A 115,343-nucleotide genomic window follows, 5' to 3' on the forward strand; every position below is an offset into this window, starting at 1 on the left:
TGCGGTTCCAACTATGATTTTGTTCGCATCCACACTCCGATCATGCTTTGTTGAAATTCTTTTCCGCGTAAAAGCTGCAGTTGGCAGCAGTATTAATTAATTAATTTAATAAATTGAAAAGACAGGGGGCGCTCGTATGGCCGAGCTACGATATAATCCTTTATTAAAAGACTGGACAATGGTGGCTGCGAGCCGGCAGAACAGGCCGCACATGCCAAAGGACTTTTGCCCGTTTTGCCCTGGTTCAGGAAAGGTGCCTGATGAATACGAAGTTCATCTTTATCACAATGATTTTCCCGTCCTATCATCCAATCCGCCCAAGCCGGATGATGTAGGAGGAGGGTTGTATCAAACGAGAGAAGCCTACGGAAAATGCGAGGTGGTACTGTATTCTCCGGGTCATTATGACACGATTCCTGACTTATCACCCAACCATATGAAGAAATTGATGGATCTATGGACCGAAACGTTCGCCAAATTGGATCAAGATCCAAACCATGAGTATGTCATGATTTTTGAAAACCGCGGAGAAGAAGTCGGTGTTACGATGCCTCATCCGCATGGGCAGGTGTACGCCTATCCTTTTATTCCTTTAAAAGTAAAAACAGAGCTAGAAGCCTGCAAAGAGTATTTTGTGGAAAAACAAAGGAACCTATTTGATGACATGATTGCGGAAGAAAAGAGGTTTGGGGAGCGTGTCCTTTTGGAGAGTGAGCATTTTATTGCGTTCATTCCTTTCTTTACGGACTATCCGTACGGAGCTTACATTGTCAGCAAACAAGGAAAAACGGCCATGACTGAATTTGGTGAGGAAGAAAAACAAGAGCTGGGAAACATGCTTCAAGAGATGGTTGGCGGCATGGATCAAATCTATGACAAGCTCTTTCCTTACATGATGGTCATGCATCAGCGCCCGTCGAACTCTGATGATTCATATGAGGATTTTTATCGTTTTCACATTGAGTTCTATCCTCCACTCCGTGCTCATGACAAATTAAAGTTTAATTCTTCCTCTGAAACAGGCGGGTGGGCAGCAGCCAATCCGACAAAGGTGGAAGAAAATGCAGAAATTTTGCGTCAATGTATCAAACGCTACAGCAATAAATAAGGAGGAATAAGCGTGGAGAACCGATGTGTGGAACAGTTTAAAAGATATTTTCCGGGAAATAACGACAACGTACGACTTTTCTTTGCTCCTGGACGCATAAATTTGATCGGGGAACATACCGATTATAATGGCGGCTTCGTATTTCCTGCTGCATTAACCATTGGAACGTACATGGCCATTCGGCAGAGAAACGATTGCGTATATCGTTTGAAGAGTGAAACCTTCCCATTGGAGGTCTCTGTCGATACAAAACAGCCCATTGTCTATGACGAGGCGGATGACTGGGCAAATTACCCGAAAGGTATACTTCACCAATTGCAGAAGCTGGGTATCCCGCTATCAGGAGCTGACGTTTTATACGCCGGCAATATTCCAAATGGAGCAGGCCTTTCTTCTTCGGCATCGATTGGCATGGTCAGCGCGCTAGGTTTCTCAGTATTGGAAAAAGAGGAGCTGCCCATACTTGAGCTCGCCAAGCTGTGCCAGCGTATGGAAAATCAATTTATCGGCGTAAACAGCGGTATTATGGATCAGTTTGCGGTCGGGTTCGGAAAGAAGGACCATGCGGTTTTTCTCGACTGCAAGAACCATGAATTCGAATTGATTCCTCTTGAGATCGAAGGGCACAAGCTGGTCATTACAAACACAAACAAAAGAAGAGGGCTTGCAGACTCGAAGTACAATGAACGAAGAACACAGTGTGAACAAGGTCTCGATATTATCCAGAAGCATGCAGACGGCGTAACCTCTCTCGGTGAACTGACGCCGCTTCAGTTTAAAAAGGTGGAAGCACACCTCGCTGACGAAACGATACGAAAGCGTGTGCGCCATGTGGTTACAGAGGATGACCGTGTTCAAAAAGCTGTAGCAGCACTGGAGAATAAAGATTTGCATGCGTTTGGCTTGTATATGAAGGAGTCGCATTTGTCGCTTCGTGAGAATTATGAGGTGACGGGACCGGAGCTTGACGCACTGTTTGACATTCAGGAAAAGCAGCCAGGCTGCATAGGAACAAGAATGACAGGCGCTGGTTTTGGAGGATGCACCATTTCAATCGTGGAAGCCGGACAGGTTCAGGATTTTCAAAAGAATGTTGCCATCCAATACAAAGAACTGACAGGCTTAACACCAGACTTTTATGTGTGTGAAATTGGAGATGGAGTAAAAGAACTAGACGAGGTGAAAAGATAATGGCCATATTGGTAACTGGCGGGGCAGGTTATATCGGCAGCCATACCGTACTGTATCTGCTTGAAAAAGGTGAGGAAGTCATCGTGTTCGATAATCTGCAGAAAGGGCATCGGAAGGCTGTGATGAAGGATGTTCCGTTCTATGAAGGCGATCTGCATGACAGCTCCTTGCTGGACACTGTATTTTCAAAACATAACATTGAAGCGGCCATCCATTTTGCGGCCAACTCGCTTGTCGGCGAGAGTGTCAAAGACCCGATCTCCTATTATCGGAACAATGTGTCAGGTTCATTGAATCTAGTCGACCGCATGGTGAAAAATGGAGTGAAGAAGATTGTTTTCTCTTCTACTGCTGCGGTCTACGGCGAACCTGAAAACGTTCCTATCCAGGAAAGCGACCGTACGCAGCCCACCAATCCCTATGGAGAAACGAAACTGGCTATTGAAAGGCTGCTTCATTGGGCAGATCAGGCCTATGGGCTCAAATCCGTTGCTCTTCGGTATTTTAACGCGGCTGGCGCGGATCCAAAAGGAAGGATAGGAGAAGACCACACACCCGAGTCCCACCTTATCCCGATCATTCTTGAAGCTGCGCTTGGAAAACGGCCGCATGTTTCTGTTTTTGGAGAGGACTATGCTACAGAAGACGGCACCTGTGTTCGGGATTATATCCATGTGATGGACTTGGCTGATGCTCACTATCGTGCACTGGAAAAGTTAAAGAGTACCAATGAAAGCTCGGTTTACAACCTCGGAAACGGCAAAGGATTCTCGGTAAAGCAAGTGATTGGCACATGCCGCAGCGTTACCGGACGGACAATCGAAGCTGTGGCTTCGCCGCGAAGGGCGGGCGATCCTGCGATTCTGATCGCGTCTTCTCAAAAAGCCAGAGACGAACTGGGCTGGATTCCGAAATACCCTAATCTGAATCAGATAGTGGAGCACGCTTGGAACTGGCACCTGAATCATCCAGACGGCTATGCCGATGGAGGTTCTGACGATGGCCTTAAATAAGATCAGAAAGATCATGAATGAAAATGGACTGGACGGGATGCTGCTCAGAAAACGAAATCACTTTTCATGGGTAACTGGAGGGCGCCAGAATCAAATCGTACTTAGCATCACAGAAGGTGTGGCTGATCTTGTTATCTTTGAAAACGAGATCTATGTGGTGACGACCAAGATGGAAGAAAGGCGCATAAAGGAAGAAGAGCTCGCGCATTTCCCGCATGAAGTGAAGGTCGTCGCTGATGAATGGTATAAGGGATCAGATCATCTCATTGCTGAACTTGGAAAAGGGAAAGTGATGGGGACGGATACGCCGTTTGAAGACTATGTTGACATGGCAGAGGCGCTAAGATCTGTACGTTCGATCCTGGATGAAACGGAAGCAGAACGTTACCGAAAGCTTTGTCAGGATGCAGCATGGTCCCTGGAATCTGTCTGCCGAAGGATCGAGCCTGGACAGACAGAATATGAAATCGCCGGAATGGTGGCAGAACAGGCCATATCGAAAGGAATCAGGCCTCAGGTCTTGCTTGTTGCGACGGACGAACGTATTTATTCCTACCGGCACCCTGTTCCAACCTCCAAAAAAATGAACAAGCATGCACTGCTCGTGATCTGTGGTGAACGCGGGGGGCTGGTCGCCAACCTTACGAGGGTGGTCCATTTCGGGCCGCTGCGGCAGGAGCTTGTTGACCATAAAGAAAAGCTCTCCCGCATTGATGCGGCATTTATCACATCCACAGTACCCGGTGCAACAGTGGGAGAAGTTTTCAAGAAGGGGATTCATCAGTATGAGAATGAGGGTTATCCCGAAGATTGGAAACTTCTCCATCAAGGAGGGCCCACCGGTTATGACTCCAGAGAGTTCATCGCAACAATGGATTCAGAGACCAAGGTACAGGAACACATGGCGTTCACATGGAATCCGTCGCTTCCCGGTGTAAAGTCAGAAGACACGATCCTTATACATAAGAAGGGCGCTGAGATCTTAACGGAAACGGGAGAATGGCCCTGCATTGAAGTAACCTTCGGAGGCCAGAAACTGCGCCGGCCGGATATCCTTGTTCGTTAGAGAAGCATTCCGCACGTTTGATGAGCGCTTTACAGGGCGCTTTTTTTTCTGCTCGTAAAACGTTTATCTCTGGTATTTTGGGCGGTTCGGTGAAAGAATAGACAGATAAAGGAGTGATCGGGCATGTATTTGGGAGTGGATTATTATCCGGAGCAGTGGCCAAAATCAAGATGGCCGGAAGATGTAAGGCTGATGAAAGAGCTTGGGGTTAACGTGGTGCGCATCGCTGAGTTCGGCTGGCAGCTCATGGAGCCGGAAGAGGGCGTTTATGATTTTACACTTTTTGACGAAGCGATCGATCTTCTGACAGAAAACGGGATCAAAATCATCCTCGGCACACCGACCGCGACCCCGCCCGCATGGATGGCACACCGGTATCCCGAAATTCTTCCAGTTGATGAGAACGGCGTAAAGATATCTTTCGGCGCACGCCGCCATTACACGGTAAACAGCAAGGTGTATCAGCAATTTACAAAGAAAATCGTTGAGCGGCTGGCGGTGAAGTACGGCCAGCATCCTGATGTGATCGGCTGGCAGACAGACAATGAGTACGGCCATGAAAAATCTGACCGCAGCTATGGTGATGAAGACCGGTTGGCGTTTCAAGAATGGCTCCGCCATAAGTATGGCAGCCTGGATGCATTGAATGAAGCATGGGGCACGATCTTCTGGAGTCAGACTTATACGGCATGGGAACAGGTTCCGCTACCCAGAAAAGTGTTCCAGGAACATAATCCGGGGCTGCTGCTGGATTTTGATCGTTTTTGCGCAGACAGCTACACCGCATACAACAAGCTCCAGGTTGAGACCTTAAGAGCACACATTTCAGATCAGCAGTTCATCACCCATAATTTCGTGTTCACCGAGCTTGCGCAAAAACAGCGGGATATCGCGAAGGATCTCGACTTCATCTCCTTTGATAACTATCCGGTTTGGGGAGGGCTTGCTGAACCGATCCCGCCAGCGCAGATCGCACAGCAGCATGATCTCTGCCGCTCGACAAAAGACGGAAAAGGCTATTGGGTGCTTGAGGAGCTTTCTGGCGCGCAGGGATGGAGCCATATCGGCTATCTTCCCCGTCCTGGCCATATCAAGCTCTGGACGTACCAGGCGATAGCCCGGGGGGCAGAAGCGATCGTCTATTTCAGATGGCGCGCCGCTCGTTTTGGAACGGAGGAATTCTGCCATGGTATCTTGGATCATGATGGGAAGCCGAGGCGAAAGTTTCAAGAGGTGAAAGAGACCTTTGAGGCACTGAAAAGAATTGGAGATGAATGGGTGGCTTCCACATATAAGGCCGAAGTCGGCGTGTATTATGACGTTGAAAACGCATGGGCATGGCGCATCCAGCCGCAAAGTGATGCGTTGACCCATAAACAGGAACTGCTTCGTTTCTATTCCGGAGCCTATCGTTTGAACGCGGCTACGGATATCGTATCCCCAAAGAGCAGCCTGGACGGGCTGAAGGCAGTCATCGTTCCTGTTTATTTTTTAACGAATCCGGAATTCTCCGAAAAACTGAAAAAGTTTGCGGCAGATGGCGGAACGGTTGTGCTTTCTTATCGTGCGGGCGTCAAAGAACCGAACAATGCGGTCACGGAGCATACACTGCCGGGTGAGCTTGGGGAACTGGCGGGCATTGAAATCCATGAGTACGAATCTCTTCAGACTGGCCAGCAGAACCGGGTCACTGGAAAAGCGGGAAACATCAGGGACATCATGTCACCGGCCACGGTGTGGTGTGACTTGATCGAGCCGAAATCGGCGGAGGTTCTCGCTGTCTACCGGGACGCTTTTTATGAAGGAACACCTGCGATCACGAAGAATAAATACGGGAAAGGCCAAGTGTATTACATCGGAACAGCGGTCGAAGATTTTTACCTTGTCCGGCTGTACCGTGACATTTTTGCTGAGGCTGGCGTAAGCACGATAGAGCTTCCGGATGATGTGGAAATGGTCATACGGACGGGAGAGGCCGGCAAAAAATTCCTATGTTTATTGAATCACTCCACGACAGTAAGCCACCGCGTCTCCCTGCCGCATGGCACCTGGATGGACGCCATGACAGGTGAAACATTCAAAGGAGAGGTCAGACTGCAATCTTTAGGATCCTTTCTGTTGATTCAATAGAAGGATATGGTGCCAGGCACCGCCGTTACACACTTGTGTAATCGGCGTGCCTGGCACCTTTTTTATAAATTATGAAACTTTAAAAAGAATTGACCCGTAATAGGGAAGTGGTATATGTTAGTATTTGGAAATGGGGTAAAAACAAATGAACAAACAGATGCAGGGAGGAAATATGGAAACTGGATATACGCTGGAATTAAAACAGGTAACAAAACAGATAAAAGGCAAAAGTATAGTAGACAAACTGTCGTTTGGTGTCAAAAAAGGCGAAATTTTTGGCTTGCTCGGGCCGAATGGGGCGGGGAAAACGACAACAATCCGTATGATTGTAGGTTTAATCTCTATAACAGAAGGAGAAATTCTGGTGAATGGCCTGGACATTCGCAAACACTATGAAAAAGCGATGGAACAGATCGGGGCTATTGTTGAGAATCCGCAAATGTATGACTATTTGACCGGCTACAACAACCTTATGCAATATGCGCGGATCATGCCAGGCGTCACGAAAGAACGGATCAATGAGGTCGTGAAGCTGGTGGAAATGGAATATGCCATTCATAAAAAAGTAAAAACCTACTCGCTCGGGATGAGGCAGCGGCTCGGTGTAGCCCAGGCTCTTTTGCATAATCCATCTCTTTTAATTTTGGATGAACCGACAAACGGGCTGGATCCTCAAGGGATGCATGATCTTCGCCATTATTTGCGGGTACTTGCCGATCAGGGGACCTCAGTCATCGTTTCCAGCCATATTTTAGCGGAAATGGAGCTCATGTGTGACCGTGTCGCCGTAATCCAGAACGGTAAACTTGTTCGGATTGATGATGTGACCAATGTGACCGATCAGGCAGACGCCACCGTGCATTTTCAAGTCGAGGGCGATGTTTTGAAAGCGAAAGATATCCTTGTTGAACAGCTCCCGGATCTACCGGTTGCGGTCGAGGCTAAGGAACTTGTCATAATGATTCAGCAGCCTGAAGCGATTGGCGATATCAATAAAAGACTGGTCATGGCAGGTTTTACGGTGTATGGCATTCAATTAAAGAAAAAGACATTGGAAGAACGATTCCTTGAAATGACAGGGAAAGGGGGAGGGTTCGAATGAAGTTTCAGTCGCTGGTCACTAATGAATGGATCAAAATTTTCAGCAGGGTCAGAACGTGGGTGTTTATAGCCCTTCCTGTCCTCATCGTTCTTGGCGTGGCCATCTACGGCAAGGTTACAGAAGACCAATCGGCAAAAACGAACTGGAAGCAGGAGCTTACCGAACAGAATAAAGGATTGAAAAAGGAAATCGCTCAGGCTAAAAAGGATAAAGCACCTAAAATGTACAGGGATTCACTAGAGAGCGAGTATAAACAGAACGAGTACGCAATAAAGCATGAGATCTCACCATATGAAACGACAAGCTGGAAGTTCATGAAGGATTTCGCGCCGATGTCTTCCCTATTGGGACTGTTTGTCATCGTAGTGGCGAGTGATATTGTAGCTGCCGAGTTTGCCAAGGGTACGGTTAAGATGCTTCTGATCCGTCCATACAGCCGCTGGAAAATACTGCTCTCCAAGCTGCTTGCAACCCTTGGATTTGCCTTCTTATTGTGGATTGTTCTCATCGTTTCCACCTGGCTGATCGGCAGTGTATTCTATGGATTCGGAGGAATGGATCAGCCGTATCTGACCGATGTGAATGGGGTTGTCCATGAAAAATTGATCTCTCATTATGTATTGGCCAACATGGGGCTGGAGTTCATCGAATTTGCAGTGCTTGTGGCATTGGCGTTCATGATTTCTACGTTGTTTTACAGCAGCTCTGTGGCGATCGGTGTTTCAATGTTCGTCACGTTTGCCGGGAATATCCTTACGACAATATTCAGCAATAAACCATGGGCAAAATATACACTGTTCCCGAACATGGAACTCACCCAGTATCTTGATGAAGGAATGCAGCTCATAAAAGACATGTCACTATCTTTTTCATTAGGCATTCTCGCAATCTATACGGCAGTTTTCCTAGTGATCACCTTCGCCGTCTTCCAGAAGCGTGATGTGAGGGCCTAGGGATCCGTGCCCGTTAAATGGGTGTTTTTTGAATGGTGCCAGGCACCGCCGTTACACAAGTGTGTAATTGGCGTGCCAGGCACCATTTTTTTAATGGCTTTCTTCTTCGCAGTTAACTTCTGTCTCACCAGGATGGGCAAGATGATGGACGATTCCGCTGATCACGGCTTGATCCGATAATTCCAGTTCCTCATAGACTACATCCTGGGAAAATTCCTCATTCGTGCTGAAATTCTGTTCGTGCGTGCTGTTTTGTTCTTCGTAGTTTTCTTTCTTCCTATCCATTATCCTCAGCCTCCTTTTTCTTATGATTTGGGTGCCAGGCACCGGCCGTCACATACTTGTGTAATAGAGGTGCCAGGCACCTTCTAAGTGGCACCTCTCTACCATTTCTTAGTACTTCCCTACCAGGAGAACGGGTATAAATATCAGAAAAATCGGTATATTCGCTCGTCTTGCTGTTTGTCATGTTTGTCGGGTTCGCCGCGATCTTAAAGGTTCCTGGTCTGAAAGGGCCCGACGGCGATCTATCACTGTTCAAACTCGCCGTGCAAACGTTCGATCCCTGGATCATCGGATTGATCGGAGCGGCAGGGCTGCTTACCGCATTGGTACCGGGCTCGCTACTTCTTATGGCGGCTTCAATCCTCTTTGCGAATAATGTTTATAAAGCGGTTTACCCTTCCGCGAGTGAAAAGCAGGTGGCTAAGCTGGCTAAATACCTCGTGCCGGTCATGGCCCTCATCTCGGTCTTCTTCACGTTTAAAGGAGGAGACACGATTGTAACGCTGCTATTAATGGGATACAGCCTCGTCACTCAGCTGTTTCCAGCCCTGGTTTTAAGCCTGTCGAAAAGCCCTTTGTGACGAAACAGGGAGCGTTTGCAGGAATCGCCTGTGGTGTTGCCGTTGTAGCCTATGTATCGATCAAAGGAACAACGCTGGCCATCCTGCTTCCTATGCTGCCGCAAGCCGTCAAAACTTGAATATTGGCATCGTTGCTTTGCTGGTCAACACCATTGCCCTCTTTGTGGCCAGTGCTTTAACACGACCGGTTGCCGTCAGCAACAAAGCAGAAAGCGAACAGATGGTTTAATTTAAAAGGTGCCAGGCACCGCCCTTACACAAGTGTGTAATCGCGGTACCTGGCACCTGCTTTTTTATTTCACTTTGAATATTTTTGTTTCGTCTCTTCCTGCATAGACATTGCCAATGGAATCTGCGACAGGCAGTGGTGATGTGGTATTTACTGTTTTTTCTTTACTATAAAAAAAAATAAACCGATCATTCGATGCCCGGCACCAATTTTTTTCTTTTTGCTCCCGATTTTGATAATTTAAAAGTAGAAAAAGTTTCGGGAGGGGTTTGTGTGGCACTCGCGTTTGACCATCTTGTATATTTTACCGATAAAGCATTGAACAATCATATTGATAGCCTGAAAAAACAAGGCATTCATGCAGTCCGGGGCGGCAGCCATAAAGATTGGGGAACTTATAATACACTCTCGTATTTTGGCTTGACCTATGTGGAATTTTTAGCTGTCGAAAAAGAAGAAATCGCACGGAAGGCGACACAAAATCCCTTGATCGGCCAGCTGATGCAAAGTTTTCCCGAAAAACAGGGCCCTGGCCAGTTTGCCATCCGCACTGATCGAATTGATCATCTAAAAATCCTGCTGGAGCAGAAAGGTTTGGAGACAAGACTTTTCCCTGGAAGACGTAAACGTGAAGATGGAAGCACCCTCAATTGGAAACTGTTATTTATAACGAGCAATGACAAGGGAAACAAGCTGTCTCCGCCGTTTTTCATAGATTGGCTCGAGCCGGATATGGAACGCGATACAGACCTTCGGGAAAAAGGGTTTATCGGCAAACATCCGGCTGGGGATCTGAGAATGGATCACTTGAAGATTATCGTAGAGGATGCAGAGAAAACATCACTGACCTGGCAGGGATGGCTGGGGTTATCCAAAGGGCGGAGCTACATTGATAATGGCCTTCAGGCTGAATGTACGGTACTGGAACTGGACGGCTGCAGACTTCATTTTTGCTCTCCTCTTGGCGAGGGGCCAGCTCAAGATCTCCTCAGAGAAAGAGGAGAACGTCCTTATGAGCTGGTTTTGAGCAACGGGTTAAAATTGAAGTAAAAGGGGAGGAATCGTTAGTGGAAAAACAGCGGGACGGCTCTATTCTATTATTTGATGGTGTCTGCAACTTCTGCAACGGGATTGTTAATTTCTTGATCAGACAGGATAAGAAGGGGCGGATTTCCTTCGGTTCTCTGCAATCGGATGCCGGTCAGAAGCTGCTCCGTGAATTCCGTCTTCCTCAACAAGATTTTGAAAGTCTAGTTTATATAAAAGACTGCCGTATCTACCAAAAATCCACGGCAGCACTCGAGATTGCCAGGGATCTCGGAGGCCTGTGGAGTGCTGCCTATATCCTTGTTGTTATCCCTAAGCCGCTGCGCGATGGACTGTATTTCTGGATCGCCAAAAACCGTTACAGATGGTTCGGCAGAAAGGACCACTGCATGATCCCCACACCCGAGATCCGAGAACGGTTCATAGATTAGCCTTTGTTACTAATTGGTGCCAGGCACCAAGCACTAAAAAAGCTGTCCCCAAAAAGGGTGACAGCTTTATGCACATTGGTTCAGTTCGTTTAGTTTTTGGTCGAGCAACTGGCTTAACTGTACAAGAAGTGGGTCTGCAAGGTTGTTTACGCGGGTGCTCATTACGTACATTGTTAAGCGGATGGCGTCGATCTCAAGTTTCAATGTTAGTATATTTTGTTGAGTCATATCCATTCCCCCAATACAGAAAAATGTTTTATAACTTCACGTTCAGAGAAACATCTCTATATATTCCCATTTTATACTAGATATAGGACAGTGTCTATTTAATTTTCTCAATATATAGTATATTTTTTGAAAATTTTGATAGTTTTTATGGATTTTTTACGAGGAAAGAGAGGAATCACGCTTCTTTGTTTGTTTTTGTAAAAAAATGTCCCGGGAAATGCACGAACAAAGGCGAGGGAATTTTACAAAACAAAATGCAAATTATTTTTTAAACCCTAGATAAATAAACAAGCTTAATTGCCGCTCCTGAATATACTGTCAATAGCTATCGGAAAGGAGTGGCTGGATTGTTGTTGAAACATTTTTTATGCAGATTAAAAGGCGAACATGAAGTTCCTCCTGTTGGTACCCGGGCAACTGGAAACACTGAATTTGTCCTAAGCTCCAATGGAACCAAGCTCCACTACCGGCTTCAGGTTAACAATATAAGGAAGTTAACTCAAGCACGCGTTCATTTGGGACAAGCAGGTAAAAGTGGCCCTGTCGTCGCTTATCTGCTGGCCCATATTAAACCTAGCATCAGCTTGAATACAGGAATCATAACAGGTTGCATCACCAATAAAGAATTAATTGGCCCACTTCAGGGACAGCCCCTGTCTAAGCTTGTGGAAGAGATTAACGAAGGTAATGTTTATGTGAATGTTTTTTCGGAGTTTAGTCCGGGCGGGGAACTGCGCGGTCAAATCGAGCCGATCAAGTAAAGAATACGACGGCGTAGCTTAAAGGAGCTAGGCTGTTTTATTTTGAGATGCCGGTTTATGGTGCCAGGCACCGCCTTTACACAAATGTCAAAACGTGGTGCCAGGCACCACGTACACGACATCACCGAGAAAATGACAGGATATTATGGCATAATAGATACAATGATCTACAAAAACTGACGGATTCTGAAAGGAGCTGTTAAGATGGATCCGCGATTTAAAATATCCAATCGGGAAGCCTTGATGGGCATCGGGCTTGCCGTTCTGAACTTCATCTGGTGGTACGCTTTTTCCTACGGGCTTGGCGGGAAACCTGTGAAGGAATATCACTACATATGGGGTTTGCCAGCATGGTTCTTCTATAGCTGCGTCGCCGGCTTTATCGTATTTTCCATCCTCGTATATATCATGGTTAAATTTTTCTTCACAGAGGTTCCCTTCGAAGATGTACCTGATTTGGAGAACCTGAAGGAGGAAAAGAGATGAACTGGGAAGTTATTGTTCCTTTACTTGCCTTTTTGATCGGTATGTTTCTCGTTGGAATCTACACCTCACGCAAGGTTGAAAGTGGTTCAGGGTTTTTACAGGACTATTTCCTGGGCGGCAGACATCTGGGCGGCTTCGTTCTCGCGATGACCATGGTAGCTACATATGGAAGTGCGAGCAGCTTCATCGGCGGTCCGGGAATCGCCTATAAGCTCGGCCTTGGCTGGGTGCTGCTAGCGATGGCACAGCTTGTTACGGGTTACTTCACCCTCGCTGTCCTTGGGAAAAAGTTTGCCATTGTTGCAAGAAAGATCGACGCGGTCACGCTGATTGATTTTCTGAAGGCACGATATGAAAACAAGTGGGTCGTTATTTTGTCCGCAGCAAGCATCAGCATCTTTTTGTTCTCGTCAACCGCTGCGCAGTGGATAGGCGGCGGCCGGCTCATCGAGTCGTTCACTGGTGTTTCTTACCCTGTGGCCCTGCTGATCTTTTCGTTTTCCGTCCTTGTTTATGTCATAGCAGGCGGCTTTCGTGCAGTTGTCATTACAGATACATTAATGGGAATTGTCATGTTTGTCGGAACACTCATTATATTGGCAGGAACGATCATTGCAGGTGGAGGGGTTCCCCATATCATCTCGACCCTTGCTGCTGAGAATCCGAATTTGATCACACCCTTCGGCGCGGACAAGTCTTTGACGCCGCTTTACGTTTCCTCGTTCTGGCTGCTTGTGGGCATTGGGGTAGTAGGCCTCCCGCAGATCTCGGTCCGGGCCATGTCCTATAAAAATTCAAAAGCGATGCACCAGGCGATGATCATCGGGACGTTTGTCATCGGGTTCATCATGCTGGGGATGCATTTGACTGGAGTTTTTGGAAGAGTCGTCATACCAGGAGTGGAAATCGGAGATAAGGTGATGCCGATGCTCGCACTGAAGGTATTGCCAGGATGGCTTGCGGGTATAGTGCTCGCAGCACCGCTTGCTGCGGTCATGTCAACGGTGAACGCCATCCTGTTGATCGTAAGCTCCTCCATTGTTAAAGATATCTATATCAATTACATTAAACCGGAAGCCAGTCAGCAATCGGTTAAACGCTTGAGTTTTTCAGTGACTGCCATTATCGGAATCCTGGTATTCATCGTGTCTCTTTATCCTCCGGACCTGCTGATTTGGCTGAATTTGTTTTCCTTTGGCGGTCTGGAAGCAGCATTTATATGGCCGGTCGTCCTTGGTCTTTATTGGAAGAGAGGAAACGCAGCCGGTGCTGTGGGTTCCATCGTGACAGGTGTACTTTCCTACGTCCTTCTCGACACATTCGCTCCGAACCTGTGGGGAATGCATACCGTTGTAGTGCCAGTCGCACTTTCTCTAGCGGCTTACGTTATTCTAAGTTTAATTTCAAAAAACAGCGCTCAGTCATCCCTGGGGAAACAAGGAATTATTTAATTTGGTGTCAGGCACCTCCATTACACATGTGTGTAATGTGCGGTGCCTGGCACCCTTTTTTTACACCTTTTCCCATCAGTAATTTGACGGAATTTACTGCACCCTAAAATAAGACATGCCTAAACAAGTGCACATCCCATCAAATGAAAAAGGAGGATACAAGGAGTGAAAAGAATTAAGCAGTTGCTTTTCTTTATCCTTCCAATCTGCACGGCAGCTGTTTTGCTTGAGACACCATTTAAGAAAGCCGATGCATCTCCCGTTTTCCGGATTCCATTTCCGGCAGGACAAGTTTGGATCGGGCAGACGAGGATGAATCATAATCCACAAAATGCAGTCGACCTCAACCGTCTGTATGATGAGGGAGATACGGTGACCGCTTCTGCTGCCGGGAGAGTCATTAAAGTGAAAAATCTGGGTGGCCGCAGTTATGGAAGATACATTGTCATTGACCATGGGGGCGGCTGGCAGACCTTGTACGGCCATTTAAGCGGTGTGAATGTATCGGTCGGAAAGAAGGTCTCGCAGGGCCAAAAGATTGGAGCAGTAGGAAGCACGGGTGGTTCCACTGGTGCACATCTTCATTACGAGCAAAGATACAATGGCAAGGCAGAACGAATCCGATGGAACGGCCATAGCATCTTTTATTGGGGAAGCAAAACATATAAGAGCTAAGAAATGCGGTGCCAGGCACCGGTAACGACGGTGCCTGACACCGAGTGATATGACACCGAGTGATAGCAGCGAGAAAATAGCACCGGCGAAAGAAAGAAGGAAACCCGAAACCACGAAACAGCGCCTGCACATGGTCCGCAGGCACCGCTCAATTCATGCATTCTTTCAATACTAAGAAAAAGTGTGTTTATTTTCCATCGATAATCCCCGCGCTCTACGTTTCACTATCCCTCCTCAATAAGGTAAAATAGAAGCTGTATCTATTGTATTGGATGAAACTATGAGGGGATGTTGGTATGTACGCGGAACCGATTTTTTTGCAGCCGGTGTTTAAAGACCGGATATGGGGAGGAACGAAGCTGAGAGAAACGTTCGGCTATCAGATTCCGTCTGAAACAACGGGAGAATGCTGGGGGATTTCAGCCCATCCGAACGGTCCGAGCACAATATTGAATGGCCCGCTAAAAGGTATGACCCTGAACGAAGCGTGGCAAAAGCACAGGGGTCTGTTTGCCGGCCAGGAAGGCGACGACTTTCCTTTGCTCGTTAAAATTTTGGATGCTAAAACAGATCTTTCTGTTCAAGTGCATCCGGATGATGAATATGCGCAGCGAGTGGAACATGAGGCGTTCGGAAAGACCGAATGCTGGTATATTATAGATTGTGAGGAAGGATCCGAGCTCGTTTACGGCCATCATGCAAAATCCAAGGACGAGTTCCAATCGATGGTCGACAACGGGCATTGGGACAAGCTTCTTCGTAAAAAGAAAATAGAACCGGGTGACTTCGTATATGTTCCGAACGGCACGATCCATGCGATCGGGGCAGGGACGATGATTCTTGAAACCCAGCAGAGCTCTGACGTTACCTACAGAGTGTATGATTACGACCGAAAAGACGATCAAGGCAACACGAGAGATCTTCATATTAAACAATCGATTGAAGTAGCGATGATTCCGCATGTGGACGCCCACTTTCAGCCTGTTGAAGATAAACAGGGTGATTTGATGGTGAAAAAATTGATTAAAGAATCTTATTTTACCGTTTACCATTGGGAACTGGACGGCACCTCTTCGAATCTAGAAAACCCAATGTACATGCTAGTCAGTGTTCTCGATGGGGAAGGAGAGATCGAGACGCAAAACGGCACGTCTTCCTTTAAGAAGGGTGACCATTTCATCGTGCCTTCTACTGTGAAGAAATTCTCTCTTAAAGGAAACGCAACGTTTATTGCATCTCACAGCAGTTAAAAAACAGGTGCCAGGCACCAATAAAATGGCACCAATAAAAGCTCGGGGAGGAAAAGATATGAAACTTGGAGCAATAGAAGCGGGAGGCACGAAGTTTATTTGCGGGATCGGCGATGAAAACGGAGAGGTGTTTGAACGGATCAGCATACCGACGACCACTCCGGAGGAAACGATCAGCCAGGTTATTGAATTTTTCCGCGATCAAGAGATCGGTGCGATGGGGATCGGCTCTTTTGGGCCTGTCGACCTTGATAAGAACAGCGGTACATATGGCTACATTACAAGCACGCCAAAGCCTCATTGGGCACAGTACAACCTGGTCGGGGAAATTCAGAAACATATCCATGTTCCTGTTGCGTTTGATACTGATGTAAACGCTGCCGCGCTTGGCGAATTGGAGTGGGGGGCAGCAAAGGGATTGGACTCATGCATCTACATGACTGTTGGGACAGGCATTGGGGTAGGTGCAATCACGGAGAGCGGGCTGCTTCACGGTCTTACGCACCCTGAGATGGGGCACATCCTAGTGAGGCGCCATCCCGAAGATCATTTTGAAGGAAGCTGCCCATACCATAAAGATTGTTTGGAAGGTATGGCAGCAGGCCCGGCTGTTGAGAAACGATGGGGCCAGAAGGGGATCGAACTTGCAGGGAACGAAAAGGTTTGGGAGTTTCAGGCCCATTACCTTGCCCAGGCTCTTGTAAACTATATTCTCATTCTTTCCCCGAAAAAAATGGTTCTCGGCGGAGGTGTGATGAAGCAGCAGCAGCTTTTCCCGCTCGTCCGCAAAAAGGTGCTTGAGACGCTCAACAGCTATGTACAGCATCCGCTGCTTACCGAGGAAACCATTCAAGACTATATCGTCCCTCCAGGTCTTGGCGATAATGCCGGGCTATGCGGCGCGATTGCCCTTGCAAAAACTCTGCAGCATTAAATACGGCAAGCCCGCTTCTCTTAAGAATTTGGCAGATGAGGATTATGGAAAAAGGGTAGAGGAAGGGCTCAAGAAAGCCAATGCGGAAAACACCTCCAGCAGGGAGCCGATGGGTGCAGAAGGAGCAGAGGATGCACCGCGTAAAGCAGAAGAAAAAGGCCACAGCCAAGATGCTTATTGGTATGAAAAATAATCAATGATTAAAAGCCTGTCTCTCAGCCAAGATGAGAATGACAGGCTTTTTTTGCTATCTTTGCACCCGTTCGGCCAGGGACATGATGGATTGGCTCAGTGTATCAAGCTTGCCTTCGATCCTGTGCAGAAGATACAGCGTCACCATCACTGGAAAGCCCACATCGCTTACAAAAGAGAGCCATGTTTCCATGTTTTTACCTCCTTTCAGCAAGATACCCCAACCGGCATGACGGCCGATTGGGGTTTATTCCATCCTTCAACTGTTGCGTTATGGAAGCACGATATCACTTGAGGTGCGTTCTGTGATGCGGGCGCCTTTCTTTTTGACAAAATCACCGCCGTTTGAAATGAAGATGTTCTGTGCGATCACCGTATCCATAGCAGCTTTAACAGCGGCGGAATCCACAGGTTCTTTCGGGCTATCCAGAGAGATCGTCACCGTCTTATCCTGTTCATTGATAAACTGCAATTCTAGTGTTTTAGCCATTTCTTTTTCCTCCTTTCCCATAAGGGTCATACTTGCTTTTTGGAATTTTTTACGCGTAAAGGCCATGCGAGTCATTGCGTTCGACAGAGATCAGAGGCAGCTGCTGAAGTGGAGCTAGAGCGTTAGCGACAGCATAAAGCTGATCCCCTGTGGCGGAAGTTTTTACGTTGGAGAAACTTTTGTTTTTGTACAGCTGCTTGTCACCCTCCATCCCGGCGTCAAATACCATGCGAAGCTGTGTGTCCTGGATTGCTGTGGTTGCCATGTTATCACCTCCTTTCACTTATAAGTAGAAAGCTGCGTGAAAAAAGAGGCATCTCAAAAAAATGAACGAAAATAGCTAAACCCCTCATAAAGGCCTTTCGAAAACCCCCGTTACCTTCATTCAAAACGTCATTTTCACCATATTTCCTGTTCCGTTTTGCACTTTTGATCAAATGACAGCCTGAAAACGGAGCATTATCTTTAGATTACCGGCGGAATAAAACGTAAGGCACGTGTCTTTCTTAAGGATGAAACAGGTGGAATTCAATTTTGACCGTTTGGCCGTTCAATTCGAACCATTAATCAAATCACAGATTCAGTCGCTGGGTATTACCCGGCATTATGATGAGTATTACCAAGTAGGACTCATTGGGCTTTGGGAGGCTTGCAAGAGGTTTGACAGCAGGAAGGGAGAGTTCGGGCCATTCGCCTATCGAACGGTGAGAGGAAAAATGCTGGATCAATTAAAAAAGGAAGCTCAATATAAAGCCGTTCATGCAGAATTTTGTCTCGGGCTGACAGAAACGTTCCCCTTTGAAGGCGGTGTTCTTCCTCTTGAAAATGAAATGTTGGAGCTCTATCTTTCTGGGCTAACGCTGAACCAGCGAAAATGGGTCGTGAAAAAAATTTTCCGCCAAATGAAAGAGACAGAGATCGCAGAGGAAGAGGGAGTCAGCATTCACGCGGTAAAATCCTGGAGAAAGCAGGCTCTGGCAAAGCTTAGAAGACACACAGAAAAGACTTCCTAACTTCCCTTTTTTCTAAACTTTCAGATAAAATCATGGACAAACTTTTGTTCGAGAGATAAACTAAAGTTGACATTTAGAAGATAATGGATAAAAAGGAAGGTGTTTCAATGACGAAAGAATCTCAAATCATCAGCATTATTCAGAGAAATCCATTTATCAGCCAGCAGGAGATCGCTGATGAACTCAGCCTGTCCCGCTCAGCTGTAGCGGGTTATATATCCAGCTTGTTGAAGAGCGGAAGAATTAAGGGCCGGGCTTATATTTTGCCAGAGCTTAGAGGGATAACCTGTATTGGCGGGGCTCATCTAGACCGAAAAGCTTTATGCAAGGAGTCCATTCAGTACGAAACATCAAATCCCGTTTCCATCACGGAGACGTGCGGAGGCGTCGTCCGCAATATCAGTGAGAATCTCGGAAGGCTTGGGTGCAATGTCAGTCTCATAAGCTATGTCGGCCACGACAAGGAAGGTGACTGGGTTCTTAAAAACACAGGGAAACATGGGGTGGATATCAGCCAGGTGCAACGGGACAGCGGGCAATCAACCGGGACCTATACGGCACTCCTGGGAAAAAACGGGGATCTGGCCGTTGCGCTTGCAGACATGAACATTTATGAACAGATGACCGTACCGTTTATCATGGAAAAGTGGTCCCATATCGCGCTTTCCAGCATGGTCGTTCTGGATACGAACCTGCCGGAAAAAACACTGTTCTATATCACAGAGCGCTGCAAACTGGAAGGGATACCTGTCATGGTTGATCCAGTATCGAACCTTAAGGCCAAAAAGCTGATGAAATCGCTGGATGGCATTCACAGTATCCTGCCAAATAAGGAAGAAGCCGAAATGATTGCCGGCATGAAAATCGAAAGCATGGATGACTGCAAAAAAGCGAGTAAGTCCATTCAGGAGCGTGGTGTGAAAAATGTCATCATCACCCTTGGAAGCGAGGGAGTGTATGCTGCTTCAGAAAATGAATCTCTTCATCTTCCGGCCTTCCCCGTGAATACAGTGGATGTGACGGGGGCAGGAGACGCATTTGCAGCTGGGTATCTGTTCGGCCTTTTTCAGAACGAAGGTTTTGTCAAAGCGTGCCGCTACGGTCTGGCACTGGCTTCATTAACCTTGCAGACCGGCATGTCGGTATACCCGCATCTGACAGAAGAAACCATTACACAACTCGTGGAGGAAACCGAATGCATCAGTATCTGACCTATACAGAAGAAGTGAAAAAAGCATTGGAGATGGGCAAGCCTGTTGTTGCTCTTGAAACGACGATCATCTCACATGGCATGCCATATCCGCAAAACATACAGATGGCGAAAGAAGTAGAGCAGATCATCAGAAACAATGGGGCTGTGCCTGCTACGATCGGCATAATGAATGGAAAAATAAAAATTGGGCTGAACGACGAAGAGCTTGAAGAGTTTGCAACGAACGAGCAAGTGGAAAAAGTAAGCCGAAGAGATTTTCCGTATATCCTGTCCTCCGGAAAGATGGGGGCAACGACAGTCGCAGCTACGATGATCGCGGCAGATTTAGCAGGCATCCGCATTTTTGCGACGGGTGGAATCGGTGGCGTGCACCGCGGAGCAGAAACGACCATGGATATCTCTGCGGATTTGACAGAGCTTGCACATACGAACGTCGGCGTGATCTGTGCCGGGGTAAAATCGATCCTGGACATCGGAAGAACATTGGAATACCTTGAAACAAAAGGGGTGCCGGTTGTCGGCTTTAAAACGGAGGAATTTCCTTCCTTTTATTCAAGAGAGAGCGGCTTTGGCGTCGATTTCCGCTTGGATGAGCCTGAGGAAGTCGGAAAAGTGCTGAAGACGAAGTGGGACCTGAAGCTGAACGGCGGAATTGTCATCTCCAATCCAGTGCCGGCTGCCCACGCAATGTATCATGATCAAATTGAATCTGTTATTTTGGAAGCGCTTCAAAAAGCAGATGAACTGAAAATCACAGGTAAAAATGTAACCCCGTTTCTGTTGGACAGCATAAAACAGCTGACCGAAGGAAAAAGCCTCGAGACCAACATCGCACTCGTTAAACATAATGCAGAAGTAGCGGCCAAGATTGCCGTGGCGTATGCAGGACAGAAAAGCGAGCAGCTGGTTTAATTCTTTGTCTTTGAACGTAAAAAAAGAGGAGTGCAGCTGAGCACTCCTCTTTTTCTTATTGATTTGAAGTTCTTCGTTCGAGCGTACCGCTCCAAGCAGTCAGGAGCACGGCTCCAACGACCATCAGTCCGCCAACCCATGGCGTATGAATCAAGCCGATGGAATCCACAACAAGCCCGCCGACATAGGCACCGATGGCGATACCTACGTTAAACGCTGCAATGTTGATGGCAGAAGCTACATCGACAGCGGATGGAACATATTTTTCAGCGAGCTGAACGACATAGACCTGCAAGCCAGGAACATTCATAAAGGCAAACAGACCCATAATGACGATCGTTACTGTTCCCATTACTTTTAGAGGAGCAGTAAAGTAAAGGACGAACAAAACGATGGCTTGAATAATAAACATCCATAACAAGGCACGGATGGGGTTCTTGTTGGCTGCTCTTCCGCCAATCGCATTTCCCATCGCGATCGCCAAACCATAGACGAGCAGAATGATGCCTACGGTTTTAGGATGGTAGCCTGTAATTTTTTCTAAAATAGGCGCCAAAAACGTAAAGGCTACGAATGTTCCGCCATAACCAAGCGCTGTAATGGCAAACGCGAGCAGAAGCCTTCCGTTGGTGATCAGTTTAAACTGGTCGCTGAATGAAGCTTTTGATGCGCTTTTTAAATAATTAGGAATCAAAAACAGACTAGCGATAAAGGCGATGACCCCAAGCAAGGCAACGGCAGCGAAAGTTGCTCTCCAGCCGAATGTCTGGCCGATAAACGTCCCGAGCGGAACACCGGTTACGGTCGCTACGGTCAGACCGGTAAACATGATCGCGATCGCACTCGCGCGTTTATCCTGAGGGACAAGATCGGCGGCGATGGTGGATCCGATGGAAAAGAACACGCCGTGTGAAAAAGCGGTAATGACACGGGCGACCAGCAATAATGCAAAGCTGAGGCTTAACGATGCCGCCGTGTTTCCAACGATAAATACGAGCATAAGAAGAAGCAAGAGTGTCTTCCTATTTAAACGGCTTGTAGCTGCCGTAAGAATCGGAGCACCGAATGCAACACCGAGTGCGTAACCGGAAATAAGCATACCGGCTAGTGTAATGGATACATTTAAGTCATCAGCCAAAGATGAAAGCAGTCCAACTGGGACAAACTCTGTTGTTCCAATTCCGAACGCGCTGATCGCGAGTGCGAGAAGCGCGAATGTTCCTTTTTTCTCTGATGGCTGTGTTTTATGTGAAACAGTATTTGAAACCATAATAAATCCCCCTTCAACCTGATAGAAATGAGTGCTGTCAGCAAATCCGGCGCACAGGCGCGCCAAAGATGCTGTGCGGCTGACTAGGGTTATTATGGAGCCTAGCGGAAGCATTGAGAAGTACGCACTTTCAAGTACCGCAGCCACCTCTTGGTGCGGTAGGAACCCGAGGGTGCCATAGGTACTTAAAGGTGCCTATACACGAAGTATTGAAACAGAAGTGAACCTGTGGTATGATACGGGAAGTCTTATACGGTTGATTACTACTTATAGGGTTTGTTTTGAACCATAGTATAAAAAAGTAACTATTAAAGGAGGAAAGACGAGAATGAAGAAATATAACATTCCGGTTGAGGCGGCGTTGGAAGTCATCGGCGGCAAATGGAAGGTCGTTATTCTTTGCCACCTTACAAAAGGCACAAAAAGGACGAGTGAACTGAAACGTTCCATGCCTGGAATCACACAAAAGATGCTGACGCAGCAGCTTCGCGAGCTTGAAGCCGACGGCGTCATCGAACGAAAGATCTACCAGCAGATCCCTCCAAAAGTGGAATACTTCCTTACTGATTACGGCTGGTCCCTGAAGGAGATTCTCGATTCCCTTTGTGAATGGGGCGAGAAACACATCGAACGTAATTACGAGGACAAATCTCTAGTATTAGTTGAAGGATAGTTAACAATAATGGTGCCAGGCACCCGAATTACGGTGCCTGGCACCAAAATACTGCGGGTGTAATCGGATATGAAAATAAAAGCCTTGTTTGTGGCTCCGTATGCCACGATGAAGAATTTAATTGAGGAATGCAAGCAAGAGCAGGACGTGTTAGATGTACATATTCAAATCGGCAATCTTCAGGAAGGGGCCGCGGTCGCGAAAGAGGCTGAAAGGCAAGGGTTCGATGTGATCATCAGCCGGGGAGGCACTGCAAAAATAATTGAAGAAGAAGTTAATATCCCGGTTGTTGATGTTCATGTTTCCGGCTACGACATGCTGAGAGTTCTCACGCTCGCCAATGATTTTAACGGCAAAAAAGCGATTGTCGGCTTCTCTAATATTACGATGGGAGCCCAGGCGATTACCGATTTATTGGATATTTCAATGGAAGTATTTACGATTGAGGAAGAACAGGAAACCGTTCCACTCGTTCAGCAGCTCAAAAAAGAGGGATATGAGCTCATCATGGGGGATGTGGTGACGGTTAATGCGGCTTCAAATAACGGTTTGAACGGCATACTGATTCAGTCAGGAAAAGAAGCCATATTGGATTCATTCCAACGTGCGGTTTCTGTATATAAACTAGTGGAAAAGAAATCACTTGAATCCACTCTTCAGCGGGAAATTTTGAAACTTGCGCAGCCCGACATGCTCGTCTTTACGGAAAACGGTTCAGTCGTTTACGAAAACTGGGCTGTTTTTTCAAAAAGGCCGTTGTCAGATCAACAGCTGGAAGATCTGCGTCTGCAGCAATACACTCAAAACAAAACGTATCATCGGGTCATGCAAAACGGCGAAGAGCAGATTAAAATAACGATAAATATGAGAAACATCATGGAGATAAACTACTTGGTGTGCTTTTTGGAGAGTGTTACCTTAAACGAGCGATCGAGCCTTGAAATCGAAGCCATTACACAGCGGCCTTTCCTTATTAATCAAAGTCAAGCGATGGCAGAGTGTATATCTTTACTGCTTTCAGCCCCTTCAGGAAGTCCAATCCTTTTGATAGGGGAAGAAGGGACGGGGAAGAGATTGCTGGCCAAGTACTTTCATTATGAAAATGGAGAAAATCGTTCGCTGTTGGCTTCCATATCAGCCGCTGATCTGATTGAACTCCGGATCGAAGATATCAATGAAAGCATCTCCACCGTTTATGTCCATTCGCTTCACTTGCTGGAAGGACAGCATGGAGATATCTTTATACAGGCACTTTTTCAGCTGAAGGAACAGGGGCTGACGGTGATCGCTTCATGCTCTCCATCTGAACAAGAAACCTTGAGAAGACTCAGTTATCATGAAAACGTAACGAGGATCAGAATGCCCGCACTCCGAGACCGCAAGGAAGATCTTCAGGAGCTCACCACTTATTTTATGGCGCTTTATCATCAACAGCTTGGAACATCCGCTGTTCGTATTAAAGAGGATGCCATTGAGGAATTGCAGCACTATCCTTGGCCGGGAAACGTGGCGGAACTAAAAGCCCTGATAAAAGATGCCGTACTGTTGGAGAAGGGATATATTCTTGAGAAAAAAAGAATTCAACAGCTCTTGAATTCAACGAATCAGATCAAACAAGGTATGAATCAAGTATTGAAAGGGACATTAAACGAGATTGAGGAAAAAATAATACGTGTCGTGCTCGAGGAAGAAGATTTTAATCAGACAAGAGCGGCAAAAAGGCTAGGAATTACCCGTGCCACCCTATGGAGGAAGCTGAAAAGTTAAGTTCAGCTTCTTTTTTTGTTTAAGGCTTTGTTAAGTAGTATTGTTGTTTTTCAGGTATAAAATATGGGAACGTCCGATTTGGACGTTCCCGTTCTTTTTCCATTAAAGACCCCTATAATGGAATAACTGTAAAGCTGATGAAGCTTTTTTAAAAGCTCCGTCTTCCCGCCCAAGCTCCTTGCATTTTACTAAGGAGTACAATTTGCCCAATATGATATGCGTCGTGCATTGCTAAACTCTTCAGTTCAAGCACTAATGAATGATCTTCTCCCGGGATCTGTCTATACAAATCTTCATGTTCTGATTTTGCCAGTATTTTTCCAAGTTCACGATGAACATAAAAGTATTCTTGTTTTGTTTCCTTCCAATTTTCTAACGTCTCAGTTGGTAATCGAAATGTAGATTCATTATTTTCTGCCTGTGGTTCATTCGCTGTTTCACCAAGAAATCGCATCAGAAATCTCTTTTCATAGAAAAGTAAATGACAAACTAATTCCCAAATGGAATTCATTGCCCCATCAGCCGGTTTCCAAATTGCCTGTTCAAAAGTGATATCCTCTAGCACTTTTTCAAGTGGTGGAAACCAGTCTTCTTCATCTAAGCAGCTTGCCCATTGCTGTAGCAAAAGTGTCTTTACATCCATTTACTATTCCCTCCAATTTAATCCCTTTTATAGATAATCCTTTTGGTCAAAATTCATTTGCGGCGTGTTGTAGATAGCTCACTAATTAAGGTGTCATGCCAATTCCTTGTTCAATTAAACTGGCCCTTTAACGGAACAACGAACGTTCTTTTATTCGGAAAATTCTGATAACCCTAGTTTATCATAAGTTGTGTTAACTGACTGTCTAAAACCATTTTGGTTATCGTAAAGTTATCTTTTATATGTTTGATTGTCTAAGAATTGGAACCAGGTCAAATAATGGTCTAGATATTTAGCCGCTACACCATTTATAGGTTTTTTTGTGTTTCTGTACTGATAACATCAGTGAATACAGACTCTGTTTCTCCCGAACTCCCTAATGAGTTTGTGAAGAACTCCTTCCATCGCTGCTGGTCTCTTTGGCTAAGTTTCTGATTTGGTTAATTATGTCCGCTAACGCCATTAAAACTCACTCGCTCTCGGTAAAATGTTCGGGCAAATCAAATAACAACATTATTCTTTAACAAATCATTGTTTAAAAATTAAACGTTCTCGCACGAATGAAAACATTTCCATTGCAAATTTAAAACAATAAGGTGTACTATCATAATTGAAAACGTTTTCTGTAAGGGTTTATGTTTAAAAATTAAACACATTGCAAAAGGCGGGGTTATAAAATGAAAATTAAAAAAACGATAGAGCGTGTTCCCGGCGGAATGATGTTAGTTCCTTTGTTGATCGGGGCGCTGATTAAAACTTTTTTTCCAGATTTGTTTGAACTGCCAGAGTTTAAAAGCTCTTTTACCGGCGGGCTTTTAACAGGTACGTCCGCTTTATTGGCGGCATTCTATGTTTGTCTCGGATCAACCATCAGATTTGAAGCAACCGGGTATATCTTAAAAAAAGGCGTTTCCTTATGGGTTGGTAAAATTGGGACAGCACTTATTGTTGCCCTTCTCATAAAAGCCATCGCTCCAGATCAAAACCATCTATTCCTAGGATTATCCGCACTGGCCATTGTAGCCGCTTTTTCCGATACAAACGGCGGATTATATATGGCGCTGATGGGGCAGTTAGGCAAACGGAATGAAGACGTTGCCGCTTATTCCATTATGTCGTTGGAATCAGGTCCGTTTTTCACCATGCTCATTCTTGGTGTAGCAGGTCTTGCAAGTTTTCCTTTATTGGCCTTTGTATTTGCGATTCTGCCTTTGATCCTGGGTATGATTCTCGGTAACCTTGATGAAGACATGAGAGCATTCTTGAGTAAGGCTTCTGACGTAATCATCCCATTGTTTGCACTAGCTCTTGGAGCGGGAATTGATTTGACCAAAGTGGTGCAGGCAGGAGCTTCAGGAATCATTCTTGGTCTTGGTGTTGTCGTGATTACTGGAATTGTACTATTCCTGGCCGACCGGTTTACAGGGGGAGATGGTGTGGCTGGTGTAGCAGCTGCGTCTACAGCAGGTAACGCTTCTGCGGTTCCTTTGGCGGTTGCTGCGGTGTATACAGGGTACAAGGAAATAGCTGCGGTCGCGACCCTTCAAGTGACAGCAGCGGTTGTCGTAACTGCAATTTTGACACCGATCTTAACCGCATGGCTGGCAAAACGAACAAAGAAAACGGCAACAGATGTGAATCTTACACACTAAACGGTTTTAATTTAAAGGAGTTTTTCTTCAATGCAATTATTTATACTGGCAGATGACCTGACAGGAGCCAATGACTCAGGCGTACAACTATCGAAGCAGGGATTCCGATCGACCGTATGGCTGGAAAACAACAAAAAGCCGGATGGTGAGACGGATGTAGCCATTTATGATACTGACAGCAGGGCTTTAACCGAAGAAGAAGCGTATCATCGTGTTTATGAGGCTTCATTGCATGTGAAGAACCTGCATGACGTCCATGTGTATAAGAAAATGGACTCCACCCTCCGTGGAAATATAGGTGCCGAACTGGCCGCTGTGTGTGACGCGGTTCAACCAGAAATTGTTGTCATTTCGGCAGCCTACCCCAAATTGGAGAGGCAAACGATCAATGGATGCCAATATGTTCGCGGCAGACTTGTTGAGCAGACGGAGTTTGGACAAGATCCAAAAACGCCCGTTACAGAAAGCAGCATCCCGGCGCTATTGAGGAAGTACGCCGGACATAAAATCGGCACAATCGACAGCGGATTGCTGTCCCGTTCAATGAAAGAAGTTTTAGCATACGTGCTTGATGAGATGGATGAAGGGAAAACGTGGTTTGTTTGTGATGCAGAGAAGGAAGAGCATCTGGAAAAAGCAGCTCAAATTTTTGCCTCTCTCCATAAAAAACTTTTATGGGCGGGATCAGCAGGTCTCATCGAGTACTTGCCGGCTGCCCTGAAGCTTGAAGTGCCAAAGCGAGAGAAAAAGGCAAAGGCAGAGATAAGCCGAACCCTTACTGTGTCAGCCAGCTTATCCATGACGACGAAAGTTCAGCTGGAAAAGGTGAGTACAATGCCGGATTCCTTCATGATTGAAATGCAGCCAGCAGATTTAATGAAAAAGACCTATGATCTGCAAAATCTGATTCAAAGCATAAAACAGGTCCCGGGTATGCGCCATTTCGTCCTCTATGTGGATGGTTCACATGAAAACCGGGAAGCTGCCCGGATGCTTGGCGGTGAATTAGGCCTGCTTAAGAATCAGATCGGTGAAAGGATATCAAGGGAACTTGGAATCATAGCCCGGTCTGTGCTTGACCGGTTTCCTGATATCTCAGGGTTGGTGCTTACTGGTGGAGACACCGCAAAGGCAGTATGTTTAGAAGCCGGAATGACACAAATGGAACTGTGGTCTGAGCTGGAGCCGGGTCTTCCCCTGGGGATCCTAAGCGATAAAAAACGCATGTTTATGGCGGTAACTAAGGCCGGGGGATTCGGCAATGAAGATTCTTTAGTCCATGCGTTGAACCATATGACAGGAGAGGTGTTACAACATGAATCAAAATAAAAGTATCATCGGTATCACAATGGGAGATGCAGCAGGTGTAGGTCCTGAAATCATCTTAAAAAGTCTCGCGAACCGGGAAATATATGATCTATGCCGCCCTTTCGTAATCGGCGACAGCAAAATTTTGGAGCGGGCTAAAGGCTTCGTGGACAGCGGCCTTGCGATTCAAAATATTACAGAAGAGGAGATTGATCGTCTTAACTTCGAGTATGGTACGGTTTACACTCTGAATTTGGATCTGCTGCCTGCGGATCTCCCGGTCGGACAGGTCTCTTCCCTTGCAGGACATGCCGCTTTTGAATATTTAAGCAAGGCGATCGACCTTGCGAATAAAGGTAAGATCGATGCGATATGCACAGCCCCATTGAACAAGGAGGCACTGCACAAAGGAGGCCATAAGTATCCGGGACACACTGAAATATTGGCCGAGTTGACAGGCACCAAAGAGTTTTCGATGATGCTTTCCGCTCCGAATTTAAAAGTAATCCATGTCACGACCCATGTCGGCATCATAGACGCTGTAAAAATGATTAACCCTGAACGGGTCTACCGAGTGATTAAATTAGCGCATGAAACGCTGAAAAAATCAGGGATTGAATCTCCGAAGATTGCGGTCTGCGGTATTAATCCTCATGCCGGAGAAAACGGACTGTTCGGATATGGCGAAGAAGAAGAGAAAGTCATTCCTGGAGTGAAAAAAGCACTGGAAGAAGGCGTTAATGCAGTAGGGCCGCTTCCTGCCGATACCCTGTTTTTCCGCACGGTCCGCGGGGATTTTGACATTGTCGTTGCCATGTACCATGATCAGGGCCACGGACCCGTCAAAGTCCTTGGACTGGATGCAGGAGTAAACATCACCGTCGGGCTGCCGATCATACGGACGAGCGTAGATCACGGAACGGCATTCGATATTGCCGGCAAAGGGCTGGCCGATGAAAAAAGTATGACCGAAGCGCTCCGTCAGGCGGTGGAGCTGGCGCCAAAACGATAAAGAGAGAAGGGCTTATTCCCTTTTCTCTTTTTTTAGTGCAAAAAACCCAATTCCTTTCTCATTGATTCGAAAGAATCCTCCGGTCCTCCCGCTACTTTTTCCTCATTTTGGGAAATCGAGTAACTATATATTGAATTTTCAGACTTTAATTTTTAAAATGAATAAGAAAGTTAGGAACCTTTACTAACCAACCCTGCAATGATCCTCGAGCCACTCACCCAGATCCTTTCCATTTCATATCTCAACATTATTTTTAATCTGAAAAGCAGAAGTCACCTGTCATGGTCAAACTTTAATGAAGGAGACAAATGATGAAATTTATACACAAGGGCGGTACCGCGTTTATTAAAGAAAAGAACAAACGGAACATCCTCCATTGTATAAAAGGAGATGGACCGCTCTCGCGTACTGAAATTGCTGAGAGGCTGCAGCTCTCCAAGCCTACTGTATCGGCAATCGTGGAAGAATTGCTTAATGAAAAATGGATTAAAGAGAGCGGTATAGGTGTTTCAAAGAGCTTAGGCGGTAGAAAACCCATTCAGCTTGTATTTAACTGCCGGGCTGCTTACGTGATCGGTGTGGATATTGGTGGGACAAAAGTAAGGATAGGGATCAGTGATCTTGATGGAAACTTGCTAGACGTTGATGAGTTTTCAACACAAAACCATATTCACTCGAGTTTTTTACACGCGATTAAAGAGCGGGTGGAAATGCTTTTAGAAAAACAAGGTATGATGAACGGAGAAATCCTTGGAATGGGGATCGGTGCTCCAGGAATGACTGATGTGGATCGAGGAATTGTTATTGACGCGCCAAGTCTCGGCTGGTCGAATTATCCTTTGAAAAAAGAAGCGGAAGCGCTGTTTCCATGGCCCGTGCTGGTTGATAACGATGTGAACGTCGCGGCGATCGGTGAACAATGGCTCGGGGCAGCAAAAGGGTTGAGCAATGTCGTCCTGATCGCCATCGGAACAGGAGTGGGCTGCGGCATCATCATCAACGGGCAGCTTTACCGGGGCGCAACATGGGCGGCAGGTGAGATCGGCTATATGGTCACCGATGCAGCAAAAGCGAAGGGAGCAAATCTGTCTACTCCGCATGAGGGCTATGGCTTTTTAGAGCGGTTTACAGGAGGCCCAGGTATTGTCCAGAGCATGCAGCATGAACTGAAAGGGAGACCGGCTGATCATTCATTTCCACGAGATTTTACAGCCAGGGATGTTTTTCAGAAAGCCAGGCAAGGCGACCCTGATGCATTGCAAGTGATAAACGAGGTAATTGATCATATTGGCTTTGCAGTAGCTAACGTGATTTCAATTATAAATCCTGAAATTGTCCTTTTAGGAGGTGGCATTTCAAAGAGTGCGGATTGGTTTATGCCAAGGATTCAGAACATCATCCAAGATTTTGCATCGGTATCGGCCCCTGTTAAAACAACGGCGTTTGGAGAAGATCTGGGGGTTGTCGGTGCCGTATCTCTTGTGCTCCGGGAAACGGAAAGTGTTTTAAAAGAGATGTGAAAAGGAGATGGGTTCATGAAACGTATCATTGCCATTGTCATGTCTGTCCTGATGACGTCCGTATTGATGGTTCCCGCCAATGCCCGGGGAGAATCAGCCGAGGAAAAACCAAAAGACCTCTGGAGTGCGGTAAAGCCGCTCGATACGATCGTCAGTTTTTTGAATACAGGTGCTCACCCGGATGATGAGCGAAGTGATCTGCTCGCTTACCTGTCACGTGGAAAAGGAGTCCGGACCGCGAGCCTGATTGCCAATCGGGGAGAAGGAGGGCAGAACGAAATCGGAAACGAGCTCGGGGATGCTCTCGGCATTATCCGTACAAGGGAGCTGATCGAGGCTTCAAAGGTGACTGGTGTAAAGGTCTATCACCTCAGCCGTAAGCCGAGCGATGAGATTTATGATTTCGGATTTTCAAAATCCAAAGAAGAAACGCTCTCCAAATGGGGAGAGCAGACAGCTTATGAGCGGGTCATCCGATTGATTCGTACATACCGCCCGGACATCATCATGCCTTCGTTCCTTGACGTTGATACAGAGCATGGGCATCACCGCACGATGAACTACTTGACACTCAAAGCTTATAAGGATGCGGCGGATCCAAAAGTGTTCCCCGGTCAGATCAAGGAAGGACTGAAACCTTGGGGGATCAAAAAGCTTTACCTGCCTTCTGATGAAAAAGGTGCGACGACTTCTTTCCAAATCGGAATGATGGATGATGTTTACGGTAAAACGTATCCGCAAATCGGCGAAGAATCACGCTTTCTCCATAAGAGCCAGGGGATGGGCCGTGACATTCCTGCGCAGCCAAGAATGATTCATCTCAAGCTGGAAAACTCCAGACTGGGAGCCCCGGGTACGGAACAGTCCCTTTTTGATCATCTGCCTTACGATTTAAAGGAGTATGCCGGTACAGTAAAAGACAAAGGGGTTAAAAAGAAGCTGAAGGATCTCCAATCCGACTACGACGATCTGGTGGAGCTGTACCCCGACCGAAAAGCAATTGCAGAGGATGTTTATCCTGCGATCAAGCATACCCGACAGCTCGAAGAACGTGTGAAGCGCAGTTCGCTCTCAAGGGAAGCGAAAGATGATCTCCTCTTCCGCCTGGATATTAAGGAAAGCCAGCTGATGAATTTGGCGGCTGAAGCTTCTCAGGTGACCGTCAAAACCGTGATTGACCATCCTGTTCTTGTACAGGGAGGCTCTGCAAAAGTAAAAGTAACGGTAAAAAATAACGGAAAACAGATCCTTCGATCGGTAAAAGCCGCCCTTCATCTTCCAAAAACATGGAAGGTTTCGGAGCATCTGCATCGAGCGGAGTTAAAACCAGGTGAGGCAAAAACATTTGCTTTCAGTATAAAAGCAGCTAAGAATGCCTCTTACTATCAGCCTTATGAACCGTCTGTGATCACTTCAAGTGTCACCTACAAGGTGCATGGTACAAAAGCGGAAAAAAGTGTGGAACTCGAACAAACAGCAGCTGTTTTGCCTGACGTTTCGGTGAAAAGTGATCCTGAAAGCCTGGTTGTTAACACTGCCGATTTAAAAAAATCCATTCAAGTAAAAGTGGAAGCGAAAAACCACACAGCCGGAAAGGAACAGGCAGTCCTGCATTTAAAGGTTCCTGATGGCTGGAAAGTGGCCAATGACGGCCAAAAGGTTTCTTTCAATAAGCATGGCGAGGTCAAGACGGCCGTGTTTACCGTCCAATTGCCGGCTCAGGTGAAGGAAGGAAGCTATCGCCTTAAGCCAGATGCGACGGTCAATGGCAAAACACTGGGCACGTCCGTCCAAAATATTTCTTATCCGCATATCGGCAACTTCTATTACTTGTATGATGCAGGAACAAAAGCTGCTGCTTTTCCTCTTCAGTTCGACAAGTCAAAAAGGATTGGATATGTAGAGAGCGGGTTTGATAATGTGTCATCCCAGCTCAGAGCTGTGGGCATGAATGTTGTCTCATTGGATAAGGGGCAATTAGAAGCTATGGATCTCTCCCAGTTCGATACGATTGTGATCGGCATCCGTGCCTACCTTTCCCGGGAGGACCTGCTGAAGAATAACAGCAGGCTGCTGGATTTCGTGAAAAATGGGGGTCATCTCGTTGTCCAATACCATAAGCCTGAAGACAAATGGGATGCAGAAAAAACCGCTCCATATAAACTCGTGATCGGCAGCCCGTCCATAAGGTGGAGGGTGACGGATGAAAATGCAAAGGTAACGATGCTGAAGCCTGCACATCCACTGTTCAACACGCCAAACAAGATCACGGATAAAGATTGGCAGGGCTGGATTCAAGAACGGGGCCTCTATTATCCAAGCGAGTGGTCTGATCAGTTCGAGACATTTGTAAGCATGGCGGATCCGAATGAGGCACCGTTTAATGGAGGCATTTTAATGGCGAACTATGGAAAAGGCAGCTATTTATATACCAATCTTGTATGGTACCGTCAAATTCAAAACAATGTCCCAGGCGGTTACCGGTTGTTCACCAACCTGATCGATTATTCAAGAGAGCAGTAAATCAACTGTGGATAGGAGGGATTCATTCTCTCCTGTTCACTCTAATTTTACGATGGGGAGTGATTTTCATGGGCGGGAAAAAAGTGATGGCCTGTGCAGCGGGTGCTGCCGTTAGCCTTTCCCTTCTTTTAAGCGGCTGTATGGCAGCGGACCAAACGGAAAAAGCAAGCGGAGGGAAAGTGAGCAAGAATCTGGAAGAAAAGGTGGTCATCTATTCACCTCATGGCAAGGATATCCTCCAGGAATTTGAACAAAAATTTGAGAAAGAAAACCCGAATGTTGATGTGGAATGGCTTGATATCGGTTCACAGGAAGTATTGGACCGAGTGCGTTCAGAGAAGAAAAATCCTCAGGCCGACGTCTGGTGGGGTGCTCCTTCCGTAATGTTTAACCAGGCAAAAGGAGAAGCGCTTCTCGAGCCATACAAACCAACGTATGCGAAGGCGCTAAAAGACGAATTCCATGATAAGGACTGGGCATGGAGCGGAACGAGCCAAACTCCAGAAGTTATTATGTATAACAATAAAAAGCTCAGCAAGAAGGAAGCTCCAAAGGACTGGGATGAGCTTCTTGATCCGAAATGGAAAGACAAGGTGGTCATCCGCTACCCTTTGGCATCCGGTACGATGAGAACGATCTTCTCTGCCATGATCTACCGCGACTATAAGGATTCAAAGGATACAAAACCAGGATATGAATGGCTGGAGAAGCTGGATGCCAACACGAAGGAGTATTCGGCGAATCCGGAAATCATGTACAGCAAGATAGCAAAGGGTGAAGGCACCGTTTCGGTATGGGCCATGCCTGATGTTGTCATGCTTAAAGAAGAAAAAAACTACCCGTTTGACTTTGTGATCCCAGAGAGCGGCACGCCTGTCCTGACCGAAGGGATCGCGCTCGTCAAAAATGCGAAGCATCCTAAAGCGGCGAAAGCTTTTTATGAGTTTGTGAACTCCAAGGAAGCGAACAAAACTCTGGCAGAAAAGCATTACCGCATTCCAACACGAACAGATATCGACGAACTGCCGAAATGGATTGAGGAGACCAAAATTAAGCCGATGGACATTGACTGGAAGGTTTTTGAGCAAAAATCCAATGAGTGGATGGAATACTGGGACAACAACATTAAGAGCAAGGAAAAAGAGCAAAAAGAATAAGGCAGGCAGAAGAGAGGGAGCAGTAAATGTCATCTGTATTGCTCGAGAATATAACCAAATCGTTTAAAGATTATCAAGCCGTTAAGGAGCTGAATCTAGAAGTCAAAAAGGGGGAGTTCTTTACGTTTCTCGGTCCGAGCGGCTGCGGAAAAACAACTACCCTCCGAATGATAGCAGGATTCTATTACCCTACGACCGGGAGAGTGCTGTTCGGAGACCGTGATATGACAAGAGTAGTGCCCGAAAAACGCAATACAGGCATGGTGTTTCAAAACTATGCTCTGTTTCCTCACATGACGGTATTTGAGAACGTTGCATTTGGCCTTAAGGTGCGCAGGCTCGGATCAGCCGAGATCAAGAAAAAGGTAGAGCAGTCACTTAAAAAGGTCAGGCTTGAAGCATTTATAGGCCGGCAGGTGAGCCAGCTCAGCGGGGGGCAGCAGCAGCGGGTGGCGCTTGCCCGCTCCCTTGTGATCGAACCGGAAATCCTGCTGCTGGATGAACCGCTGAGTAATCTTGATGCACGCCTTAGGGATGAGATGAGGACAGAAATCCTTCGTTTACAGCGGGATTATGGAATCACCACCATCTATGTGACCCATGACCAGGTTGAGGCGTTATCCATGAGTGACCGGATCGCTGTTTTTAACTTTGGGGAGTGTCAGCAAGTAGGAACACCTAAGGAGATTTATAATGAACCAGCCAATGATTTTGTGGCTGCCTTTATTGGAGAAACCAACCTGATTCCGGTCATTTGGGATGGAAAGGGGGGGGAAACCCTTCAGTTTTCCTGGGAGGAAAACAAGAATAAAAAGGTGGTGGCCGAGACTCTTTTCTCTTCTTATGAGCGAGATCATCATCTGTCTGTTTCCATTCGTCCGGAAGCGGTTGAAGTGTTTGATGAAGAGCCTCTTAACCTGCAAAATGTATATGAAGGAAACGTGGAGCTGGCTCAATTTACCGGGGCATCTGTTAATCTTTTTATCTCGTTAGGTGAAAAAACCGTTCAGGCCCTTATTCTGAATAACCAGACACGACGTGAGCCTCAGCCGGGGGATAAAGTGTGGGTGCGTTTTCCGGAATCCCATGTGAGAGTGATTCCGCGCGTCATGAATCAACCGGCAAGGAGTATGAGCACATGAAAAACCGTGACCGGCGTTTTACACTCCTCCTGCTGATTCCGGTTATCCTCGTCCTGGTGGCCTATGTCCTTTATCCATCTCTTCGCACACTGATCGAGAGTTTCCATCACAAAGGGGGATGGAACCTTAAAAACTATGAAACCTTCTTTGGTACAGAAAGCCGGTCCAACCTGCGGGCACTGTGGAACTCCGTCTATATTTCACTTTTAAGTGTACTGTTCTCGGCACTGATCGGCGTGCCGCTGGCCTTCATCTTCAATAAGTATGAATTTCCGGGGAGAAGCTTCTTTTCCAGTGCCGCGATTCTGCCGATTGTCCTTCCGTCCCTTGTCGGAGTGATGGCGTTTATGTTCCTTTATGGTGAGTCCGGCCTGGTGCCAAATGCAATAAAAGACCTGCTCGGGCTGAAACATGTTCCGTTTAAGATCGGCGGGGTTTCGGGCATCCTCATTGTTCATGCCTACACGATGTATGTGTACTTCTATATGACAGTCTCCAGCACCATCCGCAGCATTGATCCATCCCTTGAGGAAGCGGCCTATAACCTTGGAGCGGGAAGGTTTACCGTATTTAGAAAAGTAACGCTTCCCCTTTTAACGCCTGCCATTGTCGGTGCATCTCTTTTGGTATTCATGACCTCCATGGCTTCCTTTAGCGCACCTTTCCTGCTGGCGGGTGGGTTCAGGGTGCTGAGTCTGCAAATCTACTTTTCTAAAGTAAACGGCAACCTGCAGATGGCGGCTGCACAATCTGTTATTTTATCCGTCGTTTCGATATCCTTTCTCCTGTTTATGAGGTGGTATCAGAACCGGCGAGATTACAGAATGGCTACGAAAGGAATCGGAGCCCATCGAAGTGAGATTAAGAATCCTTTTTTGAAAGGGTCGATGGTGATCCTGGGGGTTTTAGGCGTAATCATCCTCCTGCTTCCCCATGCAACAATCCTTATTCTGTCCCTTGTTCCTGATGGGACATGGACGTATCAGACGTATCCATCCGTTTTTAATATTGAGAATTATTTATTTCTGTTTACCGAGCCAAAAATCTGGGATCCTGTACGGAATAGTTTAATTCTGGCGTTCCTTGCGACGCTTGGAAATCTCGTGTTCGGTGTGCTGACCTCGTATGTTCTCGTGAAACGAAAATTTTATGGCAAGAATATGCTGGATATCATGGTGATGCTCCCTTGGGCGCTTCCCGCCACTGTAGTGGGGATGAATCTGATTTTGGCATTTAACGAACCATCTCCCTTTACGTTTGGCAACATCCTGGTCGGTACGTTTTGGATTTTGCCGCTGGCATATTTTATCCGCCATATTCCACTTGTCGTGCGTTCAACGAATGCTTCGCTTGAGCAGCTGGATGACTCGCTTGAGGAAGCGGCGAGAAACCTTGGTGCAGGGTGGTTCTACTTATTTCGAAGGGTCGTGCTTCCACTGGTCATGCCTGGAATAATGGCCGGTACACTGCTTGCTTTTGTGGAGGCGGTTGGGGAATTTCCAACCTCGGTCCTGTTGTACACCTTAAGCAACCGTCCGATCTCCATTGAAATCATGAACCAGCTCCGAATGTTTAATATGGGGCAGGCAGCCGCGTATGGAATGATTCAGATCAGCTTAATCGGTCTTGTGCTGTTCATATCCAATAAGTTTTTTGGCATTAAAGCAGAGCGCTCTCTCTAAAAACAAGGAGGCGAAGACGTGAAAACAAAAGATGAATTTATCCGCGATGAAGGAGTGTCGTTCCCCGGCAAAACATATGAAGAACATCTTCTGAGGCATGTGTTCAACGATCAGCGGGACTATCTGTTTAAAGAGATGTTCGCGATTCACCGGGCACATGTGGTGATGCTTGCAGAACAGGATATCCTTGGGAAAGAAGAAGCGGGGGCCATTCTTGCCGGCGTTGAGAAGGTGAGGAAGATCGATTACCGGCAGCTGAATTATGACCCGCTCTTTGAAGATTTGTTTTTTATGATGGAAAGCCGGCTCGCAGACGAAATAGGGGCAGATCTAGCCGGTAAGGTCCATATTGCGCGGAGCCGAAACGACATGGGGGTAGCGATGTACCGGCTGGTCTTGCGAAGGCATATACTTACACTCATCCAACATGCGCTCCTGCTCGGCGGGTCGCTTCTGGAGCAGGCGAAGGACCATGCTGAGACGGTCATGACCGCTTATACCCACACTCAGCCCGCCCAGCCAACAACGCTTGGCCATTATCTGCTTGCGATCTATGATGTCGTCAATAGAGACGTTCGCCGGCTCTGGTCTGCCTATGAAGGTGTCAACCGGTCACCGCTTGGAGCAGCCGCGCTTGCCACGACAAGCTTTCCGATCAGCAGAGACCGCGTACGAGACCTTTTAGGGTTTGGAGGTATTGTAGAAAACTCCTATGATGCCATCGCTGGCGGGGACTATCTCCTGGAAACAGCGAGCGCTGTCATGACGCTCATGATCAATTCTGGCCGCTGGATTCAGGATCTGCTCCTTCAAGCCACACGGGAATTTGGAGTGATCCGCGTGGCCGATCCATACGTGCAGATCTCAAGCATCATGCCGCAAAAACGGAATCCGGTGTCGATCGAGCATTCGCGCTCACTCGCCAGTTCAGCAGCCGGTGAAGCACTGGCGGCCATTCAGATGATCCATAACACCCCGTTCGGTGACATCGTGGATACCGAAGATGACCTGCAGCCTCATCTGTACCGCAGCTATGAGAAAGCTTCACGTGTTCTGCAGCTCATGCATGCCGTCATCCGAACGATGGAAGTGGATGCGCAAAAGACATCAAAGCGTGCGAACCAATCCTGCATCACGATTACAGAGCTTTCGGATGTGCTCGCCCGGGATAAAGGCGTGCCTTTCAGAAAAGCGCATCAGATTGCGAGCGCCGTTTCAAAAAAATGTACATCCGCAGGGAAAGAATTGAACGAAATACCAGTCACAGAAGCGAACGAATGGATCAGCACGGTCTATCCTGCATCTTTAACGGAAGAAGAGTGGAGGGGCATCGTCTGTCCCCGCGAATTTGTCCATCGCCGAAAAATTCAGGGCGGCCCAAATCCGGAAGAAGTAAAGCGAATGATTTCGGAGCGTGAGGAAGAGCTTTTCATGATGGATCAAACACATCAAAACGAGAAAGAGCGCTTGCGGCAGGCGGACCAGTCACTGGATCGCGCAGTTCATCATTTCATCGCAGGCAAGTAAGCCCTCCCTCGCCGGAGGGCTTATGGCTGCAATAAATGATGCATGATCCTGTCTCGGTCATCAAAAAATTGCTTCATGATCTGATAGTGGTTTGTTTCTTCCAGCGATGTCTCCTGCAAGCCCTCTTCGGTCAGCTCGACAATTTTAGCCGATGGATACGACATGATGATCGGTGAGTGAGTCGCGATGATGAACTGGGAGTTGTCATGGACAAGCTCATGAATGCGTGAGACCATGGACAGCTGCCGGAGCGGAGAGAGAGCGGCCTCAGGCTCGTCCAGGATATAGATGCCCTTTCCTCGAAACCGGTTCAAGAACGTGGCGAAGAACGCCTCCCCGTGCGACTGCTCGTGAAGGGACTTTCCGCCGAATGAATCAATAACTTTTGGACCGAAAGCAAACTCATTGTCCATCTCTTCAATATTGGAAGCCACATTATAGAAGCTTTCGGCACGCAGGAAGAATCCGTCTTTCGGCCGCTCGGTTCCTCTGACAACGGTAAGGTAATCATCGAGATGGGAATGGGAATCGTACGTTGTAAAATTAAAGTTTAGGGAGCCGCCTTCCGCATTGAAGCCCATGGCGACCGCTATTGCTTCGAGCAGCGTCGATTTCCCCATCCCGTTCTCTCCGACGACAAAGGTCACGTTCGGATGGAGCGTCAATTCCTCCAGCGCCTTAACGGCTGACAGGTTGAACGGAAACTCCCCAAAAGACGGAACCTTATCCCTTTTCAGCTTAATGCTTCGGTAAAAAGGAGATTGTAATTCTCTCATAGCCACCTCTTACAAAATAGGATTGAATTTATTATATCGTTTAATTAGGGGAGATAAGAACTAAAGCAGCCTTAAGAAATAGATTTTTTTGCCAGTTGAATGAAAGCATCAGCTGCCGGTGACCGCCTGTCAAGAGAGTGAACGGCTAAGCCGATGGTTCGGTAACAGCTTTCTTTGATGGCGACGGATGCAGCGGTTGTTCTGGCACCACCCTGCAGAACCAGTTCAGGGACGATGCTGACCCCCAGCTCGTTTTCCACCATAGCGATAATCGTTTGGTTGTCTGCAATTTCGCAAAAGATAGGGGGCTGGATTTTGTTCTCTTTAAATAGCTCCTTGATCAATTCATCACAGCCGGCTTTTGGCATGATAAAAGGCTCATTGCTCATCTCATGGATGCTGATTCTTTTTCTCCTTTTCAGCTTGTGGCCGGCAGGGAGGAGGATCTTGAGGTGATCCTCCATAATCGGAATAAAATCAAGGTGATCTGAGGCAGAAGACGTGAGGAAACCGATATCAATCTTTCCTGAAGTGATCATTTGCCTGATCTCCTCGTATCCCCCTTCGTAGATCTTTGTTTGAATACCCGGAAAGTCCTGATGAAAATTTTTTAAGATCGAAGGCAGCAGGCTAGCCGATACGCTTGGAAATGTACCGATGCGGATCGTTCCGACTTTTAAACCGTTAAGCAGCCCTGCTTCTTGTTTCATCCGTTCGGTGAGATCCAAAATCTCCTGGATGTATTCCATCATCCACTTTCCTTCACTCGTTAACGTTATGCCGGTGCGCCCTCTGTTTACTAACGTTATTTCCAATTCTGCTTCCAATCCCCGGATCGCATGGCTGACCGCCGATTGAGTAAGACCGAGTTTTTCCCCTGCTCTGGTAAAACTTTCTGTCTCTACGACGGTCTTAAAAACCTCATACTGAAGCAATGTCATAAACCAATCCCCACCTAACATTAATATTTTTCATGCTGTTTATTATAAACATTCATTTGATTAATGATAATGGTGAACATATGATGAGAGCAAGAAACCACTAGGGGGAGTAAGATGAAACCTTTAACGTATACGCTTGTAGATGTATTTACAGACCAGCCTTTCAGCGGAAATCAGCTGGCGGTTTTTCAGGATGACGGCGGATTAACGACAGAAATGATGCAAAAAATCGCAAGAGAGCTGAATCTATCGGAAACTGTATTTGTCCTGTCGCCCAGCAATCCTTCAAACGATAAAAAGCTTCGTATTTTCACACCAGAGATGGAGCTGCCGATGGCTGGACACCCGACCCTGGGGACGGGCTATGTGCTGGCTGACCAGGGAATGCTTCCCGCATCTGAAGGTAAGAATGAGTGGGTATTTGAAGAAGTTGTCGGTGATATTCCCGTTACCGTCCATATCGACAAAGGACGTGTCTTAACCGTTGAAATGAACCAGCCGATGCCACAGTTCGGAGAATATTTTGAAGACAGAGAACGGGCAGCACAATTGCTTTCTCTTTCCCCTGACGATTTAAATGGTGGATGGCCGATCCAAACGGTATCAACCGCAGTCCCCTTCTTATTTATCCCTGTTCGATCGCTCGATGCCATGAAACGCATCAACTTCCGGACAGATATTTGGGAGAAATATTTCAGTCAAAGCCCTTCAACGAAGCACATCTTCACATTTACAGCGGAAACCGAAATGAAGGATTCCACTGTTCACAGCCGGATGTTTGCTCCGGCGATGGGGATACCTGAAGATCCTGCGACAGGGGCAGCAAGCGGACCGTTAGGCGCCTATATTGTTGAGCATACGGATATTGTCCAAAGTGAACAAGGAATGTATCGTATTCGAAGTGAACAGGGCTTTGAAATGGGGAGACCAAGCATCATTGATATTACGGTTCGCAAAGAAAGGGAATACGAGGAAGTTAGAATTGGAGGCCGCAGCGTGATCATGGGTTCGGGAGAGCTGCTGATCCGTCAGGAGTAAATCACTTTTCGAGCGATGAGCCATTCCCCTGTCGCCACATATACTGGCAAGAAGACTGAATTTCTTAAACATAAAGGGGAGCTAGCGCAATGATAACCTTACCAGTCCCATCGAGATGGGGAGTCAGTGCGGAGGTCGGCGGCAGGCCGCTCATTTGGGGAACAGTCGTGTTCAACTCCATTGAAGGCAATAAAATCAATGGCACCATCAATTTCCGGGGAGCCCCTATACCGATTCAGGGCTATTGGACAGAAAATTCAAGGCAGATCTCATTTGATTCACCCTATGCCACGTTTGCAGGAAATCTGTTCATCTATGATGATCCACCGATTTCAACCCGCCATTATTTGATCAACGGGCGTCTTTCCATGAAACCAACTTCGATGCTTGCGGGAGAATATGGAACATGGGTAGCTTCAACCAATGCCTATATAAGCGGAGGAGGGCAATCGGCCAGTCAGGAACAAATGCCTCCAGTGGGCGCCTTTACGACTTCTGATTACGCAGAGGGTGCGCCGCACAGGTGAAATGAACACAAAAAAGCTGAATGAGAACGCTCATTCAGCTTTTTTTTACAAATTAAGTTTAAGATACTTTTCTGGTTTCTTTATGAGAGTGAAGAACCTTGCCACTCGATCTTAGAAGACTAACAACATAGCCTATAAGAGCCCCCGCGATCGCGGGAAGAATCCATCCAAGCCCTGTGTCGTAGAGAGGGAGGACGCTTGTGAAAAAGTCATTTACACCATCGATCGGCAGGTGGGCTGCATTTAATCCATCAAATAAACTAACGATAAAGGTAAGCAGCAAGCTTCCTTGATATACTTCAGCACGCCCTTTAAAAAGATGGTGGGCAAAGCTTAAGAAAATGAGCATGATCGCCAGCGGATAGATCGCGGTGAGAACCGGTACTGAGATTGCGATCAATTCGTTCAAACCAAGATTTGCGGTTAATGCACTGAACGCTGAAAGTACGATGGCCAGTGTCTTGTACGAAATTTTCGGGAAAACGCTGTGGAAATAAGCCGAACATGCGGTAACCAGTCCAACACTCGTCGTCAGACAGGCGACCGTGATCATCAGTCCCAAAAATAGATTTCCGAGTGAGCCGAAATAATAATTGGCTACAGCGGATAAAACCTCTCCGCCATTGCTTAAATTTCCAAGCTTCGAAACGCTGGAAGCTCCCATATAAGATAAAGAAGTATATACGATCGCCAATACTGCAGCTGCGATAATGGCTGCTTTCGCGCACGTTCTTGCGATGACTTTTTTATCGCTTCCCCTTTTTTCCTTGATGGCATTGATGATGATGATGCCAAAAACGAAAGCCGCCAATGTGTCCATCGTCAGGTAGCCTTCCTGAAACCCTTTAAAGAAAGAGTTTTGGACAAAATCCTTCGTTGGCGCAGAAATCGGTCCGATCGGATGAATAAAAGCAGCTGCCACTAATACTCCGATAAAGGTAAGCTTGATCGGTGTTAAAACCTTGCCTACAATATCCACAATTTTAGATGGATTGAGCGATAGTACGCACGTGATACTGAAAAAGATGACCGTGAAAACCAATAACGGCAAATGGCCGCTGTTTTCCGGCAAAAAAGGCTTAACGCCGATTTCAAACGAAACACTTCCGGCTCTTGGCAATGCAAAGAGCGGGCCGATCGCCAGATAAAGAACAAAACTGTAGACGGCACTGAACCACGGGTGTACACGATTTCCCATCGCCCGGAGGTCGTCGCTTCCGGATATACCAAAAGCGAAAACGCCGAGCAGCGGTACACCGACTCCAGTGATCAAGAAACCAGCGGTAGCAATCCAAACATTGCTTCCTGCGGTTTGTCCGAGCATCGCCGGAAAGATTAAGTTGCCCGCTCCAAAGAAAAGAGCAAATAACATAAGGCCGATAACCAATGTATGTGAAGACTGAACTTTGTTAGACACGAAAAAAACCTCCGAATTAGAATATTGTGAATATTTACTCCATGTCGTTTAATGTCGAATTCGGTGTCGAATACATTATTCGATGATAACATGCCTATATAAAATTTCAAGGGTTAATTCAAAAGATTTTAGTAAATTTCAATTTTTCTTTTTTTATGGGGTTTCATTGGCAGTGTACCTGCTCAAAGGATGCCGTTGAATAAATATCGTCACAAAAATGGATATATTTTACCATTGAATAATGGACGGAGCAACGTAAGCGATCCTATCGGATCTGCAGGCCAAATACTCGATGTGCTTTACACATGCCGATTCCGTACTCTTCGCTATGACATCCTCGTGGAGAAGGGGTCTTTAGCCATTGAATGGCGAGACCGGAAAAATATTACTTGGAAGCAAACCTTTACATCAAGCCAGCAAGGAACATTTCAAGCCACTGCAGCCCACAGTATTCATTCACTAAGGATAGAGGGGAACCAAACAAAAGAAGGCCGGCTGTTTTAATAAAGTTTGCGCTAACTAGTGGGACTGGCCCTTTATCGTATGACGGTCCAGCAGCTGCTGCATTAACGAAAAAGCCCCGAAGGAACAGCCATTTTGGCTTTTCTTCGGGGCTTTCCACTTCTCCAATATCGTTCCGAATGTAACGATTCCGATTTAAAAAGGCTATCTTTTTAAAACGAAGCACTGAAACAACGATTAGGCTACGAGATCTTATTCATTTTTGAAGAGCCTGGCGAAACCTTCTGGCTGGTCTGAATGGACCTTCCAAGGATCAGGGTGATAATCGCTGCCAGTACGAGTGAAGCAGCCAGGAAATAGAATCCCGCGTGGAAGCTGCCTGTTAAATCTTTAAACAGCCCGACAAACTTTGGACCGTTATAGCCGCCGAGGTTGCCGATTGCGTTTTGCAAGCCGAGAGCTGCTCCGACAATGCCAGCAGGAATGATAGCTGTAGGAATCGCCCAAAGCGGCCCGTATGGTGCATAGACACCAATCGCTGTAATCGATAGCAAGATCATCTGAAGGACAGGGGATTCCACAAATTGTCCGGCAACCATTGCACCAGCACCGATCAGCAAAGGAATGACCACGTGCTGGACGCGATTCATGCGCCGGTCAGACCAATAAGAGTTAAGAACCATCCCGATGAGTGCGCATGTAAAAGGGACCGCTGTCAGCCAGCCCATAATGGCGGAGTCCTTCGTAAACGTGCCGACGACGCTAGGCACCCATAAGGTATAGCCGTAGAAGCCGGTCATCCAGAAGAAATACATCACGACGAGTCCCCATACGGTCGTGTTCTTGAATGCTGCGCCATAGCCGGCTGACTTGACAGCGCCTTTTTGCTCGTTTTCGAGCTCAGCCATCAGCTCTTTTCGTTCCTGGTCACTCATCCATTTGGCTTCAGCCGGCTTATCTTTGACAAGAGCATACCAGACAAATGCCCAGATCAACGGGGGAGCACCCTCCAAAATCAGAACCGTCTGCCAGTCAAAATGTTTAAGCAGTACGCCTGACAGGGGAGCCATCAATACCGCAGAAACGGGAAGGCAGGCCATCCAGAACGCATTCGCTCTTGCGCGTTCTTTCAGCGTAAACCAATTGGCGAGGAGGACAAGCACAGCCGGCCAGACTCCGCCTTCTGCAACACCTAAAAGAAAACGCACCAATTTCAGCTGGCCCTCCGTCTGAACGAAGCCAGTCGCCATCGCGGCGAGTCCCCACAGGATCATCAGGATGAAAATAAATTTTTTCGCCGACCACTTCGTGGCCAAGATGCCTCCCGGAATCTGCAGGATTAAATAACCGACAAAGAAAATTCCTGCAATATCTCCGGCAGCTGACGCAGAAATGTCCAGATCTTTTTGAATGTACGGCATGAGAACGCCGATATTGATTCTGTCCATGTAAGCGAGCATGTACATGACAAACGCGACGGGTATGATCTTACCCCATTTTGCTGAAGCCATTTTTTAACCCCTCCTGATTTTAAAATGGTATAAGAAACCGTTTACATTTAAATTTTTGAAAAGAAGAGAGAGGCGTTGATCCTCTCTCGTTTTTCAAATTCAAACTTTCTGTGTACGAAAGTGAACAGAATATTGAGCAGCAAGCTTGATCGCTTCTTCCATGCTGACAGAGCCCGCGATGCCTTGGCCAGCAATATCAAACGCCGTACCATGGTCCACTGATGTACGAAGGAACGGCAAGCCGTTCGTGATCGATATCGTTCGTTCGAAGTCCGTCATCTTAGCAGCGATATGCCCCTGATCATGATAGAGCGAGAGAACCGCATCATATTTGCCGTGGAGCGCCTGATGGAAAACGGAATCCGCAGGGACGGGGCCGAATGCTTTGATGCCCTCCTGCTTTGCACGCTCGATTCCCGGTTCGATCTCATCCAGCTCCTCGGAGCCGAACAGACCATGCTCACCGCTGTGAGGGTTGAGGCCAGCTACGGCAATTTTTCGTTCCTCGATGCCGAGACGCTGAAGGGCTTCGTCACAGCGGACTAAATAGTCATGCACCCGGTCAGCGGTAATCTGGCCGATCGCATCCTTCAATGACAAGTGCCTGGTCAGGAAGAAAATACGCAGTGAGCGCACTTCAAACATCGTTAACGGATCGTCCACCTGTGTGAGGCCGGCAAGCATCTCGGTATGGCCGATATACGGAACATTCGCGGCTTTCAAGGATTCTTTATTGATCGGCGTGGTGGCAATGGCGTCGACCTGCCCATTGTTCGCGAAGGCAATGCTCTTTTCAATATAGTCAAAAGCAGCTTGGCCGCACATCGCTTGGACCTTTCCGATCTCCAGCTGGCTGATGTCTACATTCTCAAGGTTGACGATATCAATGGTTCCGAATTCATACTTTCCTTCCGCAGGATCCTTGATGGGATTCAGCTGAAGAGATACACCGGTAAAGGTCATCGCCTGTTCAACAACAGAGGCCGTTCCGATCAGAACAGGGCGGCAAAGGTCATAGATTTCCCTCTTCGAAAGTGCTTTTACACTGATTTCGGGTCCGATACCGGCTGGATCCCCCATAGGAATGGCAATGATTGGTTTAGCATTGGATTGTGTCATGATAATATCTCCTTTTCGTGTGGTTTTGTTGTAAGCTGCCGCTGTAAAAATAAAACAGAATCTGTAATGGCAGATTCACTGCCTACCATGCCGCCTTTTGTTACGACAGGCAGTCCGTCGAGGTAGCCGCCGATAAACCTTCCGTAGGCGGCCAGCGGAAAGACCTCGTCTAGCAGCTGAATGCCGTGCGTTTTTCCTGCGGCACACAAGGAAGCGGTCACATCTCCCCCGCTTGAAAAACATCCCGAGATGCTCGTTCTGCTTTTTTGGATGATCCTCTGGCTGACGATCGCAAGGCCGTCTGTAATTCTCTTGGCAAGCGATGCTTCGGTTGTGTGCTTCTCTTTGGCAAGTGCCTGAAGATCGAGCAGCGGGGCATCCTTCTGGAAGGTTGTCACCAGCACGACAGACTGATCCTCCAGCAATCTTAGCCCTTCCTCCACTCCTTCTGCGATCTCTTCGTCTCTTTCTCCATCCTGATCCCTAGCCAGCTTTAACGGATCGATCGTGACAGTATGCAGCGGAAGGTTTTCAGCAAGATGATGGATCTGCCTTCCGGTTACCTTCGTACAGCTGCCGATCGTAAGCAGGATTTTCGGTGTGAAGGGAGCATCGTTGTATTTTTCCTTTACGTATGCAGCAGTGAGCGGTCCAGGATCGACTGGAACGAACGTTTGATCAAGGGATGCCATCGCTTTGGCAACAGCTGCTATCTGTTCTTCGTTCACGGCATCGGCTACGATAATCCGGCTGCCTTCATTTATTTTTTGCTGGAGAAGGGAAGATAGTTTAAACGCCCCTTGCAGCACTTCACTCATCTCCAGAGTGGCGACTGGCTTTGAGCTTTGTCTGCTGATAATGGAAGGAACATGCGACTCGTTCAGCGGCGCTTGCGGATCCTTAGCCACATCCGTTTCCTGGACAGGGGTGCCGTATACAAGCAGGTAGCCCCCTACGGTCGTACGGCCTGACACAGGGTAGGACGGCAAAACAACGGCAACGGAATCTTCTCCCAAGGCATCAAGGCAAGCGTCAATTTCTCCGCCAATGTTTCCCCGGGCGGTACTGTCAATGCGCTTGCAAAACAGCTCTACGCCCTGTCCGGACAGACTGCCGATAAGCTCTGAAACTCGTTGGTACGCTACGTGCTTCGGTGTGTAGCGGCTGTCTGTGTCAATGCAGATCGCGTCATAGTTATAGGCGGTTTGAGGGGAGAAGCCGTGCAGGATGGTGGCTGTTGATATGCCTTGTTTTTTTAAAAGTACTCCTGTCGCGTTGGCGCCTGTCAGATCATCCGAGATCACTGCAATTCTCATCCATGATTCACCTCGCTGTCTTTTACGGTATAAATGGAGGTCACTTCTCCATACCGCACAGTATCTTCATGTGTTAACTCTGCATCGGTGATGATGCCTTCTACCTTTTCCAGTGAACATATCTGAGCAAAAGAGCTTTTGTTGAATTTTTGGGAGTCGGCCACGACCCATGTAGTTGTGGCGGCGGCAGTCATCAATCTCTTAATCAGCGCCTTCTCCATCGTAGGGGCAGTCAGGCCCTTTTCCAGATTGATAGCGTGTGTACCCATGAACAGAAGGTCGACTCGGATCTGATGGAGAAGGTCCTGTGCATGGGGGCCAACGAACGAGCCGATTCCCCGCTGCAGCGTGCCCCCTGTACAAATGACCTCCGACGGGCTTTCAATGAGCTCAGCGGCAATCTTCAAATCGTTGGTCACAATCGTTAAGTCTTCTCTTGATTTGATCACTTTGGCAATCTCCAGAGTTGTTGTTCCGGAGTCTAAAAGAATCTGTGCCCCTTCCGGAATCAGACCTGCTGCATACTTGGCGATCAGATGTTTTTGATTCATCCTTGTCATCGACTTGTTTTGGTAGGGAGTTTCCGGGATGAGCGGATTCACTGCAACAGCCCCGCCGTGGGTCCGGATAAGCTTGCCCTCTTTTTCCAGCTGGGCCAGATCCCTTCTGATCGTCATACCGGAAACGTTGAGTTCTTCTACCAGCTGTTCAATTTGAACTTTTCCTTGTTTATCGGTTCGTTTTAAGATTTCTAGTTTTCGTTCTAACGGCAGCATGTTGTTCATCCTTATCATTATCTTTTGTTCAATTATGTTACTTTATGTTCATTTATGCAAGTGTTTTTTTCGGAATCGTTACTCAACATAAAAAAACTCTCTTATCCAGGGGATAAAGAGAGTGGGTAAACCTTACATTTGTTCGGGTGCTTAATGCCGAGGAGGCGCAAACCTTCTTTTAAAACGATGGCTGCGGCCTTGACGAGTGAGACACTACTCTGACGTGGCTGTAAAACGCGTTAAATTCCTGTGCTGCGTCAATCAAGTACTTGGCGATCTGGGAAGGTTCATAGAGTCTGAGGCTTTTTTGAATGACCTCTGGAAATGCCATAAGTGTTTTTACCAGCTCCCAGCTGTAATCGTCATACAGGCCAGTTTCACCTAGGGTGCCAGGCACCGCATTTTGACATCTATCAAAAGATGGTGCCAGGCACCCTTTCTGTTATAATTTAGGGAACAACTGTTGAGGGGGAACGGAAATGGCCATGACATATCTTGAAACCTTGCATGAAGAAATACGGAGCAGGCAGAACGCGGCGGATGCTGTGAAGATGCAGGCATACATGAAGAACAAATTTGCCTTCTACGGCTTAAAGTCACCGATCATGAAAGAGGTGATCAGGAATCATGTGAAAATGTACGGGTTGCCGGATATTTGCATCCCGGAGCTGACGAAAAAATGCTGGAACTACAGGGAAAGAGAAATGCAGTATGCGGGCTTGTTTTTTGTGGACAAGCTGAGAAAGGACATACAGGAACATGATCTTCAAGCACTGGAGGCAACGATCACTGAAAAGTCATGGTGGGATACGGTGGATCACATCGCCAAGCACCATATGGGCCATTACATACAATCGTTCAAGCATCGTGAACAGGAACTGGTGGAGAAGTGGATCCATTCACCGAACATGTGGCTGAACCGCACCGCTATTCTCTATCAGCTCGGGTATAAAAAAGAGACCGATGAAGACATTTTGAAATATGTCATTGAACAGCAAAAGGAGAATAAAGAATTCTTTATCCGCAAAGCCATCGGCTGGGCGCTGAGGGAATACGCCAAGACGAACCCCGGTTTCGTCGTCGAGTTTGTGAACGCTACGGAACTGCAGCCGCTGAGCAGAAAGGAAGCCCTCAAAAATATACAGCATATCGAATAGACGTTCAGAAATTCGATGCCGAGTAGGAAAGAAAGGATCCTCATACTTGGCACCTTTATTTGTGTTTTTTCGTGAACAGCTGGAATACCTTCCAGTTCCTCTGTCCGATCCTGCTGCTAGGGCCCGCCTATTAAAAGAGCAAAAAAGAAAGCATAATGGTGGTGCCTGGCACCATATATCGTATTTTTAAAGAAAAAGGGGAGGAGAGGAAGAAATTGGAGAGCCGGCTCATGGAAATGGACCGGTAATAATTGGCCGCCCCGTTTTCAGGGTCGGGATATAGGGAATTAAGGAGTACGGTAACATTCATACTTATTCATACATAAAAGGGAGCTGGAAAAGATGATCAATGTGGCACTATTAAGCAAATGGCATGTTCATGCGGCGGATTACGCGAAGGAAGCAAGTGAAAACAAAGGCATCAACATTACTCTCGTTTGGGATGAAGACAGAGAGCGGGGAGAAGAGTGGGCGGAAGAACTTGGCGTACCGTTTGAGGCCGACCTGGGGAAGGTGCTGTCCAACTCATCGGTCGATGGAGTAATTGTGGCAGCTCCAACCACCGCTCACACTGAGATCATTATCGCTGCGGCAAACCACGGCAAGCATATTTTTACGGAGAAAGTGCTTGCTCCGACCGTAAAGGAATGCGATGAAATCTTTTCTGCGGCGGAGGAGGCGGGCGTTCAATTGATGGTTTCCTTGCCAAGGCTTACCGAACGCTTCTACCTTTACGCACAAAAAATATTGGATGAGGGATGCCTCGGGAAACTGACATCGATCCGCTGCCGAGTGGCCCATCATGGTGCAGTTCCTACAGAGGAAAGCAGGAATGGCTGGCTTCCTGGGCAATTCTTTAATAAAGAAGAAGCAGGCGGCGGGGCACTGATCGACCTTGGGGCGCATCCTATCTATCTTTCAAACCGCTTAGGTGGAAAAGTAAAAGCAGTGACCGCACGTCTGCAGCAGACCAACGGCTATGACGTGGATGACAATGCAGTCGTCATCCTTGAGTTTGAATCAGGCGCGCTCGGAACCATTGAGACAGGATTTCTTTCCTACGGATGTCCGGATCAGCTGGAATTATACGGCACCGAAGGAACCTTGCTGACGGAAAACCGAGAGCCGAGAGAGCTGATCAGTGACCGGGTAAAAAAAGAAGGTGTCATCATGTCCGATCAGCTTCCAGAAGCGTTGCCTTCAGCGATGGAGCAATGGGTCGCCGCGATAACGAGCCATACGGCTCCTGCCATCACGAAAGAAGACATCCGGGGCCTGACGCTGGTGAACGAAGCCGCTGCACTCTCTCATAAAGAAGGCAGGCGAGTGGAGCTTTCCGAGATTGAAAAATGCGTTTCCGAAGTAACAGGGTGATGGCCGCCATGACAGCTAGAGTGGACTTGATACACGATGCAAAAGCCTCGCTTGGGGAAGGACCGATCTGGAATGAACGGGAAGGCAAGCTGTACTGGCTGGATATAAACGGAAAATGCATTCATGTATTTGAGCCAAAGTCCGGAAAAAGGACAGAATACCGGCTCGATCAATATCCTGGGGCACTGGCCTTTAAGGAATCCGGTGGTTTTCTGCTGGCAGCTCATCATGGGTTTTATGATCTGGAACTTGGTGGGAATGAATCCTTGCGTATGAGTAAAATCGCGGATCCCGAGGCTCGTCTTCCCGAGAACCGCTTTAACGACGGAAAGTGTGACCCGGCGGGACGTTTTTTAGCCGGAACGATTGCATTCGATGAGGAACAAGGGGCGGCCTCGCTGTACGTACTCAATCAAGATAAAAAGGTGGAAAAGATATTCACCGATTTGACCATCTCCAACGGCATGGCGTGGAGCCCGGACGAAACCCTTTTCTATTTCATCGATACCCCGACCATGAAGGTGAAGGCCTATAGTTATAACAAAGAAACAGGTGAGTTAGGCGAGGGGCAAACCGTTATTGATTTTACGGATAAACAAGGTGCGCCTGATGGCATGACGATCGATGAAGCAGGAATGCTGTGGATCGCCCTTTATGGCGGCTGGGGTGTGGTCAGGGTGGATCCCTCCAACGGGGAAGTTTTGGATACAATCGAGGTTCCAGCTTCCAACGTCACCTGCTGCATCTTTGGCGGTGAAAAGCTGGATGAACTGTACATCACCACGGCAAGAAAAGAATTGAGTGAGCAAGATCTTAAGAAGCAGCCGCTCGCCGGCGGACTGTTTCGCTGTAAACCAGGCGTGGCAGGCAAGCCCTCGTACCGGTTTAAAGGATAGCAAGCGGTGTAAGCACGTAGAAGAGGAACACCTGCTAAAGTGCCCAATTCACAAAAGCCCGGTCCACTGTTCACAGTGAGCCGGGCTTTTTTTAGCCATGCTGAACAGCAATAATCTCCAAACAGCACGATCGTTGGCAGTTGAATACGAGCCATCCAAAGACCGAACTCTACCATCTTCCATAACATCCCACGTTTAATAGTATGGCTAGGCATGCTCCTTGAAGGCATCGACCATCTCACTGCAAGTTATACAATGCGGTAAAGAATGCAGGGTTTTCGGATGGATAAAAGCGCTCCGAGAACCTGAAATTAACCGGGGGATCTATATCCTCCTTCAGATTCTGCGCGGGCATGGGCCGAAGGATCCTGCGAAAAAATAAGATTATCTAGCTGTCTATTAGAGGGCACTTCTATCATTTTCGACAAATCTAGTAAAAGCTTGGACGAACACCGTTTCCCTTTTCAGTACTTTTCATAGAATAGTACAACTTCTAAACAAAGGGGGAAAAAACGGTGTTTGGTTTTTCTATGGTAAAAATGGTTCGCCAGCATGCCAATAAGCTGGACCGGTCGATGCGTTTACAGCTCGTAAATCTATATCGGCCGTTTAAAAAAGTTCCTTGTTTTCTTCACAGCACGCTCGAAAACCGATTAAAAAAGAGAAATAAACTGCCGGTGATCATTGAATTTTATGAAGAAGGCGACGCTTGCACCCTAGGGCTGGAACAGGTTCATCAGATCCTTTCAGGACATCGCAAGTGTGCGGTCCATCATCAGTTCACAAGCATTCCCTTTTGTGCTGCGACAATAACTGCCAATGGGATAGAGGACCTTTTAAATAACTGCACTCATATTAAAAAAATACATCATGACCGCGAAGTAAAAGCACTGCTGGACAAAGCTTCACCTTCCATTCGGGCTGATGTCCTGAATTCATCCGGAGTCACCGGAAAAGATGTGACAATTGCGATTGTCGATACTGGGATCTATCCCCATGACGATCTCAAAGGCCGCATCACAGCGTTCAAGGATTTAGTGAACGAAGAAACAGATGCCTATGATGATAACGGGCATGGCACACACTGTGCGGGGGATGCGGCTGGAAACGGCTTCTTGTCAGATGGAAAATACAAAGGTCCTGCACCGGAAGCCAATATTGTTGGTGTAAAGGTGCTGGACAAGATGGGCTCTGGTTCACTGTCTGCTGTTATTGCCGGTGTGCAATGGTGCATCGATAATAAAGACAAGTATGGCATTAGAATCATCTCCATGTCTCTTGGAAGCGAGGCGACACAGCCCGCTGCAGAGGATCCAGTCGTAAAAATAGTCGAAAAAGCATGGCAGCAGGGGCTGGTTGTCTGTGTTGCTGCCGGTAACGAAGGCCCGGATGATAATACCATCTCCAGTCCTGGAATCAGCCCAAAAGTCATTACGGTAGGTGCGATGGACGATCTCAATACGGTAGATCGGAGCGATGATATTCCTGCCGATTTTTCGAGCAGAGGACCAACGATTGATGGCTTAACACAGCCCGACCTTTTGACGCCGGGCGTTAACATTGTCTCACTCCGTGCGCCTGGTTCTTACTTGGACAAGCTCTCAAAGAGCAGCCGTGTAGATGAGGATTATTGCTCACTTTCCGGCACATCCATGGCAACGCCGATCTGCGCGGGTGCGGCGGCACTCGTTCTTCAGCAGAATCCGGATCTGTCACCGGATGAGGTAAAAGAAAAGCTGCTGGATAGCGCCGAAGACTGGGGATTTCCGGGCAATACTCAAGGCAAAGGCTATCTCGATGTCAGCAAGTTAATATAGAGGTTTTAGGGAGGTTCCCAGGGGGCCTCTCTTTTTGTGCCGTGGGATGGCTGCTGCTGCGATGTCAAATGATTGTGTCAAGATTAGTCGAATGTTGTCGTGTATCCACAGATTGAACATAAATCGATAGATTGGCGTGTTTTTGTGTGAGATTGACGCGTATTCCTCAAAAAACTAACGAAGGTTTTCTAAGTTCCCCCAAATTTTCTGCGCTCTCAAACAAAAAAAGAGTGATTGACTGAAGCAAACGCTTCAGAATCGCTCTTTTCCCCTTTTCCTGCAAAATCCCGCAAAAACAGCTACTCGAACAATATGAGCAGGGCAGCGACGACCGGCGTCGCGACCATCGCCGTTTTCAGCACTGGTTTTGGTGCGAACTTCGTCAGTTTAGCCCCAAGATAGGCCCCTGTCATCGTGCCGGCCAGCACCTGGAACAGCAGCATGAGATCAAGATAGCCTTCCATGATGTAACCGAACCCGCCGCCAGCCGCGATCGGCAGAATCACGAGCATTGTCGTTCCGATCGATTGGCGGATGGACAGGCCGAACAGCAGCATAAGTCCGATCTGGATGAACGGAGCCGACCCGATGCCGAACGCTCCGGATAAAAGGCCTGTGGTCATACCGAGAACAAGCGCCTTTATCAGAAGGGTAGGATAGCCGAGTGTTTCATCGATCACTTCATCCACTCTGCGCGTCATCATGAAGAAACGCATGATAAACAGGACGGCTGACAGCAGCAGCATGCCAGCCGTCAAATAATGCAGATGTTCACCCGGGATGAGGGAGGACAGCTTGGAACCGAAGTAAGCGGCGATGGCACCGAATCCGCCCGTCCAAACACCAGCTTTAAGCGAAATATTTCCTTCCCTCAAGTGGCTGTACGCTCCTGAAAGAGTTGTAAACGCCATGGCGGCAAGCGATGTGCCGAGCGCGGTATGGATGGGGATGTGAAAAAGCACGAGTATAGCAATGATAAAACCTGCTCCGCCGACACCGACAAAACCGCAGATCAGTCCGATCAGGAGCATGGTTAGTGTAATGAACAAGGTGATCGTTTCCTTTCTTTGGCGGATCCTCCGTCATTCTTGTTATGATTCTTTATTTAACTAAAGCAAACTTTTCCATAAAAATCAATAGAAGGGACTGGCATCCGTGCTATCCAGTAGAATGTAAATTTTTATAAAAAACATGGTTTGCTAGTTTTGGTCATGGAGTAAGAATAAATTGCCATTTTTAGGAAAATGGAACCGTTTGTGTAGGTAGATAGAATGTTTTTCTGTAAATTTTAGAAGATTTTACCTATTAATCTTCCGGATGTGTTTAAATAGCGTTATGGGCAAAAAAGGGCCCATTTATTTTTTAACATAAACAAAGGAGGCATTGGAATGAGAATGAGAAAGACATCGCGTTTGACAGCCTTATTGCTCGTATTCGCGCTGATTGCCGGCATGTTTTCTCCAGCAGCAGCACGCGTAGCGAATGCTGAGGGCGGATCGTCCCTTGAAAAAGCGGCGCCGCTCGAAAAAGACCAAACGGTGGATGGAACGTTCGACCAGCCTGAACAGACACAGTGGTACAAGATCACACCGAATCAACAGGATATCCAAAAAGATTCTCATATGCAAATTTCATTGACTAGTGATGCGAATTTAAACATTTCTGTCTATCCAAGCATAGAAAGAGCGGGAAATGACGAAACCTTCAGTATGTACCGAAGCTTTACGACACCAGAAACACCCGATAAACCTGCGAAACTGAACGTGCCGTACGCATGGCAGGGACCGTATTACATAAAGGTCGAATACCTCGGTGAAGATACACCTGATGATCCGCCGGCAGCCGCTGAAGCGAAACAGGTAAATTACAAGATTGGCTATAAAGGCCTTAAACTTCCTTCATCCGTTGAATCGGCCGGGGAAGAAGAGTGTCCGGTAGAAATGAGCGCCGGCCAGCAGGAATCAGGAAAAGCCCTTTTAACACAGCTTCGCCAGCTGCGTGACGGCTTGCTTTCAAAGACGGAGGAAGGTAAATCCCTGTCTTCCCTTTATTATAAAACCGCACCGTTCCTCGTTGGAAAAATGGTGTTCAGCCAGGATCTTCGCGAGGATGTATACAGCAACCTTGTGGCATTGAAACCTTTATTTGATGAATTGGCAGCGAACGGGGCACAAAGCACGTATGTCCTCACGAAGAAAGACGGAAGCTCCATCAAGGGGCTGTACGACATCGTGATGAACGCAGCGCCGGACAGCTATAAAGGTGATATTGAAAGAATCGGCGAACAGGTCGGTGTTTCTTCGCTTGCAGGTGAGAAACTGTCCGATGTTATAGGAAAAGCAGGACTTGTTCCTCAAGGACAGAACGAAAAAGACATGTCCAGCAAGCTCATTGTTAAAATGAAAGACGGCTATACGAGCAAGTCACTCAACAGCAAGCTTCAAACGTACGGCATTCAATCCGCTGCCAAATCGGCATTCCAATCTGAAGATAAGGTGCTGGGCAACATGTATGTGGTGAACGCCGCAGGAGGGAATGCTTCTGGCAAATACAGCACGACTTCAAAAAGTACGGCAGCTTCAGTAAAAGCTGCGGCTGCCAAGCTTGCAAAACTGCCGGGTGTTGAATTTGTGGAACCCGTTCAGCATTATCACTCCATGTCCAATGACGTGCAATACAACGATCAGTGGTCATTGAAGAATACAGGGGCAAATGAAGGCGTCAAAGGGGCAGACATCAGCTATGAGCCGATGAAAAAGCTGGCGGGCCAATCGAACCTGAACAGCACACTGATCGCGGTCGTTGATACCGGAGTAGATTATACTCTCGCAGACCTGAAGGACAAAGTGCGTGAAGACCTTGGGAAAAACTTTGTAACTTCTGGTGCGGCTCCATTGGATGACATGGGCCACGGGACTCACGTGTCCGGAATTATCTCTGCAGCAGCAGACAATGGCTATTCGATGGCAGGAATCAATCAGAAGGCACAAATTCTTCCGGTTAAAGTCCTTGACGCTTCTGGATCAGGAGATACCGAACAGATCGCAAAGGGCATTAAATACGCGGCGGACAAAGGTGCAAAGGTGATCAACCTCAGCCTTGGCGGCGGATACAGCCGAGTGCTTGAATATGCGTTGAAATATGCGGCAGATAAAGGGGCGACCATTGTCGCGGCAACTGGAAACGATGGAGATTCCATGGTCAGCTATCCGGGTTCATCGAAGTACGCGATCGGTGTCGGCGCCACCAATGATATGGATGTTGTCAGCGACTATTCCAACTATGGTGAAGGCCTTGATCTTGTAGCCCCAGGCTCCAACATTCCAAGCCTAGTGCCGAACGGAAACGTGACGTACATGTCTGGAACATCGATGGCTACACCGCACGTTGCAGCGGTCGCTGGTCTTTTGCTGTCTGAAAACCCTCGTTTAAAAGCAAAAGAAGTGGAACGAATCCTCACACAAAGTGCGGATGAAATCGGCTTTGGTGAAGTCGATAAACCGAGCGGTGGTTATTATGACGAACCGGATGCCGGGCCAAAACCGGTTCCAGGCTATGATGAAGCATCTGGCTGGGGAAGACTGGATGCGTTTAGTGCACTTAGCGCGGTTAAACTAAACGCAAAAGTGAACTCAGTGCTTGATAACATGGATAAAGTATCGGGAATTGCTGCAAAAGGCTCTAAAGTGACCGTGATGAACGGCAAAAAAGTGCTCGGAAAAACAACGGTACCGGCGTTAGGAACGTTCGCCGTTAAAATTCCGGTTCAAAAAGCAGGACAAGTGCTTCACGTGGCCATCTCCAATGCTTCTGGCTCTGAAAAGGCAGCCCTGAAAGCAGTGGTGGGAAAAGCGCCGGCTCCGGATATGCCAAAAGTGGATAAAGTAACGACAAAATCCACAGCGGTAACCGGAAAATCTGTAGCGAACGGAACGATCAAAGTGAAAGACAAGTCCAAAAAGGTCATTTCTTCTGCAAAAGTAAGCGCAAAAGGAACCTTTAAAGCAAGCATCAAGAAGCAAAAGAAGGGTGCTGTCCTTTACGTAACCGTAACGGACGCTGCTAAACGCGAAAGCAAGGCAGTGAAAGTGACAGTGAAGTAACAGATGGAAGTAATGAAGAAAACCCCTTGTTTCTGCCCTAGCGGCGAAACAGGGGTTTTTGTTATTTAGGAAAGAGTTTCAGAAGCCGAGTCTCTATTGGCCGGGCGGAGCGAAATCAGGTCCGGACAGAGCGCGGTGGAGAAAGGAATCCATGGTACTGATGCTTAATTTTTGCGGAATGTTTTTTATTTTTTTCATTAAGCCCTCCAGTATCACGCGCTGTTCTTGCGCCTCGGCAGTAAGACGCTGATGTTCCATTAAAACCATGCCTGCGGCAGCTTCCCCAGCCGCTCCGTACAAGGCCAGCTTTTCCAGATAGGGTGCAGTCTCCTGCAGGAAATTTTGATTCTCCAGTGTGCTTTTTAACCGGGAAGGTGCTTCTTTCATTGCATAAAACTGCTGTGAAAGAGATTCTCCCTTTATTTTCATAGACTCGGCTTCATCGGCCTTCCAGAATTCATCCATCAGAGGCTGCAGACGAACAGACAGCGGCTCCTCATGGTTGTTCAGGATTGTAGCCTAACAGCTTTCAACGAAAAGCTTCAGTGCAACTGACGCCTTGCCGGCAAATTCCTTGACGCTTCTCTCCAGAGCTTCATACATTGAATGGTTTTGAGGAGGGTGTTCCGGTTATCCTGACGGGTGACTTAAACACTCATCCTGGCAGCCAGGTCTATGAGAGATTCACGGGCAGTGGAGTTCTATCCGACAGCTGGCGGACTGCAGATGTAAGGAAGGGCATTGGCCTCGGAACGTTTAATGATTTTACGGACGATCAAGGAGGCGGAGAAGAACGGAGGATCGACTGGGTTCTTGTGAGCGAATCATGGAACGTAGACCGGGCAGAAATCGTCGATATCAGAGTAGACGGCCGATTCCCAAGCGACCACTTTCCCTTGTATGCGACGATCAGTTTGAAGAAAAGCGGGAGCGGCTGAGGCTGCTCGGCTTTTTTTGTGTGATTGGTGGTGCCAGGCACCGCGATTTGACATATGTCAAAAGCCGGTGCCTGGCACCAAGTCGGCTCATTAGCTATGGGTAAACGTTTAAGGTAAGATGTAGAAAACGATACTTCAAAAGGGAATGAGGATCAAAAAAAGAATGGAAACTTCAAGTTACAAACAGTCAACCATCGTTGCGCTCCTGCTTGCAGGATCATTTATCGCCATCCTGAACCAAACCCTCATGATCACTGCGATTCCGCCCGTCATGGAGGAAATGAGCATCACCGCCAACAGCGCCCAATGGCTGACTACCGTCTTCATGCTCGTGAACGGAATTATGATTCCTGTCAGCGCCTTTTTACTGGAACGGTTTTCCACGAGACAGCTTTTTATCACCGCGATGAGCGTGTTTGCGTTCGGTACACTAGTCGCCGCAATGGCCCCGAATTTTGGGACGCTGCTGCTGGGAAGGGTCATCCAGTCAAGCGGTGCAGGGGTAATGCTGCCCCTCATGCAGACCGTGTTTTTGATGATTTTCCCTGTGCATAAGCGCGGCGCAGCCATGGGCTTAATCGGGCTCGTGATATCCTTCGCACCAGCTATCGGCCCTGCATTGTCAGGCTGGGTAACATCACATTACTCCTGGAGGGTTCTGTTTTTTATCATCTTACCGATCGCACTGATTGATATTTTAGTCGCCTATTTTGCCTTGAAAAACGTGACAGAAGTGACGAAGACGAAAGTGGACGCCGTCTCCATCGTTCTGTCATCTGTCGGTTTCGGCGGCCTGCTGTATGGGTTCACAAGTGCGGGCAATTACGGATGGACAGCGAAGGGTACGATGATCTCCCTATTGGTTGGTGCAGCAGCGCTTGTGCTGTTTATTACACGGCAGCTGCGCTTGGAGCATCCTATGCTGGAGTTCCGTGTTTTTACAAAAGGCATATTTCCGATCACGGTCTCCATTGGTATGATCACCTTCATGGGACTGATCGGAGCGGAGACCATCATTCCGCTGTTCATGCAGAACATGAGGGGTTTTACGGCGTTTGAGGCGGGTCTGGCTCTGCTGCCCGGCGCCTTGATCACCGGTATGATGTCACCGATCACCGGCAGGATCTTTGACCGGATCGGAGCCAAATGGCTGGCTTTAACAGGATTGATCATCATCACACTGTCATCACTCGCTTTTTCCTTTTTAGGGCCGGCGACATCGTTCACGTATATCACAGTACTGTATGGGATCCGTATGTTCGGGCTGTCCATGGTCATGATGCCGGCTGCCACCGCAGGTCTGAATCAGCTGCCTAAACGGCTCATTCCCCATGGGGCAGCCATGGATAATACGATGAGGATGATCGCGGCATCCGTCGGCACGGCGATCCTTGTGACCGTGATGACTACGACTGAGGAGACGGCCAAGCATAGCCCTGGCATTGCCCACCCTGATATCTACGGAGCCAATATCGCGTTTATGGTCGTTTCTGTCCTGTCTCTGATCGGGATCGTGCTCACCTTTTTTATTCCATCGAAAAAGGAAGCAGCAGAAGGAACGGAAGAAGGAGCATGATCAGTTGCAGCAAGAGCGGCAGCCATCTTCTCGGTTGAGAGGGTGGCTGTTCGTATTTAGGTATTTTAACAGCGGCGCCCTTTCATGCTATGATAATTCTTGGATAAAAAAGAGGAGTCAGTCAGGAGGGTTACCCATTAGTCTATTAATCAACGAAAACCGAATGTACAGCAGCCAGCTGAACCGTGAGCTGGAAGTGAAGTGGCTGTTTTCCGATCAGCTTCAGGAGGGAGATGTACAGCTCCTCCTCGTGCAGGACGGTTATTATTACATGAAGCTTGGAGGCCTCCGAGAAACCTTTGAAAAACTGCTGGAAGAAACGCCTGAACTCGCCAGGAACCTCGTCATGGTAACGGTCAGTCCGGGTTCTCCCTCACAGCGCAGAGAGGTGTATCATCCAAACGGCGAGCATTTTGAGGCGTTCACGAACTTCTTTTATGACGACGTGCTGCCGGATGTACAGCAGAAGCTCAAAGCCATCAATATGAACGTAGTGAAAATGGGGGCGATCGGCGACTCGCTTGCCGGAGTCATCTCCCTCTATCTCGCCATGAAAAAGCCGGAGATCTGGTCTCACCTCATGCTGCAGTCTGCTGCGTTTGATGAAGAGATGGCAGAGGATGCACGCCGTCAGATCCAGCAGCCGGACTGGAAGATCTACCAGGTCGTCGGGCAGTATGAGAATAACTTTAAGTCACCCGTTACAGGGGAAATCGCCCATATCTATGATGGCAACAAAAGTATGGCCAGCGTGTTTGAAGAGAAGGAGCTGTCCCTTGACTTCCATGTGGAAGATGAAGAGCACCGCTGGATCTTCTGGAAGGATGATCTGCCGCGGGCATTGTGCTTCTTCCTGAAAAACTAATGAATCGTAGAATGGTGCCAGGCACCGTCTTTTGACATATGTCAAAACGCGGTGCCTGGCACCATTTTTTTAAAGGGATTTATAGACAGATTTACAGACAGATTTACGTCGTTTTTTTGAAGTGTGAACGGGTTTATCATTGAGGTATAGAGTGGTTTAGTCAAGCGGAGGACTCAGGTTGGGAGGGATCGTTTTGAAGTCTGATGTTAGGGAAGCCGCTGTACCGGTGGAGAATACGGAAAGGAGAAAAAGCTTTTTAAGCTATTTAGGTCCGGCCTTCATTACTTCCGCGTTGGTCATTGGCCCAGGAAGTTTAACGCTGAATTCAAAGATTGGAGCCCTGTTTGGGACCCGGTTAATCTGGGTTCTTGCTTTGGCCGTGATCTTTATGATGGTCTATACGGAAATGAGCACTCGAATCGGACTGGCGTCAAAAGCCTCTTTTATTGAAGTCATCAGAAATAAATGGGGCAGGCCGGCGGCATTGCTGATCGGTATCGGAGCGTTTCTCGTAACGGCGTCGTTTCAAGCCGGGAATGCATTGGGATCAGGTTTGGCTGCAGCTTCCATCACCGGCATGTCCACGAACTTTTGGATCATGGCGGTCACAGTAATAGGTGTCGGTTTTCTGTTTACAAAACAGTTCTACAAGCTGCTTGAAAAACTGATGCTTGGCCTGATTTTGCTTATGCTGATCTCCTTTGCCTGTACGGTCGTTCTCACCCGGCCTTCTTTCAAGGATTTGGCGGCGGGCTTCATACCGATCATTCCGGAAGGGTCGCTTCCTCTTATCATCGCGCTGACCGCAACGAGTTTTTCCATTGTAGGAGCGTGTTATCAATCGTATTTAGTGCAGGAGAAGAACTGGGTGATCGGACAGTTGAAAAACAGCCAAAGGGAGACGTATTTGGGGATCTTCATTCTCGGATTACTTTCCTTGATGCTCATGTTATCGGCAGCAGCCATCTTGAAACCAAAGGGTCTGATCGTGAATTCTGCTTCCGAGATGGGAGCGGCACTGGAGCCTTTGTATGGAAACTGGGCAACATTCATGTTTATGCTCGGGCTTTTTGGTGCCTCATTCTCTTCTTTAATGGGCAATGCCACCATCGGCGGTTCTATTCTTTCGGATGGGCTCGGTTATGGCAGCAGGTTAACCTCCAAGTCTGTTCGCGCTCTTATTCTTCTGGTCATGATTTTCGGTTCCGCCGTGGGGATTTTTTTTGGCTCAGCACCTATTGCCCTTATTATTTTTGCCCAGGCGATCACCATCGTTATCGTCCCCTTTATTGCCATCGCCATTTTATCAGTGGCGAATGATGAAAAGACTATGGGGCCGCTGAAAAATACGCTTTTAAAAAATGTCATCGGATTTGCGGGACTCATTGTTTTAATTCTTTTAGCCATAAATAACGTAGTCAGCCTTTTCAAATAAAAAAACGAGGTGAAACCATGCAAACGTTACATGAACGGGAAGAAGTAATGACAAGGCCATCTGAACATTTAATCAGGGACTTAGGAAACCTGGATGGAGACATCATGATTCTTGGAGTTGGAGGAAAGATGGGGCCCACGATGGCAAAGCTCGCCAGACGTGCACTCGATCAAGGGAACATCACAAAGCGAGTCATCGGTGTATCCCGCTTTTCCTCAGGAACATTGCGGTCAGAGCTGGAAGAGGCCGGTATAGAGACGATCAGCGCGGACCTGTTGAAGGAGGAAGACCTTCAGGGGCTGCCAGACGTAAAGAATATCATCTATATGGCAGGACATAAATTTGGAACAACGGGCAATGAACATTATACATGGGCGATGAATACCTACCTGCCGGGCAGGGTGGCAGAAAAGTTCCCGAACTCCCGCCATGTCGTATTCTCCACGGGAAATGTATATCCTCTCGTTCCCCTGGCCCAAGGAGGGTGTGATGAGCAGCACCCTGTCCATCCCGTAGGCGAGTACGCACAATCCTGTCTTGGAAGAGAAAGGATGTTCACGTATTATTCAGAGAAAAACGATACACCAGTCACCATCTTCAGGCTGAATTATGCGATCGATATGCAATATGGTGTGCTCTTGGAGATTGCCAGGCAGGTTTATCAGGAAAAACCAGTGGATCTCGCGATGGGCCATGTGAATGTCATCTGGCAGGGAGATGCGAACGAATATGCTCTCAGGTCACTGCTGGTTAGTCAAAGCCCGCCGACAATTTTAAACATCACTGGACCGGAGACCGTTTCGATCCGGTGGCTCGCTCAGCAGTTCGGTCAGCAGTTCAACAAACAAGCTGCTTTTGCCGGGGAAGAACAGCCGACCGCTTTGCTCAACAATTCTTCCAAAGCCCATCAGTTGTTTGGCTATCCAAAAGTTCCGCTGAATACGATGATTGAGTGGACGGCGGCCTGGGTGAAAGCGGATGGACAGACGATAAATAAACCGACCCATTTTCAGGAAAGGCAAGGGGCATTTTAAATGCTGAAGCCAGAGATTAAAGAGCTGCTGATGGATGGAACCGTTATTCCTGCACATCCCCTGGCATTGGACAAAAACAGGAAGCTCGATGAAAAAAGCCAGAGGAGATTAACAAACTATTATATCGATGCTGGGGCGGGCGGTGTAGCCGTTGGTGTGCACACGACCCAATTTGAAATCAGAGATCCTGAGTTTAATCTCTATGAAAAAGTCCTGCGTATGGCCGCAGAGGAAGTGCAGAACCGAGAGCTGCAGAAACCATTTATAAAAGTGGCTGGCATTTGCGGAGGGATGGAGCAAGCAAAGGAAGAGGCGGCCATGGCGAAAGAGCTGGGCTATGACTTGGGCCTTCTCAGTCCTGGCGGGCTGTCCCATTTCAGCGAGGATGAAATGCTGGAGAGGACAAAAAAAGTTTCAGAGATTTTGCCGGTTTTTGGATTCTATCTTCAGCCATCGGTTGGCGGGCGTGTTTTTTCTTATGACTTCTGGTGCGAATTTGCAAACATCCCAAACGTGTATGCCATTAAGATGGCACCCTTCAACAGGTATCAGACATTGGATGTCATCCGGGCAGTGTGCCAGTCCAAACGGAGAGATGAGATTGCTCTTTATACCGGAAATGATGACAACATTGTTCAAGACCTTTTGACATCGTATGAGATGGCAGTTGATGGAGAAAGGGTCAGAAAATCCATCGTTGGCGGTCTGCTGGGACATTGGGCAGTCTGGACGAAAAAAGCTGTGGAGCTGTTTGATGAGATCAAATCCGTACGGGACGGCGAAGTGATTCCAGCGTACCTCATGCGGAGGAACCAGGAAATCACCGACGCAAATGCTGCGTTCTTTGATGCTGCCAATGGTTTTAAAGGATGTATCGCCGGCATCAACGAAGTATTGGCGCGCCAGGGGATCCTGCAGGGAAACTGGTGTCTCCTTGAGCATGAAAAACTCAGTCCTGGACAATCTGCAGAAATCGACAGGGTGTACAGGGACTACCCCCATCTCAGCGACGATTCTTTCGTCAAGCAGCTGAGTAATTACTAAAAGGTGCAGAGTATAAAAAGACAGATCCCTTATCTAAATAGGGATCTGTTTTTTATATTGGCACCGTCTTTTGACATATGTCAAAAAGCGGTGCCTGGCACCAATCGTTTACCTCCCAACAAGACTAAGGATTCATTTTTTTCCAAATCGTACGCAATAAATTGACTGAATTTACAGACTTCTACTAATATAGTCAAAAAGCGAGGGAGGTTTTAGGATTGGGAAAACGTAAAAATTTCGGCTCAATGAGGAAGAAGTACCTGGCAAGCAGTATGGCGCTTACACTTTTGGCGTCCGCAGCTCTGCCTTTCACTCACGCCAGCGCACAGACTAAACAGGAGAATCTGACAGGTTTTGCGAAGGACAAATCCGAGTGGCAGACAGAGTTTGAAACGAAATTTCAAAATGGTGTAAAGGAAAGCTACATCAAGAAATATGGAAGAGCACTAAGCAAACGGCCCGCTTTGGTCGGCACGAAAGGCAATGATGCCGGCGTCCAATATGCGCTTGATGAGTTGAAGAAGGCCGGCTTGAAGCCGAAAGTCCACACGTACGATGTCTACCTATCCCATCCCAACAGCATCTCCGTCACCCAGACCGCACCATTTCAGAGGGAACTCAAAGTCACCGAGGATCTAAAGAAGGGCACTCCTTTTAAAAACGAAGTCGTAGAAGGCTATAACGCGTATTCCCCTTCAGGAGATGTGGAAGGAGAGCTCGTGTATGCCAACTATGGAACCCCTGAAGACTTCAAAGAACTGGCCTTGCAGGGTGTGTCAGTAAAAGATAAGATCGTCATCGTCCGCTACGGTAAAAACTTCCGGGGCGTAAAGCCGGATCTTGCCTCCCAATACGGGGCGAAAGGCGTTTTAATCTATTCTGATCCGAAGGATGACGGCTATGTCAGAGGTCCGGTCTATCCGGAGGGGCCGTGGCGTCCGAAAGACGCGATCCAGCGCGGAAGCATCCTTTACATCTACCGTTATCCCGGCGATCCGCTGACCCCTGGAAAAGCATCGCTGGAAGGTGTGAAACGAATCAATGCACAAAAAGCGGACTCACTTCCAAGAATTCCGACCACACCGATCTCCTACGGTGAAGCACAAGGATTGCTTCAGGCGATGGGCGGGCCTGTTGCGCCTCAAGCATGGCAGGGAGGGCTCCCTTTCAAATATCACCTCGGCAATGAAGCATCCAAGGTCCGCCTTAACCTGGATATCGAGTACGAAACAAAACCGATCAAAGATATTACCGTCACGTTTAAAGGGGCGAAGTATCCGAACGAAAAAATTGTGATCGGAGGCCACAGGGATACATGGACGTATGGTGCCAGTGATAACATCTCGAGCTGGGCAACGATCATGGAGATGGCCCGTTCCCTCGGCAAAATGTATGAAAACGGCTGGCGTCCGGACCGTACCATTGTCCTTGCTGGATGGGATGGAGAAGAATACGGACTGCTCGGTTCAACGGAATATGCAGAACAGTATCAAAAAGATTTGACGAAGAATGCAGTAGCCTACATTAACATGGACGGGATCGCCGGACAATTTTTCGGGGCAGGAGCCGTACCTTCCTTAAACCGTTTAATTTTTGATGTGGCGAAAGATGTGACCGAACCGAGGTCAGGCTTGTCTGTCTATGACGATATGCTCGTCCGAAACGACGGCAAAGAACAAGAGATCGACTTGCTAGGCAGCGGTTCCGACTACACCGCCTTCCTGCAGCATCTCGGGGTTCCGTCGGCGGATGTCGGCTTTGGTTCGCCAGGCGGGCTTTATCACAGCGCGTACGATAACTCCGACTCCATAGAACGGTTTTTTGATCCGGGCTATAAACACCAGGCGGCCGCCGGACGCTTTACAGGTCTGATGGCCCTGCGGCTGGCCAATGCAGAAGTTCTGCCGTTCCAATACTCCGAGTATGCCCAATCCGTGCAAAAACTGCTTGCTGACGTGGAAAAAGACGGAACACTCGGCGTGGACATCAGCAGTTTAAAAGCGAAGGCGAAAGAGTGGGAGGAAGCAGCGAAACAACTGGAGACGTTCAGCCAAGGTCTTCTGAACAGCGGAAAAGGCAAACCGAAGCAATGGAAACAGCTGAACACGGCGTTAATACAGCAGGAACGTGACTTGATCAGCGAACAGGGACTCGCGAGCAGGAGCTGGTTCAAGCACCAGGTTTTTGCCCCTGGACTCACTACAGGCTATGCTGCCCAGCCATTGCCTGCTCTGGTCGAAGCACAGCAGGCGAAGGACCCTGCCGCTTTTAAAGCGGCCGTTAAACAGCTGGAAAAATCGCTCACAAAAGCAACATGGACAGCAGAGGAAGCTGTCGAATAAAACCTTGGTAGCATGGTATTCGACATGAATACCATGCTTTTTTTAAGTGAACAATAAGGGTTCGGACGGGTGTCTCGATGACAGCTTGTGTTAAAATTTAAGAAATCAGAATCAGGAAAGGAGATCATCACGATGACAAAGTACTCAGGCTATATCGGAACCTATACAAAAGGTGAAAGCAAAGGCATCTACTCTTTTACGCTGGATACCGATGAAGGCCGAATTGCAGATATAAAAGCAGCAGCCCAACTTGGAAACCCTACATACTTAACCATTAGTGAAGACAATCAATACCTTTATGCAGTAAAAAAGGACGGAGACATGGGCGGGGTGGCCGCTTACTCCATCACGAATGAATCAAGGGGGCTTGCCCTGTTGAACAGCCAGCTGACAGAAGGAGCTTCTCCTTGCCATGTCAGTGTGGACCGCGAAAACCGCAACGTGCTGACAGCGAACTACCACAGAGGGACGGTCGAGCGTTTTGCTGTCGAACAGGGAAAAGGCGTGCACCCTGCAACTTCCGTTATCCAGCATAAAGGTTCGGGTCCGGATGAAAGACAAGAAAAGGCGCATACCCATTATGCCGGATTTACGCCGGATGAAAAATATGTAGCGGTCGTTGATCTTGGCATCGATAAACTGATTACCTATCAACTTAATAATGGTGAGCTAAATGAAGTGAGCAGCCTGTCTGTAAAGCCTGGCAGCGGTCCAAGACATCTCGAGTTCCATCCAAACGGAAAAATGGCTTACCTTATGACAGAGTTCAGCTCAGAAGTGATCGTATTGGAATACAATGAGGGGGATGGCAGCTTCGCGATTCTTCAGTCCATCTCCACCATTCCGGAAGATTTTACGGAAAACAACCAGGGCAGTGCGATCCATGTATCTTCGGATGGCCGTTTTGTTTACGCAGCGAACCGCGGACACAACAGCATCGCGATTTTCAGTGTAAAAGAAGAGTCAGGCGAATTAACATTTGTCGACCGCACGTCAACAGAGGGAGATTGGCCTCGTGATTTCATGCTCGATCCATCCGGGAAATTCATCGTGGCATCCAATCAGGAATCCGGCAACCTCGTCCTTTTCTCAAGAGACGAAAACACCGGCAAACTGACACTCCTCCAGTCCGATGCGTTCGTACCTTATCCAGTCTGCGTGAAGTTTTTACATGTAAAGTGATAATATATGAAAAAAACGCCTTTTCGGAGGCGTTTTTTTTATGTTTCTTCAAGTCGAATGAAGATGATTTCGGCGGAAAAAAAGAGCCTGGGGCTTTCAGGAGGGCTGAAGAAAGCCGTTTATTATCGAAAAAACCGATATATTATCGAGATTCCATTGCTATTATCGAAAAGGGCAATTTTATTATCGATATAAAGCTCTGGCCTTCGTTTAAACTTTGAAGCTATTAAAAAATCCCTATAAGCCAAAAAGCTGATAGGGATTGTTTATGATCACATATTTTCAGGCTTCTTTCTCGTCTGCAGGGCGATATAGAACAATACCGCAAACAACAGCGTGATTAACGCTGAATGGGAAAGGGTGGAAAAGATATTTAAGCGCGTCAGTACGACAAGAACACCGCTCACTCCCTGTAACAATGTTAAAATAAACGCGATCAGCGAAGCGTAATAAAGATCCGGACGGTTGCTGCGCAAATGCCTGTAGGAGTAGATCAATAATCCAAGTACAAGACATAGCAGCACAACAGCTGCGATCCGGTGAAGGTAATGAATACCCGGCAGGCCGGCCAGCGGCAGGTAATTGCCGGGATAGCAGCCAGGGAAGTCGGTACATGCCAGGCTCGCTTTGACGTGGCGCAGGTACGCACCGGAGTAAATATCGAGATACGCATAAGCGACAGTAATCCAGGCAAACCATTTAAAGCGCTTCGATACAGCGCTTTTCACGAGCAGATGAGATCTGTCCTTTTGCACGACATATACACTTAAAAGAACCACACCTGTAAAAGCCAAAAGTGAAAATCCAAAGTGAAGCGCAAGAACCTCAGCCGATTGCGGCCACATGACAGCTGCAGCTCCGATGATGGATTCTACAATAATAAAGCTGATTCCAAGAATGGCAAGGCCCTTCACTTCACGGATGCCGCGATAACGGCGCCATGCCCAGATCGAGAAAATAATAACAACAATCCCTGCAAAACCGGTGATCAGGCGATGGGTATATTCGATCATCGTTGCTACGGTATATTCGGGAATAAACTTACCATTACATAACGGCCAGTCACTGCCGCACCCCATACCAGAATCTGTGTCAGTCACAAGAGTGCCGGCGATCATTAATAAAAACATGATGACACTTGTAAAGACGGCCATCGCTTTAAAGGCTTTATCCATAGAGAAAAGCTCCCTTTAGTAATATATACTCACACTTGACATCATGGGGTATACAGAGCCGGTAGTCAACTGAGATGAAGCAAATGACAAACATTTGTCAAAATAAGGGCGTATATTCAATAGATGTACTAGAACTCAGTTATTTTTGTACCCATTTACGGCGGCCATGGTGGTTCCGGCACCAGCGCGTGAATCGATGTGGAACTCATCCATCAGCGGGGTGTTGCTGTTTAACTGAAGCTTCTAATGTTATTCTACCCTTCCCTGCATACAAAATAAATGTTCCTGGCTTCTTCAGAGGCCGCTGTTTGTATCTGGAACCGTTAATCACTGAAGACTCCCCCTCGTTTATCGGTCATGTCTAGCGTCCTTCGTCCAATTTATTACTGTGCCGCAAGATATCGGTTTTTGTTGAAATTACCTATACTGAAAATTGGTAAAAATCATAGAAAATCTCGGTTAAATCCAGTATGATTAAGAGGAATGAGTAGTTGTTTTGAATACTACTAATTAGAAGTATTTTTTAATACAACTATCGGTGCCAGGCACCATTATAAGGAGGGGAAATGATGATTGATCGTTTAAAAAAACTGGGGATGACAGAATTGGAAGCAAAATGCTATATCACACTGCACGAAGACCCAGAGCTAACAGGCTATGAAGTGGCAAAAAGGGTTGGCGTGTCCCGGGCTAATGTCTATTCAGCCTTGCGGTCCCTTTCGGAAAAAGGAGCCTGCCGCAGTCTGGAAGGTGATACGGTTCGTTATAATGCTGTGCCAATCGAGGATTTGGTACGTCTTTTTCAATCGGAATTTGAACAAACGACCAAAGTCCTTATTCAGGAATTGAAAATGCCTCCCCGCCCGGCACCCGCCTTTTATAATTGGCAAGGAAACAGGGGCCTTGATCTGGCTATCCGAAGAGTCATTGCGAGTGCAGGAAGTTCGATAGTAGCTGAGATTTGGGCTGAGGATCTTTCCTGGGTGGAGGATGCACTGCTTGAAGCGGAAAAAAGAGGGGTAACGGTCGTGCTCATATCCATTGGCGAGACGGAGTTACCGCTCGAAAATGTGATTGTACGACAAAGGGAGGATCAATGGCATACGGATGAACGCAAATTCTCCCTGTTATGCGATTCAAAAACGGCGTTTATTGGAAGCTTTGGCGGAACGCTTAAGCCCTCATCGGCAGAAACCGACCATCCGGCAGTGATTGAGATGCTGAAAAACGGCTTCTATCATGATTTGATCATGCAGCAGATCGAAAGGGATTTCAGCAAGGAGCTGGACGAGAAGTACGGTGAAAATTATAAAAAACTATTAAACTATTACATAAATGAACGAGGATGGAAGGTGTAAAGCCATACTTTGGTACTGATTTTGGTGCCAGGCACCACGTTTTGACATATGTGTAATGGTGGTGCCTGGCACCGAAAAGCGAAAATCCACCAGCCAAACAAACCCTCAACTGCGAACTCCTGGCAGTTGAGGGTTTTTTATCTTTGTATAAGAAACAGGCCTATTGCCCTATGAGTGGAAAATGTCCTTGGAAGTTAGGTATATTACGAGGATTCCTACAGATTATCCCTGCTTTCGGGTTCAGGATTTATTATTGTTTTAGTAAAATTAATTATCCTTTCAAAAACGGAATATATTGGGTATGAACGGCGTTTCGTTGAGGGGGATAATCGTATGGAAAGAACAGTGCTGTCAGAAAAAGAGATGCAGATCATCATCAGAAATGGTCTGCCTCCTGCCGCCAGGCGAAAGAAGATCATCGTGGCTGGAGCCGGAATCGCCGGGCTTGTTGCAAGTACTCTGCTGCTGGATGCCGGGCATGACGTACGGATTTTAGAAGCTTCCCAACGGGTAGGAGGACGAATCTATTCCGTCCGGTCACCTTTTTCAGATGGCCACCATTTTGAGGCGGGAGCCATGCGGATACCTGAAAATCACAAGCTGGTGTTCGAGTACCTTCATAAGTTCAGACTGCCGTACAACCGGTTTGTAAACGGCTTGCCGGATGATTTATTTTATATTAATGGAAGAAGAGTACGTTCGGCTGATTATGAAAAAAATCCTGACCTTCTTGGCTTCCCGGTCGCCGAACATGAGAAAGGACTAACTGCCGTAAACCTTTTAAGATTTGCCATTCAGCCGCTCGTCGATTATGTGAAAATGGATCCAGAACAGCATTGGCCCACAGTGATCAAACGCTTCGGGAATTATTCAGTAGATACGTTCCTGAAACATAACCCCTTCGGGAGGTCTTTATCTGCAGGTGCGGTGGATCAAATCAAGGTCCTTCTTTCACTCGAAGGATTTCCTGAGCTTTCTTTTTTGGAAACGTTCCGGGACATCCTCCTTATCTTTATTAAACCGGAGCTGAAGTGGTTTGAGATTACTGGAGGGAATGATCAGCTTCCACAAGCTTTTATCCCACGCCTAGGTGACCGGCTGCTGTTGGAAAAACGAATAAGGAAAATCGTACAGGGTCCCAAAACAGTAACATTGCATACGGAACATCCGTCAAGCAGAAAAACGGAAACCTTTGAAGCTGACCGCGTGATTATCACCTTGCCTTTTTCCGTATTGAATTTCGTACAGATTGAGCCTGAGCAGTCACTGTCATACTTTAAAAGACGAGCGATTCGGGAACTCCATTATGTGCCTTCCACAAAAGTAGGTCTGCAATTTAAACGGCGATTCTGGGAAGATGAGGGCTTACGGGGAGGAAAAGCGATAACAGACCAGGCATCCCGGTTTACATATTATCCGAGCCACTATCCCTCAGGAGTCCAGTCCGGTGTGGTGCTCGGAAGCTATACGTGGGAAGATGATTCCAATCTCTGGAGCTGCCTGCCAAGGCAGTCGAGGATCTATGAAACGCTCAAGTGCCTCTCCCTTTTGCATGGCTCGCAAGTATTCAGGGAGTTTACGGCGGGTGTTTCCTATTGCTGGACCCACAATCCTTATGCCGGCGGTGCGTTCACGATGTTTAAGCCGTATCAGGAGCTGGAATTCGGAGATGCCATTTCTACTCCGGAAGGCAGGCTTCATTTTGCTGGGGAACATGCGACAAAAGGCCACGGCTGGATGCAAGGCTCCATCGAATCGGCTATAAGGGCTGCACTTGAAGTGCATCAGGAGTTAACATAGTGGTGTAAAACATAATGGTGTCAGGCACCGCTTTTTGACATATGTCAAAAGCCGGTGCCTGGCACCATTTTTGGTTCTAGAACCCCGAGAACCCACATATCCTTTGTACCATGTCCACCAGAGGAAGGCAGAAGTGGGGAGTCCTTCCATTTGCATTTTATTCAGTGATAGGTATAATTGCGGAATGACAAACCGGCCGTAAAGGGAAAGGGGGCTAATTATGACCGCTGCTTATATTCTCAGAAAGCTCGCTAACCGCTTTTTTACGTTGAGAGTCTATGATTTGTCGGCCCAAATGGCCTATTACTTTTTGATGTCCGTGTTTCCTTTTTTATTGGTAATTTATTCATTGTTGGCCTACCTGCCCATACAAGAAGAAAACATTTTGGAACTTGCTAAACCCTATGCGCCGGAAAATACGTACCATCTGATCGAAAGGACGCTGGCGTATACGGTGACGCTCCAGAAGGGCAATCTGCTTTCATTCAGTTTAATTTTCACGTTATGGCTTTCTTCGATGGGTTTTCAATGCATTAAACGCGTATTGAATGATGCGTACGATATTAAGGTAAAGGAAGGCTTTATTAAACAAATATTAGAAGGAATCTTGCTAACGATCGGCTTCATGCTCGTGATTTTATTCTCGGTATTCGTTCCGATCATTGAACAGCTGATGAAGCATTACTTAAACGATGTGTTTTCTTTAGAGGGCTATCATAAATTATGGATCCTCATACAGTGGGGGATCGGAACTCTTTTTTTATTCCTGTTCTTTATCGGACTTTATTATTTTGCTCCGAACGCCAAGTTAAAGGTGGCGAGAGTACTGCCAGGCGCCTTTTTTTCCATGATCGGCTGGCAGCTCGTTTCGATGGGGTTTGCCGCTTATGTCAGGGGCAACAATTATTCAGCGCTGTATGGGCAGCTGGGCGGGATTGTCGTCCTGATGCTTTGGTTTTACTTGTCTGCCATGATTATCATTCTTGGTGCCTTGTTAAACACCATCGTTTATCCGATCCATGAAAACAGGAAGGATTAATGGTCCCGTATAGGAAAGCTTTCTCTACTAGATATGACGATGACAGTGAGACTGGTGCTTCTTTTGCCGATGATTAGATGAGCTTTTCTGCGGCATGCAGAAGGGCTTTTTTATTAGAAGTGATAGGCACTTTCCCGGGAAATATGTCGAAAGTGATTTTTGAACTGACTAATTTCAATAGGGGAGAGGTGGTGTACACAGGAGATAAACCTCCTATTTACTGAGCGATTGCAGTTACCGGATGGACATGGCGCTATTTAGTAATACTAAGTATTTCTGAGAAATGTCTTGTCGCCCTTTTTGTATGGTGGTTGTCACCTTTTTTTACAAAGTCTAATGCTAAAAATAGTTTTTATGAGCAAAAATGTTATGATATCGAATAAAAAATGGTAAACTATTATAATGTGAATTAGAAAAACATTCGTTATAGATAAGGTGGTTTCATGGATAATTTATTGGTAAATCTCTTGGAAATCCTCCTTATAAATATTGTGTTAAGCGGTGATAATGCGGTCGTTATCGCACTCGCCTGCCGTAACCTTGAGGAGCGGCACAGGAATAAGGCGATTTTCTTTGGGACGTTTGGGGCGGTATTTCTAAGGGTAGTTTTAACATTTGTCGCAGTATACTTGCTGAAAATTCCTTTCTTGAACTTTGTTGGCGGACTGCTGCTTTTATGGATCGCCATCAGTCTTCTAAAGGGAGAAGAGGATGAAAACATTGAGGCAAATTCCAGCTTGTCTGGAGCCATCAAAACGATTATTGTTGCTGACTTGGTCATGAGTCTCGATAACATTGTGGCCGTGGCAGGAGCAGCGAACGGAAACATAGTGCTCATCATTCTTGGTTTGATCATCAGTATTCCATTGATCATCTGGGGAAGCCAGCTTCTGATGAAGATTATGGCGAAATTCCCGATCATCATCATCATCGGGGCAGCTCTTCTGGGCTACACAGCCGGCGAGATGATGTTAAAGGACAAGGCCGTCGGTCATTACTTAGAGGCCTTTCATTTTAACCTTCACCTTGCATTGCCGATTGCTCTCGCTATTCTGGTTGTGGTGGTTGGCAAGTTCAGTGGAAGACGCGCGAAAAGCGTTTAATAAAGCAAAACAGTGCCAGGCACCCCGCTTTTGACATATGTCAAAACGGGTGCCTGGCACTGTTTATTTATTGAATCCCATAATCTTTGGCAAACACCATATGTGTCTCGACGAGAACATCCTTGGTCCTTTCATCGAGATTAAAGATACGGGCGCCGCGCAGCCTGTTTTTCTCGGCACCCGGCAAGCCGTATGTTCCGAGATGCTGTAAGGAATTATGTAGTTATTGCAAAAAAAATTCAGTTCCCGTCCATTTATAAAGACGGAACTGACACCAGATGACATCATTAAATTCTTGTTAAAATGAGAGAAATGAGCAACCCGACAGAAGCGATCAGCCCGACAAGTGAACCCCCTTCTTCAAAAGCTTCAGGCAGCATCGTCGAGCCGACCATGGTGATGATCCCGCCTGCCGCAAAGGAAGCGATGATCGCCATCAGTTCTTCTGAAGCATCTTCCAGAAATAGATATCCAGCCCATGAACAGAACGCCGAGATCATCAGAACGGTCATCCAGAGAACAAGAATCTTCTTTTTACTTATATTGCTTTTAAGCATCCCTGCCGTACTTGACAGCCCTTCAGGAATGTTACTGATAAAAATGGCGATGACGAGCAGCCAGCTGACGCTGTTATTCTCGATCAGACTCGCCCCGACAATGATGGATTCGGGGATGGCGTCCATCACGGTTCCGATAAAAATCGCAAAGCCGGAGCCGCTCGGTGACCCATCCTGTCCAGCTGACCGTTTCCTTTTGTGTGCTCCTTTCCGGGAAACGATGAGATCCAGCACAGTAAATACAACTGCCCCGATTAAAAATCCCATGGACGTCGGAAATAATCCTCCTGAATGAGCGGACTCCCCAAGCAGTTCGTAGGTGGCAGCGCCGATCAATACACCCGTCCCGAACGCCATGATAAAGCCGATGATTCTCTTTTTGATGGGGAAAGACATCGCCGCTAGGGCTCCCAGTAAAACCGCAGAGCCGGAAACGCCTCCCCACAAGGCGGCAATCCACATACAACTACCTCCCTCTATCTTACGGTGCCTGACACCGCAATTACACAAGTATGTAACGGCGGTGCCTGGCACCCCATCGTTACTACTAGACTTTTCCACGGCGAAGCCAGGCATAAACCGCTACAACTAGCCCGCCCGCCATGCCGAAGATGATATCGAGCATCGTGTCCTTGTTTCCACCCAGCTGCATCGTGTGGGTGAAAAACTGATCACCCACAAACTCGTAGATCTCCCACAAAACGGTGGCGATGACGGGAAGGGAGAAGACGAGGAGAAAGATCATCCAGGGTGAGACGTCTTTTCGCACACGCGCCGGGATAAAGATTTTATAGAGTGCGATGGCGGCAAAACCGACAAAGATTCCTTTATAGAGGTGAAGCGTGGTATCCCACCATTTGAAATGCAGATAAAAACTCGCAAGAGAGCCCAAATACGTTGTACAAAAAAGAAACAGATAATAGCCGATAATAAGGGCGGTGTTAAAAGGAATCGGCCTTGACCGAAGCAGCAAAAGCGGAAGTCCGCTTACCACTATTCCACCGAGAGCAACCTGCCAGCGTGAAGAATCGCCCTTGACAAGGTAAATGATGAACAGGACAAGCATGAAGATCATAAAAAGTGTGCTGAATACCATAATTGTTTTTCTTCTCAAGGTCCTCACCCCCTTTCAAGATTCCTTACCATTATGGCCAAAGAGAAGGAGGAAGAACCGTCTGCTTTTGATGATACAATGTATCATCCGCCCACGTTTTTCATATACTGCCTAAGAATATCACGCTCACTCATCTTTTGGAGGAGGCAGAACATGAAGTTTACGGTGCAATATATCCCTCTGAGCAGCATTAAATCCGGAATATCCATAAAATTAACGGAGCATTTGAAGAAGCTCCGAAATATCATGTGGGACTGCATGAACGTGCTTGTTGTCCAGAAAAGCAAGAAAGACGGCCATTATGTAGTTGTCAGCGGACAGGACCGTCTGGATTATCTGAAAAAAAATACGAAAAACAAATATGCGCCGTGTATCGTCGATGAACCTTCCGGCTTCAAAACATGGCTCACGCGCTTCAGCGGCAGGCAGCCGATCGATGATTTTCCGATGCATCCGAAAAGCTGGAAGATCGTCCGGGCATTTTTAACAAAGGAACCCCGTTTTCAAAACCTGTCACGGGCACAGCAGATGAAAGTCCTCCTGCTCGCGGTCCAATACAAGAAAACGGTTATCGCTTCCATGCAAAACAGAGTCAGCCAAATCGTAAAAATGCAGAACGGCGAATGATGAAATTCGTCGTTTTTTTTTGGACTGCAACACCGAAAAAAAGGGTATGTAAAAGACTGGTTATTGTTTCTATTATTTTACATAAACAATAGTCATGAGACATAAGATGGAACGGTACGGCATGTCCACGAAAATCCGTAAGGGAGGAAAAACTCGGCATGAAAAAGGGCTTTCTGAAAATCGTAGTCATTGTGTTGCTGGCCATCGGGCTCGTCACTTCTCTTTTTCCGTCCCGAATCGCTCAAGCCTCATCCACAAAAACGGCCTATGTTGATATTACATCAGGAAAGCTGAACGTCAGAAGCGGGCCGGGAACACAGTACAAGATTATCGGGTCGCATAAAGACAATACAAGGCTAACCATCTACTCCCAGACGAAGAGCGGATGGGCCAAGATCAAATACAACAAGAAAAACGGCTATGTCGCGACCAAATATCTAAGGTTCTACCATACGATGTCCCGTTCAGACGCCAAATCGATTACAGACAGAGCCATAAACATTCAAGATAAGATCGCCAACAACAAGACATATACAATAAAGCAGATTCATCAGCTGCAATCGCCCGGCTATACTTCAGCCTACATCGACAATCTCTTAACATATGACATGACTTCACACAAGAAGGACAAAAAGGGAAACAAGCTGTATGAGTGGCTGGCGACAGACTTCCCGATGTATCGGATCTGGGGATTTGACTGGAGCGGGAAAGAGGCGCCTGAAAAGCCTTCCATCACGTACTATACCAAGGACGGAGCATGGTATCTGAAAGTCTATCAATATGACAAAGATGATATGTACACGTACCATCAAACCCTTTATCTTTCAAAATCCAGTGAGAAAGCCGCCTGGAGGATTTACAATTATAAATGGTGATGAAAAGCCGCAAGCATCCGTGCTTGCGGCGTCGTTGATCTTTCAATAATCTAGTCGAGTATAATTAATTGGTAAACGCATAACTGAATGGGCTAAAAGCTCATTCAATAATAAAAGTAGGGATGTCGATAATAAAAAGATCGGGCAGTCGTCTTTGCCTGATCTTTTTTGAGGAAAACTATTCAAAAAGGCCGCCGCCCAGCCGAGGCTTTTTTCTAGAACAAATGAATGATTTTGAGTAAATGTCACATCGGAGTCTTCCGCAAGAGGGCTTTTTACTACTGAAAAGCCATTTTTGGAGCTAAAACGCCAGATTTGCATGCAAAATAGACCCACCGCAGATTTTTATGTTCAATCCGTTTATACACGGCACCATCCAACAGGATGCGTCGCATTCATTGTAAGCCGCGATCAGCACTTTACTCATCCGGCATCCAACAGCTCGCAATCCGCCATTGCATAAACATCACGCCACAAAAAAACAGCGACCCCCGCAAGGTTCACTGCTTTCAAATTAGATTTCCAGTTCTTTTTTTAAAGTGGTTTGAATTTTGGTTTTCTCGTCTTCCGGCACGATGAGATAGTAGATGCCGCCGATTCGCTGGCCCTGGCCCTTGATCTCGATGTTTTCTACGTTGCTGCGCGCGCCTTTATAGTTGGATTGAATGTCTTTCATCTCGTCGAAGGTCATGTTCGTTTTTACGTTGGAGCCGACTACGTTTAAGATGTCGCCCATTTTCGTAACAGAAGAAATTTGTGCACCTTCATTAACGATCGCGCTGATCACCTGGCGCTGGCGTTCATTACGGCCGAAGTCGCCTTCAGGATCTTCTTTTCTCATACGGGTGTAAGCTAGTGCTTCTTTACCGGACAGCTTCAGCTCGCCTTTTGGGAACGAATAGCCATCATAGTTGAAGGCAAGGCGCTCGTTGTTTACGGTCACACCGCCAAGCGCATCCACAATTCCTTTGAAACTCTCCATATTTACTTTTACAAAATAATCGACGGGCACGTCCAGGAAGTTTTCAACGGTCTTGATGGCCATTTTTGTTCCGCCAAAGGCATAGGCATGGTTGATTTTATCCTCCCGGCCTTTTCCGATGATTTCAGTCCGGGTATCACGCGGGATGCTGGTCATGACCATTTTGTTCGTATTCGGGTTGACGGTCACTAGAATGAGCGTATCGGATCGGCCGCGGTCACCTTGACGCTCATCAACGCCTAAAATCAGGATGGAGACCGGGTCGCCTTTTGAAGGAGTAAGATCGCCCTTCCGTTTAGAGGAACCATCCCACGCCGCATCATCATGCATTTTGTTGGCCGTGTTTTTCACCGAGCCATAAATATAGTAGAAGCCGCCTGCTCCGATGAGCAATAATACGCCGAGGATAAGGAGAGTAATCTTTAGTCCTCTGCGTTTTTTTCTGCGCTGCTTTTTCGCTGAACGTCTGTCCATTTCATCAACCTCTTCATTATAGTCATAAGCCATTAATAATCTTATTAATCGTTGCAATATCTTTTTTAATATAACAGAAAATGACAGGTTTGGTGAAAATATTTTTAAATTTACACATTCCTTATGACGGTTGCAGACCAACGATGGGAACGATTCCTTCAATTTACATGTTTATACAAATCCCGCGCATCATTTGTCAATTATTTTCAGTGTAAACCGAACGTATATTCGCATATAATAGGATAAGGCAGGTGAAGAATATGCTTCGTGACCGCGGAAAGATGAAATGGCAAGGGATGTTTATGCCCGAGCATATGAAGGGCTTAAGGGAGTTTGACTGGGATCATAAAAAGAAGACAAAACCGGAACTGGATGAGCAGCAATACGAGCTGATGGAACAAACCATCTGCGAGGCGATGGCCGAAAATTTGGATCTGTGTATGACCATTTTTGGAAGTGGGGACTTTCATTTGCTGATCGGGAAGGTGCATTATGCAGATCGGTATAAAAAAGAGCTGCGCGTCGTCGATTTCCACCATGAGGTCCATCGAGTGAAGATCGCTGATCTGGTGGATGTAAAAATAAGATAAAAGGACCCCCTGGGAGGGATCCTTTTATTTTACTTTTATTTCGTTAATGCATTATAGATGTTGGCTTCTCCAGACCCGAATAGCGGATCTTGTCCCACTTTTCCAAGATCGACAGCTGTCTGGCGCAGCTTCGCCTGAACTTGAGCCGGTGAATATTCAGGATGCTGTGATTTGATGACCGCTGCGATACCGGCTACTTTTGGTGCAGCCATGGAAGTACCGTGAAGAAGGGCATAACCCTGTAAGTTTCCTGTTACATACGGTGCCAGGTAGGTTGGCCAAGTTGAGAATGCACGGTACATAAAGTCACGCTTATTAAGATAGTCTCCTTTTGGATCTTGGCGATACAGGGCATCGTATGCCGGGCCGTTGTCACCGCCAGGTCCAGCCACGTCGATCACGCTGCCATAGTTGGAATAGAACGCGATTTTGTCATTAGACCACTTGTTGGAAGATGAAACGGTTACGACTCCAGGAACTTGGGCAGGTGCCACACGGGAAGGCCCCTTAATATCCAATCCATACGTTTCCTTCCAGTAAGTTTGCATGTCATGAATGTCATTCAAGTTGCGGGAGTCATTGCCGGAAGAAACGACAACCGTCACACCTTTTTTCGCAGCATACTGCATGGCACGGTGATAAGCCACCATGGAAGCGGAATCGCCTTTTTCACCAAGGTTGTTCGCCATCCAGCGCCATCCGCCAAGGCTCATGTTGATGACCTCAACTCCATCGTTCGCTGCAGAAACGATCGCATCGGTAATCCATGATTGCTGTGCACCGCCTGTCGCACCGAAAACCCGGTACGAGCGTACGGTTAAGTTCGGGCCAACGCCGTATACTTTACCGTTTCCGGCAATGGAACCGGCTACGTGTGTTCCATGGCCGTTTTTGTCCCAGGCATCCTTCGTGCCAGGCACAAATGTTTTACTGCCGGCAAGATCGGCATTCGCTTTTAGATCTGGGTGATCAAAGTCCATTCCAGTATCGATGATCCCTACGACCGTATCATGGTTACCTTTGTTGATGCCATAGGATTTGAACTCGTTAGTGACTCGTTTGATATCCCACTGAAGGTCATGATAGTTTTGGTTCGGATCGTTCCAGTCAGGCTGCGGAATGGATGTGATTGGCTGACCGTCAGCAGGATTCGGATCGTCTTCCAAATAGACTTCCAACTCTTTGTCCGCAGCTTGTATGTTTGTATCTGCTTTAACTTTTGCAAGGAAATCTGGGGAGGCAGATTTGGCTTCTACAACGCCAATTTCCTCAACGACTCGTTCCACAGAGCCGCCTGCCTGTTCGATTTCTGCAGACAGGTTAGAAGGGACTTTCCCTTTATATGTAAGAAGATAATGGACAGGTGAGGATGACTCCTCAGCACTGGCGGGCTGGGCAATCATACTCGAAAACAGTGAGAATGACAGGGCGGAACACATTGAAAGTACAGCAAGCTTTTTTTTCATATTACTTTCCCCTTTTCATCAATAATAGACTGCAAATATTAATCTATCAGAAAATATCTGAATATTATGTCGAATTACTTTGTAATAAAAAATTTTATTTCGACAATAAGTGGTGCCACCATAAGTGGTGCCAGGCACCGCTCTTTGACATATGTCAAAAGCGGGGTGCCTGGCACCAATAATTATTTAGCGAATAGATGATTGCCGATGCGGGTGACGCTTTTTCTCGAGAATATCCAGCTGTCCGTAGCAAGGTTAGGATTATAATAGAAAATCGAACCGTGTGTAGGATCCCAGCCTTTCATGGCGTCGATGACGGCTCGGTAGGAAGTGGAGCCTGGATAAAGGTCATATTGTCCGTCATGAACAGCAGTGAAGGCATGAGTCTGATGGATCACAGCGTGAGCATTCTTCGGGAAGCGGGAGTCATCCAGACGATTGAGGATAACAGCAGCAACTGCGACTTTTCCGATGTAGGACTCACCGCGTGCTTCTCCGTGAACCACTCTGGCCATTACTTCAACATCATTTAATTTTCCAAATGTACGCGGTCCCGCAATACCGTCAGGGACAAGTCCGGTAGCCAGCTGAAAATTAGCAACCGCATATTTTGTGAGAGGTCCATAATAGCCGGTAACAGGTCCGTGAAAGTATCCTGCACTTTTCATGCGGTTTTGCAGAGCGGTTACTTTATGTCCTGTACTTCCCTTTACCAGCGTTTGTGCGTACGATAACCCTGGTGCTGCAACTAGCGTAAACCCCGTTACAAAAAGAATCAGCATTTTTTTTACCATCTTCATCAAAATACATCACCTCTCGCTATTTTTTTGACTACTATTTTACAATAACAAACAAATGAAAAAGTATTATCCAACAATGGATTTATTTTATAGTGAGCTAGAAGTATGTATTTAACGGTGCCAGGCACCGTTATTAAATCTTTATCCCGCTTTTTAGTTCTTGGACGATGTTTGGCGGTTGTTTTCCAGTTACGGCAGCGACTAGGTTCTTGGCAGCGAGCATTGCCATATCGAATCTTGTCTGGTAAGTGGCTGAACCGATATGAGGCAGGGTCACCACGTTTGGAAGCTTCAACAACGGGTTGTCAGGTGAGACGGGTTCCTGATCAAATACGTCGAGGCCGGCGGCCAGGATCTTTTGGTTTTGCAATGCTTGAATCAAGGCATTTTCATCGACCGTCTGGCCGCGGGAGGTGTTAATGAAGATGGCGGAATTTTTCATGAGAGCGAACTGCTCTTTGCCTATCAGGTGCTTGGTCCCCTCTGTAAAAGGAACCATTAACAGTACAAAGTCTGAGGTTTGCAGGAGTTCCTCCATTGAGACATAATCAGCATCCAATAATTTTTCTGATTCAGGTTTCCTGTGCCGGTTATGATACTGAATAGTCATGTTAAAGCCGAATTTTGCACGGCGCCCGATGGCCTCGCCGATCCTTCCCATACCAATGATGCCTAACGTTTTTCCGTGGACGTCGACGCCGAAAAGCGGCTCATCATCCTGATCCTCCCATTTTCCGTCCTTCACCAGCTTGTCGAGCTCAGGAATTCGGCGCGCTGTGGACAGTATTAAAGCAAGGGCCAGATCGGCCACCGTTTCATTGAGAACATCAGGGGTATTCGTCCCGATGATGTTCCTTCTTTTCATGGCATCAAGGTCGAAATTGTTATAGCCGACGGAAATATTACTGACCGCCTTTAGATTTGGGGCATGATCCAGCAGTTCATCATCAATCTTTTCCCCGGTAATAAGCAGGCCTTCTGCATCTTTAAGCCTCTCTAAAAGTTCATTTCTAGTAATGGGTGACGCACCGGTCCATTTTTCGCAGGTGCAATGATCAGCGATATAAGCTTCCACCTCGGAAGGTATAGGACGTGCAATAAAAACTTTTGGTTTCAATTTGACAGCCCCCTATTCTTGAATTGGATTCTTGACGATAAACCAATAGCAGAGTGCAGCGCAGCCGGCGATCAAACCTCCGGAGATAAACGCCAAGGAGTAAGAACCTGTCGCATCCACAATCATTCCAGCTATGACAGGGGAAAAGGCTCCTCCAAAATAGCCGCCGAAATTTTGAATGGCGCCAACTGAAGCCACCATGGAAGGCGGTGCGATATCACCGGCAAGCGCCCAGGCACTTCCGGTCATCGCCGAAATAAAGCACAGGGCGAGCGTCAATAATGTGAGCGTCGCCGTAAGGCTAGACACGAAAGGTACCGCACAAACGACAATGGCAGCAGAGATGGCGCTGATCCCTATAAGTGCACGCTTTGCTTTAATAGGTGTAGTAATTTCTTTATCCACGAGCTTTTTCGTAAGGTATCCGCCAAAAATGTTTCCGAAGATTCCTCCAAGCCATGGAATACCTGCGTAAATACCCAGTTCTTTTAAAGAAACATGATGAACATTGGTCAAAAATAGCGGTAGGAAAACCAGGAAGATATTCCAGATCCAAATCGTACAGAAAAAGCCAAGAATCATGCCCCATACACTGCGATACTTAAATAATTGTCTCCATTTAATGTTCGACGCTTGAATGTTTTGTTCCGAGCCGGCTCCATCGACTTGATGTATTCCAGCTCCGCCTCGGTAAGCTTGCGGCTTTTGTCCGGGTTTTTATAAAAGATGAAAAAGCCGATGGCAAAAATGATACCGATCGCACCCGTGATATAAAAGAGGGCTCTCCAGCCAAACGTTACCATGATGAAAACGAGCAGAGGCGGCGCGATAGCCGGGCCCCATTTGGAAGAGGAGTCCCAAATGCCGGTGGCCAGCCCCCGTTCCTTTTTCGGAAACCAATAGGAAGTGATCTTGGCCATCGTCGGAAAACAGGGAGCTTCACCGACACCGAGCAAAACCCGTGCGGCAATAAAGGAAGACATCTTATTAACAGCACCAGTCAGCATGGTAGCACCGCTCCACCAAATCAATGCGATCGTATAAACTTTTCTTGTCCCGAAACGGTCAATCAGCCATCCGGATGGCAGCTGCATTAGCGCATAACTCCAGGAAAACACCGTGCCCAGCAATCCAATATCTGTGGCAGTGAGCCCGAGTTCTTTCATCATTTCCGGAGCAGCGATGGAAAGGTTAGCGCGATCAAGGTAGTTAATAATTCCTCCAATCAATAACCAAATAACAACCGTCCACCGAAACTTCCTTGCGAAATTAACCGGTTTTGCTTGCTTCGTCTCAAGTCTTGCTTCCATTACCCAATCCCTCCTTGTTTTTATAAAACGCCTGGTTGGCAGCGCTTTCAAAATTGGAAAATTAGCGGTAAGACTGGCTTTTATGTATTCACAAAGAGGTAAATTGTTTTATAATATAAAACACAGTTTTCATATAACGGCATAAAAATAAACAGATAATTCTATCTATTCTGTCAGTAATCTTATTATGCGCTGAGGAACTTGTCAATAGGGAGAAAGTTTTGCAATGAAAGTTTTGTGGCGAACAGATCAGTGTGCCGCTTTTTGACAATAGTCAAAAGCCGGTGCCTGGCACCAAAAAATAATTCCCTTTGACATTTCAAAAAGAGGGGATTATACTGTGTGTAACCGGTTACATATTGTAAGACGGATTTTTTTACAGTGTATGTGTAACCGGTTACACATACAAAACATAACTCACCAAATAGCGTTTATCGGAGTGTTTGATTATGGCGACGATTAAAGACGTGGCAAAGCAGGCGGGTGTTTCTGTTGCGACGGTGTCCAGGGTGCTGAACAGCAACGGATACGTCAATGAAGATACAAAGAAAAAGGTGGAGGAAGCGATTGATCGGCTGAACTACAAGCCGAACGCCGTGGCCCGCAGTCTCTACAAGAAAACGTCAAAGACCATCGGCCTGATGGTACCGGATATCGTGAACCCCTTTTTCCCGGAGCTGGCAAGGGCGGTTGAAGACACGGCCCACAAGCTTGGTTATAACGTCGTTTTCTGCAATACCGATGAAAACGTGGAAAAAGAAGAGCATTACCTTGAGATCCTGCTTCAGAAATATGTAGACGGCCTCATTGTTGCATCCAATACACTGACTGCCGAAAAAGTGAGACAGCTGAACATACCGGTCGTAAGCATCGACCGTAAAATCAATGCTGACATTCCGACTGTGGTTGTAAAAAATAAGAGCGGCGCACGAAAAGCGACGGGTTTCCTATTAGAAATGGGATGTAAACGAATCGCGCATCTCAGCGGACCGGAGCATATTGATAACGCGATGGAGCGCCGTACCGGTTATCTGGAAGAAGTGGGGAGTGAACCGTGGTTCGACAGCAGCTATATCGAAGACGGCAACTATGATATGAAGACAGCGATTAACGCTACGCTTCAACTGCTCGGCCGCCATCCTGAGATCGATGGAATCTTTGCCGGAAACGATGTGATGGCCATCGGTGCAATCAAAGCGGCCCACAAGTTCGGAAAAAAGGTTCCCGAAGATTTGGCCATCATTGGCTTCGATGGAATCTCATTGGCTGAGGCTACAACGCCAGAACTGACCACAGTAGGCCAGCCGATCTACGATATGGGAACAATCGTCGCGGATCTTCTTGTCAAACTGATCGAGAAAAAAGCAGTTGAAAATACCTTCTTTGAGTTCGATGTAGAACTGATCGAACGGGAATCAACGAGGAAGGTGTAAGGGTTTTGGTGCCTAAGTTTTTGGTGCCAGGCACCGCAATTACACACTTGTGTAACGCCGGTGCCTGGCACCGAAAAGGCACGAGAACGAAATCGACAAAAAGGAGGGCTCGCGATGGCAGCTAAGATTACGGTAGTGGGAAGCATTAATATGGATCTGGTGACGATTTCGAACAAAGTTCCGAAGATGGGGGAGACGCTTCTCGGACAGGAGTTTAAAACGATTCCCGGCGGAAAAGGGGCGAACCAGGCAGTAGCTGCCGCAAGACTGGGAGCGGATGTCCGCATGGTAGGCTGTGTTGGAGATGATGTTTTTGGCTCCGAGCTCAAGGATCATTTAAACAAGCAGGGAGTGGACGTAACTGACGTAGAGCAGGTCCCTGGCTCCACCGGAACAGCGACCATCCTTGTATCGGAAGGAGACAACAGCATCATCGTTGTACCGGCGGCCAACCATCAAGTAACCCCTGAATTTGTGGAGAAAAAGCGGGATGCGATTGCCGGAAGTGATTTTCTCCTCGTTCAGCTGGAGATTCCGCTGGAAAGTGTTCAGAAAGCAGTGAGCATCGCCAAGGAAAACGGTGTTAAAGTAGTCCTCAACCCTGCTCCTATTCAGGGGTTGTCTGAAGAACTCCTATCGCAAGCCGACTACATCACACCGAATGAACACGAACTCGAATTGCTGCTGAAAGGGCGGGATGAACAGTTCATCAAGGAAAAGGTCATCGTAACGAAGGGCTCAAAGGGCCTAACTTTTTATAAAGATGGAGAAGAGATCAACGTCCGTTCATACAAGGTCGACGTTATCGATACGACAGGTGCGGGTGATTCCTTTAACGGCGGTCTTGCGGTCGGACTAGGCCAGGGGCTGTCCCTGAAAGCTGCCTGTAAATTTGGCAACGCGGTTGCTGCCCTCTCGACGACAAAGCTCGGGGCGCAGAACGGAATGCCTACGAAAGCGGAAGTTGAGCAGTTCATCGCGGTTAACGGCTGATCCACTAATTACTCCCGTTCAAATCGATGCAAGAAAACACCATGAGAAAGGAGTGATGCAGATGAAAAAACAAGGCATACTGAACAGCGAGATCGCTTCGGTTCTCGCGCGAATGGGCCACACAGATACGATCGTCATCGCCGACTGCGGCTTACCGATCCCGGATAATGTTAAACGAATCGACATCGCCCTGACGATCGGGACACCCGGTTTCCTGGAAACATTGCAGGCAGTCGCGGATGACATGAAGGTTGAGAAGGTGACACTGGCGCAGGAGCTGGAGGAGAACGAGGCGTATCTCAAAAAAGTTCTGGACACGGTGCCAGGCACCGCGCAGGAGATCGTGCCTCATGAAGTATTCAAAGACTTAACGAAGAATGCGAAGGCGGTCATCCGCACAGGTGAAACGACACCTTATGCCAACATCATTTTACATTCGGGGGTGATTTTCTAATGAAAGAGCAGTCACTTGTTCACTTATCCGGTATCTATAAATCATTTTCAGATGTTCATGTGCTGAAAAATGTGAACTTTGATGTGAAGGCTGGGGAAGTTCATGCCCTAATGGGTGAGAACGGCGCAGGCAAATCAACATTGATGAAGATCATGGCTGGCATCTATGAACGAGACAAAGGGACGATCACGGTGAAAGGGAAGGACGTGCATTTTTCCAATCCGAAAGAGGCTGAAGAGATGGGGATCGGTGTTGTGCATCAGGAGCTGAACATCATTCCGTATCTGACCATGACGGAAAATCTTTTCTTGGGAAAGGAGCTGGCGTACGGCAAAACAGGCATCTTGCGGACAAATGAAATGAGAAAACGAACGAAAAACGCACTGCAGCAGCTCGGTGTGGAGCTCCATCCCGATGCGGTGGCCGGCGAGCTTTCGGTCGGACAGCAGCAGATGATCGAGATCGCAAAAGTGCTTGAAACGAATTCCGACTGCATCATCATGGACGAGCCCACGGCGGCACTTACCGACCGTGAAATCGAGGCGCTTTTTACCGTGATTGAAAAACTGAAGCAGCAAGGCGTCGGAATCGTCTACATCTCCCACAGGATGGAGGAAATCTTTCAGATCTGTGACCGGATCTCGGTACTCCGGGACGGTGATTTTATCGGTACGAAGATCGTCAAGGAAACGAATTTCGACGAGATTGTTTCGATGATGGTCGGCCGCCAGCTTGGAGAGCGTTTTCCTGAACGGCAGGCGAAGATCGGCCCGGAAAGGCTGAGAGTGGAAGGACTTTCAAGAAAAGAACTGTTTGAAGATATTCACTTTGACGTCAAACAGGGCGAAATCTTAGGTATCGCTGGTCTGATGGGCGCAGGGCGGACTGAGATCATGGAAGCGATCTTCGGCTATAAGAAGAAGGACGGCGGCACCATTTATCTGGACGGCAAACCGTTGAATATTACAAAACCATCCGATGCGATTGCAGCTGGACTCGCGTTTGTGACAGAGGACCGCAAAGATAAAGGGCTTGTTGCAGGGATGACCGTCCGCGAAAATTTAACGCTTACCAATTTGAAAGCGGTGTCAAATGGCGGTGTGATCTCAGCAAGTGAAGAGCAGAAGGAAACAGAGCGTCTTATTAAAAAGTTACACGTCAAGACGTCCGGCGGCGAACAGATCGTCAAATCATTGAGCGGCGGAAATCAGCAGAAGATCGTCATCGGTAAATGGGTGAACAATCAGCCGAAAGTGCTGATCCTGGACGAACCGACCCGTGGGGTGGACGTTGGGGCGAAAAAGGAAATCTATCAGATTATGAATGAACTGACGGAGCAGGGAGTGTCCATCATCATGGTATCCTCCGAGCTGCCGGAAATTTTGGGAATGAGTGACCGGATTCTTGTCATTCATGAAGGAAAGATCAGCAGAATCCTCGATCGTAAAGAAGCTGATCAGGAAAAAATTATGCATGCTGCAACAGGAGGGATGTAACATGTCAGCCTCAACACGAAAGATTAGTATATTTCAGAAACTCGGTCCGCTCATCGGACTCGTCATCATCTTAATTGTCCTGTCCATATTAAGTCCGGAGTTCTTCACGTTAACGAATATTCTCAACGTTCTTCGGCAGGTCTCCATTAACGCGCTCATTGCGTTTGGACTGACGTTTGTCATTTTGACGGGAGGCATCGACCTCTCCGTCGGTTCCATGCTGGCGCTTTCCGGAGCGATTACAGCCGGGCTGATGGCTGGCGGAACTGATCCGGTAATCGCGATGCTTGCAGGATTGGCTGCCGGTACAGTAATGGGTGCGATCAACGGAATCATTATCAGCAAAGGGAAAGTGGCGCCGTTTATCGCGACACTTGCAACGATGACGATCTTCCGTGGGTTGACGCTCGTGTACACAGAGGGAAAACCAATCACCGGCCTTTCGGATGATATGAGCTTTGTCTGGATGGGCCGCGGATATTTCCTGGGAATTCCGTTCCCGGTCATCTGGATGCTGCTTGCGTTCGCTGTCCTCTGGTTCATCTTGAAAAAGACGACCTTTGGAAGAAGAACGTATGCGATCGGCGGAAACGAAGAAGCATCATTGCTTTCAGGGATTAAAGTCGGACGCATCAAAGTCATGATCTACTCGCTCACCGGTTTACTGAGTGCGTTCGCAGGTATTATTCTTACGTCCCGTTTGAATTCTGCTCAGCCTACGGCAGGAACGGCGTACGAGCTCGATGCCATCGCAGCCGTTGTGCTTGGCGGGACAAGCCTATCTGGCGGTAAAGGCTGGATCTTCGGCACACTGGTCGGTGCCCTCATCATTGGGGTGCTGAACAACGGATTGAATCTGCTAAACGTTTCATCCTTCTACCAGCAGGTCGTCAAGGGGGGAGTCATCCTGCTCGCTGTCCTGATCGACCGGAAGAAGGCAGCGTAGGAGTTTCGAGGAGGTTTGGTGCCAGGCACCGCAATTACACACTTGTGTAACATCGGTGCCTGGCACCTGTTAAACCAATATAGCATTACGACAAAAAGGGAGGATTTATCAATGAAAAAAATGTTCAAGAGTTTAATTGTTCTCGTCATTGGGGCTTTAATTCTGACCGCTTGTTCCACAAAAGCACCAGGTTCAGATGACAGCAAGAAAAAGGGCAAGGGAGATCTAAAGATCGGGCTATCGGTTTCAACACTTAACAACCCATTCTTTGTGACATTAAAAGAAGGGGCTGAGAAAGAAGCGAAAAAAGCTGGCGTTCAGCTGAAAACAGTTGATGCACAGGATGATTCTGCAAAGCAGGTCAATGACATCGAGGACTTGATCCAGCAAGGTGTGGATGTGCTTTTAGTAAACCCAACAGACTCAGCAGCGATTTCTTCTGCCATTGAATCAGCAAACAGCGCAAACATTCCAGTCATTACGGTTGACCGCAGTGCAGAAGGCGGAAAAGTAGTTTCTCATATTGCTTCAGATAACGTAGCAGGCGGAAAAATGGCCGGCGATTATATTGCCAAGCAGCTTAAAGGCAAGGGAAATGTAGTAGAGCTTGAAGGAATCTCAGGATCATCAGCAGCACGCGAACGCGGTGAAGGTTTCCATAAAGCAGTCGATAACCAGAAAGGCATCAAAGTCGTTGCAAAACAAACAGCAAGCTTTGACCGTGCTAAAGGCTTGAACGTTATGGAGAACATCCTGCAAGGCAACAAAAATGTCGATGCAGTATTTGCTCATAATGATGAGATGGCACTAGGAGCGCTACAGGCGCTTGAAGCAGCCGGTTTGAAAGATGTCGTTGTAGTCGGATTTGATGCAACGGATGATGCACAAAAAGCAGTAAAAGAAGGAAAAATGGCGGCAACTGTTGCTCAAAAACCAGACATGATTGGTGCAGAGGCTGTTAAAACAGCAGTAAAAGTGAACAAAGACGAGAAAGTCGAAAAGTTCATTCCAGTAGATTTGGATCTCATTACAAAATAAAAGCCATTTAGTGAGCGGTGCCAGGCACTCCAATTACACATTTGTGGAATGGAGGTGCCTGGCACCTCTGCTTGTAGCACCACTTCTATTTCCGGGGAAATTCCACAATTTTTGCAGGATATCAGCCCTTCATTTTCATATATTACAAGGATAGATGTCAGGTGAAAGTGAAGGATCCTTGATACGTTTTACGATGCGATGGAACGGCTTCAGAAAGACACGGCCGACCAGCTTTTTAAAGTGCTGGAGTAGCAGAAGGATTACATCCAGTGTACGGACAGATCTATTTGTACGAGCTGTACAGGCTTCGATATTTATTGCTCACCAACCGGCTGCAGGAATTTGACGAAGCCGCAGCCCTGATGCACAAATACAATTCGAAATTTTCTCCGTTCGAGGCCAACCTTTTCGACTTTTTACAGGGCATTTACTATGGCCAGAAAGAACAGTTTGCCCATGCATTAGCCATCCACAGCCGAAACGAGGCTGATGCAGAGCTGTATCTTACGAAGGTGACAGATTACTATTATTATTTATCTGCTGTACATGGACATCTGTATCATTATTCCTTGTCCGTACATTATGCCTGCAAAGCGCTTCGGGTCTATCAGAACAGCAACAACCTGCTGCGTATTGTGTATGTCAAAATGATATTGGCCGTTAACTTTATTTTTATCGGACAATATGAGAAAAGCGAGGAGACGCTGCTGCTCATTTTACGCGATGCCGAACAGCTGAAGGACAGAGAATCGCTCGACTATTACGCAACGGCTCTTCAATTAAAAGAGGCATTAAGGCATACGGCTTGTAATAATTTTTGTTGAAGTTTAAAAGCTGATTAATAGAGAAGAAGGTGCTTGGGCGAGCATCTTCTTCTTTTCGTTTGGGTGCGATTTTTTGCATCTCTTGCTTCTCGCATGTAAAAAATACTGCTTTGTTTTATAATAAATCTATACCAGATAAAGGAGACTACTTACATGCATCCAATGCCAATTGACATATCAAGTACTGATGCTTTGAACAGTATTGGTGAAGTCATACTTCTTGCAGATAAAGAGTACAATCTTATCTGGATGAACCTAAAAGCGAAAGAGGTTTTAGGGAGTATTGCCCCGTTTTATGGGCTTTCGGGTTCAGATGATTTTATCGGTTTGAATATGGACTTTTTTCACCAAAAGCCTGACCATCAGCGCAGAGTAATGGGACAGCTCAAGGATGGGCATAGAGCAAGGATCAATATTAAAGACAAAGTGATCGCAGATATCGTAATTACCCCTATTCTAAAAGGCCAAAATCAAGAAAACCTGGTAGGTTATATGGTCATGTTAATGGACGTTACCTCCAAAGCCCAAGAGGATAATCGTAAAGAGAAACTAATTAAAGACCTCTCTGTGCCGATACTCAATATTTGGGATGGGACGATTGCTCTAACGCTCATAGGAAACATGGACATAGAACGGGGAGAGCATATTATAACTACAGTTCTAGAGGAATGTGTCCAAAAGCGCGTCAGGTTTGTAATGGTCAGTTTAAGAGGTATCACCACCTTTGATGATAGTGTCAGAAATAATCTGACAAAACTATATGACTGTCTGAACTTAATTGGGGTAGAATGTATTGTTGTTGGCATTAATCCTGAGCTGGCAATAAGCATTCAAGAGTTAAATAATATCCCGACATTTAAAGATGCTCATGCTGGATTAAAATATATTATTTCATTGGAAAATAGCAAGTAGAAGCTTCCCGTTGGCGGATTTTATCTGAATAGTTTGTCAGTTTTTAGCTTTAAAAGTCGCTTTTGTTCCATAAACCTCGCATCCATGTTAAGGTGGACAAAAGATGTTTTTATTTAGGGATTTTCGACTTCTCTTAGTCACCCCTTTATAAGGGAAGGAGTCAGAAATGGGAAACATTAGCGTTTTTTTAGATGACTACCGGAAAGCACCCGAAGGCTATGTTTTAGCGGAGACGATTGACGATTGTATGGATTTGCTGCGAAAATTTCCTGTCGAACATCTTTCTTTGGATCACGACTTAGTAAATAAACACAGGAATGGTTTAATGCTTGTTCAAATGATGGTGGATGAAAGATTATTTGCCAACCGCATAACGATTCATTCTGCCAATTCAGTTGGCGGCAAAGCGATGTACAACTGCCTAAAACAGGCACAAACAGATTCTATCCTTTCCACCTCGACCATTGTATCGTTAAGACCCCTGCCCCTAAAATATTTCCCGCCTAGGGTTCTCCAGCACTATTTAGACGTCCAGTAGACCTCTTTTCTAGTAGACCACCTATCGCATTGAGACATATACAAAACACCATCATAAGGCTGCGATGGCCCAAATTTTTTTGGGGCGGAGCAGTCTTTTTTTCAAATTTGGTGCCAGGCACCACAATTACACAAGTGTGTAACGCTGGTGCCTGGCACCACACAAACTGAATAGCTCCGAACTGAAAATAATGTGTTTGGTGAGTTAATGTTAGAAAACCGTGAGTAAAGTGTGTCGAACCGTGAGTAATCGGATAATTTTGGTGAGTAAAAACTTCATTTCCGTGAGTAAACCAAACAAAACCGTGAGAAACCAAAAGTGCCAGATCGAATGTACTCGGCTGGCCATCGAACAGATGGCCGAATTGGCTGGCAGTATACCAAAAAAGGCAATAAAGCTACTGGATTGCTTCCCTTTTACCCCCGAACCTTCCCTGTCGACTCCCGCACGATCAACTCTGACGGAAGCAGCAGTTCGATGATCGGCTCACCCTTATGCTGCATGCGCCACATGAGCTGCTCGACGGCTTTTCGGCCGTACAGATCCAAATCAATGTTCATCGTCGTGATCTTCGGAATAGACAACCGGGACAGCATTCCGTTGTCAAAACTGCAAACGGAGGCTTGGCCTGGAACAGCGATGCCGTGCTGCTGCAGGGCGGACCTCACAAAAAATCCAAACCCATCGTTCACGCAAAACCAGGCACTGGGCTGAATATCGAGCCCCTGCACAAGCGCCGTAACCTCCTGATCATCTTCAAGAACCTCACTGAACACAAAATCCTCCTTAAGCGGGATCCCATGCTCCTGAAGTGCGAGCCTGTAGCCTTCCAAACGCTCCTGGTAACTCGGGGAAAGCGTCGCGTTTCCAACGTACGCGATATCCCGGTGGCCGAGCCCGATCAGATGCTTGACCGCGGTATACGCGCCGAACCGGTTGTTCGTCACAATGGCATCCGCCTGAATGAGTGGATGGTGGTGGTCGATCATCACTGTCGGTATGCCGGTCGCAATCACAGCGTTACTGTACTCCGTACTGATGTGCGAGAGAATGAGCACACCATCGACCTTACCCTCCGCGATAAAGGAAGGAAGGACAAGATGGTCCCGTGCCTCGGTGTTGACCGACTGGATGAGCAGGTTCATCCCGCGTGCGGCCACTTCTTTTTCAATACTCAAATAGATTTCTCCGAAAAAACTTTTAAGCGAAAACGCATAATCGGAAGCGATCAGACCGATCGTTCCTGTTCCGGTGCCAGCCAAACCATTAGCCACAACGGACTTTTTGCCGCTGTATCCCATTTCTTGTGCCGTTTTTTCCACGAGCTTTCTCGTGGCCTCACTCACGCCCGGTTTCCCGGACAGTGCCTGGGAAACAGAGTTTTTCGATATATTCAATGCATCGGCAATATCTTGCATAGAGATTTTTTTCGCCATTTCTCTTCAACCCTTCAGCTTTTATCATCTATATAAATTACACACGAACAATTTGTCACGTTACAGTTAAACTATAACCCAATCCACCGAACTCGTAAACTATCACAAGGAAATTCAACCATTTATTTTTCAGATAAAAAGAATTGACAGAACTTTTGTAATCATGTAAAACTGTAATTGTAAAGTTATTAATCACATTACAAAAGTTACAAATAGAATAAAATGTAATGTTTTCCAAACGAGCGAGCGTAAATTTTTTTGGGGGAAGATGACAGCGCTTACTCAAACTATCGTATTGGGGGATATTGTGATGAAAATGAAGAAGGCAGCTTCACTTTTGCTTGGTGCGACACTGACCGTTTCGGCGCTCTCGGCTTGTTCGACGGGAAACCCGGTAAGTGAAGATTCATCAAAGAACGGAACGACAACGATTGAGTTCTGGGCAGCACCAAACCCGCCTCAGCAGGCGTACTGGAAAGAAACCGCCAAAGAATTTGAAAAAAGCCACCCGAAAATCAAGATCAAGGTGAGTCCGATCAAGGAAAGCCCGACGTCGGAAGCGAGCATCCAATCCGCGATCGCGGGTAAAGAAGCACCGACGATGTCTGAGAACATCAACCGCGGATTCGCTGCACAGCTCGCGGAAAGCAAGGCGATCGAACCGCTGAACAAGCTGGATGGATACAATGACATCATTCAATCCCGCAGCATGAGTGACACGATCAAAGGCTGGAAATTCTCTGACGGCAACCAATATGTATTGCCGATCTCCTCTAATGCCATGCTGTTCGGCTGGAGACTCGATATCCTGAAAAAGCTTGGCTATAGCGAGCCGCCGAAAACCTACAGCGAAGTGATTGACGTAACAAAGAAACTAAAAGCAAAGTACCCGGACAAATACTTATGGGCAAAGCCAGACCTTGCTGATCCGACGGCCTGGAAGCGCTGGTTCGACTTCTTCATGCTTTATGACGCGGCGTCCCAAGGAAACAATTTTATAGAAGGAAGTAAGCTCGTGGCTGACGATAAAGCCGGTGTGGATGTGCTGAACTTCATGAACGATATCCGTCAGGAAAAAGGCATCCTTACGAAGCAGTCGAAGGATCCGTTCGAAACCGGTCTTGGCATCTTTACCGACATCGGACCGTGGACGCTTACGTATTGGGCAGAAAAATTCCCGGAGATGAAATACAAGGAAACGTTCGCTCTCTCCGCACCGCCAGTGCCGGACGGAGCTAGTACAAAGGATGTATCCACGTTTGCGGATACAAAAGGCCTTGTCATCTATACCTCTGCCCCTGAAAACGAGAAAAAAGCAGCGATGGAATTCATGAAATGGGTATATTCGAAGCCTGAGAACGATGTGAAGTGGTTTGAGAAGACGAACCTGCCGCCTGCACGCGATGATTTGGCAACCAACGATGCGTTCAAACCGATCTTTGACAAAAATCCAGCGCTCAAGCCTTACGCATTGGCGGTTCCAAATGCTGTTCCATCCATTGATAACGCGAAATACAATGAACTTCAAACCTATATTGGCCAATATGCCGTCAACCCTGTCGTAAAAGGGGAAGTACAGCCGAAGAAAGGCTGGGAAAAGATGAAAGAGGCCATTGAGGGGGATCTCAAGTAATGAGAACCAGGCATAATAACAGGTTGGGCTGGCTTTTCGCCAGTCCTTACCTTTTATATGGGCTGATCTTTTTCCTGATCCCGCTCGGCTGGTCGTTCTATTTGTCGATCACTGACTGGAATTTGATCGCTCCCGTTTTTCACCATGTCGGCTTTGAAAACTTTATGAAAGCACTAAAAAGCCCTGGGGTCCATGCCGCATTCATCGTTACGTTCAAGTTCATGATCGTGTTCGTGCCGATGGTCATCGCCTCATCATTGGTCGTGGCGCTCGCCGTTCACGGCCTGCCGCGGTTCAAAGGCTTGTTCTTGATCGGTTTCTTCCTGCCGTACTTGGCCTCCGGTGTCGTATCGTCCTTCATCGTGAAAGGATTTCTTTCCTATAACAGCCCGGTGAACAAGTTTCTGCGCGGCACGTTCAGCCTTGACGTAAACTGGCTTGGCACTCCGTTTTCTGCACTATTGGTCGTTTCGGTGATCATGGCCTGGAAGTTTACCGGCTACTACGCGCTCATCCTGACGTCAGGCTTTGAATCCATTAACAAGGAAATTTACGAAGCGGCCGACATCGACGGAGTCAACGGCTGGCAGCGTTTTTGGAAAATTACATTGCCGCTGCTTTACCCTGCGCTGTTTACAACCCTTATCCTTTCGATCGGCGTGACCTTCGGAATTTTTACCGAGGTGTACCAGCTCACAGGGGGAGGGCCGAACTTCGCGACCAACACGTGGCAGATGGAGATCTACAAGCAGGCATTCCAGAACCTGTCCGCCGGCTATGCATCGTCTGTAGCGCTCATCGCATCGGTTGTCACGTTCATCTCGATCTTCATCATTCGAAAATTTTTAGAAATGTGGGGGAAACGAAATGGCTGGACCTAAGAAAGAGTCACTTACCATCCGCTATATCATGGCGTTTCTGCTCTTGTTTATCATGGTGTTTCCGTACCTCTACATGGTGCTGAACTCGTTCGCTGACTGGAACCAGGTGGACCGGAAGTTAATCCCGGACAGCTTTTCCCTTCGTTCCTATGAATGGCTGCTGAGCGGCGGGCAAGCGGCTGAACCGCGGCCGTGGATCCGTGCCTTTTTCAACAGCCTGATTGTTTCCACCGGCTCTACAGCGCTTATGATGGTGACCGGTATCGTCGTCGCCTACGCGCTCGCCAAGCTTCAGTTCCGCGGCCGAAATTTCCTGAACAACGCGGTCCTGTTTCAAATGTTTTTCCCTGCGATCATTCTGCTCGTGCCGACGTTCCTCATCATCCAGCGTTTTGGACTTTATGATTCCTACTGGGCGATGATTCTGCCGAAAGCCTTGAGCCTGTGGGCCGTCTTCATGTACACGAACTTCTTCCGGGCCATCCCCGACACGTTTATTGAAGCAGCAAAACTGGACGGCGCTTCCGACTGGCAGATCATCTTTCGGATCATGCTGCCGATGTCGAAATCGATCACGATCGTTGTCTTTCTCTTCCTGTTCATGGAACGGTGGACCGAGCTTCTCTGGGACATGCTGGTCGTCAAGAGCGATAACATGCTGACACTCAATGTACTGCTGTCTCAGATGTTCGGGCCGTACGGCGGCTATCCGGGACCGATGTATGCGGCATCCGTCATCCTGACCGTGCCGATCATCATCCTGTTCCTGTTCTTTGCCAAAAAGTTTAAAGAAGGCATGCAGTTCACTCTGAAATAAAGGGGGATATCTCCATTGAAACTCATTAAATCCGACATAAAAACGTGCAGCGAACTGCGCGCGGAATACGAGAAAAAAGAAAAGCCCGGCCTGCCTGAAAAAATACTGATTGAAGGTGTAGGCTGCCGAGATGTATATAACATTACCGCACCCTTTGATGATGACGGCCAGCTGATCATCGCCGGGCGGGTAGAAGCCCGGGAAAGCGAGCAATCTGAGGTTCGTTTTTTCATAGAATCAGAAAACGTATGGGCTCCGAGAGAGGGAACACCAGTCTTCCAGCTGCAGGATCCGTTTGTTACCCGTATTTCAGGAGAAATCATTTTAGGCGGGGTTGAGACCTTTCCACATCCAACCATTGAAAGCGCTCTTGGCTGGAGAACCGTGTTTTATAAAGGAAGCACCATTCATACCCTTGAAGACTTCTTTAAAGGCCCGGATGGCATGAAGGATCTGCGCATTGCAGAGCTGCTCGACGGTTCGATCGCCATCTTCACACGTCCGCAAGGCGAGAAAGGCGGAAGAGGGAAAATTGGCTTCACGGTCGTTCCTTCGCTCAACGACTTAACCCTGGAGGCCATCGAAAACGCACCACTTTTGGAAAATCAGTTTACGGATGAAGAGTGGGGAGGAGCGAACGAGCTTCATGTCCTTTCCAGTGGATTGGTCGGTGTGCTTGGGCATATCGCGTGCTTTGATGAGTTAGGTGACCGGCATTATTATCCCATGTTCTTTGTCATGGATCCGAAAACAGGAGAGCATTCCGACATCGAACTGATCGCCGTACGAAACGATTTCCTGCCGGGTGCATCGAAACGGCCTGACCTCGTGGATGTGGTGTTTAGCGGTGGCTTGGTCCGAAAAGAAGATGGCACAGCTGATCTATACGCCGGCATCTCTGACGCAGAAGCCCATAAATTAACCATTCAAGATCCGTTCCTACCCTATGAGAGATAAGGAGACTGCAGCATGAATGTATATCGATACGGACAGAACCCCCTAGTAACACCTAGTGATGTCAAACCACACCGTCCAAACTTTGAAGTGATCGGTGCCTTCAACGCGGGTATCGCCCGATACAAGGACGAGGTCATCATGCTGCTTCGCGTGGCTGAACGCCCGGTGAGCGAAGACCCTGAAATCGTCAAAGCACCTGTCTATAACGTGGAAAAAAAGGAGCTCGAAATCCTGGATTTCCAGCTTTCCGACGAAAACTATGATTTTTCCGATCCGCGTGTCATTCGAAAGGCAGGCTCCGAGCAGTTTGTTTATCTGACATCTTTATCTTACTTGCGGATCGCCCGAAGCAAGGACGGCCGCAGCTTTACGATCGACCCGGATCCTTTCTACTATCCGTCCAACGAGCTCGAGACCTTTGGCATCGAGGATCCGCGAATTACACAGATTGAGGGGACGTATTATATCTACTTCAGTGCCTGTTCACCAGTCGGCGTGGGAGAGTCGATGATTTCCACGAAAGACTTCCGGACGATCGAACATCATGGCATGATCTTCGCACCAGAAAACAAGGATGTTCTCATCTTCCCGGAAAAAGTGAACGGCAAATACTACGCCCTTCACCGCCCAGTACCTAAAAGCGCCGGTGCACCGGAGATCTGGATCGCTGAATCTCCGGACCTCCTGCATTGGGGCAACCATCAATACTTGCTCGGACTGCGTGACGGCATGTGGGACAACGGCCGCATCGGCGGCGGTGCAGTCCCGATCAAAACGGAAAAAGGCTGGCTCGAACTGTACCACGGCGCTGCTAAAGACAACCGCTACTGCATGGGCGCTGTACTGCTCGATCTGAACGACCCATCAAAAGTAATCGCCCGTTCCGAGACCCCGATCCTTGAGCCGGAAGCCGACTACGAAGTGAACGGCTTCTTCGGCAACGTCGTGTTCTCGTGCGGGGCGCTAGTGGAGGGCGATACTGTGAAGATGTATTACGGGGTGTCCGATACGTCCATGGCGTGTGCGGAGCTCAGTTTGAGTGAGATTTTGGATTCGTTAACTAAAGAGTAGTAAAAAAAACAGCCTTGAACCAGGTTCAAGGCGTTGTCTCTTTTCAATAACTTTAGACATTACATTTTTTTACTTATTGTTCGTATTATAGTTGAATAGGCTATAACAATACTAAATTGAAACGCCCCCGTTAGCAATCCTGCAGAGAGTTGATTATAGGCTTTGAAAAAAAGAGCTCGTCTTCATATTTTATAAAAAAAACAGAGGGGCATTTCGGGTTCCTCTGTTTTTCCTTAAGGAAAAATTAACACAATACTTATTTGCCCTTTTTTAACTTCCTCTCCATCAATTGTGCCATTTGTTGAGAGTTCATATCCTTTTCTTCATAGAGTTTATTAACGATGTTTTGATAGTCCTCTTCATTACGATTTTGACTTAGTTTATTGGCAGCTTGAATTTCTTGTACTTTAATCTTAAATCCGACAATACCTTTTAGTTGTTTTTCTAATAACTGAGGAGAAAGCTTATCCCATAACACTGGATTCTTACGGTGTTTTTCGTATTTTTGCAGCAACATTGTCAGATCCTCTTTTAACTCTTCTTCGTGCAAAATGCTGGCTGTACCATAAACATGTACAGCTTGATAGTTCCATGTCGGGACATTTTCCTCTTCATACCAGGAAGAAGAGATATAAGCGTGTGGTCCTTGGAACATAACCAATACATCTTCACAGGTTTCGAATGTTCTCCATTGAGGGTTCCCATAAGCCATATGCCCCGTCATATAGTACGAATCTCCTTCTTTCATTAACTTCAATGGCAAATGAGTGGCAATCGGCTTCCCTTGTTCTGTTGTGACAATCGTGCCAAAAGAGTTTTTTTGGACAAAATCCCATATTTCATCAACATTTGTGACCTTAAAATATTTTGGGACATACATAATAATCCGCCTTTCAAAAAAGTGATATGAGTGTTTTGGTCAATATAAAGTCCATTTGTTCTTCATCACCCATATAAAAAGAGTGGGCTCCAGTTTGAACAAACCCCATTTTCTTATAAAAGGCAATAGCATTTTCATTTTTTTCCCATACGCCCAGCCAGATCTTCTTTTTATTTCGTTCCAGCGCAATTTCCATAGCTTTATTTAGCAGATATTTACCAAGTCCATGTTTTTGAAATTTGTTCTTTATATAAATCCTCTCGATTTCAAGTGATCCATCACCCATTTCTTCAGACTGAGCGTCATTGGTATTTACCTTTAAATATCCAGCGATTTCATTATTAAAAAAAACAAAAAAGAATTGTGAAGAAATATTGGTTAATTCTTTTTCTAATTGTTTTAAGTTAAATGCCCTTTCCAAATAGGCATTCATATTTTCGGGTGAATTCTGATGCTTAAATGTCTCATTAAATGTTTCATAACTAATTTCTTGAAGTTTGCGAGAATCTTCAAGGGTACACTTTTTTATATTTATAGTCATTTAAATATGTCGCTCCTATCTATCATCAATAATTTCTCTTGTTTCCCTTTTTTACAAATTCCCAGTCTATCTCTATATTTTTTCTTACTCTTTGAAGAAGATTGAAAAGGGTTTCTGCTTCTCTTTCGGAAAATCCCTCTAATGCAACGATATTGGAATAATCATTTTCTCTTTTTATAAAAGGAAAAACATTTTTCCCTTTCTCTGTCGGAAAGAGTTTTTTAATTTTTTTGTTATGTTTATCTTCTTTCTTTTCAATAAAGCCATTGATTTCAAGTTTTTTTATAGCACGAGCTGCTGTTGTTCGATCTACTTTTATCATCTCAGCTAACTTTTCTTGAATGATTCCTGGGTTTTCACATATTCGCACAAGGTACAAATACTGCCCTTTTGTAAGGTCATATTCTTTAAATTCTATATTGCTTATAGAATCTAATGCCCTTGCTATCATGCCAATTTCACGAAGAATCTCCTTCATAATTAACTCCTTAGTACATGTTTTATTGTAAGTGCAACAAAAATGGTATATATTAAATTTATCCTAACTTTGTTGCATTTGCAACAAAAAATAATGATAAAGAGGTCGAGTAAAGTGAAATATGCTTTTTATGTAGTAGGTATTTTAACATTGACCCTCGGTATTTCTTTCACTATACAATCAGATCTTGGAACTTCACCTTTTGATGCACTTTTGGTAGGGCTGTCCATAAATGTGAGGCTTACTGTGGGAAGTTGGGAAATAATAATAGCTTTATTATTGATATGTTGTCATTCATTTTTAAAAAGACAAAGACCAGAAGTTTTGGGGTTGTTAACAGCATTTATCACGGGTATTGGTATTGATATGTGGCTTTTGTTGTCGCACCATTTGATAACACCTGAACGATGGTACAGCAAAGTGGTTTGTTTTGGAATCGGCTTAGTTGTGATTGGATTAGGAACTGCAACCTATTTACAGACGAATGTTGCACCGATTCCAGTTGACCGATTAACATTCATCATACAAGAATTATCCAGAACAATCTATTTTTTTCGAGAACATTCATTACCCTCGTATTCCTGATAATGGCAATGATTTTAAACGGACCAATTGGCGTTGGAACTTTATTAACGGTTTGTTCAGGGGGGGCTATTGCTAAATTACTTTATGCCATTTACTGAAGGAGTATTAGACCGGATATTAACACACTCCAGCACATCACCAAATTCTGATAAAGATAAAAACCATTCAATATAGAAGCTTTTTATTTTGCTTGTTCAACTAAAGCTGCGGGTTGATTCAAGAACAGCCTTCCTAACAGAAGTGAAAGCTGTGTTTGATCCTGCAATAATATACTATATGGCATTTAAATTTAAGATGTACATTTATGAGGATATCTTGAAAGGAGTGTTCCTCATGAATCTTACATCTTTTATATTGTATTGTTTTATGGTTACTTTCACGCCAGGACCAACGAATATCGTCATATTATCCACAGTGCAAAATTATGGGACAAAAAAAGCGATGGAATATACGTATGGAGCAACTATTGCTTTTGGTTTATTACTTGTTTTTTCTGCTATGCTGAATACCATACTTGTAACGATCATACCCAAAATTCTAATGGTTATGCAGATCATCGGAAGCGTTTATATGCTGTATCTCGCTTATCAGGTTTACAAAATGGATACATCAGAACCCGCTGTAAACCAAACTGGTACGTTTATGTCAGGCTTCCTTATGCAGTTTTTAAATCCAAAGGTGGTATTGTTTACAATGACTGTAATTCCTGCCTATATCATGCCCCACAATGCCTCAATGCCTGTTTTTACAATAAGTGTGATAGCTATAACGGTTATTGGGTTTTTAGCTTTTATAACATGGGCATTTTTTGGTGCCATCTTCAGGGGTTTTCTGCAGAGGCATAAAAAGATTGTTAATGTAATGATGGCCATGTTTCTTGTTTATGCTGCCATAATGATATGGATGTAGGTAAGCTAATTTAGAGGTGAATTTTAATGGACAAATTTATCTATAAAAAATCGGCAGGCATGACTGCGCTGTCAGCAAGTATGACTGAATTTACGTATAAAAAGCATTCTCACAAGGAGTATGCCATAGGTGTAACACTGCGTGGCATTCAACAGTATACCTTGGATGGCAGTTTACAATTATCCTATCAAAATGGTGTTATGCTTTTTAATCCAGAACAGGCACATGACGGAATGGCACACGATGCGACAGGCCTTGATTACGTAATGCTATATATCGATCCGCAATTGCTTTTAGAGGTTATTGAGAAAAAGGATATCGTACGCTTTTCCAACCCTATTGTGTATGATCATGGCCTTGAACAAAGAGTATTGAATCTTTCGAATGCAATATTGAGCGGAAAAGATGAGGCTTTGTGCAGTGAATTGCTTTTATCCCTCACAGATCGCCTTGTCCAAACTAATTTTTCTACAGACTATAAGAAAGATAACACACTCATTCGAAAAGCAAAGGATATGCTTCATACCAACTTGGAAAATGTACTTAAACTTGACGATATATGTAAAGAGCTGGATTTGTCAAAATTTAAGTTTATCAGATCATTTAAGGCCCATACCGGAATTTCACCATACCAATACTTTCTTAACTGCAAGCTGGAACGCGCAAAGCAGTTAATAGAAAAAAAACGGGATATTTATTCAGCAGTGGCTGAATGTGGCTTTGTTGATTTAACCCATTTAAATAAACACTTTAAAAGCGTATATGGAACAACAGCATTTGAATATATGTCACATTTAAATGAAGATCATTGGATGTAAAGAATAAGGGGGGATAAAATGGTCTCTAAAAGCAGGCGATATTCTTTCATTTGACCGGACTTTCACAGCAGGGCGATAGGGTCGATAAGGGCATTCTCATCGCCATCTTTGGAAACGATCACTAGTTTGCCTTCTAATACGGCTGTAATGATTTGTTCTGTATCAACGTTAATCCGGTCACTAAGGTTTGTTAAAAGTGCTTTTAATGAAGTAGACGAATCAGCCATTTGTTGAACATATGATTTCGACTTTGTTAAATCAACCAGCGTATTAAATCCAATAAGATAGATTGCTGTTTTATCAACTAGCTCTTCTTCGATGAAAAAATCGTCGTGATTTGGATTCAATTCTTTAACTATATTCTTCATTAATCTGCCCCTTAACAAATAGAAACTCTAAAAAATGATTTGCAGTATGAAGCGTTTTTATACGATGAAGGAATAACTGGTGCTGTATCCGGGTCTGATGCACCGTGCTCTCTGCGGCGACATGAAGAAAGCCGCCTACCGGATATAGAACCGGCAGGCGGCTTTCGTTTTACGCATACGGTACTGACGACTGAATCTTGACCACTCTCATCGGATTTCGAGGAGCCACCACCAGTCATTGTCGTCACGTCCACCAAAGCCCGTTACCTCCTGTTGGCCGGCCGTCCAGCGGGAATCGCTGTGCCCGCGGTGGGAGTGGAGCGTATGGTTGGTGTTCAGGTGGACAAGTCTCACTCGTCGCTGGGCGTTCCACTGACCCCCGCCTTCGACCTCGACCCGCCAGTTATCGTTGCTGTCTCCCTGGCCTCCAGAGCCAAAGCAGGTCACCTCTTGCTGACCGGTCACGGGGGAAGGGTGTCCCGAATGGCTGTGCAGGTTGCGTTGCGTGAGCACATGCTCGAGCCGGATCACATCGCCATGTTGTACTACTTCATTGCTCCTGTGGTTCGCTTGCGTACCATCGGGTCCCTTGATCTTCCAGAGGTCATTGTCATCGGCCCCCCTGAAGCAGGTCACCTGTTGCTGGCCTGAGCTTCGGCTGTGTCCGTAGTTCAGTGCGTGCGAATGGAGTGTCAGCCCCGTTATGAGATGACTTACCTTAATGGTCTGACCGTAACGGACTTGAGCCGTGTCCGCCGGCGGCTTCGTCGTGAACACAGGCGGGGTCTTATGCTGATAGTCGACTACAAAAAATCCCCTCCAAGGGTCGTTGGTCTTGTTCGTCGCGTCAAAGTGGGGGTTGCCTGGTTCGGAGGACAATACGACCTCCTTTCCAACCGTGTTGTTATCGTACACGAACACATTCATAATGTTAGCCTTCGAGTGCCACTCATACCCATAGGCTAGAACCTGGTGATTCTCCGATCCAATCTGCAGGAGGTTGGTTGCATCTACCAGCCCGAGGACGGCCGGCCGGCCTGAGTCGATGAGTGAACGCAGCTTTGGAAATTCTTCCTCCTTCGTCCAGCGGCTGACACCTTTTCCTCCAAGCAAGGTAGAATGATCGGATGCCAAGGTCCAATGAACATACTTGATGGAGGAAGGTACAGCGAAGCTGTCCATAAGCCGACTGTAAATGTAATCCGCAAGCCAGTGTCCATCCGGGGGAACCTCTGCGTTGAACAGGTTACCGGTATATTTCGGAACAGGAATGCCCTTGAGGAAGTAGTCGAGCGCGGCAAAAGCCATTCCGCCACATCGTCCCTGTGTTTTTACCTGACCATGGCCCGGAATATTAGCTATAGCATTGATGAACTTGTTTCGAAACAAAAAGCCGTGAACGGCCGGGTCAAAATCAAGCTTTCGACGATGGCGCCATGTTCCTGAGTCCCAGAGCGCCTTTCCCTGGTTGGTATAGATCACCGCGTTCCCATCGTCCTGAATAATGAGGTATGCTCCGGCGTTCCCCGCGGTACCAGCAGAGTCCCAGACCGCCTCGCCATTCGCCTTGCAGACAGCAAGGCTGCCATTATCCCGCATGACTGCTTTCACGCCGCCTCTACCATTGGTGCCGGAAGCCCAGACAGGGATGTGTTTACCCTTATGTACTTCATAGAGTACGAAGTTTCCATCGCCCTGCATAATCAGGAATGCTCTCCCATTGTTCGCGGTGATCTGCTGGTCTGCCAAGAGTTCTTGCCCGGGCTTAAGCTGGTTTGTCATCCTTTAGCCACTCCATTCTGAAAGGTTTTGCTGCCATTACCAATGGTTCCCGTCGCTATATCCAACAAAAGTAACAAAATCCTGATATTCACGTTTTACAAAACATCCATTCATGTTGACTACCTGGAACAGCCACCTCCTGCCTGCAAGTGATCTAATAAAAAAAGGAATTTATTCCTTAAAATGGTTATGCCCGCATCACTCGTTGTATGCATATGCGGACAGCCCGTGAATGAATAATTTAGACTAAACCGTAAACAAAAATCCTACATAGATACTAGGTAGGGTTCCTTTTTGAGGCGCTCTTCTAAAATTTTGTGCCGAAATGACAGTGGCTTTTGACATGGGTTTTTGCTTATAAAAACGTTTTCTGCATGAAGAAGTTGGTTTCATTGATCATTGGAGATTATCTTCTCTCAGGGTGTTCCTTGATTGGCCTTCCTTTCAATGTATGAGAAAATCTATCATGGTGTGGCAAGTAGAACGGATTTTTCTCCAATCCATGAATGAAAGGGGGAAGCTGAGCAGCAATATGATGAACAATGGTGCGCGACTTGACTTGAGAATAACCTTTAGAGGTGATGAGCATGAAGATTACAAAAGCAAGTGAGGAAGATATAAAAGAAGTAGCAAGGGTTTATGTTGATTGTTGGAAGACTACTTATGAAGGTTTAGTACCTGACGATTATTTGGAAAGATTATCGTATGAAGAGGCAGAACACAGGTGGCTGAATTTCTTGAAAGATGAAAATGGCCCGTTTATTTATATGGCAATTAATCATTCAGGAAAAATTATAGGTTTTGCATCAGGTAAAAGCACTGAAGACGAGAATTTTGAAGGTGAGTTATATTCATTGTACCTATTACCGGAATGTAGAGGGTCAGGTGTGGGAAGACAGCTAATTTCATATGTTGCAAAATCTTTTAAAGAAAAAGGGATCCATTCAATGATGGTCTGGGTTATGAAACGGAATAAATCTGGTGTTGGTTTTTATGAGCGGATGGGAGGCATGGAATATATTCATAGGAAGAGTGAGTTTGGAGGAACGGCAGTAGATGATGTAGCTTATGGCTGGAATGATGTCTCAGTATTATGTATGAAGAATAAATTCCCCTGTTGAACGAACCTGCCCGTTCGTTCAACAATCAAAATAAAACCATTCTATACGGAATGGTTTTTATCTGTATCATAATTAGGTGATCTATAAGTGTTTGTTGGCAGGCGGTCAAATACTTTTTCAGTAATCGTTACTATAAAAATTCCTATTAAATATACGGCATATTTCGCTTTATTCAACCTGCTCCTCTTTATTTTGTTGATAATTCTTTTCGCATTACGATATGCGGGATTCCATCCTCCATAAATATAGTAGAGGAAGCCCGATAACCCAATTTAGTATAAAATCCTTCTGCCTGAGTTTGTCCGTGTAATTTAACCGCGGGCACTCCCTTTTCTTCTGCCATTTCTTCCAACGCTTGAATCATTATTTTTCCAAGACCAAATTTACGATAAGGTTCTAAGATACAAATTCTCTCCAATTTACCAAAGCCATCTAGAACTCTTATCCTTCCGGTTCCGACTGGTTGTGCATTGAAATAGACTAATATGTGTTCACATTCTCCATCCAATGTGTCAAATTCATCAAATTCATCTTCTAGGGGTACACCTTGTTCACCAACAAATACTTCTTTTCTGATATAAAATGCTTCTTTCAGGTCATGATCCTCACTTATTTTTTTTACTTCCACTTATCTTCTTTCCTTTCTGGATTTATTTAGAGAATACATAATTAAATTAATCATCACTGAAAGTATAGATGAAAATATTTTTGTTGTAAATACAACAAAATTTCGAAAGTTTTTATGAAGGAAGTGGAAACAAGAGAAATTACTGATTCGTACTTAAAGCCACGGACAGCTTTTCTTCAATAAGAATATGAATAATGGCTTAGCAAGCGGAAGCGGAAGGAAAGTGCATTAAGGCGCATAAGGCGAAGGAAGAAGATAAAAAAGCCAGTTTACATGCTGGAATAGAGGCAAATAATAGCTAATAAAAAAAGAAAAAGAGCATTTCTGCTCTTTCTCTTTTTACCAATCACAACCACAATGCTTATGTTGCTTTTTCTTTTCGCGGCATAGGCATGCCCGTAAGGCAGCCGCTGCCTTGGCAGCCTCTTCTCGTGCAGCCTCTGCTTTTGCGGCAGCCTCTTCTCGTGCGATTTCCTCTGCTCGTAACCGAGCCAATATTTCAGCTTGTTCTTCGGGCGGCAGCTTAGCCAATATGGCTCTTAACTCTGGGTCCGAAAGAGCTGCTTGGGCGGCTCGGTCTTGAACCATAGAATTTCGTCTTGCTGCAACCAGCCTTCTATTTCCCATAACTCTCAACCTCCATTGCCTTTAGCTTAAGAAACTCTAGCTCATGTTAGGGACCAATCAAGGAGGGGTGTTCCCTGATTGGTCCTACTATTAATGTATGAGGAAATCTATCAATGGTGTGGGAAAATAGAGCGGATTCTCTGCACTCTATGAATTAAAAGGGGGAAGTAGAGCAGTGCCAAACAAAAAGACCGCCACTCAAAACAGGTATCATAAATTGGTTAACGATGACGATTGGAGGTGGGTTGAGAACATTATCAACCGTTCTTCTAATCCGGTCTTCCAGTGGTTCCGGGTGACCGCTTACTGAGCAACGGGTGCGTTACTTTAAGAACCATCTCTGCCGGAATCAGGCAGCTTTTTTTAGTAAAAGAACAGCGGTTTATTTAAGAAGGTAAAGGGGTTAGGATCATGTTACAATGGGTTGGGTAGTAGTGTTTGGGTTATAAAGGGAATCCAACCCGTTCATTACGAATGGCTGGATCATTGAATTTAATATCAGGAATAAGGCTGTGAATTCGAATTTTTGGCTGCAACAGCATAATATAAGGAGGAAGACATGGAAATTTTTTCAGAATATTTGTCAGGTATCGATAACCCCGCCCACCGCGATCGAACAGAGGAAATTTTGGCGTGGGTTGCTAGTAAGTTCCCAAATTTGGAACCGCAGATCAAGTGGAATACGCCAATGTTTTCCGATCACGGCACCTTTATCATCGGCTTTTCCACAGCGAAGCATCATTTGAGCGTTGCACCTGAAGAAGCAGGCATTGCGCACTTTGCCGATGACATTGCACAAGCTGGCTACAGCGCTACCAAAGGCTTGTTTCGAATTCCTTGGAAAGAGCCGGTAAATTACGAATTGCTTGAGAAAATGATTGAATATAATATTCAGGATAAAGCAGAATATACGAATTTTTGGCGGAAATAATACATCACGCCATATCAAAAAACGCATGACACGAAACATGCGTTTTTGCAACTCAATTAAGGCGTCAACAGCTCAATACAGCATATGCGAACCGCGGCTTTTCTTCATTTTTATCTGTAAAATAGTGGTCTTTTAATCGTCCTTCTAACTCATACCTGTTCTTTTCAAGTATCCGTGCAGAACCGATGTTGGCATCCACTACCATAGCATGGAGTTTATGAAGATGAAGTGATTTAAATGCAAAATCACTCATCAATGCAACAATCTCTGTGCCATACCCCTTACCCCAATGATGTTGATGCAACACATAACCAATTTCAGCCTTGTTTGCTCCTTGGTCAAAATTGAAAATCATGGCTGTCCCTATAATGGCTTGAGTTGATTTTTCAACAATGGAGGAATATAAATGAGTACCTTCCGACTCGCGTTCTAACATTATTTCAATGTACTGACTGGTTTCCTCCAAAGTACTCATCAAATTCCAGCCGATAAATCGTGAAACTTCTTGATCTGACGCATAATGATGGATCTCTTGAACATCCTCTATCCTTAGTGCTTTGAAGTAGATTTTTTCACCCTCCAATGAATGAAATAAAACAGCCTGCTTCTCCATTTTAACCTCCTCTAACTTCGCTTTGTATGAACCTCAGATGGCAGCGGAAATGTCCCCAATTAAGGTTAATGTCATCGCACTCATCTTAGTACATCCTTTCAAATCTTTTATTTTCCATATATATGTTTCAACTGTTTCCTAAAGAAATAGTAAAATGCCGAACCTTCTCAGAATTCACAAACCTACATACAAGGGTGTGTCCCATCCTCTCATTTTTTTTACAAGTCTTGTAGCCGCGATCAATAAAATTATTTGTATGAGCCATAAATATCACACCCTTCCTAGTGTAGGGCAGTAGTATATCATGGAAATCATTATGGCTGATAAATTCATTTTGCCATATTTTAAAATTATGAGTCTTAACCAATAGATGCCGTTATGTTTTTAGCAATCTGGCCCGTTAATGGAATTACACTATGTTTAACAATAAACTGACCGACATCCTCTGTAAGGTTATATAACTATATGTCTATCAAAATGCTTCTCATCAGAATTTTTTTATTCTTTTTTAAGTAACAAGAAAGTCTCCTAGCAATAGGGATACGGGTTGTCATGTATAAATATAGGGTCTAGTTATTCCATCAAAGTAGGTGACAATCAAGTCAGAACAAGATATTATGGAAAAAATAAAAAGAGAGGAAGAAACATTGCAATTACCTCTAGCTCTCCAGTCAGGCTTGTTAATCATTTTCATGGCTCAGCAAGAAGGAAAGAAGGTTGCAGCAGATATTACATTCAATGGAGTAAATGGGGAGCATCGTTTTGCACAATCTCGTTTTGCAGCCTATGGAGAAGTTTGCCCTATAAAAATACAAGGAGTTGGAGTAGCCGGAATCATTACTGTATCGGGATTGACACCTGAAGAAGATCATGTTTATTTCCGCAATCCACTCCTTTTTACAATAAACAACATTGAAAATGCAGGGAATCGCAGGAAAAGTGGAAGTTAATTTAATCATTTTATATCCAACTTGAAAGGATGAATCTATTATGGCAAAACAACAAATCGGTGTTATCGGTTTAGCCGTTATGGGAAAAAATCTAGCGCTAAACATTGAGAGCAGAGGCTATTCTGTTTCCGTTTATAATCGCTCTCCTGAAAAAACAGAAGAATTTCTACAAACAGAAGCAGAAGGTAAAAATTTTGCAGGTACATACAGTGTGGAAGAATTTATTAATTCTCTTGAAAAACCACGTAAAATTTTATTAATGGTTAAAGCTGGCGCCGCTACAGACGCAACAATTGATTCATTAAAACCATACTTAGCAAAAGGCGACATTTTAATCGACGGCGGAAATACATTCTTCCAAGATACAATCCGCCGAAACAAAGAGCTGGAAGAATTAGGTATCCATTTCATCGGTACAGGAGTATCTGGCGGAGAAGAAGGAGCATTAAAAGGCCCCTCCATCATGCCTGGCGGACAAAAAGAAGCATATGACCTTGTAGAACCAATCTTAACGGCTATTTCAGCGAAAGTTGAAGGCGATGCCTGCAGCACATACATTGGACCAAATGGCGCCGGCCACTATGTGAAAATGGTTCATAATGGCATCGAGTATGGTGATATGCAGTTAATTGGTGAAGCTTATTTTATCATGAAGAATGTATTAGGTTTAGGTACTGATGAGTTACACGAAGTGTTCGCTGAATGGAATAAAGGTGAGCTGGACAGCTACTTAATTGAAATTACAGCTGATATCTTCACGAAAAAAGATGAAGAAACGGGCAAAGCGCTTGTAGACGTAATCTTAGATACTGCAGGACAAAAGGGTACGGGTAAATGGACAAGCCAAAGCGCACTTGATCTTGGCGTACCACTGCCAATTATTACGGAATCTGTATTCGCTCGTTTCATTTCTGCCATGAAAGACGAGCGCGTCAAAGCAAGTAAAGTATTAAGCGGTCCAAATGCTGCTGCATATGAAGGCGATAAAGCAGAGATAGTAGAAGCCATCCGTAAAGCATTGTACATGAGTAAAATCTGTTCATATGCGCAAGGGTTTGCTCAGATGAAAGCAGCTTCTGAAGAATATGACTGGAACTTACAGTACGGTGATATTGCTATGATCTTCCGGGGAGGTTGTATCATTCGCGCTCAATTCTTACAAAAAATTAAAGAAGCGTACGATCGCGATGCAGATCTAACAAACTTACTGCTGGACCCCTACTTCAAGGATATTGTAGAAGGATATCAGTCAGCTCTTCGTGAAGTGATTTCAATTGCAGTTAAACAAGGTATTCCTGTACCAGGTTTCTCTAGTGCATTAGCATACTATGACAGCTACCGTACAGAAACTTTACCGGCAAACCTTTTACAAGCACAACGTGACTACTTTGGAGCCCACACTTATCAACGTGTTGATAAAGAGGGCGTATTCCATACAGAGTGGTTAAAATAAACGATATTGTAAAAAAAGCGGCTGTGTACACAGCTGCTTTTTTTTTTATTATCATTGATTTCATGGAAACGAGGGAGGGAATCATAAGGAGTTTAAAAGTGAAGAACAAAAAGTTGAAATGCCTGTTCTGGTGTGAAATGGAATTAGCTTGTTTTTTCTATAGGAGTGCTGAAGGGTGCCATAGTTGATGAGCATAAACGATCTACTGAAAGAGCCGTTACTGGCTTAAACCTTTGATACATTTTATTTTTACGGTCTAGATATTCTTGATCGTGCCGAAAATTTGCGCGTTGATGTTTAGGAAAAAATGAAGAGGGAACTTCTTTACTATAGCCAAGATCAAACTTGGTACTTTACAAAGGGAGATGAAATCACATGGCTACTAATAAAAGAGACGGTATGAGCAGGGAAGAAGCCGGAAGAAAAGGCGGAGAAGCTACATCTAAAAATCATGATAAAGAGTTTTACCAAGAAATTGGTGAAAAGGGCGGAGAAGCTACAGCCAAAAATCATGATAAAGAATTTTACCAGGAAATTGGTGAAAAGGGTGGAGAAGCTACAGCCAAAAGTCATGACAAGGATTTTTACAGGGAAATTGGGAAAAAGGGCGGAGAGGCCCGTAATAATAACAACGAGTAACGGAGCGAGGAACAGCTCCAGGTACCATTTTCAGTTCAATTAGCAAAAAAGCCTGATCTTTTATAAGAAGATCAGGTTTTTTGTTGCAGAACAATTAGGTCAACTTTTTAGACAGCAGCGCCACCTAGCCTGTAAAATTTCTGATTCCCTCCATATCGGGGTTATATTATAATAAATTAAAATTCCATCAGTTTAGAGGTGGCAAAAGTGGATATAACGATGGTTTTATCTTATTTAGGTGTTGTAGTATTCCTTACTCTGATGCCAGGTCCAGATATTTTATTTGTTATGGCTCAAAGTATTTCACAAAACAAAAAGGCAGGGATTGCAACTGCACTCGGACTTTGTACAGGTCTGATCGTACATATCAGTGCGGCTACTTTGGGGATATCTGCCATTATTTATCAATCTGCCATTGCGTTTGCTATAGTGAAATACGCTGGAGCGATGTATTTGTTATACTTAGCCATTCAATCATTCAGAGAAAAAGACACGGATCTCACTGGCACTAATGATAATAAAACAGTGTTGAACTATAAGTCATTGTACAGAAAAGGGATCTTAATGAATATTTTAAATCCTAAGGTTTCACTATTATTTTTAGCCTTACTGCCCCAATTCGTAGATAAATCAACGGGGAATGCAACAGGTCAAATATTTATTCTGGGAATCATTACAATGGTTCAGGCTCTGGTTATTTTTGTTGGGATCAGTATTTTATCCGACAGATTACGCTATTTTTTAAGCCATAACTCTTTTATCGCGAAAAGAATAAACATGATAAAAGGATCGCTATTGGGGGTTATAGGATTACAGATTGCGCTTAGTGAGAAATAATTCTTGCTGATGAATTTTCGTACTGCAAAAAGACTATTTCATAACATCCTGTGATTACATACTAAAAAGCAGCGGGCTTCTTTTATCAACCCGCTGCTTTTTCACATTTTTCGATGCAATGACCTGTAAATTTCTTCCATCAAGTCCCGCAATATGTCTTGTAACACTGCCCGTCGTCCGGAGGCGGGCTGGAGTACCCGGCCTGTTCAGCAGTGTGTGCGTAAGGGTTGGAAAGTACGTCAAGAAGCTTCTCCATCACGCTGTAATCCCCTTTGCTGACTGCAGCTTCCAGTGCCTCTTCCACCCGGTGGTTGCGGGGAATGACGGCAGGATTGCTGTCCTTCATCAACTGAACGGAATCAGCCGACGATCCAGCATGCTTCTCCCGCCTTGCCTGCCAGCGTTCGCGCCATCGGGCAAACTCCTCATCCTCAAATAAAGCATTCTTCTCGTCGCGATCGAAGGTGAGAGCGAGGAACGTATTCGTGTAGTCCGCACGGTGCTTTTCCATCAGATGCAGCAGTTCACTTATCAATGCTTCATCCTGCTCCTCAGCACCGAACCATCCGAGCTTCGCCTTCATGCCGCTCTGCCAGTGGTTTTGAAACAGATCTTTAAACTGAGAGAGGGTTTTTTCAGCCAGCTCGATCGCCTTGTCCTGTTCCTCGTGCAAGAGGGGCAGGAGGCTTTCTGCGAAACGGGAGAGGTTCCACACCGCGATCGGCGGCTGGTTGCCGTATGCATAACGCCCTTGAATGTCGATCGAGCTGAAGACCGTATCAGAACTGAAAGCATCCATAAAAGCACAAGGACCATAGTCGATCGTTTCTCCGCTGATCGTCATGTTGTCGGTGTTCATCACGCCATGGATGAAGCCGACAAGCTGCCATTGGGCGATCAGCTTGGCCTGGCGCTTGATCACTTCTTCTAGAAGGGTGAGGTAACGGTTTTCTTTTTTCTCAACGTCCGGATAATGACGCTCCAGGGCATAGTCCGCCAAGGCTTTAATGTCTTCGGTTGTGCCCCAGTGATACGCATACTCAAACGTTCCGACACGAAGATGGCTTGAGGCCACGCGGGTCATGACAGCACCTGTCAGCTCGG

Annotated in this window: 114 protein-coding genes and 4 pseudogenes (1 of these 118 running past the window's edge); 79 read left to right on the forward strand and 39 right to left on the reverse strand. The window is 46.4% G+C overall.

From position 1 onward, the window contains the following. Positions 1-136: 136 nt before the first annotated feature. The 7 genes from galT to QYF49_RS01175 all read left to right on the forward strand — a co-directional run bounded on the left by galT (position 137) and on the right by QYF49_RS01175 (position 8,563). Positions 137-1,108 (forward strand): galactose-1-phosphate uridylyltransferase, encoded by a 972-nt coding sequence (gene galT / locus QYF49_RS01145; protein ID WP_290397803.1) that lies wholly within the window; start codon positions 137-139, stop codon positions 1,106-1,108. 12 nt (positions 1,109-1,120) lie between these two features. Next, complete coding sequence (locus QYF49_RS01150; protein ID WP_290397804.1) at positions 1,121-2,299, forward strand: galactokinase; 1,179 nt, start codon at positions 1,121-1,123, stop codon at positions 2,297-2,299. Beyond that, positions 2,299-3,312 (forward strand): UDP-glucose 4-epimerase GalE, encoded by a 1,014-nt coding sequence (galE, locus tag QYF49_RS01155; protein WP_290397805.1) that lies wholly within the window; start codon positions 2,299-2,301, stop codon positions 3,310-3,312. The genes QYF49_RS01150 and galE overlap by 1 nt, the downstream gene beginning before the upstream one ends. After that, a complete protein-coding gene (locus tag QYF49_RS01160; RefSeq protein WP_290397806.1) occupies positions 3,299-4,378 on the forward strand; it encodes a M24 family metallopeptidase in 1,080 nt (359 codons plus the stop codon). The genes galE and QYF49_RS01160 overlap by 14 nt, the downstream gene beginning before the upstream one ends. 123 nt (positions 4,379-4,501) lie before the next feature. Beyond that, positions 4,502-6,508 (forward strand): beta-galactosidase, encoded by a 2,007-nt coding sequence (locus tag QYF49_RS01165; protein WP_290397807.1) that lies wholly within the window; start codon positions 4,502-4,504, stop codon positions 6,506-6,508. A 145-nt stretch (positions 6,509-6,653) separates the two neighbouring features. Beyond that, the gene (locus QYF49_RS01170; RefSeq protein ID WP_290397808.1) at positions 6,654-7,610 is read left to right on the forward strand and encodes an ABC transporter ATP-binding protein; all 957 of its coding nucleotides are present in this window, start codon (positions 6,654-6,656) and stop codon (positions 7,608-7,610) included. Then, positions 7,607-8,563 carry an ABC transporter permease gene (locus QYF49_RS01175; RefSeq protein WP_290397809.1) on the forward strand — a complete coding sequence of 319 codons (957 nt, stop codon included), beginning with the start codon at positions 7,607-7,609 and terminating at the stop codon, positions 8,561-8,563. The genes QYF49_RS01170 and QYF49_RS01175 overlap by 4 nt, the downstream gene beginning before the upstream one ends. 90 nt (positions 8,564-8,653) lie before the next feature. Here the strand turns inward: QYF49_RS01175 and QYF49_RS01180 are convergent, their stop codons facing one another. Continuing rightward, the gene (locus QYF49_RS01180; protein ID WP_290397810.1) at positions 8,654-8,848 is read right to left on the reverse strand and encodes a hypothetical protein; all 195 of its coding nucleotides are present in this window, start codon (positions 8,846-8,848) and stop codon (positions 8,654-8,656) included. A 155-nt stretch (positions 8,849-9,003) separates the two neighbouring features. On the opposite strand from QYF49_RS01180, the pseudogene QYF49_RS01185 reads away from it, so the two are divergent. From QYF49_RS01185 to QYF49_RS01195, 3 genes and pseudogenes are all read left to right on the forward strand, one after another. After that, positions 9,004-9,658 (forward strand): annotated as a pseudogene (locus QYF49_RS01185) (sodium:solute symporter family transporter); the annotation flags it as partial. A 273-nt stretch (positions 9,659-9,931) separates the two neighbouring features. Further along, complete coding sequence (locus QYF49_RS01190; RefSeq protein ID WP_290397811.1) at positions 9,932-10,708, forward strand: VOC family protein; 777 nt, start codon at positions 9,932-9,934, stop codon at positions 10,706-10,708. Positions 10,709-10,725: 17 nt separating this feature from the next. Next, the gene (locus QYF49_RS01195; RefSeq protein WP_290397812.1) at positions 10,726-11,136 is read left to right on the forward strand and encodes a thiol-disulfide oxidoreductase DCC family protein; all 411 of its coding nucleotides are present in this window, start codon (positions 10,726-10,728) and stop codon (positions 11,134-11,136) included. A gap of 66 nt (positions 11,137-11,202) precedes the next feature. Here the strand turns inward: QYF49_RS01195 and QYF49_RS01200 are convergent, their stop codons facing one another. Next, positions 11,203-11,364 (reverse strand): Spo0E family sporulation regulatory protein-aspartic acid phosphatase, encoded by a 162-nt coding sequence (locus QYF49_RS01200; protein ID WP_290397813.1) that lies wholly within the window; start codon positions 11,362-11,364, stop codon positions 11,203-11,205. A 347-nt stretch (positions 11,365-11,711) separates the two neighbouring features. On the opposite strand from QYF49_RS01200, the gene QYF49_RS01205 reads away from it, so the two are divergent. From QYF49_RS01205 to QYF49_RS01235, 7 genes are all read left to right on the forward strand, one after another. Beyond that, complete coding sequence (locus tag QYF49_RS01205; protein ID WP_290397814.1) at positions 11,712-12,125, forward strand: CHRD domain-containing protein; 414 nt, start codon at positions 11,712-11,714, stop codon at positions 12,123-12,125. A 204-nt stretch (positions 12,126-12,329) separates the two neighbouring features. Further along, positions 12,330-12,611 carry a YhdT family protein gene (locus tag QYF49_RS01210; protein WP_290397815.1) on the forward strand — a complete coding sequence of 94 codons (282 nt, stop codon included), beginning with the start codon at positions 12,330-12,332 and terminating at the stop codon, positions 12,609-12,611. After that, positions 12,608-14,062, forward strand: a complete 1,455-nt coding sequence (panF, locus tag QYF49_RS01215) for a sodium/pantothenate symporter (protein WP_290397816.1) — start codon at positions 12,608-12,610, stop codon at positions 14,060-14,062. The genes QYF49_RS01210 and panF overlap by 4 nt, the downstream gene beginning before the upstream one ends. Positions 14,063-14,227: 165 nt before the next feature. Further along, on the forward strand, positions 14,228-14,737 hold the full coding sequence (locus QYF49_RS01220) for a M23 family metallopeptidase (RefSeq protein ID WP_290397817.1): 510 nt from the start codon (positions 14,228-14,230) through the stop codon (positions 14,735-14,737). A 296-nt stretch (positions 14,738-15,033) separates the two neighbouring features. Then, positions 15,034-15,987, forward strand: a complete 954-nt coding sequence (manA, locus tag QYF49_RS01225) for a mannose-6-phosphate isomerase, class I (protein WP_290397818.1) — start codon at positions 15,034-15,036, stop codon at positions 15,985-15,987. 58 nt (positions 15,988-16,045) lie between these two features. Beyond that, positions 16,046-16,921 carry an ROK family protein gene (locus QYF49_RS01230; protein WP_290397819.1) on the forward strand — a complete coding sequence of 292 codons (876 nt, stop codon included), beginning with the start codon at positions 16,046-16,048 and terminating at the stop codon, positions 16,919-16,921. Then, positions 16,893-17,114 (forward strand): hypothetical protein, encoded by a 222-nt coding sequence (locus QYF49_RS01235; RefSeq protein WP_290397820.1) that lies wholly within the window; start codon positions 16,893-16,895, stop codon positions 17,112-17,114. The genes QYF49_RS01230 and QYF49_RS01235 overlap by 29 nt, the downstream gene beginning before the upstream one ends. A 54-nt stretch (positions 17,115-17,168) precedes the next feature. Here QYF49_RS01235 and QYF49_RS01240 read toward each other — a convergent pair whose 3' ends face one another. The 3 genes from QYF49_RS01240 to QYF49_RS01250 form a co-directional block, all read right to left on the reverse strand. After that, complete coding sequence (locus tag QYF49_RS01240) at positions 17,169-17,306, reverse strand: YvrJ family protein (protein ID WP_290397821.1); 138 nt, start codon at positions 17,304-17,306, stop codon at positions 17,169-17,171. Between the two features lie 78 nt (positions 17,307-17,384). After that, positions 17,385-17,603, reverse strand: a complete 219-nt coding sequence (locus QYF49_RS01245; protein ID WP_290397822.1) for a DUF2922 domain-containing protein — start codon at positions 17,601-17,603, stop codon at positions 17,385-17,387. Between the two features lie 49 nt (positions 17,604-17,652). Beyond that, a complete protein-coding gene (locus QYF49_RS01250) occupies positions 17,653-17,868 on the reverse strand; it encodes a DUF1659 domain-containing protein (protein ID WP_290397823.1) in 216 nt (71 codons plus the stop codon). Positions 17,869-18,124: 256 nt separating this feature from the next. Here QYF49_RS01250 and QYF49_RS01255 point away from each other — a divergent pair, with 256 nt between their 5' ends. From QYF49_RS01255 to QYF49_RS01265, 3 genes are all read left to right on the forward strand, one after another. Further along, on the forward strand, positions 18,125-18,616 hold the full coding sequence (locus QYF49_RS01255) for a sigma-70 family RNA polymerase sigma factor (protein WP_290397824.1): 492 nt from the start codon (positions 18,125-18,127) through the stop codon (positions 18,614-18,616). Between the two features lie 107 nt (positions 18,617-18,723). Beyond that, positions 18,724-19,827 carry a carbohydrate kinase gene (locus QYF49_RS01260; protein WP_290397825.1) on the forward strand — a complete coding sequence of 368 codons (1,104 nt, stop codon included), beginning with the start codon at positions 18,724-18,726 and terminating at the stop codon, positions 19,825-19,827. Continuing rightward, positions 19,812-20,741: a pseudouridine-5'-phosphate glycosidase gene (locus QYF49_RS01265; RefSeq protein ID WP_290397826.1), complete on the forward strand. Its 930-nt coding sequence runs from the start codon at positions 19,812-19,814 to the stop codon at positions 20,739-20,741. Before QYF49_RS01260 ends, QYF49_RS01265 begins: the two co-directional genes overlap by 16 nt. Positions 20,742-20,796: 55 nt before the next feature. On the opposite strand, the gene QYF49_RS01270 is transcribed toward QYF49_RS01265, so the two are convergent. After that, positions 20,797-22,011 carry an MFS transporter gene (locus QYF49_RS01270; protein ID WP_290397827.1) on the reverse strand — a complete coding sequence of 405 codons (1,215 nt, stop codon included), beginning with the start codon at positions 22,009-22,011 and terminating at the stop codon, positions 20,797-20,799. A 328-nt stretch (positions 22,012-22,339) separates the two neighbouring features. On the opposite strand from QYF49_RS01270, the gene QYF49_RS01275 reads away from it, so the two are divergent. Together QYF49_RS01275 and QYF49_RS01280 are read left to right on the forward strand one after the other, a co-directional pair. Continuing rightward, a complete protein-coding gene (locus tag QYF49_RS01275; RefSeq protein WP_290397828.1) occupies positions 22,340-22,684 on the forward strand; it encodes a winged helix-turn-helix transcriptional regulator in 345 nt (114 codons plus the stop codon). Positions 22,685-22,753: 69 nt separating this feature from the next. Further along, positions 22,754-24,451 carry a sigma-54-dependent Fis family transcriptional regulator gene (locus QYF49_RS01280; RefSeq protein WP_290397829.1) on the forward strand — a complete coding sequence of 566 codons (1,698 nt, stop codon included), beginning with the start codon at positions 22,754-22,756 and terminating at the stop codon, positions 24,449-24,451. 148 nt (positions 24,452-24,599) lie between these two features. Here the strand turns inward: QYF49_RS01280 and QYF49_RS01285 are convergent, their stop codons facing one another. Both QYF49_RS01285 and QYF49_RS01290 read right to left on the reverse strand, forming a co-directional pair. Continuing rightward, positions 24,600-25,094, reverse strand: a complete 495-nt coding sequence (locus QYF49_RS01285; RefSeq protein ID WP_290397830.1) for a DinB family protein — start codon at positions 25,092-25,094, stop codon at positions 24,600-24,602. Between the two features lie 150 nt (positions 25,095-25,244). Continuing rightward, positions 25,245-25,403: pseudogene (locus QYF49_RS01290) on the reverse strand (IS1595 family transposase); the annotation flags it as partial. A gap of 368 nt (positions 25,404-25,771) precedes the next feature. Between QYF49_RS01290 and QYF49_RS01295 the strand changes: the two are divergent. From QYF49_RS01295 to argH, 9 genes are all read left to right on the forward strand, one after another. Next, the gene (locus QYF49_RS01295; RefSeq protein WP_290397831.1) at positions 25,772-26,746 is read left to right on the forward strand and encodes a 2-keto-3-deoxygluconate permease; all 975 of its coding nucleotides are present in this window, start codon (positions 25,772-25,774) and stop codon (positions 26,744-26,746) included. A 30-nt stretch (positions 26,747-26,776) separates the two neighbouring features. Further along, positions 26,777-28,075 carry a four-carbon acid sugar kinase family protein gene (locus tag QYF49_RS01300; protein WP_290397832.1) on the forward strand — a complete coding sequence of 433 codons (1,299 nt, stop codon included), beginning with the start codon at positions 26,777-26,779 and terminating at the stop codon, positions 28,073-28,075. Then, positions 28,062-29,066, forward strand: a complete 1,005-nt coding sequence (gene pdxA, locus QYF49_RS01305) for a 4-hydroxythreonine-4-phosphate dehydrogenase PdxA (protein ID WP_290397833.1) — start codon at positions 28,062-28,064, stop codon at positions 29,064-29,066. Before QYF49_RS01300 ends, pdxA (QYF49_RS01305) begins: the two co-directional genes overlap by 14 nt. A gap of 308 nt (positions 29,067-29,374) precedes the next feature. Then, positions 29,375-30,586 carry an ROK family transcriptional regulator gene (locus tag QYF49_RS01310; RefSeq protein WP_290397834.1) on the forward strand — a complete coding sequence of 404 codons (1,212 nt, stop codon included), beginning with the start codon at positions 29,375-29,377 and terminating at the stop codon, positions 30,584-30,586. 15 nt (positions 30,587-30,601) lie between these two features. Continuing rightward, positions 30,602-33,109 carry an NEW3 domain-containing protein gene (locus QYF49_RS01315; protein ID WP_290397835.1) on the forward strand — a complete coding sequence of 836 codons (2,508 nt, stop codon included), beginning with the start codon at positions 30,602-30,604 and terminating at the stop codon, positions 33,107-33,109. 68 nt (positions 33,110-33,177) lie between these two features. Continuing rightward, positions 33,178-34,266, forward strand: coding sequence for an extracellular solute-binding protein (locus tag QYF49_RS01320; protein ID WP_290397836.1), 1,089 nt, complete (start codon positions 33,178-33,180; stop codon positions 34,264-34,266). Between the two features lie 26 nt (positions 34,267-34,292). Next, positions 34,293-35,408, forward strand: coding sequence for an ABC transporter ATP-binding protein (locus tag QYF49_RS01325; protein ID WP_290397837.1), 1,116 nt, complete (start codon positions 34,293-34,295; stop codon positions 35,406-35,408). Further along, entirely contained in the window at positions 35,405-37,090 is a 1,686-nt protein-coding gene (locus QYF49_RS01330) for an ABC transporter permease (RefSeq protein WP_290397838.1), read from the forward strand. Before QYF49_RS01325 ends, QYF49_RS01330 begins: the two co-directional genes overlap by 4 nt. An 18-nt stretch (positions 37,091-37,108) precedes the next feature. Further along, entirely contained in the window at positions 37,109-38,617 is a 1,509-nt protein-coding gene (argH, locus tag QYF49_RS01335; RefSeq protein WP_290397839.1) for an argininosuccinate lyase, read from the forward strand. Positions 38,618-38,637: 20 nt separating this feature from the next. On the opposite strand, the gene QYF49_RS01340 is transcribed toward argH, so the two are convergent. Both QYF49_RS01340 and QYF49_RS01345 read right to left on the reverse strand, forming a co-directional pair. After that, positions 38,638-39,393: an AAA family ATPase gene (locus QYF49_RS01340; RefSeq protein ID WP_290397840.1), complete on the reverse strand. Its 756-nt coding sequence runs from the start codon at positions 39,391-39,393 to the stop codon at positions 38,638-38,640. 71 nt (positions 39,394-39,464) lie between these two features. Then, entirely contained in the window at positions 39,465-40,334 is an 870-nt protein-coding gene (locus QYF49_RS01345; RefSeq protein ID WP_290397841.1) for a LysR family transcriptional regulator, read from the reverse strand. Positions 40,335-40,448: 114 nt separating this feature from the next. Between QYF49_RS01345 and QYF49_RS01350 the strand changes: the two genes are divergently transcribed. Continuing rightward, complete coding sequence (locus tag QYF49_RS01350) at positions 40,449-41,372, forward strand: PhzF family phenazine biosynthesis protein (protein ID WP_290397842.1); 924 nt, start codon at positions 40,449-40,451, stop codon at positions 41,370-41,372. 89 nt (positions 41,373-41,461) lie between these two features. Further along, positions 41,462-41,899 carry a hypothetical protein gene (locus QYF49_RS01355; RefSeq protein WP_290397843.1) on the forward strand — a complete coding sequence of 146 codons (438 nt, stop codon included), beginning with the start codon at positions 41,462-41,464 and terminating at the stop codon, positions 41,897-41,899. A gap of 58 nt (positions 41,900-41,957) precedes the next feature. Here QYF49_RS01355 and brnQ read toward each other — a convergent pair whose 3' ends face one another. Then, positions 41,958-43,316, reverse strand: a complete 1,359-nt coding sequence (gene brnQ, locus QYF49_RS01360; protein ID WP_290397844.1) for a branched-chain amino acid transport system II carrier protein — start codon at positions 43,314-43,316, stop codon at positions 41,958-41,960. 195 nt (positions 43,317-43,511) lie between these two features. Between brnQ and QYF49_RS01365 the strand changes: the two genes are divergently transcribed. Beyond that, positions 43,512-43,820, forward strand: coding sequence for a hypothetical protein (locus tag QYF49_RS01365; protein WP_290397845.1), 309 nt, complete (start codon positions 43,512-43,514; stop codon positions 43,818-43,820). Between the two features lie 200 nt (positions 43,821-44,020). Here QYF49_RS01365 and QYF49_RS01370 read toward each other — a convergent pair whose 3' ends face one another. The 5 genes from QYF49_RS01370 to QYF49_RS01390 all read right to left on the reverse strand — a co-directional run bounded on the left by QYF49_RS01370 (position 44,021) and on the right by QYF49_RS01390 (position 48,831). Next, the gene (locus QYF49_RS01370) at positions 44,021-45,289 is read right to left on the reverse strand and encodes an MFS transporter (RefSeq protein WP_290397846.1); all 1,269 of its coding nucleotides are present in this window, start codon (positions 45,287-45,289) and stop codon (positions 44,021-44,023) included. Between the two features lie 99 nt (positions 45,290-45,388). Next, entirely contained in the window at positions 45,389-46,408 is a 1,020-nt protein-coding gene (gene pdxA / locus QYF49_RS01375) for a 4-hydroxythreonine-4-phosphate dehydrogenase PdxA (protein ID WP_290397847.1), read from the reverse strand. Continuing rightward, positions 46,405-47,724: a four-carbon acid sugar kinase family protein gene (locus QYF49_RS01380; RefSeq protein WP_290397848.1), complete on the reverse strand. Its 1,320-nt coding sequence runs from the start codon at positions 47,722-47,724 to the stop codon at positions 46,405-46,407. The genes pdxA (QYF49_RS01375) and QYF49_RS01380 overlap by 4 nt, the downstream gene beginning before the upstream one ends. Further along, positions 47,721-48,500: a DeoR/GlpR family DNA-binding transcription regulator gene (locus tag QYF49_RS01385; RefSeq protein WP_290397849.1), complete on the reverse strand. Its 780-nt coding sequence runs from the start codon at positions 48,498-48,500 to the stop codon at positions 47,721-47,723. The genes QYF49_RS01380 and QYF49_RS01385 overlap by 4 nt, the downstream gene beginning before the upstream one ends. A 178-nt stretch (positions 48,501-48,678) precedes the next feature. Further along, positions 48,679-48,831 carry a DALR anticodon-binding domain-containing protein gene (locus QYF49_RS01390; protein WP_290397850.1) on the reverse strand — a complete coding sequence of 51 codons (153 nt, stop codon included), beginning with the start codon at positions 48,829-48,831 and terminating at the stop codon, positions 48,679-48,681. 148 nt (positions 48,832-48,979) lie between these two features. Here QYF49_RS01390 and QYF49_RS01395 point away from each other — a divergent pair, with 148 nt between their 5' ends. From QYF49_RS01395 to QYF49_RS01410, 5 genes are all read left to right on the forward strand, one after another. Next, positions 48,980-49,657 (forward strand): DNA alkylation repair protein, encoded by a 678-nt coding sequence (locus QYF49_RS01395; protein WP_290397851.1) that lies wholly within the window; start codon positions 48,980-48,982, stop codon positions 49,655-49,657. 342 nt (positions 49,658-49,999) lie between these two features. Next, positions 50,000-51,031 (forward strand): Gfo/Idh/MocA family protein, encoded by a 1,032-nt coding sequence (locus QYF49_RS01400; RefSeq protein WP_290397852.1) that lies wholly within the window; start codon positions 50,000-50,002, stop codon positions 51,029-51,031. A gap of 8 nt (positions 51,032-51,039) precedes the next feature. Further along, entirely contained in the window at positions 51,040-51,927 is an 888-nt protein-coding gene (locus tag QYF49_RS01405; protein WP_290397853.1) for an SMP-30/gluconolactonase/LRE family protein, read from the forward strand. A 220-nt stretch (positions 51,928-52,147) separates the two neighbouring features. Continuing rightward, on the forward strand, positions 52,148-52,309 hold the full coding sequence (locus QYF49_RS25620; protein ID WP_354005783.1) for a DUF1641 domain-containing protein: 162 nt from the start codon (positions 52,148-52,150) through the stop codon (positions 52,307-52,309). A gap of 133 nt (positions 52,310-52,442) precedes the next feature. Next, positions 52,443-53,744, forward strand: a complete 1,302-nt coding sequence (locus QYF49_RS01410; protein WP_290397854.1) for a S8 family peptidase — start codon at positions 52,443-52,445, stop codon at positions 53,742-53,744. A 299-nt stretch (positions 53,745-54,043) separates the two neighbouring features. Here the strand turns inward: QYF49_RS01410 and QYF49_RS01415 are convergent, their stop codons facing one another. Beyond that, a complete protein-coding gene (locus tag QYF49_RS01415; protein WP_425589530.1) occupies positions 54,044-54,793 on the reverse strand; it encodes a sulfite exporter TauE/SafE family protein in 750 nt (249 codons plus the stop codon). 339 nt (positions 54,794-55,132) lie between these two features. On the opposite strand from QYF49_RS01415, the gene QYF49_RS01420 reads away from it, so the two are divergent. Then, positions 55,133-57,847, forward strand: a complete 2,715-nt coding sequence (locus tag QYF49_RS01420; RefSeq protein WP_290397855.1) for a S8 family peptidase — start codon at positions 55,133-55,135, stop codon at positions 57,845-57,847. Positions 57,848-57,940: 93 nt separating this feature from the next. Here QYF49_RS01420 and QYF49_RS01425 read toward each other — a convergent pair whose 3' ends face one another. Further along, a complete protein-coding gene (locus tag QYF49_RS01425; RefSeq protein ID WP_354005809.1) occupies positions 57,941-58,360 on the reverse strand; it encodes a hypothetical protein in 420 nt (139 codons plus the stop codon). An 89-nt stretch (positions 58,361-58,449) separates the two neighbouring features. On the opposite strand from QYF49_RS01425, the gene QYF49_RS01430 reads away from it, so the two are divergent. From QYF49_RS01430 to QYF49_RS01465, 8 genes are all read left to right on the forward strand, one after another. Beyond that, positions 58,450-58,785 (forward strand): endonuclease/exonuclease/phosphatase family protein, encoded by a 336-nt coding sequence (locus QYF49_RS01430; RefSeq protein ID WP_290397857.1) that lies wholly within the window; start codon positions 58,450-58,452, stop codon positions 58,783-58,785. A 163-nt stretch (positions 58,786-58,948) separates the two neighbouring features. Continuing rightward, positions 58,949-60,361 (forward strand): DHA2 family efflux MFS transporter permease subunit, encoded by a 1,413-nt coding sequence (locus QYF49_RS01435; RefSeq protein ID WP_290397858.1) that lies wholly within the window; start codon positions 58,949-58,951, stop codon positions 60,359-60,361. A 4-nt stretch (positions 60,362-60,365) separates the two neighbouring features. Then, positions 60,366-61,226 carry an alpha/beta hydrolase gene (locus QYF49_RS01440; RefSeq protein ID WP_290397859.1) on the forward strand — a complete coding sequence of 287 codons (861 nt, stop codon included), beginning with the start codon at positions 60,366-60,368 and terminating at the stop codon, positions 61,224-61,226. Positions 61,227-61,419: 193 nt separating this feature from the next. Continuing rightward, positions 61,420-62,661, forward strand: a complete 1,242-nt coding sequence (locus QYF49_RS01445) for an Nramp family divalent metal transporter (RefSeq protein ID WP_290397860.1) — start codon at positions 61,420-61,422, stop codon at positions 62,659-62,661. Between the two features lie 17 nt (positions 62,662-62,678). Continuing rightward, positions 62,679-63,695, forward strand: a complete 1,017-nt coding sequence (locus QYF49_RS01450; protein WP_290397861.1) for an NAD-dependent epimerase/dehydratase family protein — start codon at positions 62,679-62,681, stop codon at positions 63,693-63,695. Beyond that, a complete protein-coding gene (locus QYF49_RS01455) occupies positions 63,696-64,739 on the forward strand; it encodes a dihydrodipicolinate synthase family protein (protein WP_290397862.1) in 1,044 nt (347 codons plus the stop codon). It abuts the gene before it with no gap. 218 nt (positions 64,740-64,957) lie between these two features. Beyond that, on the forward strand, positions 64,958-67,081 hold the full coding sequence (locus QYF49_RS01460; RefSeq protein WP_290397863.1) for a M28 family metallopeptidase: 2,124 nt from the start codon (positions 64,958-64,960) through the stop codon (positions 67,079-67,081). 132 nt (positions 67,082-67,213) lie between these two features. Beyond that, complete coding sequence (locus QYF49_RS01465; protein ID WP_290397864.1) at positions 67,214-68,263, forward strand: lactonase family protein; 1,050 nt, start codon at positions 67,214-67,216, stop codon at positions 68,261-68,263. A 272-nt stretch (positions 68,264-68,535) separates the two neighbouring features. On the opposite strand, the gene QYF49_RS01470 is transcribed toward QYF49_RS01465, so the two are convergent. After that, positions 68,536-69,438 (reverse strand): COX15/CtaA family protein, encoded by a 903-nt coding sequence (locus QYF49_RS01470; RefSeq protein WP_290397865.1) that lies wholly within the window; start codon positions 69,436-69,438, stop codon positions 68,536-68,538. Positions 69,439-70,007: 569 nt separating this feature from the next. Here QYF49_RS01470 and QYF49_RS01475 point away from each other — a divergent pair. From QYF49_RS01475 to QYF49_RS01490, 4 genes are all read left to right on the forward strand, one after another. Next, a complete protein-coding gene (locus QYF49_RS01475) occupies positions 70,008-70,796 on the forward strand; it encodes a TrmB family transcriptional regulator (protein ID WP_290399011.1) in 789 nt (262 codons plus the stop codon). Positions 70,797-71,129: 333 nt separating this feature from the next. Further along, positions 71,130-72,596, forward strand: coding sequence for a flavin monoamine oxidase family protein (locus tag QYF49_RS01480; protein ID WP_290397866.1), 1,467 nt, complete (start codon positions 71,130-71,132; stop codon positions 72,594-72,596). A 220-nt stretch (positions 72,597-72,816) separates the two neighbouring features. After that, positions 72,817-73,635: a YihY/virulence factor BrkB family protein gene (locus tag QYF49_RS01485; RefSeq protein ID WP_290397867.1), complete on the forward strand. Its 819-nt coding sequence runs from the start codon at positions 72,817-72,819 to the stop codon at positions 73,633-73,635. A 443-nt stretch (positions 73,636-74,078) separates the two neighbouring features. Then, positions 74,079-74,738 carry a TerC family protein gene (locus tag QYF49_RS01490; RefSeq protein WP_290397868.1) on the forward strand — a complete coding sequence of 220 codons (660 nt, stop codon included), beginning with the start codon at positions 74,079-74,081 and terminating at the stop codon, positions 74,736-74,738. A gap of 287 nt (positions 74,739-75,025) precedes the next feature. Here the strand turns inward: QYF49_RS01490 and QYF49_RS01495 are convergent, their stop codons facing one another. Next, positions 75,026-75,757, reverse strand: coding sequence for a ZIP family metal transporter (locus QYF49_RS01495; protein WP_290397869.1), 732 nt, complete (start codon positions 75,755-75,757; stop codon positions 75,026-75,028). An 85-nt stretch (positions 75,758-75,842) separates the two neighbouring features. Continuing rightward, positions 75,843-76,409, reverse strand: coding sequence for a DUF2238 domain-containing protein (locus tag QYF49_RS01500; RefSeq protein WP_290397870.1), 567 nt, complete (start codon positions 76,407-76,409; stop codon positions 75,843-75,845). A 153-nt stretch (positions 76,410-76,562) separates the two neighbouring features. Here QYF49_RS01500 and QYF49_RS01505 point away from each other — a divergent pair, with 153 nt between their 5' ends. Beyond that, on the forward strand, positions 76,563-77,036 hold the full coding sequence (locus QYF49_RS01505) for a hypothetical protein (RefSeq protein WP_290397871.1): 474 nt from the start codon (positions 76,563-76,565) through the stop codon (positions 77,034-77,036). A gap of 158 nt (positions 77,037-77,194) precedes the next feature. Next, a complete protein-coding gene (locus QYF49_RS01510; protein WP_290397872.1) occupies positions 77,195-77,911 on the forward strand; it encodes an SH3 domain-containing protein in 717 nt (238 codons plus the stop codon). Positions 77,912-77,953: 42 nt separating this feature from the next. Here the strand turns inward: QYF49_RS01510 and QYF49_RS01515 are convergent, their stop codons facing one another. Further along, positions 77,954-78,232 (reverse strand): hypothetical protein, encoded by a 279-nt coding sequence (locus QYF49_RS01515; RefSeq protein ID WP_290397873.1) that lies wholly within the window; start codon positions 78,230-78,232, stop codon positions 77,954-77,956. Between the two features lie 193 nt (positions 78,233-78,425). Continuing rightward, a complete protein-coding gene (gene tagU / locus QYF49_RS01520; protein WP_290397874.1) occupies positions 78,426-79,367 on the reverse strand; it encodes a polyisoprenyl-teichoic acid--peptidoglycan teichoic acid transferase TagU in 942 nt (313 codons plus the stop codon). A gap of 260 nt (positions 79,368-79,627) precedes the next feature. On the opposite strand from tagU, the gene QYF49_RS01525 reads away from it, so the two are divergent. After that, positions 79,628-79,957 carry a YolD-like family protein gene (locus QYF49_RS01525; RefSeq protein WP_290399012.1) on the forward strand — a complete coding sequence of 110 codons (330 nt, stop codon included), beginning with the start codon at positions 79,628-79,630 and terminating at the stop codon, positions 79,955-79,957. 35 nt (positions 79,958-79,992) lie between these two features. Here QYF49_RS01525 and QYF49_RS01530 read toward each other — a convergent pair whose 3' ends face one another. From QYF49_RS01530 to QYF49_RS01550, 5 genes are all read right to left on the reverse strand, one after another. After that, positions 79,993-81,423, reverse strand: coding sequence for a S8 family serine peptidase (locus QYF49_RS01530; protein ID WP_290397875.1), 1,431 nt, complete (start codon positions 81,421-81,423; stop codon positions 79,993-79,995). A 182-nt stretch (positions 81,424-81,605) separates the two neighbouring features. Then, positions 81,606-82,223, reverse strand: coding sequence for a cell wall hydrolase (locus tag QYF49_RS01535; RefSeq protein ID WP_290397876.1), 618 nt, complete (start codon positions 82,221-82,223; stop codon positions 81,606-81,608). A 133-nt stretch (positions 82,224-82,356) separates the two neighbouring features. Next, on the reverse strand, positions 82,357-83,340 hold the full coding sequence (locus QYF49_RS01540; protein WP_290397877.1) for a 2-hydroxyacid dehydrogenase: 984 nt from the start codon (positions 83,338-83,340) through the stop codon (positions 82,357-82,359). A gap of 12 nt (positions 83,341-83,352) precedes the next feature. Further along, on the reverse strand, positions 83,353-83,922 hold the full coding sequence (locus QYF49_RS01545; protein ID WP_354005784.1) for an MFS transporter: 570 nt from the start codon (positions 83,920-83,922) through the stop codon (positions 83,353-83,355). Further along, positions 83,919-84,650, reverse strand: coding sequence for an MFS transporter (locus tag QYF49_RS01550; RefSeq protein ID WP_290397878.1), 732 nt, complete (start codon positions 84,648-84,650; stop codon positions 83,919-83,921). The genes QYF49_RS01545 and QYF49_RS01550 overlap by 4 nt, the downstream gene beginning before the upstream one ends. 449 nt (positions 84,651-85,099) lie before the next feature. Between QYF49_RS01550 and QYF49_RS01555 the strand changes: the two genes are divergently transcribed. From QYF49_RS01555 to QYF49_RS01595, 9 genes are all read left to right on the forward strand, one after another. After that, positions 85,100-86,083, forward strand: coding sequence for a LacI family DNA-binding transcriptional regulator (locus tag QYF49_RS01555; RefSeq protein WP_290397879.1), 984 nt, complete (start codon positions 85,100-85,102; stop codon positions 86,081-86,083). 114 nt (positions 86,084-86,197) lie between these two features. Next, positions 86,198-87,076, forward strand: a complete 879-nt coding sequence (gene rbsK / locus QYF49_RS01560; RefSeq protein ID WP_290397880.1) for a ribokinase — start codon at positions 86,198-86,200, stop codon at positions 87,074-87,076. A gap of 61 nt (positions 87,077-87,137) precedes the next feature. Continuing rightward, on the forward strand, positions 87,138-87,530 hold the full coding sequence (gene rbsD / locus QYF49_RS01565) for a D-ribose pyranase (RefSeq protein ID WP_290399014.1): 393 nt from the start codon (positions 87,138-87,140) through the stop codon (positions 87,528-87,530). Then, a complete protein-coding gene (locus tag QYF49_RS01570; protein ID WP_290397881.1) occupies positions 87,530-89,026 on the forward strand; it encodes a sugar ABC transporter ATP-binding protein in 1,497 nt (498 codons plus the stop codon). Before rbsD ends, QYF49_RS01570 begins: the two co-directional genes overlap by 1 nt. A gap of 1 nt (position 89,027) precedes the next feature. Beyond that, on the forward strand, positions 89,028-89,972 hold the full coding sequence (gene rbsC / locus QYF49_RS01575) for a ribose ABC transporter permease (protein ID WP_290397882.1): 945 nt from the start codon (positions 89,028-89,030) through the stop codon (positions 89,970-89,972). A gap of 111 nt (positions 89,973-90,083) precedes the next feature. Continuing rightward, complete coding sequence (gene rbsB / locus QYF49_RS01580) at positions 90,084-91,010, forward strand: ribose ABC transporter substrate-binding protein RbsB (RefSeq protein ID WP_290397883.1); 927 nt, start codon at positions 90,084-90,086, stop codon at positions 91,008-91,010. Positions 91,011-91,279: 269 nt separating this feature from the next. After that, positions 91,280-91,834 (forward strand): hypothetical protein, encoded by a 555-nt coding sequence (locus QYF49_RS01585; RefSeq protein ID WP_290397884.1) that lies wholly within the window; start codon positions 91,280-91,282, stop codon positions 91,832-91,834. A 153-nt stretch (positions 91,835-91,987) separates the two neighbouring features. Next, a complete protein-coding gene (locus tag QYF49_RS01590; RefSeq protein WP_290397885.1) occupies positions 91,988-92,746 on the forward strand; it encodes an STAS domain-containing protein in 759 nt (252 codons plus the stop codon). Between the two features lie 166 nt (positions 92,747-92,912). Next, positions 92,913-93,284 carry a cyclic-phosphate processing receiver domain-containing protein gene (locus QYF49_RS01595; protein ID WP_290397886.1) on the forward strand — a complete coding sequence of 124 codons (372 nt, stop codon included), beginning with the start codon at positions 92,913-92,915 and terminating at the stop codon, positions 93,282-93,284. Between the two features lie 416 nt (positions 93,285-93,700). On the opposite strand, the gene QYF49_RS01600 is transcribed toward QYF49_RS01595, so the two are convergent. Further along, a complete protein-coding gene (locus tag QYF49_RS01600) occupies positions 93,701-94,720 on the reverse strand; it encodes a substrate-binding domain-containing protein (RefSeq protein WP_290397887.1) in 1,020 nt (339 codons plus the stop codon). A gap of 310 nt (positions 94,721-95,030) precedes the next feature. Between QYF49_RS01600 and QYF49_RS01605 the strand changes: the two genes are divergently transcribed. From QYF49_RS01605 to QYF49_RS01625, 5 genes are read left to right on the forward strand one after another with little or no spacing between them, the layout of a single operon-like run. Further along, positions 95,031-96,353, forward strand: coding sequence for an ABC transporter substrate-binding protein (locus tag QYF49_RS01605; protein WP_290397888.1), 1,323 nt, complete (start codon positions 95,031-95,033; stop codon positions 96,351-96,353). After that, complete coding sequence (locus QYF49_RS01610) at positions 96,353-97,234, forward strand: carbohydrate ABC transporter permease (protein WP_290397889.1); 882 nt, start codon at positions 96,353-96,355, stop codon at positions 97,232-97,234. Before QYF49_RS01605 ends, QYF49_RS01610 begins: the two co-directional genes overlap by 1 nt. Then, on the forward strand, positions 97,221-98,051 hold the full coding sequence (locus QYF49_RS01615; RefSeq protein WP_290397890.1) for a carbohydrate ABC transporter permease: 831 nt from the start codon (positions 97,221-97,223) through the stop codon (positions 98,049-98,051). Before QYF49_RS01610 ends, QYF49_RS01615 begins: the two co-directional genes overlap by 14 nt. Before the next feature lie 15 nt (positions 98,052-98,066). Further along, entirely contained in the window at positions 98,067-99,008 is a 942-nt protein-coding gene (locus QYF49_RS01620) for an MTP-1 family protein (RefSeq protein WP_290397891.1), read from the forward strand. Between the two features lie 12 nt (positions 99,009-99,020). Then, complete coding sequence (locus tag QYF49_RS01625) at positions 99,021-100,079, forward strand: BtaManbiosPhlase (RefSeq protein WP_290397892.1); 1,059 nt, start codon at positions 99,021-99,023, stop codon at positions 100,077-100,079. A gap of 256 nt (positions 100,080-100,335) precedes the next feature. On the opposite strand, the gene QYF49_RS01630 is transcribed toward QYF49_RS01625, so the two are convergent. The 3 genes from QYF49_RS01630 to QYF49_RS01640 are packed head-to-tail and all read right to left on the reverse strand — an operon-like array spanning position 100,336 to position 101,978. After that, positions 100,336-100,959 (reverse strand): FMN-binding negative transcriptional regulator, encoded by a 624-nt coding sequence (locus QYF49_RS01630; RefSeq protein WP_290397893.1) that lies wholly within the window; start codon positions 100,957-100,959, stop codon positions 100,336-100,338. A gap of 13 nt (positions 100,960-100,972) precedes the next feature. Next, the gene (gene paiA, locus QYF49_RS01635) at positions 100,973-101,500 is read right to left on the reverse strand and encodes a spermidine/spermine N(1)-acetyltransferase (RefSeq protein WP_290397894.1); all 528 of its coding nucleotides are present in this window, start codon (positions 101,498-101,500) and stop codon (positions 100,973-100,975) included. Between the two features lie 25 nt (positions 101,501-101,525). Next, positions 101,526-101,978 (reverse strand): MarR family winged helix-turn-helix transcriptional regulator, encoded by a 453-nt coding sequence (locus QYF49_RS01640; protein ID WP_290397895.1) that lies wholly within the window; start codon positions 101,976-101,978, stop codon positions 101,526-101,528. Positions 101,979-102,092: 114 nt separating this feature from the next. Here QYF49_RS01640 and QYF49_RS01645 point away from each other — a divergent pair. The 3 genes and pseudogenes from QYF49_RS01645 (at position 102,093) to QYF49_RS01655 (ending at position 104,290) form a co-directional block, all read left to right on the forward strand. Beyond that, positions 102,093-102,737, forward strand: a pseudogene (locus tag QYF49_RS01645) (YczE/YyaS/YitT family protein). Positions 102,738-102,896: 159 nt separating this feature from the next. Further along, positions 102,897-103,472, forward strand: coding sequence for a LysE family translocator (locus tag QYF49_RS01650; RefSeq protein ID WP_290399015.1), 576 nt, complete (start codon positions 102,897-102,899; stop codon positions 103,470-103,472). 26 nt (positions 103,473-103,498) lie between these two features. Continuing rightward, complete coding sequence (locus QYF49_RS01655; RefSeq protein WP_290397896.1) at positions 103,499-104,290, forward strand: AraC family transcriptional regulator; 792 nt, start codon at positions 103,499-103,501, stop codon at positions 104,288-104,290. Between the two features lie 62 nt (positions 104,291-104,352). On the opposite strand, the gene QYF49_RS01660 is transcribed toward QYF49_RS01655, so the two are convergent. Together QYF49_RS01660 and QYF49_RS01665 are read right to left on the reverse strand one after the other, a co-directional pair. Further along, a complete protein-coding gene (locus QYF49_RS01660; RefSeq protein WP_290397897.1) occupies positions 104,353-104,658 on the reverse strand; it encodes a hypothetical protein in 306 nt (101 codons plus the stop codon). A gap of 207 nt (positions 104,659-104,865) precedes the next feature. Next, a complete protein-coding gene (locus tag QYF49_RS01665) occupies positions 104,866-106,440 on the reverse strand; it encodes an MIR domain-containing protein (RefSeq protein ID WP_290397898.1) in 1,575 nt (524 codons plus the stop codon). Between the two features lie 587 nt (positions 106,441-107,027). Between QYF49_RS01665 and QYF49_RS01670 the strand changes: the two genes are divergently transcribed. Then, on the forward strand, positions 107,028-107,561 hold the full coding sequence (locus tag QYF49_RS01670; RefSeq protein ID WP_290397899.1) for a GNAT family N-acetyltransferase: 534 nt from the start codon (positions 107,028-107,030) through the stop codon (positions 107,559-107,561). A 41-nt stretch (positions 107,562-107,602) separates the two neighbouring features. Here QYF49_RS01670 and QYF49_RS01675 read toward each other — a convergent pair whose 3' ends face one another. The 3 genes from QYF49_RS01675 to QYF49_RS01685 all read right to left on the reverse strand — a co-directional run bounded on the left by QYF49_RS01675 (position 107,603) and on the right by QYF49_RS01685 (position 108,816). Further along, positions 107,603-107,737, reverse strand: a complete 135-nt coding sequence (locus QYF49_RS01675) for a hypothetical protein (RefSeq protein ID WP_290397900.1) — start codon at positions 107,735-107,737, stop codon at positions 107,603-107,605. 11 nt (positions 107,738-107,748) lie between these two features. Beyond that, positions 107,749-108,189 carry a GNAT family N-acetyltransferase gene (locus tag QYF49_RS01680; RefSeq protein ID WP_290397901.1) on the reverse strand — a complete coding sequence of 147 codons (441 nt, stop codon included), beginning with the start codon at positions 108,187-108,189 and terminating at the stop codon, positions 107,749-107,751. A 339-nt stretch (positions 108,190-108,528) separates the two neighbouring features. Further along, entirely contained in the window at positions 108,529-108,816 is a 288-nt protein-coding gene (locus tag QYF49_RS01685) for a hypothetical protein (protein WP_290397902.1), read from the reverse strand. A gap of 175 nt (positions 108,817-108,991) precedes the next feature. Here QYF49_RS01685 and QYF49_RS01690 point away from each other — a divergent pair, with 175 nt between their 5' ends. Both QYF49_RS01690 and QYF49_RS01695 read left to right on the forward strand, forming a co-directional pair. Next, entirely contained in the window at positions 108,992-109,126 is a 135-nt protein-coding gene (locus QYF49_RS01690; RefSeq protein ID WP_290397903.1) for a hypothetical protein, read from the forward strand. 249 nt (positions 109,127-109,375) lie between these two features. Then, positions 109,376-109,747, forward strand: a complete 372-nt coding sequence (locus tag QYF49_RS01695; RefSeq protein WP_290397904.1) for an iron chaperone — start codon at positions 109,376-109,378, stop codon at positions 109,745-109,747. Between the two features lie 64 nt (positions 109,748-109,811). Here QYF49_RS01695 and QYF49_RS01700 read toward each other — a convergent pair whose 3' ends face one another. After that, positions 109,812-110,360 (reverse strand): GNAT family N-acetyltransferase, encoded by a 549-nt coding sequence (locus QYF49_RS01700; RefSeq protein WP_290397905.1) that lies wholly within the window; start codon positions 110,358-110,360, stop codon positions 109,812-109,814. A gap of 617 nt (positions 110,361-110,977) precedes the next feature. Between QYF49_RS01700 and QYF49_RS01705 the strand changes: the two genes are divergently transcribed. The 4 genes and pseudogenes from QYF49_RS01705 to QYF49_RS01720 all read left to right on the forward strand — a co-directional run bounded on the left by QYF49_RS01705 (position 110,978) and on the right by QYF49_RS01720 (position 114,239). Beyond that, a complete protein-coding gene (locus tag QYF49_RS01705; protein ID WP_290397906.1) occupies positions 110,978-111,310 on the forward strand; it encodes a heme-degrading domain-containing protein in 333 nt (110 codons plus the stop codon). A gap of 40 nt (positions 111,311-111,350) precedes the next feature. Then, on the forward strand, positions 111,351-112,763 hold the full coding sequence (gene gndA / locus QYF49_RS01710; protein WP_290397907.1) for an NADP-dependent phosphogluconate dehydrogenase: 1,413 nt from the start codon (positions 111,351-111,353) through the stop codon (positions 112,761-112,763). A gap of 375 nt (positions 112,764-113,138) precedes the next feature. Then, positions 113,139-113,399: pseudogene (locus tag QYF49_RS01715) on the forward strand (KGG domain-containing protein); the annotation flags it as partial. A 210-nt stretch (positions 113,400-113,609) separates the two neighbouring features. After that, positions 113,610-114,239, forward strand: coding sequence for a LysE family translocator (locus tag QYF49_RS01720; RefSeq protein ID WP_290397908.1), 630 nt, complete (start codon positions 113,610-113,612; stop codon positions 114,237-114,239). A gap of 139 nt (positions 114,240-114,378) precedes the next feature. Here QYF49_RS01720 and QYF49_RS01725 read toward each other — a convergent pair whose 3' ends face one another. After that, on the reverse strand, positions 114,379-115,343 hold the 3' portion of the coding sequence (locus tag QYF49_RS01725; protein WP_290397909.1) for a protein adenylyltransferase SelO. It continues 499 nt past the right edge of the window; only the last 965 of its 1,464 coding nucleotides appear in the window; its start codon lies off the right edge, out of view; it ends in the stop codon at positions 114,379-114,381.

The organism is Fictibacillus terranigra (assembly GCF_030412265.1).
Classification (GTDB): Bacteria; Bacillota; Bacilli; order Bacillales; family Fictibacillaceae; genus Fictibacillus_C; species Fictibacillus_C terrinigri.

Coding starts and splice junctions, on each gene's coding strand:
- galT (WP_290397803.1), top strand. CDS start 137: ATGGCCGAGCTACGATATAATCCTTTATTAAAAGACTGGACAATGGTG.
- galE (WP_290397805.1), top strand. CDS start 2,299: ATGGCCATATTGGTAACTGGCGGGGCAGGTTATATCGGCAGCCATACC.
- QYF49_RS01160 (WP_290397806.1), top strand. CDS start 3,299: ATGGCCTTAAATAAGATCAGAAAGATCATGAATGAAAATGGACTGGAC.
- QYF49_RS01165 (WP_290397807.1), top strand. CDS start 4,502: ATGTATTTGGGAGTGGATTATTATCCGGAGCAGTGGCCAAAATCAAGA.
- QYF49_RS01170 (WP_290397808.1), top strand. CDS start 6,654: ATGAACAAACAGATGCAGGGAGGAAATATGGAAACTGGATATACGCTG.
- QYF49_RS01175 (WP_290397809.1), top strand. CDS start 7,607: ATGAAGTTTCAGTCGCTGGTCACTAATGAATGGATCAAAATTTTCAGC.
- QYF49_RS01180 (WP_290397810.1), bottom strand. CDS start 8,848: ATGGATAGGAAGAAAGAAAACTACGAAGAACAAAACAGCACGCACGAA.
- QYF49_RS01200 (WP_290397813.1), bottom strand. CDS start 11,364: ATGACTCAACAAAATATACTAACATTGAAACTTGAGATCGACGCCATC.
- QYF49_RS01210 (WP_290397815.1), top strand. CDS start 12,330: ATGGATCCGCGATTTAAAATATCCAATCGGGAAGCCTTGATGGGCATC.
- panF (WP_290397816.1), top strand. CDS start 12,608: ATGAACTGGGAAGTTATTGTTCCTTTACTTGCCTTTTTGATCGGTATG.
- manA (WP_290397818.1), top strand. CDS start 15,034: ATGTACGCGGAACCGATTTTTTTGCAGCCGGTGTTTAAAGACCGGATA.
- QYF49_RS01230 (WP_290397819.1), top strand. CDS start 16,046: ATGAAACTTGGAGCAATAGAAGCGGGAGGCACGAAGTTTATTTGCGGG.
- QYF49_RS01240 (WP_290397821.1), bottom strand. CDS start 17,306: ATGGAAACATGGCTCTCTTTTGTAAGCGATGTGGGCTTTCCAGTGATG.
- QYF49_RS01245 (WP_290397822.1), bottom strand. CDS start 17,603: ATGGCTAAAACACTAGAATTGCAGTTTATCAATGAACAGGATAAGACG.
- QYF49_RS01250 (WP_290397823.1), bottom strand. CDS start 17,868: ATGGCAACCACAGCAATCCAGGACACACAGCTTCGCATGGTATTTGAC.
- QYF49_RS01260 (WP_290397825.1), top strand. CDS start 18,724: ATGACGAAAGAATCTCAAATCATCAGCATTATTCAGAGAAATCCATTT.
- QYF49_RS01265 (WP_290397826.1), top strand. CDS start 19,812: ATGCATCAGTATCTGACCTATACAGAAGAAGTGAAAAAAGCATTGGAG.
- QYF49_RS01270 (WP_290397827.1), bottom strand. CDS start 22,011: ATGGTTTCAAATACTGTTTCACATAAAACACAGCCATCAGAGAAAAAA.
- QYF49_RS01275 (WP_290397828.1), top strand. CDS start 22,340: ATGAAGAAATATAACATTCCGGTTGAGGCGGCGTTGGAAGTCATCGGC.
- QYF49_RS01280 (WP_290397829.1), top strand. CDS start 22,754: ATGAAAATAAAAGCCTTGTTTGTGGCTCCGTATGCCACGATGAAGAAT.
- QYF49_RS01285 (WP_290397830.1), bottom strand. CDS start 25,094: ATGGATGTAAAGACACTTTTGCTACAGCAATGGGCAAGCTGCTTAGAT.
- QYF49_RS01295 (WP_290397831.1), top strand. CDS start 25,772: ATGAAAATTAAAAAAACGATAGAGCGTGTTCCCGGCGGAATGATGTTA.
- QYF49_RS01300 (WP_290397832.1), top strand. CDS start 26,777: ATGCAATTATTTATACTGGCAGATGACCTGACAGGAGCCAATGACTCA.
- pdxA (WP_290397833.1), top strand. CDS start 28,062: ATGAATCAAAATAAAAGTATCATCGGTATCACAATGGGAGATGCAGCA.
- QYF49_RS01310 (WP_290397834.1), top strand. CDS start 29,375: ATGATGAAATTTATACACAAGGGCGGTACCGCGTTTATTAAAGAAAAG.
- QYF49_RS01315 (WP_290397835.1), top strand. CDS start 30,602: ATGAAACGTATCATTGCCATTGTCATGTCTGTCCTGATGACGTCCGTA.
- QYF49_RS01320 (WP_290397836.1), top strand. CDS start 33,178: ATGGGCGGGAAAAAAGTGATGGCCTGTGCAGCGGGTGCTGCCGTTAGC.
- QYF49_RS01325 (WP_290397837.1), top strand. CDS start 34,293: ATGTCATCTGTATTGCTCGAGAATATAACCAAATCGTTTAAAGATTAT.
- QYF49_RS01330 (WP_290397838.1), top strand. CDS start 35,405: ATGAAAAACCGTGACCGGCGTTTTACACTCCTCCTGCTGATTCCGGTT.
- QYF49_RS01340 (WP_290397840.1), bottom strand. CDS start 39,393: ATGAGAGAATTACAATCTCCTTTTTACCGAAGCATTAAGCTGAAAAGG.
- QYF49_RS01345 (WP_290397841.1), bottom strand. CDS start 40,334: ATGACATTGCTTCAGTATGAGGTTTTTAAGACCGTCGTAGAGACAGAA.
- QYF49_RS01350 (WP_290397842.1), top strand. CDS start 40,449: ATGAAACCTTTAACGTATACGCTTGTAGATGTATTTACAGACCAGCCT.
- QYF49_RS01355 (WP_290397843.1), top strand. CDS start 41,462: ATGATAACCTTACCAGTCCCATCGAGATGGGGAGTCAGTGCGGAGGTC.
- QYF49_RS01370 (WP_290397846.1), bottom strand. CDS start 45,289: ATGGCTTCAGCAAAATGGGGTAAGATCATACCCGTCGCGTTTGTCATG.
- pdxA (WP_290397847.1), bottom strand. CDS start 46,408: ATGACACAATCCAATGCTAAACCAATCATTGCCATTCCTATGGGGGAT.
- QYF49_RS01380 (WP_290397848.1), bottom strand. CDS start 47,724: ATGAGAATTGCAGTGATCTCGGATGATCTGACAGGCGCCAACGCGACA.
- QYF49_RS01385 (WP_290397849.1), bottom strand. CDS start 48,500: ATGCTGCCGTTAGAACGAAAACTAGAAATCTTAAAACGAACCGATAAA.
- QYF49_RS01390 (WP_290397850.1), bottom strand. CDS start 48,831: ATGGCATTTCCAGAGGTCATTCAAAAAAGCCTCAGACTCTATGAACCT.
- QYF49_RS01395 (WP_290397851.1), top strand. CDS start 48,980: ATGGCCATGACATATCTTGAAACCTTGCATGAAGAAATACGGAGCAGG.
- QYF49_RS01400 (WP_290397852.1), top strand. CDS start 50,000: ATGATCAATGTGGCACTATTAAGCAAATGGCATGTTCATGCGGCGGAT.
- QYF49_RS01405 (WP_290397853.1), top strand. CDS start 51,040: ATGACAGCTAGAGTGGACTTGATACACGATGCAAAAGCCTCGCTTGGG.
- QYF49_RS01420 (WP_290397855.1), top strand. CDS start 55,133: ATGAGAATGAGAAAGACATCGCGTTTGACAGCCTTATTGCTCGTATTC.
- QYF49_RS01435 (WP_290397858.1), top strand. CDS start 58,949: ATGGAAACTTCAAGTTACAAACAGTCAACCATCGTTGCGCTCCTGCTT.
- QYF49_RS01450 (WP_290397861.1), top strand. CDS start 62,679: ATGCAAACGTTACATGAACGGGAAGAAGTAATGACAAGGCCATCTGAA.
- QYF49_RS01455 (WP_290397862.1), top strand. CDS start 63,696: ATGCTGAAGCCAGAGATTAAAGAGCTGCTGATGGATGGAACCGTTATT.
- QYF49_RS01465 (WP_290397864.1), top strand. CDS start 67,214: ATGACAAAGTACTCAGGCTATATCGGAACCTATACAAAAGGTGAAAGC.
- QYF49_RS01470 (WP_290397865.1), bottom strand. CDS start 69,438: ATGGATAAAGCCTTTAAAGCGATGGCCGTCTTTACAAGTGTCATCATG.
- QYF49_RS01475 (WP_290399011.1), top strand. CDS start 70,008: ATGATTGATCGTTTAAAAAAACTGGGGATGACAGAATTGGAAGCAAAA.
- QYF49_RS01480 (WP_290397866.1), top strand. CDS start 71,130: ATGGAAAGAACAGTGCTGTCAGAAAAAGAGATGCAGATCATCATCAGA.
- QYF49_RS01485 (WP_290397867.1), top strand. CDS start 72,817: ATGACCGCTGCTTATATTCTCAGAAAGCTCGCTAACCGCTTTTTTACG.
- QYF49_RS01490 (WP_290397868.1), top strand. CDS start 74,079: ATGGATAATTTATTGGTAAATCTCTTGGAAATCCTCCTTATAAATATT.
- QYF49_RS01495 (WP_290397869.1), bottom strand. CDS start 75,757: ATGTGGATTGCCGCCTTGTGGGGAGGCGTTTCCGGCTCTGCGGTTTTA.
- QYF49_RS01505 (WP_290397871.1), top strand. CDS start 76,563: ATGAAGTTTACGGTGCAATATATCCCTCTGAGCAGCATTAAATCCGGA.
- QYF49_RS01510 (WP_290397872.1), top strand. CDS start 77,195: ATGAAAAAGGGCTTTCTGAAAATCGTAGTCATTGTGTTGCTGGCCATC.
- QYF49_RS01515 (WP_290397873.1), bottom strand. CDS start 78,232: ATGCAAATCTGGCGTTTTAGCTCCAAAAATGGCTTTTCAGTAGTAAAA.
- tagU (WP_290397874.1), bottom strand. CDS start 79,367: ATGGACAGACGTTCAGCGAAAAAGCAGCGCAGAAAAAAACGCAGAGGA.
- QYF49_RS01525 (WP_290399012.1), top strand. CDS start 79,628: ATGCTTCGTGACCGCGGAAAGATGAAATGGCAAGGGATGTTTATGCCC.
- QYF49_RS01530 (WP_290397875.1), bottom strand. CDS start 81,423: ATGAAAAAAAAGCTTGCTGTACTTTCAATGTGTTCCGCCCTGTCATTC.
- QYF49_RS01535 (WP_290397876.1), bottom strand. CDS start 82,223: ATGAAGATGGTAAAAAAAATGCTGATTCTTTTTGTAACGGGGTTTACG.
- QYF49_RS01545 (WP_354005784.1), bottom strand. CDS start 83,922: ATGATTCTTGGCTTTTTCTGTACGATTTGGATCTGGAATATCTTCCTG.
- QYF49_RS01550 (WP_290397878.1), bottom strand. CDS start 84,650: ATGGAAGCAAGACTTGAGACGAAGCAAGCAAAACCGGTTAATTTCGCA.
- QYF49_RS01555 (WP_290397879.1), top strand. CDS start 85,100: ATGGCGACGATTAAAGACGTGGCAAAGCAGGCGGGTGTTTCTGTTGCG.
- rbsK (WP_290397880.1), top strand. CDS start 86,198: ATGGCAGCTAAGATTACGGTAGTGGGAAGCATTAATATGGATCTGGTG.
- rbsD (WP_290399014.1), top strand. CDS start 87,138: ATGAAAAAACAAGGCATACTGAACAGCGAGATCGCTTCGGTTCTCGCG.
- QYF49_RS01570 (WP_290397881.1), top strand. CDS start 87,530: ATGAAAGAGCAGTCACTTGTTCACTTATCCGGTATCTATAAATCATTT.
- rbsC (WP_290397882.1), top strand. CDS start 89,028: ATGTCAGCCTCAACACGAAAGATTAGTATATTTCAGAAACTCGGTCCG.
- rbsB (WP_290397883.1), top strand. CDS start 90,084: ATGAAAAAAATGTTCAAGAGTTTAATTGTTCTCGTCATTGGGGCTTTA.
- QYF49_RS01590 (WP_290397885.1), top strand. CDS start 91,988: ATGCATCCAATGCCAATTGACATATCAAGTACTGATGCTTTGAACAGT.
- QYF49_RS01595 (WP_290397886.1), top strand. CDS start 92,913: ATGGGAAACATTAGCGTTTTTTTAGATGACTACCGGAAAGCACCCGAA.
- QYF49_RS01600 (WP_290397887.1), bottom strand. CDS start 94,720: ATGGCGAAAAAAATCTCTATGCAAGATATTGCCGATGCATTGAATATA.
- QYF49_RS01605 (WP_290397888.1), top strand. CDS start 95,031: ATGAAAATGAAGAAGGCAGCTTCACTTTTGCTTGGTGCGACACTGACC.
- QYF49_RS01610 (WP_290397889.1), top strand. CDS start 96,353: ATGAGAACCAGGCATAATAACAGGTTGGGCTGGCTTTTCGCCAGTCCT.
- QYF49_RS01615 (WP_290397890.1), top strand. CDS start 97,221: ATGGCTGGACCTAAGAAAGAGTCACTTACCATCCGCTATATCATGGCG.
- QYF49_RS01625 (WP_290397892.1), top strand. CDS start 99,021: ATGAATGTATATCGATACGGACAGAACCCCCTAGTAACACCTAGTGAT.
- QYF49_RS01630 (WP_290397893.1), bottom strand. CDS start 100,959: ATGTATGTCCCAAAATATTTTAAGGTCACAAATGTTGATGAAATATGG.
- paiA (WP_290397894.1), bottom strand. CDS start 101,500: ATGACTATAAATATAAAAAAGTGTACCCTTGAAGATTCTCGCAAACTT.
- QYF49_RS01640 (WP_290397895.1), bottom strand. CDS start 101,978: ATGAAGGAGATTCTTCGTGAAATTGGCATGATAGCAAGGGCATTAGAT.
- QYF49_RS01650 (WP_290399015.1), top strand. CDS start 102,897: ATGAATCTTACATCTTTTATATTGTATTGTTTTATGGTTACTTTCACG.
- QYF49_RS01655 (WP_290397896.1), top strand. CDS start 103,499: ATGGACAAATTTATCTATAAAAAATCGGCAGGCATGACTGCGCTGTCA.
- QYF49_RS01660 (WP_290397897.1), bottom strand. CDS start 104,658: ATGAAGAATATAGTTAAAGAATTGAATCCAAATCACGACGATTTTTTC.
- QYF49_RS01665 (WP_290397898.1), bottom strand. CDS start 106,440: ATGACAAACCAGCTTAAGCCCGGGCAAGAACTCTTGGCAGACCAGCAG.
- QYF49_RS01670 (WP_290397899.1), top strand. CDS start 107,028: ATGAAGATTACAAAAGCAAGTGAGGAAGATATAAAAGAAGTAGCAAGG.
- QYF49_RS01685 (WP_290397902.1), bottom strand. CDS start 108,816: ATGGGAAATAGAAGGCTGGTTGCAGCAAGACGAAATTCTATGGTTCAA.
- QYF49_RS01695 (WP_290397904.1), top strand. CDS start 109,376: ATGGAAATTTTTTCAGAATATTTGTCAGGTATCGATAACCCCGCCCAC.
- QYF49_RS01700 (WP_290397905.1), bottom strand. CDS start 110,360: ATGGAGAAGCAGGCTGTTTTATTTCATTCATTGGAGGGTGAAAAAATC.
- QYF49_RS01705 (WP_290397906.1), top strand. CDS start 110,978: ATGGAAAAAATAAAAAGAGAGGAAGAAACATTGCAATTACCTCTAGCT.
- gndA (WP_290397907.1), top strand. CDS start 111,351: ATGGCAAAACAACAAATCGGTGTTATCGGTTTAGCCGTTATGGGAAAA.